Genomic DNA, 113630 nt, shown 5'->3' with positions numbered 1-113630 from the left:
GACGCGGTCGACGCCGTCGGAAGGCTGGGGGAGTTCGAGGCGGACCACACGGAGGATCCGGCGGTCCTGGAGCGGCCCCTCGACCGGTACGCCGCCGTCGTCTTCCTCTCCACCAGCGGCGAGGTGCTCACCCCGGCCGGGCGCGCCCGGCTCGCCGCGTACGTCGAGGCGGGCGGCGGCTTCGTCGGCGTGCACGCGGCGGCCTGCACCGAGGAGGACTGGCCGTACTACGGCGAACTGCTCGGCGCCCGCTTCGACCGCCACCCCGCCTACCAGCCGGGCCGGGTGGTCATCGAGGACCGCGACCACCCCGCGACCCGGAACCTGCCCGCCGCCTGGGAGTTCACGGACGAGTGGTACGACTTCCGCAGCAACCCGCGCGGTGCGGTCCGCGTCCTCGCCCGCGCCGACGAGTCGTCGTACGAGGGCGGCGGCATGGGCGGCGACCATCCACTGGTCTGGTGCCGCGACCAGGGCGAGGGCCGCGTCTTCTACACGGCCCTCGGCCACGCCGCCGACGCCTACACCGACCCGGACTTCCGTGCCCACCTGAGGGGCGGCATCGCCTGGGCGGCACGCACGGACCGGGCCGCCGGCCCCTCTCGCGAGTGACGAGCCCGCCGCGCGGACACCGCGACGCTCTGGGGCGCTCTGCTCTGGGGCGCGGTTCTGGGGCGCTCTGCTCTTGCCGTCAGCCGGTCGCCCGGCCCGTGCGGCAGCGGCCCGTCCGCCGGCAGTGCCGCGGCGGCCGGGAGCAGGGCCGGCGGGCCGACCTGCCCTGCCGACCGCCGTGCCGACCACCAGAACACATGGCGCGGGGGAGGTTGATCAGCCCTCACCGGCGGATCCCCCCGCCGTGCGCGGCGGTGCCGTACTCGCGCGTTCCACCAGGCGGGTCGAGAGTTCCGTACGGGTGCTCTCCGGGTGGTGACCGTCCATCATGCGCAGCAGCAGGCGCAGGGCGGTGGCCGCCATCTCGGAGAGGGGCTGGCGGACCGTGGTCAGGGCCGGCGTGACCCAGCGGGCCTCGGGCAGGTCGTCGAAACCGACCACGCTCATGTCGGCCGGCACCGTCATGTCCCGCTCGGCCAGGGCCTCGTACACGCCGAGGGCCATCGCGTCCGAGCAGGCGAACACGGCGGTCGGCGGGACGGGCAGGTCGAGCAGCTCCCGCATGCGGCGGCGGGCCGCGGCCCGGTCGAACCCGGCGTGGCGGACGTACTCGGGGCGATGGTGCACACCCGCCGCGGCGAGGGCGGAACGGTAGCCCGCGACCCGCGCGCTGCTGCACAGCCTGTGCCGCTCACCGGCGACGACGGCGATCCGTTCGTGACCGAGGCGCAGCAGGTGCTCGGTCGCCGTGACCCCGCCCTGCCAGTTCGCCGCGCCGACGGACACCACGCCCGGCGGCGGCTCCACCGCCGGGTCGATCATCACGAACGGGACGCGGTGGTGCTCCAGCCAGGCGTATTGGGCGGCGGTCAGCTCGGCCAGGCTGAACAGCACTCCGGAGGAACCGCGCACGAGGAGCCTGTCCAGCCGGTCCCGCTCCGGCCGCGGCTTCTCCTGGGGGCCGGTCCTGGAGCGGTCCAGGCCCGCCGACACCACGACCTCCAGCCCCGCGTCGTACGCCGCCTCCTCCGCTCCGTGCAGTACCGCGCCCGACCAGGAGCTCTCCAGGGAGTGCATGACGAGGTCGACCAGCCGGGGCGCGCGCGTGGGATCGTAGCGGGGTCTGCGTACGTAGCCGAGCCGGTCCAGTGCCTCCGCGACGCGCCGGCGGGTCTCGGGTGCCACGTCCTCGCGGCCGTTGACCACCTTTGACGCGGTCGGCACCGAGACCCCCGCCTCCCGGGCCACGACCGCCAGCGTCGGCCCGGCCGACGTGCTCGCACCCGCGGTACGGACCATCGGTCAACCACCTCTCCGGCCCGCCCGGGGCCCGGGTAGAAAGCGCTTCCTATACTAGGTTCGCCGTACCACGGCGGGAAGAGCGAGGGTCGCCTCGGGGAACATCGGCGCGCGGCGGTCGGCCCTCCCGGCCTTCTCGGCCCTCCCGGCTTTCTCGACCTTCTCGGCCTTCTCGCGGTCTCTCCTGGCGCGGGGCGCCCCTGCTCCTCGGCGCGACGGCGAGGGAGAGCGTGCTTCCCGTATCCGATTCGCCGCCCGGCGGAACCGCCGGACCGCCGGCTCGTTGAGCTACCCGGGTGAAGGAATGAGGGGATTCGGTGAGGAGGTCCCGGGTGAGGCGAGTCGGTCCTGCCGGTCGCACACGCCCGGTCGGGCCTCACGCACGCCCATGCGGAACATAACCGGAACACCTGTCAGAAAAGTCAACAACCTTTACCATAAGTAAGTTGACGGTAACGAAGCAGTGTATTAAAGGCCATTGACGGGGGCGTCCATGACCAGTCTTCCTGAAATCTCCGCCGAGCTCGCCACCTACTTCGCGCTGGCGGCCGAAACCCTGGGCGTCGCCATGGTGGCGAGCGCCGCACAGCGCGTCACGGACGGGTCGATCGACGCGGGCCAGGGCTACTTCCGCCGACTCTTCCGCCGCGGCGGCGAGGACACCCCGCTCGCCCTCCCCGAGGGCGGCAGCGAACAGCGCGCCGACCGACTGCTCGGCGAACTCTCCCCCGAGGACAGGCAGCGGCTGGCCGCGGCCCTGACGGCGTGGCTCGGCGAACAGCGGGACCGCCGTCCGGACCAGGCCCGCCTGGCGGACCTCCTGGCAGCCGCACCGGCGCCCACCCGCACCTACCACGTCACGGCCCACGGCCCGAACTCGGCCGCCATCGGCTCGGTGGGGGACGGCGCCACCTTCAACTTCGGCGGCGGCAGCCGTCACGGGGACGGAAGGTGAGCTCCGACGGCCCCGGCGCGGGCGGGACCTGCGAGGTCGGCAACGTCAGCGGCAGCGGCAACGGTCAGATCGTGATCGGCACTGTCGGTCCCTACGCCACGTTCAATCGGTGGTTAAAACACTCCGCGCTCCTCACGTGGCCCTCTCTGTCCGTTTTCCTCGTCATCGCCTGGACCATCGGCTACGTCGTCTACGCCGTAGCCCATTGGCCCGGCGGCCCGCAGACCCAGTACGTGTGGTTCTACGTCCTCGCGCCCCTCGCCCTGCTGATCGCCGGTGCCGCCGCCCTGTACCCGGCCGACCGGACCGGGGAGACCCGCGACGCCGAGCAGCAGGCCGCCGACGAACGGCGGCGCGGTATCGTCCGCGCCGTCCTCGTAGGCACCGCCCTGCTCTGCTCCTTCGGCGGCGCGTTCGCCTGGGCGGTCGTCGACCGCACCGGCGAGGTCGGTGTGGAAATGTCCATCGGCGGCACGCAGCCCGTGGGCGACGCCGGCGGCACACTCACGGTGGAGATGGCGCGGCCGGCCCTCGACGACGTACGGGACAAGCTGCGACTGAAGCTGACCATCGTCGACGACGATCCGAGCACACCCACCTGCGTCGGCAGGACCACGGCGACGATCACCGCCGCCACCCCGGGCGTCACCCCGAACACGCGGGAGGTGCCCGCGCAGTCGACCGTCGACTTCGACCTCGGCGGGCGCCAGGGGGCACTCCGGTTCGAGGTCGCCGTACATCCGGAGACGGGCTGCTCCATGCGCCTCGCGCAGGCCCGCGGAACGCTGCACAACGACTGAAGCACGACTGAACCACGACGACCAGGAGGACCGTTCATGAGTGAAACGGGGCGTCGTTCCCGCACGATCCGCATCGGGATCACCGCGGCGGCCCTCGCGGGAGCCGCCCTCGCCGGCTGCTCCTCGGAGCCCCCTTCGCTGCTCGCCGACGGGAGGATCGAGGTCGGCGCCAAGGGCGACCAGCCGGGCACGAGCTACTCACCCCACGACGGCGAGTTCAACGGGTTCGACATCACGGTCGCCCGGGAAGTGCTCGACCGAGTGGGCGTCGAGTCCGTCGATTTCGAAGGCGTCCTGTCCAAGAACCGCGCCCGCGCCCTGCACGAGGGAGACGTCCAGCTCATCGCGGCCACCTACTCGATCACGAAGGACAGGATGACGCCGAAGTCGGAATCGGGACACGGCGAGGGACTCGACTTCGTGGGCCCCTACGCTTCGACCCAACAGGGCGTCCTCGTACGGACCGAGGACGCCGCACGCTACAAGCACCTCAGCGACCTCAACGGACGGCTCGTCTGCGTCTGGGAAGGCACCACCTCCGCGGCGGAGCTCAAGAGAAAGGCGTACGGCGACATCCGCACCGTCACGGAGACGGACGCCCGGGACTGCGTCAGAAGACTGCGGGAGGAGACGGTCGACGCCGTCTCCACCGACCAGCTGATCCTCTACGGATTCATGGAGGACGACCCCAGTCTCACCGTCCGGAAAGGCCTGTCGTTCGGCCCGTTCAACGACTACGGCATCGCCATGGCCAAGGGCCACCGGGACGACTGCAAGAAGCTCCAGCAGGCCCTCATGGACTACGCGCGCAGCAACGACTGGGACCAGGACTTCCAGAACAACCTGCCCCAGGTCCCCAAGGCCATCCGCGACAAGGCCAGGCCCAACGACGACGACATCGACACCTACTCCTGCCGCGACGAACCGGGCAACGCGCAGTTGGACGGCTGACAGCCACCCCGGCGCCGGACGACAGACCGGACCGGTCGCGGTGACGGGCTACCGGACGGGTCGCCGGCCGGTTACTCCTCGTAGGCGGTGACGGTGTCGAGGCCGGCGTGCCGCAGGGTCCGGTGAACGGCCGGGCGGGCCCCGCGGACGGTGAGGGCGGCCGGTTCGGGGGCCCGGGTGACCACGCGCAGGAGCGCGTAGGCACAGGCCAGGTCGATGTGCTCCAGGTCGCTCATCTCCAGGGTCCATGTGCTGGGCTGTTGCAGACGGTGGTCGAGGAGGAGCTCCTCCAGTACGCGCAGCGCGGGGGCGTCCAGGTCACCGGAGAAGGCCAGGACTGCGCGCTGGCCGTCAGCCTCCACGATCCTCACGGGTGGGGACAGGTCGGGGCGATGAGGGTCGACGCTCACGACGGCCTCCTCGGCAGCACAAGCGGGCGTACGTGCCTTCAGTGTCTCTCAGCCATTGTCCCTCAGCGGCGCCGATCGGGACGTCCGGAATAGATCCGCTCGCCGGGACGCTCTGGCATGAGCAGTCCATCAGCGCGGCGAAGGGCTGGTGAGCGTGTGATGACAGGCCGGACACACCCCGTGGTCAGTACGCCGTACGGGGCCGTACGAGGCAGGTACGAGCACGGCGTCGCCGTGTTCCGTGGCATTCCGTACGCGGCGCCTCCCTTCGGGCCCCGCCGGTTCCGCCCGCCCGTGCCGCCCGAGCCGTGGGACGGAGTACGCGACGCGGGCTCCTTCGGCCCCACGGCGCCGAAACCGCCGTACTCCGAGGCCTTCGCCCAGTACCTCTCCGACCCGGAGATTCCCGGCGACGACTGCCTCAACCTCAACGTCTGGACCCCCGAGCCGGACCCCGGCGCCCGCCTGCCCGTCCTGGTCTGGCTGCACGGCGGCGCCCTGACCAGGGGCTCCTCCGCCGTACCCGTCTACGACGGCCGCACCTTCGCCCGCGACGGACTGGTCTGCGTGTCGATCAACTACCGGCTGGGCATCGAGGGCTACGGACTGTTCCCGGACGCCCCCGCGAACGCCGGACTGCGCGACCAGCTCGCCGCCCTGGAGTGGGTGCGGGAGTCGATCACGGCCTTCGGCGGCGACCCCGACCGGGTGACCGTCGCCGGTCAGTCGGCCGGTGCGATCAGCACCGGCGCGCTGCTCGCCGCTCCGCAGGCCCAGGGGCTGTTCCGGCGGGCCGTGCTGCAGAGCGGGGCACCGGAGGCCTCCGACCGCGACAAGGTACGGCGGATGGTCCGCCGCATGGCCTCCCGCCTGAGGATCCCCGCCACCGCCGAGGCCTTCGCCGCCGCCGACCGGGCCCAGCTGCTGCGCGCCCAGGCCGACGTGGGCAGGTTCAGCAGCCCCGTACTCGGCGGACCCGCCTTCGGGATCGTCGTCGACGGGGACGTCGTTCCCCGCGACCCCCTGGAGGCGCTCGTCGAGGGCCGGGCCGCGCTCGGCACCGACCTGATGATGGGCTGGACCCGCGACGAGTACCGGCTCTGGCTGGTACCCGGCGGCCTCCTCGAACGCGTCGACCGGCTCGGCGCCGTGGCCCTGGCGGGCGCCCGCGCCCGCTGCCACTGCGGCAACGAGGTCGTACGCGGCTACCGGGCGATGCACGCGGGCGCCGCCGAGACCGTCGGGCAGCTGGTCACCGACCACCTGCTCCGCATGCCGATGCACCGCCTGGCCGACGCCCGGCCGGGATCGTCGTACGTCTACGAGTTCGCCTGGCCGTCCAACCTGCCCGGCCTCGGCGCCTGCCACGCACTGGAGCTGGGCTTCGTCTTCGACTCGGGGGACACCCCGGACTCCCGCCGGCTCGCGGGCGAGGGCGCTCCGCAGGAGCTGGCCGACGAGATGCACGGGGCGTGGGTGCGGTTCGCCGAGTCCGGCGACCCGGGCTGGGCGGCGTGGGACGCCACGCACCCCGTGCGGGTCTTCGGCACCGGCGCCGCGCACACGGCGTACGGCCCGCGCGACGCCCAGTTCGACCTGTGGCAGGCCGACGTCACCATGCGAGGAATGCGGTCCAGACGGCCGGCCCGACGGTGATGTGGGGGGGCGGTGGGGTCGTCGGTCTTGGAGTCGCGGATGTGGATGGTGGTGGGTTGGGTGGCGACATCTACGCAGTCGCCGCTCTCGCTGCCGCTGTAGCTGGACTCGCGCCACTCGTGGGCGACTTCGATGCAGTTGCCGCCGTCACTGCCGCCGTAACTCGACTTGAACCGACGCGGTTCGGTGCTGCTCATTGCTCTCCCAGGAGACGGCCCAGGAGGCCCCTCGTGTCCTCGGGCGTGAGGACCTGGGACCGCAGCATCGCACACCTCTGAGTAGGAATGGCCACCTCGTCGGGGGTAGCGACGACCGCGGCGGCAACCGGGATACGGCGGCCTCCCAAGCCTGGGAGCCGGCGCGGCCAGACCTCGCCCCACGGTCGCACCAGGCCCGGCCTGAGGAAGGCAGGTGACTCCTGCGCCACGGACGGATGCCGGCACGCGCACCCGGGCGGCCACATCCGTCTCCGGGGTTCGCCATCTCGGTCGTCGGAGGGAGGCGGTATCGGCCCGAGGTCGCATGCGCACAGGACGCCGGATTCGTACGATGAGCCCATGAAGCGACGTTCAGCCGGGCGCTGGCTCCAGGTTGTCGGCATCGGTCACGGGGTCCTCGGGGCGGTGACCTACCGCGACGTCTTCGTCGACATGGCGCGCGAAGGCCTCATCGACTCCGTGCCTGACCGGGGTGACCGGGCCGCGGCCTTCTGGTTCATGGCCGCCGCGCCCGCCCTGTGGATGGGCGGCCGGCTGCTGCGGGCCGCGGAGGAACACGAGGACGTCCCGGCCCAGCGCGCCGCAGGCGTCGTTCTGACCGTTGTCGGTGCGACGGGCACCGCGATGATGCCGAAGAGCGGCTTCCCCGCCCTGGCGGGTATAGGCGGCCTCCTGCTGCGCAGGTCGCTGCGCGGTTAGAAGCTGTCGTTCGGATCAGGCCGACCCCAGGCAGCGGTGCCTTGCAGTCGACGACAACGCCGCAGATGGGCGTGCCAGACCCGCGACCCCGGCAAGATCCGAACGGAACTCCCTGACCAGGCCCCTTGTCAGCGAGGAGGACCCGAACCCGCCCCGTACGGGCTCGGCCCCCGGCGATTCCGGGATCGGGCTCTGTCTGTGGCCGGTGGCAGGATCCGAGGGTGCCGATCACGCGATACCGCCTCGCGAAGTGACGCCTCGGGACACAGAGGAAGTTGGTGGCGAGCGTCGGTCCTGACGCGTGGCGTGGACCACAGCAGCGGAAGGGATTGTTCCTGTGGCCCGGCGGACAGGGTCCCGTCGTTCGCCGTCCACAGCCGTCAGGTCAGACACAGGAAGACTTCACATGTCACTGCGCAGAAGAGTCACCATAACCGCCTTTTCCGCTCTGCTGGTCGGCACCTCGCTGACCGGAGTGGCCTCGGCGGCGGCGCCTGGTGAGGAGACGCTTTCCGCGCCCGTCACCGCAGCCAGCGGATTCAATTGCGAGTCACCGTACATCCGGGACACCGAGAACTACAACGGCTACACGGCGGGGTACTCGTGGGCCTGGAACGTGGAAGTGGGAATCAACTACAACGGTTCCCAGTACCACGACCGGGTGAAAGAGATCCAGTGCCTGGTGAACAATCTCTGGGGATATGACGCGGGCGCTGAGGACGGCATCTTCGGCCCTGCTACCGAGACGGCGATCAAGGCCTTCCAGAAGGACGTGGGCCTTGCCTCCGATGGCATCGTCGGCCCCAACACCTGGCGTGTCCTGCGCATCGGCTACCAGAAGTAGGAGCGCCGACGCGGGGTGCGGAAGGGCCCGCCACCGTGAGGTGGCGGGCCCTTCCGCACGGGGTGACCCGTCAGCGCAGGGCGTTGTTGTACACGTAGTCGGCCACCTTGTCACCGACCACGGTGCCCTGTTCGGCGTCCGAGCGGAAATGCACACCCAGATAGACGCGGCTGAGCGCGTTCTCCCGTGCGATCTCGCTGAACGAGTTGAACGACCGGACGGCGTCCTTCGCGAACGGATCCACCGTCGTCGCTTCCAGCGTGTAGTCGAAGGTGTCGCTGCCGGTGTACCTCTTCATGATGCCCGCCCAGGCAGCCGCATAGGTGGCGTGTCCGGAGATGTACGCGGGGAACGGTGGCGAGAAGTGATTGCCCTCCAGATCCTGCGAGAGAGGCTGCCACGAAGCGTCCTTCGTGGTGGCCGCGTTCCCGTCGGTGTCCGCAAGGTGAATGGCAGTCTCGGGCCGCCACAGGTCCACCTCGGTGATGTACTTGGCGTCCCAGGCGGCTACGCCGGCGTCTGCCAGCGCGATCGACATCAGTGCGTACAGGCGGGCCGTCTGCGTCGGGCGACTGTCCGGCCACCGCTTCTCGACGACGTCGTTGGTGAGGGCGTAGAGGTGGCCCGGGGCCTTGTAGGTGCCGTCCAGGTCGTTGGCCCAGAAATGCGCGATCTCCGTCTGCTCCGCCGTCCGCTTGGTGGTGGCGGGGTCGGCACCGCCGTACTCCTTGACCTCGTTCATCTCCGCCGCGTACTGGGCGCTGGTGAGGGCTGGGGGCAGGGGCGGTCGGAACTGCGAGCCGTACTCGATCCCGAAGGGCTTCACTCGACCCCAGTTGGGCGTGAGCGGGGGGACACCGGGACTGGTGGGGCGCCAGTCGCCCGGCTGGTCTCCGGGGGTGTACGGCACGTTGATGGAAGAGGCGTCCCGCTCTCGCAGGAACGTGATCGCCCTTGAGGTCTTCTCACCTATGTCCTTGCCAATGGCGAAGGCTTCGGGCGTCGTGCTCGGCGACATCGCCAGGGCCGTTTCGAGCTCGTCGGTGAAGTCCAGTTGGGGCAGCGTTCTGCTCAGCACGCCGTAGGCGGCGTGGTCGATCGCCGCGTCGACGGACCCGCCCCCACCGGACGTGGGTCTGATGAGGTACGGCTTACCGATGGGGTGTATCGCGTTGACAGCGTCGTACACGGCAACGTTCATCATCGCGCCCGCCCGTGCCAGACTCCCCGGAGTGGCGTCAGCCTCCTTCAGGCCCTGGAAGCTCTCCACCAGAACCTTGTTCCAGTACACGACATGGTCGGACTGCCCGGCCTCCGCCGCCAGTTCGGCCTGCTGGGCCGCCATCGCCCGCTCGGGCACGGCGGCGAGGCTGCCGACTGCCATCGCCAGAGCTCCGGCGAGGAGAAGTGGAGTCCTGAACTTGCCGCTGTCGATGGTGCGTTGGAGTGCCACGTGCATCCGCCTTCCGTGGGACCGGTTCCATCCGATAGCGGGCGCGAACACGGTGATTCCCCGCGCCCGATCTCGACGTTCCTGCTCACGGGGGCACGGACGGACACATTCCCCTGTTGTGGCGTGAGTCACGTGGGGCGCGAGGTGAACGGGATGCCGGTCCGAGGCCGCCAAGGTTCCGCCGACCCGCCGACCCGCCGACCCGCCGACCCGCCGACCCGCCGACCCGCCGACCCGCCGACCCGCCGACCCGCCACCTGGTCCGCTGGTCCGCATGGCCAGGATCCGCCGGCGCGTCGAGCGCGGCGCGTGCTTCCGGCCTCCCTCGGCCAGGATGAGGTTGCCGTGCTGGGACGTCCGATGCCCGGATGGCACGGAGGACCGTCGGAGGCGGCAGATCGAGGTCGAGGCCCGCAGGACCTCACGGGCGGCCGTACGCGTGCCGACCGACGGACGCCCTTCTTCGGAAACCCGGTGGCGTCGACGATCGGGACGGCATCCCGGTCACCAAGGTGTTCCACGACGTAGTCGCGTACGTCGTCCAGGGCCTCATCGGCGTCCCGCTCGATCCGGTTCAGCAGCCGGCGGATGCGATCGGGACCCGCGTGCCCGGCCTCCTCCGCCAGCGTCCAGCCGTTTTCCGCTCCAGCGGTGCGACCAGTCCCCGCATGGAAGCCAGCGCCGACTGACGCGGTTCCTCCCGGTTGAATCGGTGCACGAACCGCTCATGCAGCACGTCCAGTTCACCGGTCCACAACCTGACATCAGCAAGGTCCCCAGCCATAACCACACCGACGACCGAGCTGGCCAGCAGTCACAGCAAAGACCGTTGCAGTACTAACACTGGATGTGTCCTTGAGCCACTCGACCCATCGACTTGGCGCGGCTAAGTTGGCAGCGCAGATCCCCGTTGAGCAGCTGGAGCAGTGCGTGTCCTCGTTGGATGAGTTGCAGGCCCTGCTGGGCGAGCCCGTCGGTCGGCGTCCGAGTCCGGGAGGCTGGGCGGAAGTTGAGCAATACGTGGGTTCTGCTCTGCCCAGCGACTTCAAAGCTTTCCTCGATGCCTACGGCAGCGGGACCCTCTCCAGTGAGCTCGTTGTCTTTCACCCGCATGGACCAAGCCCGTTGCTGGAGCGCATGCGCAAGACGCATCAGGCGTTCGCTGAGCGTCGAGACAGGGTCCTGGGTGCCGGGGATCTCGAGCATGTCCCATACCCTTTTCACCCCGAACCCGGTGGGTTGATCTCGTGGGGGTTCGACCACAGTGGTGACGAGCACTTCTTCGTGCCCTGCGGACCAGACCCGGACCGGTGGAAGATCGTCACGATGGCCCACGAAGAGGGCTGTGAGACCTTCGACGGCCCGTTCTCGACCTTCGCCCTCGCGTTCGTGCGGCGACTGCTCGACGTGGACCGGTACCACGGCATCGACCCGGAAGCCCTGCGGTACCTCGAGCCGGAGGATCTTGAGGAGCTGGTCGCCGCCGGAGAGATCGGCCCCGTACAGCCGAGCTTCGAGTCGTTCTGAGCGGAGCGGGCCGGGAGACTTCCGGGTCACTGAGGTTTTCTCAGTGAAGACACAGGCCGTTCCCGTTCCCCCGGATCCCGGCCAGCCGGTCGCACGCGATCAGCGTGCCGTCCAGCACCACGTGCGTCATCCCCTCGGCGTGGCAGAGGTCCAACACTTCGTGCAGATCTGGAGCTTGGGCGGCCAGCACGTCGATGCCTTCATGGAGGTAGCGGTAGCCGGTGGCCTGCGAGATCCCGGCATCCCGGGCCAGGCAGTGCACGCAGTCGTGTTCTCGGAACCACCGCAGCACCAGTACTGCCTGGCGGAACGGGCCCAGGGCACGAGAGCCCTTCGGGGTGCCGATCCCGCGTCGGTGAGCGGCCAGCAGCCGGGCGGGGAACTCCACGACGTGGCGTGGGACATCGAGCGCGGCAACGTAGGTGACCAACGTGAAGCCTCTGGTTCTAGGGGACACGATCTTGGCAGACCAGTCCTACCAGGAGCTTCACGCCTGCCCGGCCTCCTTGCCCACCCGGAGATCATTTCGCCGGAGAAGCCTCAATGGGCGAGAGCCACTCTGGGCTCAGCCCCAGGTCTGGCCGGCCGGTTCCTTGATGGTGCGGTTGATCCGGTTGAAGAAGTTGGTCAACGCGACCTTCCTGGCCGCGGCCCGCGAGGGCCGGTTCGAGCAGCTGCTGCAGGTCCTCCACCCCGAAGTGAAGTTCACCGTCCATACCCCGAACGGCACGTTCGTCACGCTCGGAGCCACCGAAGTCGCCACCCGCGCGCGAGTGGCCGGCAGCGCGGCACGAGGACATGCGGCCACCGTCAACGGCCGCCCCGGCGTCATCTCCTGGAGCAAGGACGGCACCCCGCTTTCCCTCCTGGCGTTCACCGTCGTCGACGGCCACATCACCGAGGTCACCGCCCTGGTCGACCCGGCCAAACTCGCGCTCATGGACCTGCCGGACCCGGTGTGACTGCCTACAGGCGAAGGCCGCACCTACGCGAAGTGGTCCACGCCTGATCCCGCAGAGACGTTGAACTCAGCCTCTGAGAAAACCTCACTGCATGGCATACCAAGCGACGAACCTCGTCAGATGGAGGGCCCAGTCACAGCAGTTGACCTGAAAGGACAGCCCGGTCAGGGGACCGGTGTCGCTGAGGCCGCCCACGGTGACGAGTACCTGGCCGACATGACCAGCCCGGTCGAAAACCCCAGCAAGGTGTTTCCAGGCGGCGAAGAGTGAGTACGGCCCGGACGAGTACCAAGCCCGCAGCTACGGCGTGAACCACGTCCCCGACTACGAGGCAGACGTTGCCTGATGTGGCACTGGAGAGACCCCTCGGTCGCCCACCGGGCGTCGGCGACGCGCATGCAGGATCCCTCTTCGAGTTCACAGCCTGCGCTCGGCCTGAGACGACCGGTGAGGGTCGGTGCGGACGTGCGCACGCACCCCCTGCAGGCCGAACAGGATGAGAAGCTCGACCGCGCCGCCGTCGGCGCTGCCCAACCAGTGGGGCAAGGACGTGTCGAACTCGGCTGCCTCACCGGCCGGCAGCGTCAGGTCGCGCTCGCCGATCACGAGCCGCAGGCGTCCGTTGAGCACGTAGAGCCATTCGAAGCCTTCGTGGGTCTGCGGGGTCGGTTCGAGTGGTTCCGGCTGGGCGGGGATCACCATCTTGAACGCGTGCACCCCGCCCGGTCGCCGGGACAGGGGCACGAAGGTCATCCCGAACCGCCTGATCGGCTTGAGGTGGATCCGGGGGTCGCCGGTGCGCGGGGCGCCGACGAGGTCGTCCAACGGAACGTCATAGGTGCGGGCCAGCGGCAGCAGCAGCTCCAGGCTCGGCCGACGCTGCCCGTTCTCCAGCCGGGACAGCGTGCTCTCCGACACGCCGGTCGTCGCCGCGAGGTCGGCGAGGGTGATGCCGCGGTCCCGGCGCAGCGCACGAAGGCGCGGCCCCACCGAGTCGAGCACTTCGTTGTCCGTCTCGCGATCCATCAGGCCATCTTGCCGTAACCGCAAGATTTCGTGCCACCTCGGAGGTGCCTGGCAAGACTGAACGCACACCGACACAAGGAGCCTTGATGAGCAGCACCGATGCGGTCGCGTTCTGGGACGGCGTCCACGCGGACCGGCCGGCGACCGGCGGCCCACGGCCCAACGCCCGCCTCACCGAGACGGTGACGGGCCTGCCGCCCGGCGATGCGCTGGACCTCGGATGCGGCGACGGCGGCGACGCGCTGTGGCTCGCCGGCCAGGGGTGGCAGGTCACCGCCGTCGACATCTCGGCCGTGGCGGTGGAGCGGCTCACCGCCCTCGCCCGCTCACACGGCCTGGGCGACCGCGTCGCCACCGTGCGGGCCGACTTGCACGGCTCTTTCCCGCCCGGCACGTTCGACCTGGTCTGCGCCCACTACCTGCACACCCCCTTCGACCTGGACCGGGCAACCGTCCTGCGCTCGGCCGCGTACGCACTGCGCCCGGGCGGACGGCTGCTGGTCGTGGACCACGGCTCGACCGCGCCGTGGTCGTGGAACCAGGATCCCGACATCCGCTACCCGGGCCCGCGGGAAGTCGCCGAGGGCATCGACCTGCCCCCGCGGACATGGACGGTCGAGCGGGCCGACGCGCCCCGCCGGATCGCGACCGGACCGGACGGGCGCACCGCGGAGGTCACCGACCACGTCCTCCTCATCCGCCGCACCGCATGACACGGCGGCCGGCGCCCGCACCCGGCGCAGGCAGAAAGACCACGGTGCCCAACACCGCGCCGGGCCGCCCCGCTCCCAGCGTCCGCTGGGCACTCACCCGCATGGTCGGGGAAACCGGCCGTCACGCGGGTCACGCGGACGTCCTCCGCGGACTCATCGACGGCACGACCGGGCGTTGATCCACCTTCTCCAGGACAGGAACCCATGATTACCGCACCACGGGCGCTGCCGCGCCGTTTACTCCGATCCGCGCGCACGGCGGCAACCGTCGTCCTGACCCTTCTGCTCACGATCGGCGCCGCGGCCTGTTCCCCGCCGGCAACCGGCGACGACGTCCCCGCCCACGCCGCCGTCACCCGCGACGATCCCCGGTTCCAGGACACCTTCCGACACGAGTTCGCCGACGTCGACGGCGTCCGTATGCACTACGTGACCGGCGGCAGCGGCACGCCGGTAGTGCTGATACACGGGTGGCCACAGACCTGGTACAGCTGGTGGCCGGTCATGCCGGAACTCGCCGAGCACCACACCGTCTACGCCGTCGACCTTCCCGGACTGGGTGACAGCACCGGTTCACCGACCGGCTACGACAAAGCCACGCTGGCACGGTACGTGCACACGCTGATCGCGGATCGACTCGGGTTGAGTGACGCCCGTGTCATCGGGCACGACCTCGGCGCCGCGGTGGCGTTCCAGTACGCCAGCCAGTTCCCCGACGACACCGCACGCCTCGGCTATCTCGACCTGCCGCTGCCCGGGCCCGCGATCGACGCCCCCACCTACCGCTCACTGAGCTGGCACATCGCCTTCCACTCCCAGCGACGGGTCCCCGAGACGGTCGTGGGCGACGACGTCCGCGAGTACCTGGCACTGTTCTATCCCCAAGTCTCGTTCGGGGGAACGGCGTTCGGTGGCACCTCTGACCGGTCCCCGTTCACCGCCGCCGAGATCGACGAGTACGCACGGACCTACAGGCGGCCCGAGGCCCTGTCGGGCGGCTTCGAGCTCTACCGTGCCCTCGACGAAGACGTCCGCGACACCGTGGCAGCAGCACCGATATCCGACCCGGTCCTGCTCATGACCGCCCAAGGACAGCTGGACGCGATCCGGGGCACCGTGGCCCCGCGCATGACCAACATCGTGCGGGCGGTGGACGTGCCGAACGCCGGGCACTGGCTCGTCGAGGAGAACCCCCGGTTCGTCACCGCGGAGCTCTTGCGTTTCCTCGACGGATGACGGGACTACGAGGCGAACGCTGCCTGATACGGCGCTGGCGGGCGGGCCGCACGACTGCCGCCTCATGCCGCCGCCTCATTCCGGCGCCGGTGCCGACGCGATCGACGTGATGGAGTCCGGGCCCACCCGGCAGCACCCGCCGACCAGTCGTGCCCCCGCCGCCCGCCAGCTCCGCACCAGCTCGGGGGCGAACGAGGAACGCCCCCGCCACGCCCTGGCCCGCGCGTCCCAGGTCTCCCCGCTGTTGGGGTAGGCGACGACCGGCTTGCCGGTGATGCGGGCGGCGGTCTCGGCCGCGGCCGTCACGTCCTCGGGGGCGCAGCAGTTCACGCCCACCGCGATGACCTCCTCCGCGTCCGCCGCCAGGGCGAAGGCGTCCTCCAGCGGCTGACCGGCGCGGGTGCGGCCGCCCACGACCGTGTACGACAGCCAGGCGGGCACGCCGAGTCCGCGCACCGCCCGCAGCAGCGCCGCCGCCTCCTCGGTGTCGGGCACCGTCTCCAGGGCGAGGACGTCCGGCCGGGCGGCGGCCAGGACTTCCAGGCGGGGCCGGTGGAAGCGCTCCAGCTCCCCGGCGCCGAGCCCGTACCGGCCGCGGTACTCGGAGCCGTCCGCGAGCATCGCGCCGTACGGGCCGGCCGACGCCGCCACCCACAGAGGGCGGGCCGTCCGGGCCCGGCGGGCGGCCTCCCGGGCCAGCTCCACGCTCAGGGTGAGCAGTTCGGCCGCGCGCTCCCGGCCGATGCCGTGCCGGGCGAAGCCCTCGAAGGTCGCCTGGTAGCTGGAGGTGATCGCCACGTCCGCGCCCGCCTCGAAGTACGCGAGGTGTGCTTCGGTGATCGCTTCGGGCTCCTCGGCGAGCAGCCGGGCCGACCACAGCTCGTCGCTCAGGTCGTGCCCGGCCGACTCAAGTTGGTTGGACATCCCGCCGTCGAGCACGAGGGGGCGGCCGGAGGCGAGGGCGTCGGCGAAGTCGCTGGTCATGGCTCGACAGTAGTCACTCCACGGGGTGGGACCGGAGGTCTTGTCCCCCGTGAGAGCTACGGCGAGGTGTCCACCGTGAGGTGACGATCTTCGGCTGCCGGATCCGTAGCGTCGGGTGCAGTCCGCGGCACTCCGGCCGCGGGCCGCCCGGTCTTGGAGTCAAGGAGTTCTCCCGTGAGGTTTGTCTGGCAGTTCCTCGCCGTCATGGCGATCTACGCCATCAGCGGAAGTGCCGTCATGGCGGTGAAGGAGAACGACTGGCTCACGCTCGTCGTCGGTCTCACCTCGGCCGCGCTCGCGGTGCTCGTGTACGGGTGGGTGGTGCGGCGCACCGAGCACCGGCCGGCCCTGGACGTGGCCCGGAAGGGTGCCGTGGGCAAGACCGGGTGGGGGATCGTGATCGGTGTCGGGATGTTCTCGGCAGTCATCGCGAACCTCCTCGTCGCCGGGCACTACGAGATCGACGGCCTGGGCTCGGTGACGGGCGCGCTGGGGCTGGTCGGCTTCATGGCCGGCGTGGCCGTGGCCGAGGAAGTGGTGTACCGCGGTGTGCTGTTCAGGATCATCGAGGAGCGCACCGGTACGTACATCGCGTTGGCCCTGACCGGCGTCGTGTTCGGCCTCTCGCACCTGATCAACGAGAACGCGACCCTGTGGGGCGCGATCGCCATCGCCATCGAGGCCGGCTTCATGCTCGCCGCCGCGTACGCCGCCACCCGCAACCTGTGGGTCCCGATCGGCGTCCACTTCGGCTGGAACTTCGCCGCGGCCGGCATCTTCAGCACCGAGGTGTCCGGAAACGGCGCCAGCCATGGCCTGCTGGACACCGCGATGTCGGGTCCGAAGCTGCTCACCGGCGGCGCATTCGGACCGGAGGGCAGCGTCTACGCGGTCGGCTTCGGAGCGCTGCTGACGATCGTGTTCCTGTGGCTGGCCCACCGGCGCGGCAACATCGTGCCCCGCTCCCGGCGCGCGGCGCGTGTCGATTCCACCGCTACACTTTCCCGGTGATCGGTCGTCGGCGGATTCTGGAGCTGTGGCACCGGCTCGACGTCACGGTCCGGGATCTCCCCTTCGGGGTGCTGCTCCTCGTCTCGTCGCTCCTGCCGGGGCTGCGCGGCAACGGGACGGAGGTCGGCGGTCTGCCGACCCAGTCCCTCGACGCGCTGGGCGGCGCGGCGCTCGTCCTCCAGTGTCTTCCGCTCGCCCTTCGCCGGCGGTGGCCGGTGCTCTGCCTCGCCCTGGTCGCGACCGGCTTCGCCGTCGACCAGATCAACGGGTACCACCTGATCGCGGGTACCGCGCTGCCCATCGCGCTGCTGAGCGCGGGGTCCTATCTGGAGCGGTACCGGCGGGTCACCCTGGTCGTCCTGTCCGTGGCGTACGTGCCGCTTGCCGTGGTGCTCCACCGGCGCGGTCCGGGGGAACCGGCGGCCGAGTTCGTGACGTTCTACCTTGCCATGGTCCTCGCGTGGGGTGTCGGCGTGTGGATGCGCTCCGTCCGGGCCGCGGAGGCCGAGCGCCGGGCCCGTGTCGCCGACGACGCCCGCGCCGCCGAACGCACGCGTATCGCACGCGAGTTGCACGACGTCGTGACCCACCACGTGACGGCGATGGTCGTCCAGGCCGAGGCGGCACGGTATCTGACCGCCGCGCCCGAGCGCCTCGACCAGAGCCTGACCGCCGTCAGCGACACCGGCCGGCGGGCCATCACCGACCTGCGGCACCTCCTCGACCTGCTCAACCCCGACCACGGCACCCCGCTCGGCACCGACCACGGCAGCGAGAGCAGGACGCCGCCCGTCGGCAGGCTGCTCACCCTCGTCGAGCAGACCCGACGGGCCGGGCAGCCGGTGGAGTTCACCGAAGAGGGCACGCCGCCCACCTCGACCGGCAGCGCGGACCTCGTGGCCTACCGGGTCGTGCAGGAGGCCCTGACGAACGCCCTCAAGTACGACCACGGCAGCCGCACCTCGGTCCTGGTGCACCACGGCGAAAGGGAGATCACCGTGGAGGTCGGCACGGACGGGTCCGGTTCGCGGGCCGCGTCGCCCGGCGGAAGCGGACGGGGCCTGGCCGGTCTGCGTGAACGGGTCGACGTCCTGGGCGGCGACTTCAGCGCGGACCACAGGGAGGGCGGCGGCTTCGTCGTCCGTGCCCGCATACCCGCGGGGAGCCCGTCATGAGCGCGCCGGTCCGGGTCCTGGTCTGCGACGACCAGGTACTGATCCGCACCGGGCTGGCGACGATCATCGACGCCCAGCCCGACCTGGAGGTGGCGGGCGAGTGCGGGGACGGCCGGGCCGCGGTCGACCTGGCCGGCGAACTGCGCCCGGACGTCGTGGTCATGGACGTCCGCATGCCGGTGCTCGACGGCATCGAGGCGACCCGCCTGCTGGCCGGTGCCGGGGTGGCACATCCCGTCAAGGTGCTCGTGGTGACGACGTTCAACCTGGACGAGTACGTGTACGAGGCGCTGCGCGCCGGAGCGAGCGGGTTCCTGCTCAAGGACGCGCCGCCGGACCGGCTGCTGCACGGCATCCGTACCGTGGCCATGGGCGCGGCACTGCTGGACCCCGACGTGACGCGGCGGCTCGTGGGCCGGTACGCCGCCCGCATCCGGCCCGCCGAGGGCACCCCGCGCGACACCCCGCTGACCCCCCGGGAGACAGAGGTCCTCCGCCTCATCGCGGACGGCCTGTCCAACAGTGAGATCGCCGCGGCCCTCGTGATCAGCCCCGAGACCGTCAAGACCTTCGTGTCCCGCATCCTCGCCAAACTCGGTCTGCGCGACCGGGTCCAGGCAGTCGTCTACGCCTACCGCCACGGCCTGGTGAACTGACGCGCCGCTCGGCTATCGGCGTCCGACCCGTTGACCTCTCCATGCCACACCCTTACCTTTTCGACGTTCGTAATCACAGATGGTGTTCGACATGACGAACCAGTCGTGTCGGGCGCCCTGTCGAGAGGCAGCCCGCATGAGCCGCGCCGACGATCAGCCCGCCCAGCCCAGCCGGCCCAGCCGGTCCGGTCAGCCCGTTTCGCCTGACGGGCCCGCAGCCCCGGGGCGACGCCTGCTGTTGAAGGGCGCCGCGGTCGCGGGGGCCCTGGCCGCCGTCCCCGCCGCCGCGTCCGCCGCCACCGCCGCGTCCGCCTCCGCCACGCCGAGGAAGGCGGCCCCGTACGTGAACCCGCTCGTCCGCAACCGCGCCGACCCGCACATCCGCCGGCACACCGACGGCTTCTACTACTTCACGGCGACCGCCCCCGAGTACGACCGCATCATCCTGCGCCGCTCCCGCACCCTGGACGGTCTCGCGACCGCCCGCGAGTCCGTGATCTGGCGCAAACACGCCACCGGCGACATGGGCGCGCACATCTGGGCGCCGGAGATGCACCGCGTCGGCGGGAAGTGGTACATCTACTTCGCCGCCGCGCCCGCCGAGCGCGTCTGGGACATCCGCATCTGGGTCCTGGAGAACTCCCACCCCAACCCCTTCCGGGGCACATGGGTGGAGCGCGGCCAGGTGAAGACGGCCTGGGAGACCTTCTCCCTGGACGCCACGACCTTCACCCACCGCGGCACCCGCTATCTCGCCTGGGCCCAGTACGAGCCCGGCATGGACAACAACACCGCCCTGTGGCTGTCCGAGATGGAGAACGCCTGGACGCTGAAGGGCCCTCAGATACGGCTTCCACACCCGAGTACGACTGGGAGTGCGTCGGCTTCAAGGTCAACGAGGGCGCGTCGGTCATCGCCCGCAACGGCCGCCTGTTCATGACCTACTCGGCCAGCGCCACCGACGCCAACTACTGCATGGGCCTGCTGACCGTCGACGCGGACGCCGACCTGATGGACCCCGCGAACTGGTCGAAGTCGCCGACGCCCGTCTTCACCAGCAACGACGCCACCGGCCAGTACGGCCCCGGCCACAACTGCTTCACCGTCGACCGGGACGGCCGCACCGATGTCCTCGTCTACCACGCCCGCCAGTACAAGGAGATCGACGGCGACCCGCTCGACGACCCCAACCGGCACACCCGCATCCAGCGGTTCGGCTGGAAGGCGGACGGCACACCGGACTTCGGCGTCCCGGTCGCCGACCACGCGGGGCGGGGGCGGGCGTGAGACGTTCAGCCGCCGTCACCCTGGTCGCCGTCGCGCTGGCCGCCGGAGCCCTGACCGCCGTACCCGCTCAGGCCCGGACCGGGGCACAGGACGGCGCCCACGGGATGGCCGACTGCACCGCCACGGCCTGCCACTTCGACGTCCCGCCGGGCACGTACGACGTGAAGGTGCTGCTCGGGGGCGAGGATGCCGCCCGGACCGCCATCGGCGGTGAGACCGGGCGGTCGCTGCTCGCGGAGACGGCCACCGGGGCCGGTGAGCGGGTCGCCCGGAGCTTCACCGTCGACGTGCGCACGCCCGAGGGTGAGCCCACCGGACCCGACGGCAGCCCGGGCCTGGACCTGGTGATCGGCGGTTCGGCGCCCGCCCTCGCCGGTATCCGGGTGACACCCGCCCGGCACGCGCGGCAGGTCCTGTTCGTCGGGGACTCCACGGTCTGCGACCAGCCGGGGGAGCCCTATTCCGGCTGGGGCCAGCAGCTGCCGCGGTACCTCCGCAAGGGCCTGTCCGTCGCCAACCACGCCGACTCCGGGGAGAGCACGGTCAGTTACCTGGCCGACCAGCGGCTGTGGGGCACCGTGCGGGCACGGATCCGGCCCGGGGACCTCGTGCTCGTCCAGCTCGCGCACAACGACAAGACGACCGACGGGGCGACCTACCGCGCCAACCTCGAGACGCTGGTGGCGGGCGTGCGGGAGCGCGGCGGCCGGCCCGTCCTCGTCACGCCGGTCGTGCGCCGCTGGTTCAACGCCGACGGCACCCTGAACAACGGCACCGCCCTCCTCGTCAACGGACTCGGCGTCGACCACCCGGCCGTCATCCGCTCGGTCGCCGCCGCCGGGGGCGTGCCCCTGATCGACCTGACCGCGAAGACCAAGGCGCTCGTGGAGTCCCTGGGCGTGGAGGGCTCCAAGGCCCTCTACCTCACCGACGAGAAACGGGACAACACCCACACGTCCGCGCACGGCGCCACCGTCTACGCGGGCCTGGTACGGGACGAGCTGGTCGCCCAGCACCTGGTACCGCGCGGCACGGTACGGGCACGGTGAGCGTCCGGCCTCCGGCGGCGAAGGGCAGCCGGAGGCCGGACCACCCGCGCGCGGGGGACGGGGACACTTCGGCGCGCACCGAAACAACCGGCCCCTAGCGTGGGGGACATGAGCGACACGAACACCGCCACCACCGTCCCCCTCACGCCCGCCGCCGCGGTCACCGGCATGGTCGACCACGTCCTCGCCCTGGCCGCCACCTGGACCCGGTGGGACGGGCGGCCCGCGCACGTCGACGGCCGCGTCTACACCCCGCACAAGGCGATCCGCCGGGTCGCCGACCACATGGTCGACCACCTCGCCGAGCTGGAGGCCCGGCTGGCCGGCGAGGAGACCCAGCCCGACCACTGGCACGCCTCCATGATCACCACGGACGCGGACCGGTCCCCCTTCACGGCCGAGGACCTCGACGAGGCCCGCAGCCGCCTCGTCCGGCTCGCCCGGATCTGGGCCAACCGCCTCGACGCGCTCACCGACGAGCAGCTCGACCACTCGCCCGGCGAGGGCTGGAGCTTCCGCGAACTCGCCGTGCACCTCACCGAATCCGTGTACTACGCCGACGCGGTGGGCGATCTGTCGTGACCGCCTTCGCCCGCCTCCATCGCCCCGGCGAACCCCTGCTGCTGCCGTGCGCCTGGGACCACGCCTCCGCGCTCGCCCTCGCAGGGCAGGGCTTCCGGGCCATCGGTACGACCAGCCTGGGCGTCGCGGCGGCGAGCGGGCTGCCGGACGGGGCGTCGGCGACCCGCGAGGAGACGCTGCGGCTGGCCGTCACCCTGGGCTCGGCGCCGTTCCTGCTCTCCGTCGACGTGGAGGACGGCTTCAGCGACGACCCCGACGAGGTGGGGGAGCTGGCGCGGCGGCTGGCGGCGGCCGGAGCGGTCGGAATCAACCTGGAGGACGCTCTGGGCCCCGCCGACCGGCACGCGGCCAAGATCGCCGCGGTCAGAACGGCGGCCCCCGGCCTGTTCGTCAACGCGCGCACGGACACGTACTGGCTCCGCGAAGGCGAAGGCGAAGGCGAGGGCGAGGGCGAGGGCGAAGCCGAGGGCGGAGGCGCGGGCGACGGAGACGCAGGCGGTGAGGGGCGCGCGGCGGAGACGGTGCGGCGCCTGGAGGCCTACCGCGAGGCCGGTGCCCACGGCGTCTTCGTCCCGGGCCTCACCGACCCCGGCGGGATCGCGGCCCTGGCCGCGCACTTCGACGTGCCTCTCAACGTCCTCTACTCGCCCACCGGCCCCTCGCTGCCGCACCTCGCCGACCTCGGCGTGGGCCGCGTCAGCCTCGGCTCGCTGCTGTACCGGCGGGCGCTGGGCGCGGCCCTCCAGGCGGCGGCCGACATCGGTGCGGGCCGGTCCCCGGGCGGCGCGACGCCCGCGTACGACGAGGTGCGGGCCCTGAGCCGACCGGTCCTCCGGCGGGCCGTCCCATGACACCGGTTCGTCGCCGTCAGGCCTGGCGGGCGTAGGACGTGAGGCGATCGGCGAACGCGAGGACGAGGTCGCGCAGTTCATCGGGGCGCTCGACGACGAACGGCCGGTCGAGTGAGGCGAGCACCGGGGGCAGCCAGTCGAGCCGCTCGGCCCGCAGCTCGACGCGCAGCCAGCGCTCGGCCGCCCGGTCCCCGCCCGCCACGGGCTCGTGTTCCTCCAGGCTCGCGACGCCGGCGGGCAGGCGGGCGCGGATCTGCTCGACCGTCCCGTGGATCCGCAGGGTCACCTCGTGCCGGTACTCGGCCGTGGCGAACGCTGACACCACACGCTGTGCCGGAGCGGGGCCCGCGGGCGCTTCGAACGAGCCGGGCAGGGTCCGCGCGTCCGCGATGCGATCGAGCCGGAAGGTCCGGTCCTCGCCGATCCGGGCGTCCGCGCCCGTGACGTACCACCGGCCCGCATGGGCGACGATCCCGTACGCGTGCAGTGTGCGCTCGCTGCGCCGTCCGTCGCGGTCGGTGTAGCGGATCGAGACCGGTCGGCGGTGGCGCACCGCGTCGGCGACGGTGAGCAGAACCCCGGCGTCGGGGGTGGCGGACTCTCCGGGCCGCTCCGTGAAGGCGAGGGACTCCAGGAGGGTGTCGAGCCGACGGGCGATGTGCTTGGGCAGCACCCGCCGGATCTTCGCCGACGCCGTCTCGCTCGCCGTGTGCTGCGCCGTCGTCAGCCCTGCTCGGCGGCCGGCGACCAGGCCGAGCAGCACGGCCAGCGCCTCGTCGTCGCTGAGCATGAGCGGAGGCAGGCGGTAGCCGGGGGCGAGCCGGTACCCGCCGTAGCGGCCGCGCACCGACTCCACGGGCACGTCCAGGTCGATCAGCTGGTCCACATAGCGCCGCACGGTGCGTCCTTCGACACCCAGCCGGTCGGCCAGTTCGGCCACCGTCCGGGTGCCGCCCGACTGCAGCAGCTCCAGGAGCGTCAGCACGCGGCCAGTGGGTCGGGACATGTTCGCAGCCTAACGCGGATACAGGACCGATTCTGTCCACTATCTCTCCTGGCCTGCGCGGTGCACGCCTCCAGTACAGCCAAGGAGATCCCATGGACTTCGTCTCGATCCGCATCATCACCAGGGACGTGGCACGCCTCGTCGAGTTCTACGAGCGAGCCACCGGGGCGCGGGCGACGTGGGCCACCGAGGACTTCGCCGAACTCAGGACCGAGGGGCCACCCTCGCGATCGCCGGCACCCGCACCGTCCCGCTGTTCGCCCCGGGCTCCGCCAGCCCGGCGGACAACCACAGCGTGATCACCGAGTTCCTCGTCGACGACGTGGACCGTGTTCACCGGAACCTGACCGGCTTCGTCACCGACTTCGTCAACGGGCCCACCACGATGCCCTGGGGCAACCGGTCACTGCTGTTCCGTGACCCCGACGGCAACCTCGTCAACTTCTTCACCCCCGTCACCCCGGCGGCCGTCGAGAAGTTCTCACGCTGACGCCACGCAGAGCGTGCACCGGGAGCCCTGGGATCCCAGGACTCCCGGCGCTCCCGGTGCTCCCGGTGAACGCGGTCACCGAGTGCCGGAAGGTCCCGAGGAACCCCTCAGGCCGCGTCCGTCCGCTCGCGCGGCCAGTGCTCCAGCGCCACGTGCAGGGCGTCGACCGCCTTCTCCCAGGAGGCCTGTACGTCGCGCGGGGCACCGAAGGCGCCGGCGGCCTCCAGCGCGCAGTAGCCGTGGAAGGTGCTGCGCAGCAGGCGTACGGCGTCGGTGAGGTCGGGCTCGGTGAGGCCGTAGGCGTGCAGCATGCCGTAGGTGATCTCGGCGGTGCGGCGCAGGGCGGGGGAGCCGGCGGCGACGGACTGGTCGACGCGGATCTGCGTCGCGGCGTAGCGGCCGGGGTGGCGCAGGGCGTACGAGCGGTAGGCGCCCGCGAAGGCGGCCAGCGACTCCTTCCCGGCCCGGCCGGCCACGGCCGCCGCGATCTCCTCGATCAGCTCGCCGCCGGCCAGCAGCGCGACCCGGACGCGCAGGTCCTGGAGGTTTCTGACGTGTGTGTACAGGCTCGCGTCCTTCACCCCGAAGCGTCGGGCGAGCGCGGAGACGGTGACACTCTCGAACCCGGCCTCGTCGGCGAGGTCGGCGGCGGCCGCGACGACGCGTTCGGTCGTAAGGCCCGCTCGGGGCATGGGCCACCTTCCCTCTTCCTAGGGATCCTAGGTTTCATGCTAGAGCAGGCAGGGCGGCAGGCGGGGCTCATCTCCGAGTCGTTAAACGTTCATCTTCTGCCTCGATTCTCCTCGGAGCCGCGCACGGCGGCGGTATCCAGGAGGAACTTCATGGGGCACGGACACGGTCACGGGCACGGCCATCACCACCACGGACACGCACACACGCACGACCACGACCACGAGGCCGCGCAGCCCCTGCCCGCCGCCTTCGACACCAGCGTCCCCGACGAGGCCCTGAGCCCCGAACAGCAGTCGCGCCGCGGTCTGCTGCGCCGTGCGGGTCTGCTCGGCGCCGGACTGGCCGCCGGCACCGTCCTCGCCCAGACCGCGGCCGCCGCCCCCGCGCAGGCCGCGGGCAACGGCCGCCGCAAGAAGGGCTTCCTCTGGCTCGCCGGCGACCACCACATCCACACCCAGTACAGCAGCGACGGCAAGTACCGCGTCGTCGACCAGGTCCGCCAGGGCGCCCGGCACGGCATGGACTGGATGGTCATCACCGACCACGGCAGCGTCACCCACGCCAAGATCGGTGTGGAGAAGGTCAACCCGGACATCCGCGAGGCCCGCGACACCTACGAGGACACCCTCGTCTTCCAGGGCCTGGAGTGGAACATCCCGGCCGCCGAGCACGGCACGGTCTTCGTCCACCCCGGCAAGAACGAGGTCTCCGTCCTCAAGCAGTTCGAGACCGGCTACGACGGCGGAGTCAAGGGCGCCACCGCCTCCACGCCCGCCAACGAGGCCCTCGCCGTCGCCGGACTCTCCTTCCTCGCCGACCAGGTGAAGCGGCGCAAGGTCAAGGACGCCCTGATGCTCGCCAACCACCCGGCGCGCAAGGGCATCGACTCCCCGCACGAGATCCGCGCCTGGCGCGACGCCACCGGCACCGGCGACCGGCAGATCGCGGTCGGCTTCGAGGGCGCCCCCGGCCACCAGGCCGCCGGCCTGCCGAAGCCGCTCGGCATGGGCCGCGCCCGCGGCATCTACGACGGCAGCCCCGGCGCCAACTCCTTCCCCGGCTACCCGCTGGAGAGCTACCGCACCTGGGGCGGCTTCGACTGGATGACCGCCACCGTCGGCGGCCTGTGGGACAGCCTGCTCGCCGAGGGCCGCCCCTGGTGGATCACCGCCAACTCCGACTCCCACCAGGTGTACGGCGACACCGCCGCGCGCGGCGGCGGCGACTTCAACGCCAACGGCCGCTACGACGACCCGGTCTACGCCGGCCGGATCGACGTCACCGAGGGCGACTACTGGCCGGGCCAGTACAGCCGTACGCACGTCGGCTCCGACGGCTTCAACTACGCCGCCGTCATGGACGGCATCCGCGCCGGCCGCATCTGGGTCGACCACGGCCAGCTCATCAGCGGCCTCGACGTGCGCGTGTCCGGCGGCGGCCGCTGGGCCACGCTCGGCGGCGCCCTGCACGTCCGCAAGGGCACCCGGGTCACCCTGTCCATGGACGTGGCCCTGGCCGGCGGCCCCAACTGGGCCGGGTTCACCCCGAAGCTGGCCCGGGTCGACGTCATCCAGGGCGACGTGACCGGCGAGGTCGCCGACAAGGACACCTTCACCGCGCCGACGGCCCGGGTGGTCAAGTCGTACGAGGTGAACAAGGACACCGGCACCGTCCGGCTCACCTACGACCTCGGCCGCGTCGACCGCCCCGTCTACCTCCGTACGCGGGGCACCGACGGCAACCGGTCCGCCGTCGGCGCGCTGGGCGCGAAGGTCGACCCGGCCGGTCCCGCCATCGACGTCGTGGGGGACGCCGACCCGTGGCGCGACCTGTGGTTCTACTCCAACCCGGTGTGGATCCTGCCGTCGTGACGCAGCCCTCCGCGCCGTACGTCATCGGCATCGACACCGACGCGGCGACGTTGCGCGAGGCCGACCACCTGCTCGAGGCGCTCGCGGCCGAACTCGACCTCCCCGAGGGCGTCTTCGGCTGCACGCACCTGGTGCGGGACGGCCGCCCGCGCGTCGCCCTGTCGCTGGCCGCCGAACGGGAGCCGGTCCTGCGCACCGCCCGGGACCGGCTCACCGCCCAGGGGTACGAGGTCCGCGACGGCGCCCCGGACGAGGTCGGCCGCGCCGTCCTCTACCCGGGCGCGGGCGCCCTCACCGGCACACTGACGCTCGCGGAGCTGCTCGCGCGCTCCGCGATCGACCGGGTGACCGTACTGGGCACACCGGGCGAACCGGACCCGGACATGAGGCTGGTGACCCGGGAACACGTCCGACCGCAGTGGCAGAACGGCCGTCTCGTCCTGTCCGCCATGCCCGCGGCGGGCGGCACCCTGGTGCCCTTCGAGGACCCCGACCCGACGCCGTGCTGTGCGGACCACTGACGACGTCCGCACGGGGGAAAACCCCCCGGTGGCACACGGGTTGACCGCATGGCCGTGCACACGGTCCGCTTCGTACGGTCGTCGCATGAACCGGACGAGCAGAGTGATGACGGCCGCGGCGGTGGCCGCGGCCCTGGCAGTGAGCGGAACGGCCGTCTCCGTGGCACAGGAGGCCCCGGGCGGGCCCGCCGGGCCCGTCCGGGTCGCGGCGGACGGCGCGCGGGGAGCGGTCGTCTCCACCGAGCACCTGCGGACGCTGTCCGCCGGCGAAGTGGTGGCCGAACTGGCCGGCGACGAGGAGGGCGCCTGGGACACCGGCACCGTGCGGTACGGGGTGGACACCTACCGGATCGTGTACCGCACGGTGGACCCGCACGGGCGCCCCACCACCGCCAGCGGCCTGCTGGCCCTGCCCCGCAACGGCGAACGACGGCTGAGCACCGTGTCGTTCACCCACGGCACCGAACTGTTCAAGGGGGACGTGGCGTCCGTCTCGACGAGCGTGTGGGACCAGGCCCCCGCCCTCACCCACGCCTCCGCCGGATTCGCCACGGCGCTCCCCGACTACCTGGGACTGGGCCTCGGTCCGGGACCGCACCCGTGGATGGACATCCCCTCCGAGACCACCGCGGCCCTGGACATGCTGCGCGCCTCCCGCGCCGTCGCCGCGGAACAGGGACGCCACCTGCGCCGCGAGGTGTTCGCCACCGGCTTCAGCCAGGGCGCCTCGGCGGCGCTGGGACTCGCCCGGGCGCTTCAGGAACGTGCCGACGACTGGTTCCGGCTCGGCGCGGTGGCACCGGTCAGCGGCGCCTACGCCTTCCGGGACGTGGAACTGCCCGCGCTGTTGGCCGGGGAGACGGAACAGAAGGCCGGTGTGATCTACGCGGCCCTCACCCTGGTCGCCTTCAACCGGCTGCACCACCTCTACGACAGCCCCGCCGAGGTGTTCGAGGAGGACTACCACCGCACGATCGAGGGCCTGCTCGACGGCACGCACCCGGGCCAGGACGTCGTGCTCGGCACCCCGGACACGCTGGAGGACCTGCTCACACCCCACGGCCGGGCCATGCTGGAGCACCCTTCCGGGAGGCTGGCGGAGGCCCTGCGGGTGACCGACGGGGTGTGCGCCGACTGGACACCGCGGGCCCCGCTCCGGCTCTACTACGCCGAAGGCGACGAGCAGGCCGTCACCGCCAACACCGCCCACTGCCGGGCCGCCCTGCGTGCCCGCGGCGTCCACGTCCGGACCGTCGACCTCGGCACCCCGGACTACGAGAACTCCCGGCACCTGGGCTCGCACCAGGCGGGCACCGCGGCCGTGGTGCGCTGGTTCCGCTCCCTGGCCTAGAGGCCGGGGAGGGCGGGGAGGTCGGGTGCCGGTGTGCTCGCGTGCGTGAGTGAGTGCGGGCGGGCGCCCGGCCGGGCACGCCCGCCGAGCGGTGCGGTACCACCGCTCGCGAGACCGGAGACCGGAGACCGGAGACCGGAGACCGGAGACCGGAGACCGGAGACCGAGACCGAGACCGAGGCCGGGGCGCCCGGGCGGCTCAGCCGGCCAGCACCCCCCGTACGAACGCGTTGGTGAACTTCCCCGCCGGGTCCAGCGCCCCGGCCAGCGCCCGGAAGTCGTCCAGCCTCGGGTAGAGCGCGCGCAGCGCCCCCGCAGGTGTCGTGAACACCTTCCCCCAGTGCGGCCGGGCCGCGAAGGGTGCCAGTGCCGCCTCCAGCCGCCGCACCACCGGCAGCACCGCGGCCGTGTCCTCGACCCAGGTGAAGTGCGCGGCCACGGTGTCCCGGCCGTAGGAGGGGCTCAGCCACTGCTCGTCCGCGGCGACCGTGCGGATCTCACAGGTCTGGAGAACGGGCGCGACCACCTCCCGTATCGCGTCCATCGCACGCAGGGCGTCCAGCGCGTGCTCGCGCGGCATCAGGTACTCCGACTGGAGCTCGGCGCCGCTGCTGGGCGTGAACTCGGCGCGGAAGTGCGGCAGCCGCTCGTGCCAGGGGCCCGGCACCCCGAACTGTTCGGTGCAGTTCACGGCGGGCATCCCCGGCACCGGATGCATCTTCTCGGTGGCCGGCGCGGCGTACGGGAAGTCGGGCAGCGGCCGGTCGGTGCGCCGCTTCAGCCACACCTGCCGGAAGCCGGGAGCCCGCCAGTCCGTGAAGAGGCTCACGCTGTACGCCGCCGCCACCACCGCCTCGAACGTCGCCGTGTCCAGGCCGTCCAGCGGCAGCTCGGTGAAGACGTGCTGCTCGACCTCGTAGGCCGGCTCCAGGTCGAGGGTGAGCGAGGTCACGACGCCCAGCGCGCCGAGCGAGGTCACCGCGCCGCCGAACCGCTCGTCGCCGCGCGCGACGGTCACCGTCGAGCCGTCCGCCGTGACCAGCTCCACCTCGCGCACGGACGAGGAGAGCGGCCCGTTGCCCACCCCGGAACCGTGCGTGCCGGTCGCCACCGACCCGGCGACCGAGATGTGCGGCAGCGAGGCCATGTTCGGCAACGCCAGCCCCCGCCCGTGCACCAGCCGGGCCAGCTCCGCGTACCGGACGCCGCCGCCGACCCGTACCGTACGGGCCGCCGTGTCGACGTCCACCTGGGCCGGCAGCGCGGCCAGTGACAGCAGGACGCCCTCGGTCCCCGGCTCGGCGATCTCGTTGAAGGAGTGCCCGCTGCCCAGCACCCGCACCCTCGCGCTGTCCGCCACCAGGGCCCGCAGCGCGTCCAGTGAGTGCGGCCGGAGCAGCTCCTTGGCCGTGTACGTGATGTTGCCGGCCCAATTGGTCACCGTGATGTCGCTCATACCGCGGAAACCTACCCGGCGCGTCTGGAGGGGCCCCGCGCGGGAAGCCGCACGGGCGGGGGCATACCGTGAGAAGTCGAACGCCTGAGCCGGGAGGAGACACGGGATGGGCAGCCGTACCGCGCTGGTCGAGGATCTGATGGAGCGCTTTCCGCACGTACCGCGGGAAGCCGTCTTCAAGGAGGACCTGCTCCGCGGCGGGGTGGCCTTCGACCCCTCCGCGCTGAGCGACAACGAGGACGGCGAGGTCAAGCCGAAGTCGTACTTCATCTTCTCCTTCGACCACGGCACCCTGCCGGAGCTGGGCGAGGCCGCGCTGCGCCGCCCGCCCGAGGAGATCATCCTCACCGGAGGCCCCTACGACCTGCGCCGCACCGTCGTCTCGGTCCGGGTGAACCCGGCGTCCCCCTACCGCGTCGCCGCCGACGAGGAGGGACAGCTCGGTCTCTACCTGGACGGCAGGCGGATCTCGGACGTCGGCGTGCCGCCCATGCCCGAGTACTACCGGCACAAGCTCTCCAACGGGAAGTCGGTCATGGAGGTGGCCCCGACCATCCAGTGGGGCTACCTGATCTACCTGACCGCGTTCCGCGTCTGCCAGTACTTCGGCGCCAAGGAGGAGTGCCAGTACTGCGACATCAACCACAACTGGCGCCAGCACAAGGCGGCCGGGCGGCCGTACACGGGCGTGAAGGACGTCGACGAGGTCCTCGAGGCGCTGGAGATCATCAACAAGTACGACACCGCCAAGATCTCCACCGCGTACACGCTCACCGGCGGCGCGATCACGTCGAAGGTCCAGGGCCTGGACGAGGCCGACTTCTACGGGCGGTACGCCAAGGCCATCGAGGAGCACTTCCCCGGCCGGTGGATCGGCAAGGTCGTCGCCCAGGCCCTGCCGAAGCCGGACGTCCAGCGCTTCAAGGACTACGGCGTGCAGATCTACCACCCCAACTACGAGGTGTGGGACGAGTACCTGTTCAAGATGTACTGCCCCGGCAAGGAGCGCTACGTCGGCCGCGACGAGTGGCACAAGCGCATCCTGGACTCCACCGACGTGTTCGGCGCGCGCAACGTCATCCCGAACTTCGTGGCGGGCGTGGAGATGGCCGAGCCCTTCGGCTTCAAGACGGTCGACGAGGCCATCGCGTCCACCACCGAGGGCCTGCGCTTCTTCATGTCGCACGGCATCACGCCCCGCTTCACCACCTGGTGCCCCGAGCCCACCACCCCGCTCGGCAAGGCCAACCCGCAGGGCGCGCCGCTGGAGTACCACATCCGGCTGCTCGAGGCGTACCGCGCCACGATGGACGAGTTCGGCCTGTCCTCGCCCCCCGGCTACGGCCTGCCCGGCGCCGGCCGCGCGGTCTTCTCGGTCAGCTCCTTCATGGACAGCCTGCCGGAGGACGAGCCCGTCGAGGTGTGAGCCGCCGTACGAGCGGACCCGAAGGAACGAGTCACCGCCACAGGTCTCCACGCCGGACGGCGGTGACCGGGCGAAGGCCCGGACCGGGGCGGGGAGGCCGGCTGCCCGCCCCGGGCCCGCGGGGAGGCGAGTCCGACTCCCCGCCCCAGGCCCGCGGGGAGGGGTCAGCAGGACGGCTGTCCCGGGATCCGCACGGTGAAGCTGACCACCGGTCCGAGCCACACCCGGTCGCCGTCCGCGAGGCGTTCCGTCCGGCCGGGGGCCAGGACCCGGTCGTTGACCCGCACCCCGTTGGTGGCGCCCTGCGGGACCTCCGTCAGCGAGACCGTGCCGTCCTCGCCGTGGGTGATGCCGGCGTGCCGGTCCGAGACCGTCGGTTCCTCCGCGAGGAGGCCGGCCGCCTCCGGGGCCCAGGCGGGGTCCCGTCCGAGGCGCAGTTCCCCGCCGGGCGGTACTTCGAGGTGGCTCCCGGCGCCGCGGAACACCAGCCGCAGCGCCGCGGTCCGGGACGGCCCCCGCGCGGTGCCCGCCGGCGCCGGGCCGCTCCGGAGCGGCGACAGACACGCCGGACAGGAGGCCGTGCCGGCCGGGAGCCGGGCACCGCAGTGCGGACACGTGACGAGGCGTGGTGTGGCGGCGGGCGGCGCCACGGGTGACGTGGCGCCGCGCCCGAGCGGACGCACACCGGACAGCGGGACCAGGTCCAGGCCGTCGTCCTCGGGCCCTCCCGCGTCGTCGTCGCCCCCGTGGCCGGGCACCGTCATCGCGCCCCGCCCTCCACGCCGTTCCCGAAGTCCACCGCGATCTCCACCCGTCCGGCCTCGTCCTGCCTGACGTCCGAGACCAGCGCCACTGCCCCCGGGGCCAGATGGGGCTTGGCGAACAGGGCGCGGGCCAGCGGGTTGATCAGGTGGGTCTCCAGGACCATGCCGATGCCCCGCCCGCCCTTCCACGGGTCCTTGGTGCAGTGGCCGAGCAGCACCTCGCGCGCCTCGTCGGTCAGTTCCAGCACGATGCCGTGCCCGGCGGCCAGCTGCCGCCGGACGTTGCCGACCTGGAGATCGAAGATCTGCTCCGCCACCTGGGGGGAGATGAAGTCGAACACCACGACGTTCCCGCCCAGCCGGTTCATCAGCTCCGGCCGTCCGATGACCCGTTCGAAGTGCTCCTTGATGTTCCTGCGGACCAGGGCCTCCAGCTCCGGGTACGGCGTGCCCGGCTCCACCAGCGGCTGCCACTCCTGGGTCTGCGGATCGGTGCGCTGCACCCCCAGGTTGGAGGTGAAGATCAGCACGCACTCGCTGAAGTACGTGGTGACGCCCTGCCCGTCGGTGAGCCGGCCGTCCTCCAGGACCTGGAGGAACTTGTCAAGGACGCCCTTGTCGGCCTTCTCGATCTCGTCGAAGAGGATCACCCGGAACGGGTTCTCCCGTACCGCGGTGGTGAGTTCACCGCCCGCCTCGAAACCGACGTACCCGGGCGGCGCCCCGACCAGTCGGTCGGCGGAGTGCGCCGCGGAGAACTCGCTCATGTCGAACCGGAGGTACGCCTGGTCACTGTCGAACAGCACCGAGGCGACCGCCTTCGCCAGCTCCGTCTTGCCGGTGCCGGTGGGCCCGGCGAAGAACAGCACGCCGCGCGGCCGGTGCCCGGGGCTGGTGGCCTGCGCACCGGAGAGCCCCAGCGCGGCCCGCTTCAGGATGTCGAGGGTCATCGCCACGGCCGCCTCCTGGCCCAGGACCCGTCGCGGGATGGCCCGTTCGTCCGTGGGGTCCTCGCCCTTGAGGATGCGCCGGCGGATCTCGTCGCGGCTCCACGGGTTGCGCTCCACGCCGAGCCGGTAGATCCGGACCGCGTCCGGCATCCGGTCGAACGGGAGGTGCCGGGCGAGGGCGAGGCGCAGGCTCTCCTGCATGGCGGTGAGGTTCATGCCGGAAGCGGCCCGCGCGAACGCCCCGACGGACTCCTCCGCCTCCTCCTCCGTCGCGCGGCCGGCCGCCCGCGCGGTCGTCGTCCGCTCCCCGTCCGGCTGCCAGGACGGCGCGGCGCGCAGGTACTCCCGCCGCAGCTGCCGCGCCATCCGCCGCCGCTCGTCCGCGTCCGGCTCGGGCACCGCGACGGTGCGGATCCGCTCGCTGCCCGTGAGCAGCCAGTTCGGCAGGTCCCGTTCGCCGTCGGCCAGCCAGATCAGCGGGTTGAACAGCGATCCGGCCGCGTCGTCGGTGGCGCCCGGCGGGCCCGGTACGGGCTTGGCCTCGACCGCGAGCTGGAGGCAGGCGAGGAAGAAGTCGCGCTCCTCGGGGGTCAGCCGGTTCACGTCGCCCACCAGCCGTGAGGCGTGGTCGATCACCAGGGCCACGCGCAGCGGCGGCAGTACGCGGTCGCCGCGCACCTTGGCCCGTTCCGGCCCCCAGCCCTCACCGATCGCCCTCAGCTGCGCCACCGTGCGCTGGGTCTGTGCCGGACCGGCGCCCGGGAAGTCCAGCGGTTCCAGGAGCGTCAGCACCGCCTCCCGGACGTTGTCGTCCGCCTGCATCACCTGGATGCCCGAGACCTGGTCGCACAGCAGCAGCGCCTGGTAGCCCAGCGGGCGCAGCCGGTTCCACAACACCCCCAGCAGGGGCAGCGGATGGTCGCGGTCGCGGATCCGCACCAGGTGCAGGTCGCGGAAGTTGCCGTACAGGACGTACTGCGCGTGCACGCTCAGGGTGCCCGCCAGCTCCTCCGCGAAGAGCGGGAACCGGGCTTCCTTCTGCAGGTTCATGTGTCCTTCCCGATGGGGGTGCCCCCGCCGTGTCAGCGGGTCCGGTCACCGACGGTCCGGTGTTTGCGGGCGGGGGTCCCGTGGTCCGGTGCGCGGTTCCGCGCGCCCGCCGCGAGCACCTCGTCCAGTGCGACGGCGCCGTCCTCGCCGCGCAGGCCCGGCAGCGCGCCCTCGGTCTGTTCGATGCGCATGTCCAGGTCCAGCCCCAGCCCGCGTGCCACGACGGCGAACTCGTCGATCCGGAGGCGGGCCTCCGCGCAGCGTGCGTCGTCCACGGCCAGGTCCTCGGGCCGCCGCTCGCCCGGGCCGCCCCCGCGGTACATCGTGGCGATGCGCAGCGTGCCGTGGACCAGGGTCACCCGGAGCCAGTGGTCGGGCCCCCAGCCGTCCGGGGTCCAGTCCAGTCGCAGTTCCTGCCCCTCGGGACGCGTCGCGTCCGCCGGGCCGCCGTAGCGCTCCGCCAGTTCGGCCATCACCCCGGTCAACTGGGTGCGCACGTACAGCCCTTCCAGATACGTCAGCCGTTCGGTGACCCGGAGTTCCACCAGCCGCCGCTCCTCGGGAGTGAGCGGCACCCCCTCCGCCAGGAGCCGGCGCAGGGGCTGCTCCGCGTCCGGCGCCTCGGGCAGCGGCTCCGTGTCCTCGGGGGCGCGGCGGGTGAGGAAGTCCAGCTGGGCGGCGGCCCACTCCTCCTCGGCCCGGCAAAGGCGTGCCTTTCGGTTGGCGTCCTGCACGAACTTGCGGGCCTCGCCCAGGTGGCGGCGGGCCCGTGTCGGGTTCTCCCCGGCGTGCCGTGCGGCCCGCCCCACCGACGCGACGGCCAGTTCGACGGTGGCCGGTGCCGCCTGCGGATCCAGCGCGGCCAGGATGTCCGCGCCCAGCCGGCGGACGGCCTCGGCGTCCCGTTCCGTGTCCGCCGTCGCCCGGGGCGGTTCCGCGAGGGGCTGACCGGTCCGCTCCGCGGCCGGCTCACGGTGCGACATGTGGCGGGCCAGCATGGCGTCCCGGCGCTCCCGGATCAGGCGCCGCCAGGCGTCGTCGGCCTCGTCCGCGTCGTCCATCACGTCCGCGAGCCGGCCGACCTCCCAGGCCGTCTGCGTCTCCTCGGCCCGGCGTACGGCCTCCTCGAAACGGGCCAGGTCGGCGCGGAGCGCGCCGAGCGGACGGCCCACCGGGTCCAGTGGCGGAGGCAGGTCGGGGCGCGGCGGCCCCTGGTCGCCGCCGGACGGGACGCCGGCGCGCGCGTGCCGGGCCAGCAGCGCGGTCCTGCGGGCGTTCGCCCGTGCCACCGCGTACGCGGCCGCCTCCCACTGTTCGGCGCAGGTGGCCGACAGGGCCTCCTGCCGCTCCAGGCAGCGCTGTTCCTCGGCCGCCCGGACGGCGGCCGAGGCGAGGGCCCGGGTGGTGAGCATCGCGGCGCGGCCCGCGAGCAGGACGCCGCTGAGCGTGCCGAGGACCTCCACGGCCGCCTGGGCCGCCTCCTGCAGCCCGTGGCTCACCGCGTCCGACACCTGCGTGGCGGCGTCGCCCGCGTGGGTGGACGCCCGGGCGGCGGCGTCGCCCAGCTGTGCCGCACCGGCATCGGGCACCGCGTACAGGTCGACCGGTGGTGCCGGGGCCGGGAAGGCCACGGCCGGTGCCACCAGGTCGAGGGTGGGAAACGCGGCTCCTGCGCTCATCCCCTGCCTCCCGTTCTCTGCTCATGTGCATCGGAATGTCGGTGCCGGACGGGCCCGTCAGGCACGGCGCGCGGCGATCCGGCCGCGCCGCACGCCCACCCGGCGGGCCAGCCGGGCGCGCCGTTCCCGGCGCCAGGCGTGGCAGCGGCGCACGCTCCACCCGGTGAGGAGCACGACACTGGCCAGGGGCCACACCCACGGAGCGACGGCGAGCGCGTAGAAGCCGAGCAGCACCGCACCGGCCAGGACGGCCGCGCCGAGCAGCACCGTCACGAACCGGCGCGACCGCACGAACCTCGCGGGCCGGTCGGCGGTGCGGATCAGCAGCCCGGCCAGCGACCGGTGCGGGTGGTAGGCGGGCGGCCCGATGTAGGCGGCGGTCAGCAGCTCCGCCGCGAAGACCGCGGCCGCCGCCGGGACCGTCTGCACCCACGCGGTGACGACCGCCTCCTGGGAGGCGCGGCCGAGCGCGTCGGCCAGCGCGATCACGAAGCACCAGGGCGCCGTCAGCACGGTGGCGCCGAACAGCGCCCAGGCCAGCGTCGGCGGCCGGTCCATGCGCCGCATGACGGCCACCACGCCGTCCGCGTCCTCGTCCATCAGCCGCTGGACCTCCTCGTCGACCTGGCGCGAGTGCCGCTCGGCGGCCTCGCGCACGGCGTGCTCGGCGAGCAGCGCCGCCACCAGCAGCCGCAGCGGCTCGCCGTCCTCGCCGGACTCCACGAGCCGGTCGAACCAGGGCACGGGCGCGGCGAGCCGGCCCCGTACCGTGGCGGCCTCCCGCGCGAGCTGTGCCGCCGCGCGGTCGGGTTCACGGGCCAGTTCGAGGAGCCGGGCGTCCACGGCGGGGGTCCGCCTGAGGGCCCTGCGGACCCGGTCGAGTCCGCCGATGTCCGGGGCGCGGCGCAGCTCCCGCACCAGGTGCGGCCAGCGGTCCCGCAGCGCGCCCCAGCGCTCGCGCACCTCGTCCAGGCCTTCCCCGCGGGGGCGCCGGGACAGGACGGTCAGGATCCCCGGTGCCCCCGTCAGGTGCCGGACCAGGGCGAGCGCCTCGGAGTCGTCCCGGCGGGCCCCCCGGCTCAGCGCGCGGATGCCTTCGGCGGTCAGCGGCACGCCCCACAGGGACACCTCGCGGTACGGGCCGAGCCAGGTGATCAGCCGGGCGCCGGTCTCCGGGCCGGGGGGCTCGCGCAGCTCGCCGCGGAGCGCGGCGAGCCGCCGCAGTTCCTCGGGGCTGCGCCCGCCGGCGGTCTCGAACTGGCCGAGCCACTCCACCAGGGCGGCGCGGTCCTCGGCGTCGGCCAGCATCGCGTCCGTGGCGGACGGATGGCAGTCCAGGGCCCGGGCCAGGTGCTCCGGTTCCGTGTGCCGTTCGCCGAGGAAGTGGAAGGGCCGCAGGCCGGACGGTGGCGGGGTGCCCGGTGCCTGCCCCCGGGTGCGGCCGGGGACCGGCGGGGACTCCCCGGCCAGCCACGCCGCGACCTCGTCCGCGCCCCAGCGGTCCTCCGGGGCGCGCGTCAGCAGCCCCTCGCACAGCCGGCGGGTCCGCCCGTCGCGGACGCCGCTGACGTCGGGATCGTGCGTGGCGATCTCCCTGAGTACCGCTTCGTCGCTGAAGAAGTCCACGGGGTGTGTCCCCAGGGCGAGTTCGGCGAGGATCATGCCGACCGCCCACCAGTCTCCGGCCTCGGAGACGGTCTGGTGGAGGGCGCCGGCCTCGGGCGCGAGGTACTTGGGCTTTCCCCGCCAGGCCCGCCGCGGTCCGGGGTCCTCGGCGGGCCGGTACGCGGCGACCCCGAAGTCGACGAGCACCAGCTCCAGCGCGTTCCCGCGGCGGCTCTCGACCATGATGTTGTCCGGGGTGACGTCGCGGTGGACGATCTCCCGCTCGTGCAGCGCGGACACCGCGGCGTGCAGCTGCCGGGCCACGGCCTCGACCCGTGCGGGCGGCATGGGGCCGGGACTCCCGTCGAGGTAGGCCCGCAGGTCGGTCTCCCCGTGCGACCGGAACAGCTGGTACGGGTGGCCGTCGGCGAGCCCCGCCTCGACCAGCCGTTCCAGGTGGGGGCCGGGCTCCTCGCCGAGCAGCCGTCCCACCGCGGGGTCCGGGGCGTGCATGCGGTGGTACCACTTCAGCACCAGCGGCGCGTCACCTGCCTGAGCGTCGGCCTCCCGGACGCGCAGCACGACGGCCTGGCTGGGGCGTTCGGCGGCCCTCAGCAGTTTCACCAGGGCGAATCTCCGGGCCAGCGCCGGTGGTACGTCGTCGCGTACGGGGCGGGTTTCGGTCCGGCGGGCATCGGTGAATCCGCCGTCCGTGGGAGAAACGAAATCAGTCACCATCCGGCCTTCCGGGAAGTCGACTTCGGGGACGACCGCAATGATGGGTGCGGGGGTGGCACGACAATACCCAAGGGAATTCCGGTACGAACGTGTTCCACGGAATTACCCGGGCGCGTACCGGCGCACAAAGAGAGCGCACTCCGGACCGCTCTCCTCGCGCGCCCCCCGGATTACCATGCACCGCATGCGCACCCTTCCCCCGCACCAGGCCCTCGTCGATGAACTGAGGGCCCTCCGGCGGCCCGGCCTGCCCAGGCTCCGGCACTGCGCCCGGGAAGCGCTGCGGGACACCGCCGTCGCGGCCGGGCTGTGCGGCGGGGAGGACGACGAACTGGAGGGCATCGAACGGCTGCTGGCGGCGGCCGTGCGCCGTCTGACGGGCGGCGGCCCGCTGCACGACGGACCGGGGTGCGATCCGCTGGCCCGGGCCGCCGCGCACACCTTCGGGCTCTTCGCCGACCGGCGCGGTGTGCCCGCGGCCGACCGGAGGAAGGCCGCGGCGGCCGTCTACGGGGTGAGCACCGAGCGGTTCCGGCGCAGCCACGAGCTCGAGGTCTTCGCCGAAGTGGCGACCGGCGCACTGGCGTTGGCCCGGGAGGCCACGGCCCGGCCGGGCCGAAGCGGCCCGGGCGGCCCGGGCAGCCCGAGCGGCACGGGTGACCCGACCGACTCGGGCGGCACGGCGGAGGACACCTCGTCGCGGACCGCGCCGGAACCGGCCGCGTCCCTCCTGTTCGCCGATCCGCCGCCCGCCGCCCCGGTGCCCGCGCACGTGGCGGCCCGGATCGAGATCCGGGTCTGCCCGATGGAACTCGTGCGGGACGCGGACATCCTGGTCTCCTCGGAGAACGTCTACCTCGAGATGTCCAAGATCTTCCGTCCGACCGTCTCCGCGGCGCTGCGCAGGGCCGCCGCCACCCGCAACGCCGCCGGGGAGATCGTCGACGACGTCCTGCCGCGCGAGCTGAGCACCTGGCTCCGCAGCCACGGCCGGGCCGGCCTGCCGGTGCGGCCCGGCACCGTGGTCGCCACCTCTCCCGGCGCGCTCGCCGCGCACGGCGTACGACGCATCCACCACGCCGCCGTCTCCACCCCCGTGGAAGACGGTGACCGCTACCACGTCGCACCCGCCGCACTGGCCGAGGCCGTGCAGGCCTCGTTCGCGCTCGCCCGGGAGGAGCGCGCGACCCTCTCCCTGCCCCTGTCCACCATCTGCTTCCCCCTGATCGGCGCGGGTCGCGGCGGCCTGCCCGCCCCGACCGCCGCCCGCTGGCTGCTGTGGGCCGTCCGGCGCGAACTGCGCGAGGACACCACCTGGTCGGTGCGTCTCGTGACGCGCCGACCGGACCACGCCGACGTGCTCAGGGCCGCCAGCTCGGATCGCTGAGCGACACTCCCGCTCTCTTCGACCGCCGTTCCAGTTCCGCCAGTTCGCCGCGCAACGGCACCCCGTAGAGCCGCAGGCCCATGGCGGTCCCGGTGTCGACCACCGCCTGGAGGCGGGCGCCGGTGCTCTCCCGCTCCTGGTGCGGCGTGTAGCGGACGACGCCCAGGGGCGTGCACGGCCGGATGCGCTGGTTGGCGGAGCCCCGCCACACCAGATTCGTCGGCTCGGCCACCCGGAACCGCCCGGTGACCACGGCGTCGGCGTGCTGGAGCGCCGCGACCTGATGTTCCGTCAACTCGTCGAGTTCGTATCCCGTGTACACCAGCAGATCGGCCGCGGCGATCCCCCCGGCCCCGGCCCCGGCCGCCGAGCCGCCCGCCGCCTCGTCCCGCAGACCGGCCGCGCCGGCCAGCAACCCGGCCAGCGCGTCCGGCTGCTGGAGGGGCTCACCGCCACTGACCGTGAGCCCCTCCGCACCCCTTTCCAACGCCTCCCCCCACAACTCCAGCAGCGCGGAAACGGAGACGTGCGTCCCCCCTCGGGCATCCCATGTGTGCCGGGACATGCAGCCCGCGCACGCCAGGGAGCAGCCCTGGAACCAGACACCGAGACGCCTGCCCGGCCCCAGTGCCTCCAGGGGGAAGTGGGTCCCGCTGATCCGGACGTCCATGACCACTCCTCCTCGGGTGCTGACCGCGAGTATGTCGGGCTCCGGAACCGGCCCGCAATCGTGTTCCCGCCTGTACCCGGCCGGATACCGGACGGAATCCGGTTGTTTTTCGGAGGCCCGCCGGAATGGTCGATTCCCCCTCTGTTTTCGCCTCTCCGGAGGCGATCGTTTCCGCTACTCTCTCCGTCACCGCGCCACGATCTCCACGGAGATCACGCGGGGAATGGGGGTAGCTCCAATGATCAATTCCGGCCGCACGGGCGGAACCGCCCGAAGACTGGGAATCGGAATCGTCTCGACGGCCGTCGCCCGCGGCCACGGCCGACGCGACGCACCGGGACTGCTGGACGTACTGACGGACGTCGGGGAGGGGCGGCACCCCTCCACGGACGGTCTGCCGCCCTATGTGCTGGGCGTCCGGGCGCAGGTCGTCCGCAGCACCACCCGGTTGCGTTCGCGCATGCTGCTCGGCAACCGCGCGCTGAGCGAACGGATCCAGGCGGAGTCCGTACGGGTCGTCACCCAGTACACGGTGCGCGGTGCGCCGGCACCGGCCGCCCTCGCCCGCTACGGCGAGATGGTCGGCGCCTGGCGCAACTCCGCGACCGTCTGCCGGTCCCACGCCCAGGGCCTCGTCGACGAGGCCAACCACCTGCTGGCCTGCTACTGGGACGCCGCCTGGACACGTGCCCGCCGCTCGCGCGAGATCCCGGAGCGACGCCCCACCGGCTGGCTGCCGGGCCGGACCGAACTGGACGCCACCTGGCACCGGGTCGACGACGGCCTGCTGTCCGACCGCTGGTACGGGCCCGGCGCACCCGCGACGGCCGCCGACCCGGCGGCCGTCGCGCAGGCCCTGGCCATCCTCGACAGCCAGACAACCCGGGGCGGCGCGCTGCGCGGAACGGGCAACAGGGGATGAGTTCCCCCTCCACAAGGAAGGTCACCGTGCACTTCTCAGCACACGTGCGGCCCCGGCCGCCCCGCGGCGGCCGGCTGCTCGCCCTCATACCGGCGGCCGCCCTGGTCGCCGCCCTGGCGTCCTGCACCTCCCAGTCCGAGGCGCTCACCACACCCTGCGGAGTGGTCGTCGACGGTTCGGGCTCGGCGGGCGCGACGAAGAACGGGTTCGACGCCGAGGCGAAGCTGAAGGACGAACTGCTGCCGTTCCTCCAGGAACAGAAGTGCGGCACCGTCGACTTCGCCCCCATCACCTACACCTCCCAGATCTCGTCCTGCAAGGTGGACCGGGTCGACCTCGACCCGCCGCACGACGAGACGACGGATCAGGACAGCCAGCGGCGCCAGGCCCGCGCCCGCGCCGCCGGCGAGGCGCTCAAGGAACTGAAGTGCGCCAAGGAGGAGCGTCCCGGCTCCGACGTGTGGGGCGCGCTCGACCGCATCGCCTCGGTGATGCCCTCCGACGGCCCGAAGGCCAAGCTGCTCGTGGTGAGCGACTTCGAGCAGTCCGACCCCGAGTTCTCGATCGGCGAGGCCGACCTCACGACGCAGGCGGGGCGGGACAAGGCCATCGCCTCCCTGGTCAGGGGACGCGGCCTGCCCGCCATCGACGGAATGGGCGTCTACCCCGTCGGCTTCGGCATGAAGTACGGGGACCGGGCCAGCGAGTACGAGGGGTTCGAGAAGTTCTGGATGGAGGTCCTGGAAGAGAGGGCGAAGGCCGATGTCCACAACGAATACCAGTGAGCCGCGCCGCCAGCGGCGCGGTCGGCTGAGCCTGCCGGCACCCCGCAGAGCGGACTGGCCGAGCGGTGTCCGCGGCCGCGGCGGTGTGCCCGTACCGCGGCCCGACGGTTCCGCCGTCCTCGACGACCGGGCCGAGCGGCGGCTGCTGCGGACCGCGAGCGCCATGGGCGGCAAGGCGGCCAAGCGGGGAGTGCTCGACCCCTGGGTGCTGCAGAGCGGGGACCGCGTCCCCTACTTCGCCGAACTCGCCTCCGTGCGGGACCGGGTGATCGGACGGATCGGTGAACAGGCCGGGCTCACCGAGGAACAGGAGAAGCTCCACGACGCCCGCGCGGAGTCCGAGGTCACCAAGTGCACGGCGGACACGACGCTGCTCGACCACCGTCTGCGCGAGGCGGAGGAGCAGATCGCCACCGCCAAGGAACAACTGGACATCCTCGCCCGGCGCACCACCCGCTGGAACCGCTTCCGCGACGCCATCCGCGCCCGGCTGGAGGCCCGGTGGATGGAGCAGACCTTCCCCGCCGTCCCGTCACCCCGCCGCGGCGGCGACGACGCCACCGCCGACGGCGACGACGGTGCCGGCCGGCCGGAGCAGACGCCCGCGGGCGTCCCCGCCCAGGCCCGGCAGACCCGTTCCGAGGAGGAGCCGGACATCCTCCAGCCGGTGCCCCGCACCGGCGAGGCACCCCGTCCCGCCGACGGTGAAGGCGACGACGGCACGGCACCGGCCCGCACGCCGTTCACCGGGGCGCGGGCCGCGGTCGGGGACGTCCCCGCCGACGCCTGGGAGGGACTGGCCAAACGACCCGGGCTGCCCGGCTGGCTGACGTGGGTGACGCTCCTGGCGATCGTGCTGGTGGAGGCGCCCATCTACTGGGCGGCCTTCCAGCCGTTCCACGGGGTGGGCAGCGTCGACGCCGACACCCAGACCATCACGCTGGCGGCGGCCGCCGCGTTCGTCATGGTCCTGCTGCCCCACCTCGCCGGACGCATGCTGCGCTGGCGGGCCACGACCGGCGCCGTCCGCGCCTCGTGGGTGCCGTCCTTCACCCTGCTCGGGGTGTGGGTGGCGCTGACCGTCCTCTTCGGCGTCCTGCGCGCCAAGTTCGTGACGCAGAGCGAGGGCGAGACCGAACTGCCGCCGGAGGCCGAGGGATTCGCCGGCGCGGACACCGGACCGACCGCCACCCTGCTGGACCGTCTCGACCTGGCACCCCAGACGGTCACCGCGATCTTCTGCGCCCTCCTGCTGCTGTCCGGCGGGATCAGTCTCCTGCTGGGACTCTTCCGCGAACACCCCTTCCTCGACGCCTACCGGACGGCGGTGGAACGCCACGACGCACTCCTGCGGCGCCGCGAGGAGAGCGTCGCGGCGACGGAACGGGCACGGGCCACGCGGAACACCGCCGAGGCGCGCCGGGAGGACCGCCGGCAGGCGACGGAGCAGCGGATCCGTGCCGTGCACGCGCTGTACGACGCGGCGGCGGCGGCCTACCTGAACGGCCTGGTCACCGGATCCGGCGACCCGGCGGTGACGGAGGCGGCCATGAAGCTCGCCGACACCTGGCCGCTGCTGCCGGCCGCCGGACGGCGCTGACCGCCGACCGCCTCGGGCGCCGTCGCCCGGACTGCCGCCCGACCGGGTGGCAGTCCGGGCGACGGCCTTGGACCGACTGCCACCGACCGGGCTGCCGGCTGTGCGACCGACCCGCCGGTGCTGTGACCGATCTGCCGGTGCTGTGACCGATCTGCCGGTGCTGTGACCGATCTGCCGGTGCTGCGACCGGGCGATCGGCCGGAGCTCCTCGGCAGGGCCCCGTCGACGGAGCCCGTGGGCCCGGATTCCACCGGTCAGAACTCGGGCTCCGAGATCACCGCCCGCAGCGGGCCCAGCAGCCGGTTGACCTCTGCCAGGCCGGTGGCGGAGTCCAGCCGGTAGCACTCCTCCGGCCGGGACGCGAAGAGCGGTTCGGGGCACCGGTCCCCGAAGAACTGCAGGGCCTTCCGCGGCATGCAGCGCTTGGACGTCCAGCACAAGCCCTGCGTGTCCGGGCTGTTCGCCCGGATCAGCCGGACCCAGTACCGGGTCTGCGCGTACTCCATGCTCGTCACCAGCCAGTCGTCCTGCCACACGGCCGCCAGGCCCTCGGCGCTGGTGAGGTCGACCAGCGTCACGTCCGAGACCGTGCGGACCGCCGAGAGCAGGTACCGGGACGCCTGTGCCCACGGAACCTGCCGGACGGCCGCCCGCTCGTCGAACTCCACCGACCTCAGCAGCACCTCCGCGAGCGCGGTCACCGGATCGAGCGCGGCGTACAGGTACGGGTACGGGTCCTTCTCGGTGGAGTCGAAGCGGCTCCCCTTGAAGTGCTCGTGCGCCGTCCGGGGGTTGTACTGCCCCACGCCGTACCGGGCGTCGTGGCAGCGCCAGAGCAGGGACCCGGCCGGCAGCTCGGTGCACACCGGCTCCATAGGCACGCCCTCGGGCGGAATCTGACCGACCATCAGCCGCCCTCCACCAGTTCGGCGGCGGCCTCGACCAGGTCCTCGTCCGGCAGGGTGCCGAGCAGCTCCGCCGGGACCCCGCGCAGCCACGCGTTGCCGCCCAGCCACCAGTCGGCGGCGCCCCAGGGGTCCCGGTCGGCCCGCAGCAGCTCGTTGATCCGCCGCACGACGGGCAGCGGCTCGGCCGTGCCCGGCCTGAACTGGAACCGCGGGTAACGCGGGCCGTTCCCCGGGTCGTTGAGCCGGATCACGCCGGGCGGCTCCGGCCCGCCGTCGGGCACACGGGCCAGCAGGCCCGCGTGTTCCCGCGGCGACAGGGCCGGGGCGGCGAGCAGGCGAGCGCGGGCGGAGCGTCGCAACTCCTCCGGCCCGGCCGGTGCCTCGTCCAGGATGCCGATCAGATCCGCGACGAGCGCGGCGGACGGAACGCTCGGGGTCCCGGTGGCGTACCGCCTGCCGTCGAGATGTTCCGCGACGGGATGGCCGGGCGGGAGCACCGCCAGCGCACGCACCAGCCGGCGCAGCGCGCGGGCCGTGCCCGGCACCCGGCCGGCGACGGTCTCGTCGTACAGCAGGCGCAGCGCGGCGACGACCTTCCGCCGGGATTCCTCGTCGAGTTCGCCCGGCAGCAGGCGGGCGTTCTCCTTCAGGGACACGAGCAGGTCGGTCGGGTTCACCGGATTCCCCCCTGGGCGGTCTCGGGCGGTGCGGCCGGGGCGGGATTGCCCTGGTGGACGAAGGCGGCCCAGGTCTCGGGCCGTTCGCGGAAGTCCTGGCGGAGCCGGTAGCCGGAGACGTCCGCCAGCCCGGCCACCGCGGGACGCAGGTCCGGCGGGGTGATCATCCAGCGCTGTGCGGCCCGCAGGGCGTCCGGCGGTGCGAGCCCCGCGGCGAGCCGGTCGTGCAGGACCAGCATGAGGATCTCGGAGCTGCCGTCGGGGACCCGCCACCGGGAACCGATGGCGTCGGCCGCGACCCGGTGGACCAGGACCGAGGTCACCGTCAGCGCCTCGTCGTGGTCGCGGGTGGTGAGGTCCGTCTCGCACGCGCTGCACACCACCAGCGGGCCCGGTGTCCGGGGCGGGGCGCCGCCGGACGGGGCGTCCAGCAGGGTGCTGAGGGTGAGGTCGGCGCTGACGGCGCCGTCCGCCGCGGCCGCCGGGGGCGGGGCCAGCCGCAGGGCGGAGGCGGTCGGGTCGGGCCCGGCCAGCCCGTGGCAGGCGAGGTGCACCAGCGAGGCGGGAGCGTCGTCCCGCGCGCCGAGCAGCCCCAGGACCGCCTCCGGGGTGGGGGTGGTGCCGTTCGACTCGGTGAAGTGCTCGGCATCCGGGTAGTACCGCTCCTGGAGCACCTCGACCTCCTCCTCTGCCCACATCAGGTCGTGTCCGTGGAAGACCAGGGCGGGCCGCTCGGCCGGGCGCATGCGCCGCCGTGCCGACGCGCGGAGGAACTCCCGTCCCGAGGCCGCGTGCGAGACGACCGCGACCTCGCACAGCCGCACGGCGTCCGGGCCGCCGGCCCCGGCGGGCGGCCGCAGCACGGCCGCCTGCCACGGCACCACCCCCAGCTCACCGCAGGGCACCAGCACCAGCCGTACGGCGGCCTCGCGCGGCCCCTCGGCGCCGGGGGCGCGTGAGTCCGCCGGTTCGGGGGAGCGCGTGCCCTGCGGGTCGGGGGAGCCTGGGTCCGCCGGTTCGGGGGAGCGCGTGCCCTGCGGGTCGGGGGAGCCTGGGTCCGCCGGGTCGGGGGAGCGTGTGTCTCCCGGGTCGGGGGTGCCTGTGCCGTGCTCGTCGGCGGAGCGCGTGCCGTCCGGGGCGGCCCCGCGCGCACCGTCCGCGTCCGCCGGGTGACGGGTGAGCCCGGATTCGTGCAGGGCCCGTTCCCAGAGGCCGAGGTGGTCCAGAACCGGGCCCACCACGCCACCGGCCCAGTCGCACAGCGCGGTGAGCGCCGCCGACCAGGCCCGGTCCGCCCGGTCGTGTTCCTGGTGCGACACCTCCACGTCGGCCGACTCCAGCCGCTGCCGGGCCGCCCCGGCCGTCAGGAAGTCCCTCACCGGGGCCCGGCCGTCGCCGGACAGCGCCGGAGACCGGACCACGCCGACCGGTCCCTGAGGGGTGACGAGGAGCAGCGCGCCGTCCTCGGTACCGGAGCCCGGCACCAGATGGACCAGGGCGTCGACCCCGGAGCGCGCCAGACCGGCGCGCAGTGCGGTCACCGTCTCTGCCGACGGTTCGTCGGCCGGCCGCTCCCGGCCGCGCAGCAGGGCCAGTGACTCGCGCCGCAGGTCGCCGGGGAGCGAGGGTCCGCCGGGCGATCCGGACAGCAGCTCGTCGAGCGGGGAGCGGGACACCCCGTCGGCGGCCGGGACCTCGGCCGCCGACGCGGTGGTGCGCCAGCGTTCCGCGAGGTCCCGCGCGCCGAGCGCGGCCAGCCGGTCGGCGACGCCGGAGGACACCGCGGCGGCCCGGAGCACCAGCGAGCGGCCGGCCTCCAGACAGCCGACCGCTTCCTCCGGGTCCCCGATCCGCAGGGCCCACAGGGCGGCCGTGCGTCCCCGGTCGGCACCCTGCCGGGCCATCCGCAGTCCGTGGCGCACCCCGGCCTGCAGCAGCACGTCGTCCGCCGTGGCCCGCAGCGCGTCCCGGGCCGCGCCCACGGCGGCGCGCAGGTCCTCGGTGGCCTCGGGAGTGCTGGGCCGCGTGCCCGCCCGGCCGGCCAGGGCCTTCGCCAGCGATCCGTGGACGGAGGCGTTGCCCGGGGCGTCCGGCGGCAGCGCCGCCCGGGCGTGCCGCAGCTCCGTCACGGCCTCGTCCAGGGCGGCCGGGTCGCCCGTGAGCTCGTACAGCGTCTCCAGCGCGATGGCGAGCGCGCTCCGTACCCGGGACTCGAAGTCGAAGGTGACTCCCGGGCCCTCGAGCGTGGACCGGGTGCGCTCGATGCCCGCGGCGAGGCGGCTCGGGTCCTTCTCCACCGTCGCGGTGAGCGCCAGCAGCGGGGCCCAGGAGGCGTCCAGCAGTTTCCGGAGTGCGGGGATGTCCACCGACTGCTCCATGACCTGCTCGAAGTGGTGCACGGCCGTGCGGACGTCCTCCGTCGTCCGGCTGAGCAGCGCCATCGCCAGAGACGCCGAGCCCAGCAGGAACGAGTGCATCACCGTCACCCACTCCTCGGCCCCGGCGAGCGCGTCGTCCAGTTCCTGGAGCTCGAGCAGTACTGACTCGACGGCGTCCAGGTCACCGCTGTCCGACGCGCGGGACAGGGCGATCTGCAGCCGCAGGAAATGGCCGCACGCGCGGAGCGTGATCGCCAGCTGGCCGCCTGGCGGACCGCCGGTCCGGTCGAGATCGCGCAGAATCGCGTCGGCCAGCTCCTCGTCCTGGAGACTGCCCCCGGTCATCGAGGCTCCGGCGAGCATGCCGGCCGTGACGCCCGGCAGCCAGTCGGTGAGCTGGTCCGCGTCGAACTCGCCGGCCGTGAACGCCTCGTGCACGAGTTTCAGCCCGGCGTTCATGCCCGTCATGTCGCCGGTGCGGGTGGCCTGGGCCAGGTGGAGCATGGCCGCGATCATCCGGGCGGACAGCGAGGAGTCGTCCGGCCCGGTGTCCGCGCGGCCCGTCAGGGCGCCGAGGAGCTTGGGCAGTTCGGCGGGGGCCAGTGTTCCGGGGTCCTGCGCCTCGGTCAGGGCCAGGATCTCCCACAGGACGTTCATGCCGCCCGTCGGGTTCGGAGTCTGTTCCTCCGCGTCCGCCGCAGAGTCGTGCGGCAGCAGCGACGCCAGGGTGGGCAGTACGGAGTTCAGCAAACGGGGCAGGAAGGAGCCCTCGTGCCGGCCGGACCGCACCAACCGCTCGGCCGAGGCGAACACGCCGTGCATGTCGTCGCGTCGCATCGCCTCCAGGGCGGCACCGAGCAGGAGGAAGTGTTCCCGCTGCTCAGGGTTCAGGTTCTCCGAGTCGTTCGCCGGCAGCAGTTGGAGCAGCAGCTGGGTGTCCTCCGGAAGGCCGGAGCCGCCGTACCGCTCGGGCCTGCCGGCCTCCATGGCGATGCGTACGTCGTCCAGCCGCAGACCGTCCGTGGCGTCGACCCCCGCCTCCCGCACCTCCGCTTCCAACCGCACCAGCCGCGATGCCAGCAGGGCGACGAGATCGCGGCGCGCGGTGCCGCGGCACTCCGCGTCGAGCAGCGCCGACTCGCGGGCCTCCTGCAGCAGCTCGCGAGCCCGGAGCCGGTCCTGCGGACGCTGGCCGAGGACGTACCGCGTGGCGACCAGCGTCCCGAGGCGTGCTCTGAGCCGGGCCCGGAGGACCTCCTGGCCGGCTGCCCGTTCCGACTCCTCGGCGAGCAGGGCCAGTTCGTCGACCCGGGCGTCCAGCTCCGGGCCGCTGGGGCCGCTGTGCTCCCCGGCACGGAAGGGGACGGCGCAGTCCGCCGTCCCGGCCAGGGCGGCCTCGGCGCGTGCGCGGACCGGTGAGTCGTCCGAGTGGTGCGGGGCGTGTGCGTCGTGCGCGGCGTCGTCCATCCGGTGTTCCCTCCCGTACTCATCATGCCCGTCCGTGCGATCCGGCACGGCCGGTTGGCGAGGGCCGCCGCCGCCCGACCGGAGATCGACCGATTGCCGCCCGGCAGCCGACCACTCTCCGTCCGAACCGGACGTTTCCCGGTCGTGGCCCGTCGACGCGGGGCGTCCCGTGATGTCCTGGCGGGTATCCGGGCCGACGCGTGCCCGGCAGGCACGTGGTGGTGCGAGGAGGCACACATGGCGGACGCGGACGCGGACGCGGACACGGGCACCGACACGGCCGGCCAAACTCCGGCCGGTCCGGATCCGGCCGGTCAGGCTCAGTCCGGTCCGGATCCGGCCGGCTCGACGCCGGGAGCCCGGGAGCCCGTCGCCTACCGGGAGACGACGCGGGCCGACTACGCGTCGACGTACACGGACGCCTTGGACGTCGTGCCCGTCAACCAGGAGACGCTGGTGCTCAGCGGACGGTGCCCGCGGTGCGGATGCGCGTGCACCTACCTCCACGTCCGGCGCGCGTTCCGCGGACCGTCGCGCCGCGCGGACGGCATCCCGGTCATCTGCACGTGCGAGACCGCGCATCCCGGCCGCCCGGAGGGCGAGACCGGCTGCGGCGCCTACTGGAACGTACGGCTGGAGCGCGTGTGACGGCCGGCCGGCGCGTCGTTCCCGGACCCCCGGCGACGCCCTCCGACCGCGACGCGGCCCGCCGGACCGTGGACCTGCTGGCCGCCGAACTGCCCCGCGTCCGGGAGGCCGCGTACGCCTGGCGGCACGGACTGGCCGGCCTCTTCGTCGGGCTGCTCGGCTTCGGCCTGATCAAGGGACGGACCGACGTCAGCAAACTCGCCGCGCCCTACGGTGCGTTGGTCGGCGGTGCGCTCCTGGTCTCCCTGGTGTGCGGCACGGCCGGCGCCCTCCTGCTGCTGCGCGCGGCCCACGGCGCGCCCGGCATGGTCTCCCTCGCGCCGGACACCGCACCGGCCGCCCGGCTCCGGGCGGACGCGCACGTGGAGACACTGCGCGCCGTGCGTGCGCTGCGGCTGGGCGTGCTCCTCACCCTGGTCTGCGGTGCGGCGCTGGTGGGAGCGGTCGCGCTCACCTGGTACGGCCCGGTCCAGGAGGGGCCGCGGCTGCTCGTGCGGACCTCCTCGGCCGCCCATTGCGGGCAGTCCCTGCGGGTCACCGACGGCGGACTGGTACTCAAGACGGAGACGGGCGAGGTGACGGTGCGTCTGGCGGACATCGTCTCCCTGGGCCCCGTCGACGTCTGCCCGGCGGCCGGGGCGAGCCGGTGAGAGGGGCCCTCGGGGCCGCACGGAGCGCACCGCGCGTCGGCCGTCCCGTCCGTGCCCGCCGCACCGCCTGCCCCGCACCGCCTGCCCCGCACCGCCTGCCCCGGCCCGCCGTGGAGCTCGCGGCCGAGCTCGGCCGCGCCCGGATCGAACGCTGTGGCCTGCTCGCCCGAGGACGCCCTGTTCAAGGAGCCTCGGGATCTTCGGGCGCGGCCGTGAGCCCGTCCCCGGCCGGGCCAAGGCGCACGGCCTCGCTCGGAGGGGGAGGGGAGCCGGGTGTCACGTCACCCCGCTGTGCGCGGGGTGGCGGGAAGGCTCGTCGGTACTGGTTGGGAGAGACGCCGACGTGCTTGCGGAAGTGGTGGCGGAAGTTGTTCGCGGTGCCGAGGCCGGTGACGGTGCCGATCTGCTCGATGGGCAGGGTCGTGGATTCGAGGAGGCTGCGGGCGAGGGTGAGCCGTTCGTTGAGGAGCCACTGCAGGGGTGTGGTCCCGCCGGCGGCCTGGAGGCGGCGGTAGAACGTGCGCGGGCTCAGGGCCGCGCGCCGGGCCAGGCCCTCGATGGTCAGTGGTTCGTTCAGGTGGGCACGGGCCCATGCGAGTACCGGGGCGAGGCCGGCGTCGTCGGTCGCGGGCATCGGCATGTCGATGAACTGCGCCTGCCCGCCGGGGCGGTGGGCGGGGACGACCATGCGGCGGGCCAGCTGGTTGGAGACGTGCGCGCCGAGGTCACGGCGTACGAGGTGCAGGCACAGGTCGAGACCCGCGGTGAGCCCGGCGCTCGTCAGGACGTTGCCCTCGTCCACGTACAGGACCGAGTCGTCCACCTCCACCTTCGGGTACCGCTCGGCGAGTTGGGCCGCGTGCATCCAGTGCGCGGTGGCGCGGCGGCCGTCGAGAAGCCCCGCCTCGGCGAGCGCGAAGGCGCCGTTGCACAGGGAGACCACACGGGCCCCCGCGTCGTACGCCCGGCGCAGCGCGGTGACGAGCCCCTGCGGCAGGGGCCGGCCCTCGTCGACGCAGGCGTCGGGCACGGACGGGACGATGACGGTGTCGGCGCCCACGATGTCGTCGATGCCGTACGGGGTGCGGACCGAGAACCCGGACGGGCCCGGCCGCTCGCCCTCCGGCCCGGCGCCCCCGTCGCCGAGGCTGCACAGGCGGAAGTCGTACCAGGGATCCGCCAGGTCGGGCTGCGGCTTGCCGAAGACCGTGCACGGAATGCTCAACTCGTAGAGGTCCCAGGCGGGGACGTCGATCTCCTCGGTCACGACCACGGCGACTGAACCAACGCTCACCCCGCCAGCGTAACGGCACGATTTTGGTGGTCGCTGTCACTGCTGTCACTGTCCCGGACCGGCCCGCCCTGCGAGCGTGGTGGGACCGATGGGCGGCACTCCCAGGTGCACGGCGAACCGGGCCACGCCCACCTCGGACATCACGGAATCAGCAGGAGTTGAAGCATGTCCAGCACCAACGAACAGCAGGCCGTCACCGTCATCGGACTCGGGTCCATGGGCTCCGCACTCGCCACCGCACTGCTCGACCGGGGGCACTCCGTCACCGTGTGGAACCGCACGCCCGACAAGGCCCGCGCCCTGGTCGACCGAGGCGCTCGGCCGGCGGCCACTCCCGAAGAGGCCATTGCCGCGAGCCGGCTGACGATCCCCTGTCTCTTCGACTACGACGTGCTGCGCGGCGTGTTGGACCCCGCTGCCGGTGCCCTCGACGGCCGCGCGGTGGTCAACGTCACCTCCGGGAGCGCCGAGCAGGCCCGCGAGCTGGACGGGTGGCTGCGCTCGCACGGGGCCGACCACCTGGACGGCGGGATCATGACGACCCCGCCGGGCGTCGGCGACCCGAGCATGATGTTCCTCTACAGCGGCTCGCCGACCGTCCTCGACAGGCACCGCGGGGTTCTGGAGGCGCTGGGCGACCCGGTGTACCTCGGCACCGATCCCGGCCTCGCGTCCCTCTACGACGCGGCCCTGCTCGGGCTCATGTGGTCGACGCTGACCGGCTGGCTGCACGGGACGGCCCTGGCCGGAGCCGACGGCGTCGACGCCGCCGCGTTCACCCCCGTCGCCATCCGCTGGCTCACCGCGGTCACCGGTTTCATGACCACGTACGCGCCGCAGGTGGATGCCGGGCGTTACCCGGGCGACGACGCCACCATCGACGTACAGATCGCGACCATCGAGCACCTGGTCCACGCCGCGCAGGCCCGAGGCGTCGACACCTCGCTGCCGGCGCTCCTCAAGTCGATGATGGAACGGGCAAAGGCAGCCGGCCACGGCTCCGACAGCTACGCCGGTGTGATCGAAGTCCTGCGCAAGCCGAGCGAGAGGGGCTGAGCACAGGGCCGGGCGGCCGACGGACGGCCCGCCACACCCGGCGGCTCCCGCCGGGCGTGACGGGCCCCGGGCAGAGAGGTGCGCGTCGAGTCGCTCCTGGCCTGTTCCGGTTCATCGCCCGTCCGGAGCAGCCCGGTCTGTTCCGGTTCGCCGCCCGTCCGGAGCAGCCCGGCCTGTTCCGGTTCGCCGCCCGTCCGGGGCAGCGTCGGCGAGTGCGGTCTCGTGCCCGGCCCCGTGCCGCGCGTCGACCGCGGGCCGTGTGACCCCGCCGCACCGAAGCGCGGCGCCGGTAAATCGCTGGTGCGTCCCCGGGAGGGTGGCTAGGGTTGTGTCCGTTCCCGTGGCCGCTCTGCCGCCACTGTTCGATGTGTGTGACCGATCTGGGAGGTGTCGACCGATGGCTGTCGTTGCGATGGGCGTTGCCCGCATCCGGAAGTTCGTCAAGTCCACCTCCGTGGCCGCCGGCTGACCTCACTCCTTCCCGCGCTCGTGAGCGCGGTGCCGGGGCCACCCCTGTGAAGGGTCACCCCTTGTCTTTCTCCTCTCTCCCGAGCTCGTTCCCGTCCTCCTCGCATCCGCTCGTGCCGTACGGCTGGGACGAGGACTGGGCCGACGCGTTCGCCCCGTACGCCGCCGAAGGGCTGCTGCCCGGCCGGGTCGTCCGGGTCGACCGCGGGCAGTGCGACGTCGTCACCGCCGGCGGAGTCCTGCGGGCCGACACCGCCTTCGTCACTCCGCACGACCCCCTGCGCGTCGTCTGCACCGGCGACTGGGCCGCCGTCGAACCGGACGGCAACCCGCGCTACGTACGGACGTACCTGCCGCGCCGTACGGCCTTCGTGCGCTCCACCTCCTCCAAGCGGTCCGAGGGGCAGATCCTCGCGGCCAACGTCGACCACGCGATCGTCGCCGTGTCGCTCGCCGCCGAACTCGACCTCGCCCGGATCGAACGCTTCCTCGCGCTCGCCTGGGAGTCCGGGGCGCAGCCCCTGGTCGTGCTCACCAAGGCCGACCTCGTCCCCGACCCGGTGACCCTGGCGCACCTCGTCCAGGACGTGGAGACCGCCGCGCCCGGCGTGCCGGTGCTGTCCGTCAGCGCCGCGCACGGGGAAGGGCTCGACGTCCTCGGCGCCGTCGTCTCCGGCGGTACGGCGGTGCTGCTCGGGCAGTCCGGCGCGGGCAAGTCCACCCTCGCCAACGCGCTGCTGGGCGAGGACGCCATGGAGGTACAGGCCATCCGGGACGTCGACGGCAAGGGCCGGCACACCACCACCACCCGCAACCTCCTCGTCATGCCCGGCGGGGGAGTGCTGATCGACACCCCCGGCCTGCGGGGCGTCGGGCTCTGGGACGCGGGGAGCGGGGTCGGGCAGGTCTTCGCCGAGATCGAGGAGCTGGCCGGCGACTGCCGGTTCCACGACTGCGCCCACGAGAGCGAGCCGGGCTGCGCCGTCGCCGCCGCCATCGACACCGGTGAGCTGTCCGTGCGGCGCCTGGAGAGCTACCGCAAGCTCATGCGGGAGAACCAGCGCATCGTCGCCAAGACCGATGCCCGGCTGCGGGCCGAGATCCGCAAGGAGTGGAAGCGCCGGGGCGCCATCGGCAAGGCGGCGATGGAGGCCAAGCGGGGCCGCGTGCGGTAGCCGTCCCGCCGAACGCCATGTCCGATTTCCGCCAGCCCGGGTCTCCGGCCTGGCGGAGACTGGACGGTGTGATGGAGACCGCGGAGCACCGGGCGCCCGAGGACAGGACCGCGCCCGAGGACGGCAGGGCGCACGGGGACGGCAGGGCGCACGGGGACGGCAGGGCGCCCGAGGACAGGACGGCGTCCGAGGGCAGGACGGCGTCCGAGGACAGCAGGTACGAGGCCGTCCGCAGCCGGGACGCCCGGTTCGACGGTGCCTTCTTCTTCGCCGTCGAGACGACCGGCATCTACTGCCGGCCCAGCTGCCCGGCGGTCACGCCGAAGCGGCACAACGTGCGGTTCTACGCGACGGCCGCCGCCGCGCAGAGCTCGGGGTTCCGGGCCTGCCGGCGGTGCCGTCCGGACGCCGTGCCGGGCTCGGCGGACTGGAACGTCCGCGCCGACGTCGTCGGCCGGGCCATGCGGCTGATCGGCGACGGCGTCGTCGACCGCGAGGGCGTCGCCGGACTCGCCGGCCGGCTCGGATACAGCGCCCGCCACGTGCAGCGGCAGCTCACCGCCGAGCTCGGCGCCGGACCCGTGGCCCTGGCCCGCGCCCAGCGGGCGCACACCGCGCGGGTCCTGCTGCAGACCACCGGCCTGCCGGTCACCGAGATCGCGTTCGCGTCGGGGTTCGCCAGCGTGCGGCAGTTCAACGACACGGTCCGGGCCGTCTACGCGGCCACCCCGAGCGCGCTGCGCGCCGCCGCACCGGCACGCGACCGGGCCTCCCGGCGGTCGGCCACGCCCTCCGCGGGCATCCCGCTGCGGCTCGCCCACCGGGGCCCCTACCAGTCCGGGCCCGTCTTCGACCTGCTCCAGCGGGAGGCCGTCGCCGGAGTCGAGGAGATGAGCGGCCCCCCGGGCCACCGCGTCTACCGGCGCACCCTGCGCCTCCCGTACGGCACGGGGATCGTCGCCGTCGACGAACGGCCGGGCGGACCACGCACCGGCAGCGGCGGCTGGCTCGCCGCCCGCCTCCATCTCACCGACCTCCGCGACCTGACCACCGCCGTGCAACGGCTGCGCCGGCTGTTCGACCTCGACGCCGACCCGTACGCCGTCGACGAGCGACTCGGCGCCGACCCCCGGCTGGGCCCGCTGGTCGCCGCCCGCCCCGGGCTGCGCTCACCGGGCACCGCCGACCCCGACGAACTCGCCGTCCGGACCGTGGCCGGGCGGGCGGAGGCCGAGCGGCTGGTGCGGCGGTACGGCAAGACGCTGGACGCGCCGTGCGGCACCCTCACCCACCTCTTCCCCGAACCGGCCGTCCTCGCCGGGGCAGAGCCGCACGGCACCCCGGGCGCGCTCGCCGCGGCCCTCGCCGACGGCACCGTACGCCTGGACCCGGGCGCCGACCGGGACGACGCCGAGCGCGCGCTGCTCACCGTGCCCGGCCTGGACGCCCGCACGGCCGCCGTCGTGCGCACCCGCGCCCTCGGCGACCCGGACGTCGCCCCGCCCGGGCCGGCCGTGCCCGACACCTGGCGCCCCTGGCGCTCGTACGCCCTGAACCACCTGCGCGCAGCAGGAGAGTGGGAGCAGCACCGATGACGACGACCACCACGACCACGACCACCACGACCAGCACGTACTGGACGGAGACCGACAGCCCCGTCGGCCGGCTGCTCCTCACCGCCGGCCCGGACGGGACGCTCACCTCCCTGTCCGTACCCGGGCAGAAGGGCGGCCGGAGCGTCCAGGACGGCTGGCGGCACGACGCGGGGCCCTTCCGGGCGGCCGAGGAGCAGCTCGCCGCCTACTTCGCCGGGGAGCTGACGGAGTTCCGGCTGCCGCTGCGCGCCGAGGGCACCGCCTTCCGGGAGCGCGTGTGGGACGCCCTGGACGCCGTGCCCTACGGGACGACCACCACCTACGGCGAGATCGCCGCGCGCATCGGGGCCTCCCGGCCCGCGGTACGCGCCGTGGGCGGCGCGATCGGCGCCAACCCGCTGCTCATCCTGCGCCCCTGCCACCGGGTGATCGGCGCCGACGGCTCCCTGACGGGGTACGCGGGAGGTCTGGAACGCAAGACGCGGCTGCTCGCCCTGGAGGGCGCCGCGCTAGCCCGCTAGCACCGCGCCCAGCCACGCCCCGGTGATCAGCAGGCAGGCGAACAGTTCCGTCAGCACGCTGGAGCCGCCCGAGCGCATCGCCGTGCGCAGCGCCGCCACCGCCTCGCCGTGCCGGCCGAGCCGCAGCCGTTCGGCGAGGTAGACGCCGCCCACGAAGCCGGGGATCGCGCCGAGCACGGGGACCAGGACGAAGCCGAGGAGGGCGCCCGCACCCGCGTACGCCGTCACCCGGCGGGTGGCGTCGTCCCCGCCCAGCCGCCGGGGCGGCAGCGTCCAGCGCACCGCCCGGGACAGGAGCAGGACGACCGTGGCGCCGACGAGCACGGCCCACGCGACAGGCCGCGGGTCCTTCAACGCCCACCACAGGACCCCGGCCCACACCAGCCACGCCCCGGGCATGCCCGGGAGCAGCACGCCGCACAGCCCGAGCAGAATGACCAGGCCGGACAGCAGGAGGTCCCACGCTCCCATCTGTCCAGGGTGCCGGAGACGGGTGCGCGGCGCAGCCGCCCGGCGGAGCGGACGAGGCGGGCGGTGCGGGCGGGGCGGGTGGGGGCCGGTGGGGCCGGTTCAGCGTTTCCGGGCCACCCAGTCCCGCTCGTACGCGTGCCAGCCCAGCTGGAGCCGGGTCGTCACCCCGGTCAGCTCCATCAGGCGCTTCACCCGCCGCTGTACGGTCCGCAGGCCCAGGTCGAGCTGTTTGGCGACGCTCGCGTCGGTCAGGCCGGCCAGCAGCAGGGAGAGGATCTCCAGGTCGGTCTCGTCGGGCCCGTCCGGTCCGTGCTCGCTGACGCCGGACGCGCCGAGCCGCAGCGGCAGCGCGTCCCGCCACACCGACTCGAACAGGCCCGACAGCAGCTCCAGCAGGCCACTGGCGTGCACGACCAGCGCGGCCGGCTCCGAGGAGCGCGCGGTGAGCGGCACCAGGGCGAGGGACCGGTCGGCGACGACCAGCTTGGTCGGCACCCGGTCCACCACCCGCACCTGCTCGTCGCGGCCCAGCGCGGCGGTCAGCTCCGTGATGCCGGTCGGCTTGTCCAGTACCGACCGCTCGACCACGACCCGGTAGCGCACCCCGCGTCCGGTGGCCTGTTCCTCCGCGTCGTTCTCCATGCCGGTGACGGCGACCGGGGTGCCGGTGACCAGCGCGCACACCTCCTCGCTCGCCGCCAGCTGGAGCTGGAAGAAGCGCTGGGCGACCGCCGCGGCGCCGGTCACCACCTCCACCAGGTCGTGCACGGCGGGTTCGGCCGCCGCCGCCCGGTACTCCTCGGCCAGCAGCGCCGCCGCCAGCTCCGCCTTCTCCAGCTCGTGCCGCTGCTGGGTGAGCAGCGCGCCCAGCGCCACTCCCGGCGGCGCGGCGACCCAGCGGCCGGGCCGGGCCGAGGACTGGGCCGCGAGCCCGTTCTGTTCCAGCCGGCGCAGGGCCCGCTCGGTGTCCTGCTCACCGAGCGCCAGCCGACGGGCGAGATCCGGCACGTCGGCGGCGCCCACGGACACCAGCGCCCGGTACGCCGACTCGTGCGCGTCCTCCAGCCCCAGCACTCCCAGCACCAACGTCGCCCCTCCCCGAGAACAAACCCACCATCACCCGCGCGCAGCCGCCGTGGCGGAAAACGGCCACGGCGGGAACCCGCCCGCGGACATCATCGCCGTACCGTCGGTCACTCTGCCAATGTGGCGTCGCCGGGCGGTTCTCCCGTGGGGGGTGGGACCGCTCGGCCACCCCACCTCGCACCCGCCTCGCACCATCGTTCGAGGTGTCCCCCGACACGCCGTCCGGCGCGCGCCGGTGCGCCCGGATTTTCCGGATGCACCGTTTTCATACGGCTCCGGCGGTGGACAATCAGGGGCATGAGTCAGCAGGGGGGAAGGCCCGCCGGTCATGACGACGACTGGTGGGCGCAGCTGTACGACGACTCCACCGACGACACCGGCCCCACGGCCGCACCCGATTCCCTGGACGACCGCTTCGCCTCGGCGGCGGGGACGGTGTCCGGCCGGCCGGACCAGGACACCCGGGAGGAGCCGCAACCGCCGCAACCGCCTCCGGCCGGGGACCGGCCCCCTTGGCGGGCGGCGCCGCCCGCCGGCATCCCAGGCCCCCGTACCGCGGGTCCGGACGCTCCAGCTCCAGCGGCTTCACCGGACGTCAACGAAGGCCTCCGCGGCGGCGCCGCGCCGGGCTCTCCCGGCCCGCCCCGGCCGCGGGCCCCCTGGGAACCGCCGCCCGCCGCACCCGCCGGCCCGGTGAGCTTCCCGCCGGACGACTTCCCGCCGGAACCCGGACGGCCGTCCGGGGCGAGGCCGTCCGGCAGGGAACGGCCCGGCACTCCACGGCCCGCAGCCGAGCGGCAGCCCGGTCCCGTAGGGCCCGCAGCCGAGCGGCAGCCCGGCACTCCACAGCCGTCAGCCGAGCGGCAGTCCGGCCCTCCACAGCCGCCAGCCGATCGGCAGCCCGGCACCCCACAACCGTCAGCCGAGCGGCAGCCCGACCCCGTGCGGCCCGCCCCGCCGCCTCCGCGACCGGCCGGGCACCGACCGGGACCGCACGGCCGCACCACCCGGGGGACCGGCCCCGCCGATCTCACGGAACCCCCCGCCACCCCCCTCCCCTCCGCCCGGTCGGCCCCCGGCGCACCACCGCCCCCGCCCAGGACCAGCCCCGGTCTGCCCCCGCTCCCGCCGCCCTTCCTCCCGTCCCAGCCTCCGGAGCCGCTGCCCACGCAGGCGGCCCGGTACGGCAACGGCGACGCTTCGCCCTCCACGTGTGACTACGTCGGTTCCGGGCCGCCCACCTACGACGCCGAGCCCACCGCGCTGCCGCCCGCCGACCCGGACGGGCTCGACGGGCTGGTGGCGGACACCGTGCTGGACGGCGCCCGGTACGGGACCTGCACGCTGCGGGCCGTGTCCGTACGGGGGGACTCCGCGCGGTACCGGGGCGACCCGCGGCGCGACGCGCTGCTCGTGGCCCGCTTCGGCGCGGGGGAGCAGGCACTGATCCTGGTGGCGATGGCGACGGGTGCCCGCGCGACCGCCGGGGCGCACCTCGCCGCCGCCGAGGTGTGCCGGTGGATCGGGCGGGCGGTGGGCCGCAGCCGGGACCGGCTCGCCGAGGACCTGCGGGCCGCCCGGCGCGGCGACCTCAAGTCCGGCCTGCACCGCCTCACCGACCGCAGCCTCGGCAGGCTCCGGGCCGGCGCCGCCGAACAGGGCCTGGACCCGGAGGAGTACGCGGCCACCCTGCGCTGTCTGCTGCTGCCCGCCGACCCCGAGTGCCGTACGCGGGTGTTCTTCGGCGTCGGCGCGGGCGGACTGTTCCGGCTGCGGGACGGCGCCTGGCGGGACATGGAGCCGAGCGCCGGCGACGTCACGGGCGAACCCGTCGTCGGGTTCGGCTCGGCACCGGGTGGCAGGCCGGACGGCAAGCGGGGCGAGGCGCCGAACGGGACGCGCGGCGGCGACCGGCTCACCATGGACCTCGGCATCCCCCCACCACCCGGCCCGAACGGCGAACCGCTCGCCGGACCACCACGCGAGCCGTTCCGCTTCCGCGCCTCCGTAGCCCGCCCGGGTGATGTGCTCCTGATGTGCACCGCGGGCCTCGCCGAGCCGTTGCTGAGCGAGCCCGAGCTGGGTGAACTCCTCGCACGGCGATGGGCCGGACGCACCCCGCCCGGCCTCGCGGAGTTCCTCGCCGACAGCGGCGTCCGGGTCAAGGGCTACGCCGACGACCGTACGGCCGCCGCCGTCTGGGAGGCGTGACGCCGCTCGCTGTGCCATAGCTGGAGCCATGGCCAAACAGAACGTCGCGGAACAGTTCGTCGACATCCTCACCCGTGCCGGGGTCGAACGCCTCTACGGAGTCGTCGGCGACAGCCTCAACCCGGTCGTGGACGCGGTGCGCCGCCACTCCGGCATCGAGTGGGTGCACGTGCGGCACGAGGAGACCGCAGCCTTCGCCGCCGGGGCGGAGGCCCAGATCACCGGGAAGCTCACCGCGTGCGCCGGCTCCTGCGGCCCCGGCAACCTCCACCTCATCAACGGCCTCTACGACGCCCACCGCTCCGCGGCCCCCGTCCTCGCCCTCGCCTCGCAGATCCCGTCCAGCGAGATCGGCCTCGGCTTCTTCCAGGAGACCCACCCCGACCAGCTGTTCCGCGAGTGCAGCCACTACAGCGAGCTGATCTCCAGCCCGAAGCAGATGCCGCGGCTGCTCCAGACCGCCATCCAGCACGCCGTCGGCCAGGGCGGCGTCAGCGTCGTCTCCCTGCCCGGCGACATCGCCGACGAGCCCGCGCCGGAGAAGGCCGCCGAGACGGCACTCGTCACCTCCCGGCCGACCGTCCGGCCCGGCGACGAGGAGATCGACCGGCTGGTGCGGCTGATCGACGACGCCGACAAGGTCACCCTGTTCTGCGGCGCCGGCACGGCGGGTGCGCACGCCGAGGTCATGGAGTTCGCCGGGAAGATCAAGTCGCCGGTGGGGCACGCCCTGCGCGGCAAGGAGTGGATCCAGTACGACAATCCGTACGACGTCGGGATGAGCGGGCTGCTCGGGTACGGCGCGGCCTACGAGGCCACCCACGAGTGCGACCTGCTGATCCTGGTCGGCACGGATTTCCCGTACAACGCCTTCCTGCCCGACGACGTGAAGATCGCGCAGATCGACGTCCGGCCCGAGCACCTGGGCCGGCGTTCCAAGCTGGACCTCGCGGTGTGGGGCGACGCGAAGGAGACCCTGCGCTGCCTGATCCCGCGGGTGAAGGAGAAGAAGAGCCGCCGCTTCCTCGACCGGATGCTGAAGAAGCACGCGGACGCCCTGGAGGGCGTGGTCAAGGCGTACACCCGCAAGGTCGACAAGCACGTGCCGATCCATCCCGAGTACGTCGCCGCCGTGCTCGACGAGATGGCCGACGACGACGCCGTGTTCACCGTCGACACCGGCATGTGCAACGTCTGGGCCGCCCGCTACGTCTCGCCCAACGGGCGGCGCCGCATCATCGGGTCGTTCTCGCACGGCTCGATGGCGAACGCGCTGCCGATGGCGATCGGCGCCCAGTTCACCGACCGGCGCCGGCAGGTGGTCTCCATGTCCGGTGACGGCGGGTTCACCATGCTGATGGGCGACTTCCTCACCCTCGTCCAGCACGACCTGCCGGTGAAAGTCGTCCTCTTCGACAACTCCTCGCTCAGCATGGTCGAGCTGGAGATGCTGGTCGCGGGCCTGCCCTCGCACGGCGTGGCCAACGTCAACCCCGACTTCGCCGCCGTCGCCGAGGCCTGCGGCGCCTTCGGGGTGCGGGTGGAGAAGCCCAAGGAGCTGGCCGGGGCGTTGAAGGCCGCGTTCAAGCACAAGGGGCCGGCCCTCGTCGACGTCGTCACCGACCCCAACGCCCTGTCCATCCCGCCCAGGATCAGCGCCGACATGGTCACCGGCTTCGCACTGTCCGCCTCGAAGATCGTCCTGGACGGCGGTGTCGGACGCATGGTCCAGATGGCCCGGTCGAACCTGCGCAACGTGCCGCGACCGTAGGGCCTGACCGGACGTCCCTGCCGCATTTCCGTCGCATTCCCGTCGTCCACCCGGCGGGAACCGGCCAGTTCGGCCGCTCCGTGGCCGAACAACCGGTCGTTGAGCGTGCGACATGACTGCCCGGGACCCAGCCGGGCAAGGATTCCCCCGTGAACGTGTTCGAGGGACGTCGAGCGGAAGGAAACGGACATCGGCACGCGGACGGGGGACAGGAAGAGGCGGGCGGTGCCACAGCTCAGGTGCAGACTCGGGCAGGCGGACCTGAGGGCGGTGCCCGAGGCGCGCCGGGCGCTGCGCGACCTGCTGCGGCACTGGGGCAAGCCCGGACGGTCGGAGATCGCCGAACTGCTCACCAGCGAACTGGTCACCAACGCGCTCGTCCACACGGACGACGACGCGGTCCTGACGGCGACGGTGGAACCGGACGGACTGCGGGTCGAGGTACGGGACTTCGTCGGCGGGCTGCCCCGGCCGCGGTCTGCCGAGCCGGAGGAGAGCACGAACGGCAGGGGACTGGTCCTGGTGCAGTCCCTCGCGGACGCGTGGGGCGTACGGCCGCACGGGGTGGGCAAGTCGGTCTGGTTCCGACTGGACGCCGAGGCCGCGTGAATGACGAAGGGGCGTGACATCTGGTCACGCCCCTTGCCCGGGCGACGGTTCCCGATGGCCGATGGCCGATGGCCGATGACCGATTGGCCGATGACCGCGGTCGCCTCTAGCCGAACTGCTGCTCCAGGTCCTTGAGTTTGCGCTCCAGGGAGTCGAGGCGCGGCAGGGCCTGGGTGTCGTCCTCCGCGGTGAGGTCGACGGTGACCTGGTCAGCTCCGCGACGCACGGGCTGCAGGGAGGGACGCCCGCCCACGGGCAGTGGCTCCGGCGTGGATATGGCAGGCTCCGCGGCGGCGCGTTCGGTGCCCCGTTCCACCTGCTGCACCTCGACCTCGACTCCACGGCCGAGGATGCCCCGGGGACCGTGGCCCCGGCTGATCGCCTTCAGCTGTGCCCGCTCCAGGCGCTCCTGCTCGCGCCGCCGCAGCTTCTTCTCCTCCTTCTGACGCCTGTCGTCGCGCACCTCCTCGACCGCCTCGTCGAGGCTGCGCACGCCCTCCAGGAGCATCAGCGACCAGGCACGGTACGTCTCCCGGGGAGCCCGCAGCCAGCGGACCATGCGGATCTGCGGCAGCGGACGCGGCACCAGACCCTGCTCGCGCAGGGCGGCCCGGCGGGTCTGCTTCAGAGCCCGGTCGAACAGCACCGCCGCCGACAGGGACATGCCGGCGAAGAAGTGGGGGGCACCCGCGTGACCGATGCCGCGGGGCGCGTGCACCCAGTTGAACCAGGCCGCCGCGAACGCGAAGGTCCACACGAGTATGCGGGAGCCGAGCGCCGCGTCACCGTGGCTGGCCTCGCGCACCGCGAGGACGGAGCAGAACATCGCCGCCCCGTCGAGTCCGAACGGGACCAGGTACTGCCAGCCGCCGCTCAGACCGAGGTTCTGCTCGCCGAAGCCGACCAGACCGTGGAAGGAGAGCGCCGCGGCGACCGCGGCGCAGCAGAAGAGCAGGACATAGGAGACGCTGCCGTAGAGGGCTTCCTTGCGCCTGCGGCGCTCCTCCATGCGCTCCCACGAGTCGTCCGCGCCCGCGTCCTTCCCCGAGGAACGCTTGCCACGCGCGAGCACCGCCACCGCCGCCAGCATGCCCAGGAGCAGCACGGCGCCCGGAAGCAGCCAGTTCAGCGATATGTCGGTCAATCTCATCTAGGGGTCCCTTGCATTGGGATAGGGCGTAACGCCCGCCATGGTGGCCCAAACCCAGCGGCCCTCAGGGGGTTTCGGGGCAAGAGGCCGCCAAGAGAGTGCGAGGGGGTGCCCAAGGCGACGTTCTGCTCGAACTGCCGCGTGAGGGGCGGGAGTTGAGTTCGAATAAGACTACCCGTACGTGTGGTTCCGCGGAAAGTTCCCGCCACGCGTGAGGGATGTGTGAACGACGTCGGTGATCTTAGTCGACGATCCCGGGGACGGTCGCGCGAGAGCGTGCCCGGTGAGGATCAACTCGCCGTGGCGAGGAGCTTGTTGACGCGGTCCGCGTCGCAGGTGCGCGGGCAGGTGGCGCAGGTGTCCTCGGGGCGCAGCGTGTAGAACATGCAGCAGCTCGCCCGGTCCCGGGTGTGCAGCGGTTCGCCGTCCGGCCCCTTCAGCTCCCGGAACGCGGCATCGCCGACGTACGGCTTGGTCGCGCCCGGCAGCAGCAGCTCCAGCTCGTGCCGTGCCCGCTCCTGCTCGCCGAGCAGATGGGCGACGTACCACAGGCCCTCGACGACCTCGTCGGTCGCCATGCCCCACAGGGCGCGTCCGCGCCGTCGCATGCGTGGTCCGAACCCGGCCAGCACCGGCTCCAGGTGCTCGGCGACGGCGGCCCGTACCTCGGTCCGCAGCGCCTCCTCGTCGGCGACCACCCGGGCGCCGGGCAGCGTCGCGGCCGGATCCCCCGGCAGACAGGCGAAGCCGGCCGGCCGCACGGCCATGCGGCCGAGGGGGAGGCCGGCGGCGGAGCGGTCGTACGCGACGTCGGTCACGGGACAGCGGGGCACCCGGCGGTGCAGGAACCACGGCACGGTGATGAGCAGGCAGGCCGGCCACGCGTACCGGTGCAGCCCGAAGCTCGCGACCACGTCCGGCCGGGCCCGCTGCCCGTAGTCCCGCAGCACCTGGGCGTCGTCCCAGGCGAGGAAGGCCTCCAGCTCCGCCCCGCCCGCCGCGAGCGAGGCGGCGCCGACCCATCCGCCGCCGCGCGGGACCTCGTGGCCCGCGTCCAGCTCGGTGACGCCCAGCCCCGGGAGGACCTCGGACAGACGCGCGTAGGCGTCCGTGAAGGCCGAGCGGGTGACAGGCATGCGGGACCACCGATCCACGTCGGAGCAACGGGCAGTTTCAGGTAAGCCTTACCTTACCGAAGATCCTCGGGATTTGAACTGACGGCCCGTGCCCTTATGGTGCTTGACGGACAAGCGACAACCCGCCGTAATGACCCCAAGTACCGACACGTCCCTCAGGAGGACCCGTGAGACCGAGCGCGCAGGATGCGGCCGGGACGGGCACCGGGCGGACCGGTACATCCGCCGGCGCCGCCCGGCCGGTGCGGGTCCCGGCGCCGCCCGGCGCCGGGGACACGGACCGGGCACGGGCACGGGGTGCCGGGGAGCCGGTCGGGGCCGCGCGCGGCGAACACACGCACAGCGAACCTCCCCCGCCCCGCCCGCGCGCCCTCGTCCAGCGTTCCTCCGTGCGCGGGCAGGTCCTCGACGCCCTGCGCACGGCGCTGGTCTCCGGTGAGCTGCGCCCCGGCGAGGTCTACTCGGCGCCCGCGCTCGGCGAGCGGTTCGGCGTCTCCGCCACGCCCGTACGGGAGGCCATGCAGCAGCTCGCCCTGGAGGGCGCCGTCGAGGTCGTCCCCAACCGCGGCTTCCGCGTCGTCGAGCGCGGCGACCGGGAACTGGCCGAGCTCGCCGAGGTCCGGGCCCTGATCGAGGTCCCCGTGATGCTCCGCCTGGCCCGTACGGTGCCCGCCGAGCGCTGGGCGGAGCTGCGCCCCTTCGCCGAGGCCACCGTCCGGGCCGCGTCGTCCGGCTGCCCGGCCACGTACGCCGAGGCCGACCGCGCCTTCCATCGCGCGGTGCTGGCGCTGGCCGGCAACGACCAGCTCGTCCGGATCGCCGGTGACCTGCACCGCCGCGCCCAGTGGCCGCCGGCCGGCGCCCCCGCGGTACGGGGGCGGGCCGACCTGATCGCCGACGCCCACGAACACACGGCGCTGCTCGACGCGCTGATCGCCGGCGACCTGGACGTGGTGCGGGCCCTGGTGGGGGAGCACTACACCGGGGCGCCTTGAACGCGGTGCTCTGAACGCGGCGTCCTGAACCTGGTGCTCTGAACGCGGCGTCCTGAGCCCGTGTCCTGAGGCCGGCGTTCTGAACGCGGTGTCCTGAGCCCGGTGCTCTGACCGCGGTGTCCGAACGCGGCGCCGCGGGTGCGGCGCCGCGGGTGTTGCCTCTACCCGACCTCCTCCCGTTCGGTGCGGCTCGCCGGCACCTTCCTCTCCGCGGCCCCGGCCGTGGCCGCGGCCCGGCCCTTGCGGCGTGCGGGGCGCGATCCGCTGCCGCGGTCGTACATCTCGATGGCCAGCGGAGAGGCGGTGAACACCGAGGAATACGTGCCGACCCCCACGCCGATCAGCAGGGCGAGGGCGAAGTCGGTGAGCGAGTCGTCGGCGAGCAGGGCCAGCGAGGCGAGGATGAGCACCGCGCCCATACCCGTGTTGACCGTACGCGGCAGGGTCTGCAGGATCGCCTGGTTCGTGAGCCGGGCGAACGGCGTCTTCCGGTCCCGGCCGGCGAGCAGCTCCCGGATGCGGTCGAAGAGGACGACCGAGTCGTTGACCGAGTAGCCGATCACGGTGAGCAGCGCGGCCAGGAAGACCCCGTCGATCGGTTTGCCCAGCCAGGCGAACACGCCGACCAGGATGACCACGTCGTGGGCGAGCGCGCCGACCGCCGCGGTGCCGAACAGCAACCGGAAACGGACGGCGAGGTACAGCAGCTGGGCGGCCAGGGCCAGGGCCAGGGCGATCAGGGCGTCCTTCCGCAGCTCCTCGCCCAGACTGGGGCCGATCAGCTCGTCGCGGACCTTCTCCGTCTCGCCGCCCAGCTCGCCGATGGTCTTGGCGACGGTCTCCGCCTCGGCGTTGGTCAGCTTCTCGGTGCGCACGGTGAGGTCACTGTCACCGGAGGACTGGACGACCGCACGGGGGAAGCCCGCGTCGGCGAGGGCGTCCCGCGCCCGGTCGGCGTCGACCTGGGTGGCCGTGGAGTACTCGATGAGCCGTCCGCCGGTGAACTCGATGCCGAAGTTCAGGCCGCGGACCAGGATGCCGGAGCCGGCCACCACGAGGACGACGGCGGAGGCGGCCAGCCAGCGGCGCGGCCGGCGCATCAGGAACGGGTCGCGGCGCAGCAGGGCGTCGCGGACCGGGCCGGTGGTCGAGATGCCGGTGATGTGCGGGCGGCGGAAGACCGACGGGCGGCTCGCGGCGAACTCGGCGAGCACCCGGGTGATCACCAGGGCGCTGACCATGGAGGCGAGCACGCCGATGCCCAGGGTGACGCCGAAGCCCTTCACCGGGCCCGAGGCCAGGAAGAACAGCAGGGCGGCGGCGATCAGCGTGGTGGTGTTGGAGTCGGCGATCGCGCTGAAGGCACTGCGGAAACCGGCGGTCAGCGACGAGCGCGTGCTCGGCCGGGTACGGGCGGCCTGTTCCTCGCGGGCCCGTTCGAACACGAGGACGTTGGCGTCCACCGCCATGCCGATGGCCAGGACGAATCCGGCCAGGCCGGGAAGGGTCAGGGTGGCGCCGATCGCGGCCAGGGCGGCGTAGGCGATCAGGCCGTAGCAGAGCAGGGCCACGGTCGCGAGGACGCCCATGAGCCGGTAGACGACGATGATGAACAGCCCGGTCAGCGCGGTGCCGATGACGGCGGCCCAGGCGCCGGCCGAGATGGCCTCGTCGCCCAGGGTCGCGCCGATGGTGCGCTGCTCGATGGTCTCGACCGGTACGGGCAGGGCGCCGCCCTTGACGAGCAGGGCCAGCTCGCGGGCCTCGGCGTCGTCGAAGGAACCGGTGATCTGCGTGGAGCCACCGGCGATGCCGGCCCCGCAGGCCACCGACGGGTCGACCTGCGGCGAGGAGATGATCTTGTTGTCGAGCACGATGGCGACCCGGCGCTGCGGATCGCCGGCCGGGTGACAGGCGGCCTCGCCGGTCACCTTGGCCCAGCGGTCACTGCCCGCGTCCTTGAAGTCGACGGTGACGTGCCATCCCGCGCCGCCCTGCTGGTCGAAGCGGGCGTCGGCGCCCTCGACGTCCTGCCCGGTCAGCGTGGCCTCCTTGAGACGGAGGGACAGGCCGGACTCGTCCGGCAGGACCCGCTCACCGTCCGTGCCGGAGGACGTCTCGGCGTCGTCGGCCTTGGGGGCATCGGCCTTGGCGTCGTCGGCCTTGGCGTCGTCGGCCTTGGCGTCGTCGGCCTTGGCGTCGTTCCCGGTGGCCGCTCCCTCGGGTTCGGCCGGGCCGAGCACCGAGTGGACGGTGAGCTGCGCGGTGCGGCCCAGCACGTCGGCCGCCTTCTTCGGGTCCTGTACGCCGGGCAGTTCGACGACGACGCGGTTGTCACCGGAGCGGACGATGGTCGGCTCCGCGACGCCGAGTGCGTCGATACGGCCGCGCAGCACCTCCACGGTGCGGTCGGTGGCCTCCCGGTCGGCCTTGGTGGTTTCGGTGGACTTGGTCTCCAGCACGATCTGGGTGCCGCCGCGCAGGTCGAGTCCGAGGCGGATCGGCATGGTCAGGGCGATGGCCACGGCTCCGGCCATCACCAGGAGGGCGACGAGCGCACGCCCCCTCAGGGAGTGGGGACGGGAGCGGGGACGGGAACGTTTCAACACGGGCCTCCGGCGGGCACGCCGCGGCAGCGGCCCAGCGCGGCCGCGGCGAAAGAAGGTGGAAGAAGGTGGAAGGGCGGGTGTCTCAGGTGCCGGAGGAGACAGGAGGAGCCCGCACGCGGTCGTGGCTCGTGCGGCCGGGGGAGACGGGCACGGCGCCGGACGGCGCCGTGGTCCGCCCGCGAGCGGCGGGCGCGGCGCCGGTGAAGCGCGTGGTGACGGCGAGACGGTCCGGGGGCGCCGGACGTTCGGCGAGGTGGTCGTGACGGGACCTGGCCTGGGCGGCGCAGGCGGTGGCACAGCCGTCGTCGGCGTGGTAGCCGGTGCCCGGATGCGGGACGGTCGTCGCCGCGGGCACCGGGACCGGCCCGAAGACGGCGCCCCGAGCGCCCGCCGCGGGCCCGGCCGGGACCAGGGCCAGCAGGACGGCCAGCAGCACGGTGAGCGCCGCCGCGAGCCGGTGACCGGTGGCGGGGAGGGGCGCGTGGGCCGTGGCGGGAAGAGTCGCGGGGGCGGTGTGGCGTGCGGGGCGCATGCACCGTCCCCTTTCGCGGTGGGTGAGGCGTGGCGGGTGAGCTGACAGTCTGACGGCCCGGCGGGCGAAGAGGAAGCCCGGGGCACCGGCCGGGGAGTGGGCGGCCGGCGCCTCCGGGGGTTCGGAGGGGCCGTCAGGGCCGGGCGGGGCCGGGCGGATCCGGTGTCGGGGACGGCCCGGCCGCACCGGGGCCCGTCAGGGTTCGATGAGTCCGGCCCGGATGGCGTAGCGGGTCAGTTCCAGGCGGTCGCGCAGGCCGAGTTTCTGCAGGAGGTTCGCCCGGTGCCGCTGAACGGTCTTGATGCTGATGAAGAGGATCTCGGCGATCTCCTTCGAGGAGTGCCCCTCGGCGACGAGTTTGAGGACCTCCTCCTCGCGGGGCGTGAGGATGTGGTCGGCACTCTCCTCGCCGTGCCGGACCCGGTCGAGGTAGTTGCGGATCAGCGCGGTCACCGCGCCGGGGTACAGGAACGGCTCGTCACGCATCGCGGCCCGGCAGGCGGCGACCAGGTCGCGGTCGGCGACGGACTTCAGCACGTATCCGCAGGCCCCCGACTTCAGCGCCTGGAACAGGTACTGCTCGTTGTCGTGCATCGTCAGCATCAGGATGCGCAGCCCCGGTTTCAGCGCCGCCAGCTCGCGGGCGGCCTGGAGGCCGGTCAGCCGGGGCATCGCGATGTCCAGGACCGCCAGGTCGACGGCGTGGGTCCGTGCCATGTCGATGGCCTCCGCGCCGTCACCGGCCTCGGCGACCACCTCGAGATCCGGCTCCCGGTCGAGGATGAGCCGTACGCCGCGACGCACCAGCGCGTGGTCGTCGGCGAGCAGGATGCGGATCCTGGCCGGATCGGGCGCGGGCACCGCGGGCGGGCCGGACACGGACGGGCCGGACACGGTCGGCTCGGGCAGGGACGGGTCGGGCATGGTCAGGGCTGCTTCCTGGATACGGGTGCGGTGAGCCGGATGCGGGTGCCGGCACCGGGTGCCGAGGTGATGTCGAGGGCGGCCCCGATGAGCAGGGCCCGTTCACGCATGCCGCGGATGCCGGCGCCCTCGCACGCCGCCTCGATGCCGCGGCCGTCGTCGGCGATGGCGAGCGTCACCGCGCCGTCGGACCGGCCGAGGCTCACCTCCAGCCGCTCGGCGTCCGCGTGGCGGGCCGCGTTGGTCAGGCTTTCCTGCGCGACACGGTAGAGGACCAGCTCGGTCTCGGGGTCCAGGACGGGCAGATCGGACTCGAACCGGCGCACCACCCGCAGCCCGGTGTGGGTGGCGAAGTCGTGCGTGAGCGAGGACAACGCGCTGATCAGACCGAGATCGTCCAGTACCCCGGGCCGCAGCCGGCGCACCAGGCGGCGGACCTCGTCCAGGCTCTCCCGGGTGATCTCCTGCGCCTGGTGCAGCTCGCCGCGCAGCGGCTCGTCGGCGTCGTCCGCGGCGCGCCCCAGGACCAGCAGGATCGCGGTCATGCTCTGCCCGACCTCGTCGTGCAGCTCCTGCGCGATACGGCGCCGCTCCTCCTCCTGGGCGAGCAGGACGCGGGCAGTGCTCGTGGCCCGCTCGTGCTCCAGCCGGTCGAGCATGGCGTTGAAGGTGCGGATCAGCTCGGGGACCTCACCGCCGCCGGACACCGGCAGCCGCTGGCCGGGGCGCAGCAGGTCGACGGTGGTCATCAGCTTCGTGAGCCGGTCCAGTGGCGCGAGGCCCCAGCGCAGCAGGGCGCCGTTGGCGACCAGCATGACGCCCAGGCCGCCCACCAGGATGACCGCCTCGGTCAGCAGGACCGGCACGGAGACGGTCACCGGAGCCCACAGCAGCAGTGCCGTGGCGAAGCCCAGCACCACCGCGTTGAGCCCGAAGATCCGCCAGAACAGGGACACCGGGGGGTACGCCTCCTTCTGCGACGCGTCGACTGGTACGCCTCTACTGTCGGTCATCTCCACTGTCGGTCATCGCGCACCCTCCTCGGTGGGAGCCGCGGCCTGGATCGCGACAGAGCAAACGACCAGCCTGCCCGCCCGGACCCTGCCGGGTCGATGGGTACCGACCCCCATTTCTGGATCACGGCACACCCATATGGCCGCCCCGGCACGCCGCCGAGTGGATACTCCGTCCCCGGGCAAATGGGGCCCGCGCCCGATGGGTTTCCTCCGGCGGCCCGGCCATGGTTGAGGCTGACCGGGTCCGTTCGGCCCCGGCGCTCGCCGTACCCGCAGGCCCTTCCGAGAAGCAGGCCCTGTCGAGAAGAGGACTCGCCGTGTCGCTCGACACCTCCCGCATCGAACCCCGCCCCGAGCGGCTGACCGCCCACGAGGCACGCCAGCGCCTCGAACACGCCCGCAACACCCGGCTGACCCAGCTGCAGGCCCTCGGGGAGAGCGGCCAGGCGGACGACCAGCTGATGTCCGCGCAGAAGGCCGCCATCGAGCGGGTCCTCAAGGAGATCGAGGAGGCCTTCGCCCGTATCGACGACGGCACCTACGGCACCTGCCTGGGCTGCGGCAAGCCCGTCCCGGGGGAGCGCCTGGAGATCCTCCCGTACACGCGGTACTGCGTCGCCTGCCAGCGCCGCGCCGCCGCCTGACCACCGTCCCCGTCCAGTCTTCGTCTCCCGCCCTGCCCAAGGGGTGAAGTGGGTGAAGTGGTGAACAACCAGATCATCGGCGACCGCGACACGCTCGTGTCGCCGCTGTCGCCCGAGGACCTCGCCGCGCTCCGGGACAGCCTTCACGAGCAGCGGCTGTTCCGCGAGGAGCAGTTGCGGCAGATCGCGACCGTCCCGTCCCGCGCCGACGAGCTGATCCAGCGGCGGTCCGCCGCGCAGACCGAGGTGCGGGTCAAGCTCGCGGCCTCCGCGCGCATGGTCCTCGCCGACGTGGAAGCCGCACTCGAGCGCATGGCCGAGGGCCGTTACGGCATCTGCCATCTGTGCCGGCGCCCCGTCGACCGCGAGCGCCTGCTGATCGTGCCGCAGGCCCGCTACTGCGCTCGCTGCCAGCAGGTGCGGGAGGCCGGACGATGACCGTGGTCCGCCGGCCCGGCGCCGCCCCGGGCCGGCACCGCCCGTGGCCGCTGTGCCGCCAGTGCAGCGGCGTGGCCCTCGACATGGGCAGCGCCCGGACCCGGGCCTGGGTCGCCGGGCGCGGAATGATCCTCGACGTGCCGACGGTGACCTTCCCCGGCACCGGCGCGGTCTACCCCATCCAGCGCGGCTCCATCGTCGACACCCAGGGCACGGCGCGGATGCTCGACCGGCTGCTCGGCCACCGCCTGCCCCGCTTCGCCCGTCCCCTGGTCGTGGTGACCGCGCCGGTGCTGGACGGGTTCGCCTACCGGGCCGAGGCCCGTACGGCCGTGGAGGTGCTGCGCCCGCGCAGCGTGCTGACCGTCCCCAGCGCGCGAGCCGTGGCCCTCGCGGCGGGCGTGGACCTGTCCCGGCCGCTGCTCGTGATCGACATCGGCGCGCATCTGACCGAGGTGGTCCTGCTGGTGGACGGCGCTGTTTTCGACGCGCGCCGCACCGCGCTGGGCACGGGGGACATCGACGACGTCACCCCGGCCGCGCGGATCGGCGAGGCGGTGGCCGACATGACGACCTCGATGCTGCGGCAGGACAGTACGTCCCTCACCGTCGACGCCCTGAGCAGGGGACCGCTGCTCGCGGGCGGGGGCGCCCTGCGTCCCGAGGTCACCTGTCACCTCACCGACAGGCTGCACGTACCCCTGCGTGCCGTGCCCGCGCCGCACACGGCCGCCGTGCGCGGCGCCGCCAAGCTCCTGGAGGCCGCGCACTCCCACCCGTCGACCACGGGCACGGACCCACCGGACGAGCACCCGCACTGACCCGGCCGCCGCGGTCCGCGGCGACTCACCCGGTGTGTGCGGGTCCCGGCCGCTCCGCGGCGGCTCACCGGTTGGGCTGGGGCCCCGGCTCCACGTGGCCTCCCGCCACCGGGGCCGCCGACCGGCCCGCGGCCCCCGCGGCCCCCGCGGGCTCCCCGCGGAGGCGGCGCCACAGCCCTGTCCGCATCCGCCGGCCGCCACTCCACCGTCGTCGCGAGCAGCCTCCGAACGGACGGCGGACCCGCCTCCGAACGGACGGCGGACCCGCCCTGGCCGGAACACCCGAGCCCGTCCGGACCGGCAACGGAAAACTTCGCTGCGCCGGCGCGGTGCCGGCCACCCCGTCGGCCCCGTCCCGCCGTCCCCCTGAACCCCCGTCCCCCTGAACCCCCGAACCCCCGAACCCCCGAGCCCCCTCCCGGATCCCACCCGCCCTCGCCGTCGTCGTCGCACCGGCGGCGGCGCCGCTCCGGCAGCCCGAGCCAGGGACCCGGCCCAGGAACCCGACCCAGGAAGGAGGCGCACCGTGGCTGGTGAGATACCTCCCGCACAGCCACCGCCCGCAGCTCCCGACCCCGGACGACATCCGTACCTCCTGCTGTGGCGGTGGCGGCGCAACCCCCTGCGGCGCCGTACCGACCTGCTGCAGGCCTGGGTCGCCCTCGGGCTCCTGCTCGCCGTGCTGGTGGCGGCCCCGGCGGCGATGTTCGCGGTGGGCGACACCGCCTACCGCCACTACCGGGGGACCGCCGAGCACGAGGCCGTCAGCCGGGACCACCGCCCCGCGGTCCTCGTTCACGACGCCCCGCGCCACCCGGAGCCCGGTTCGGACGAGGCGAGGCAGACCCGGTATCCGGTCAAGGTGCGGTTCACCGGTCCGGGCGGCGAGACGCGGACCGGGAAGACCGACGTCGAGCCGGGGCTGCCCGCCGGCAGCACCGTCCTGGTCTGGGTCGACACGGCGGGGAAGATCACCGAGCCGCCGCTGACCGCGGAGCAGATCCGCAGCCGCACGATGGGCTGGGCGATCGTCGCCTTCCTGGGCGTCGTCCTCACCGGCCTCGCCGCCCACGGGATCACCGGGCTCCTGCTGCGACGGCGCAACCTCGCCGGGTGGGACGCCGCCTGGGCCGTCACGGCCCCGCGCTGGAGCAGGCTCCCGTGACGGCGGCCGGGCTGCGTGTTGTCGCGTCGTCCTTTGTGCGTGTCGCCGGGCCGTGTGTCGTAGCGTCGCGCTCTGCGCGTGCTTCCGGCCGCGCGCCGTCCCGGCGTCCTGCCCGTGTCGCCGGGCTGTGCGCCGTCACGCCGTTGCCGCGCCCGCCGCCGGGCTGCGTGCCGTCACGCCGTTGCCGCGCCCGCCGCCGGCGGTGCCAGCTGCCGGGCCAGCCACGTCGGTACGCCGCCCAGCAGCCGGAACAGCCGCCGCGCCTCCTCCCGCAGCCGCGACGCCTCCGGTTCGGCCTCCGCGTCCGCGAGCGACACCAGCGCCGGCGCCGTACCGACGAGGTACCCCAGCTCCTCGCGGATCCGCAGCGACTCGGCGAAGCCGTGCCGGGCCTCGGCCAACTCCCCTTCCCGCAGGGCGAGTCCGGCCAGATGGCGCCAGGTGAAGGACTGGAGCAGTGGGTCGGCGTGCGCGGTCGCCCCCGCGTGCGCCCGCCGGTACGCCGCGCGGGCGGCCTGCGGCGAGCGGGTCAGGTTCTCCGCCAGCAGCCCGCGCCGGAAGTCCAGCAGCGCCCGCCCCCCGGCCCCCGGCGCGATCAGCGCCGCCGCCCGGCCCAGCGCGGCCCGCGCCTCGTCGGCCCGGTCCCGCACCCCGTGCACCGTGGCGGCGTAGGCGAGCTGCCCGCGTTCGCAAGCGGCGGCTCCGCGCTCGTCGTCGCTGTCGGCCAGCGCCTCGGCGGCGCGCAGCGCGTCCTCGGCCTCCGCCCAGCCCTGCTCGGTGTACAGGCACCGCTCCACCAGCAGCGCGGTCCGCTGCAAGGCGGTGGCCGCGGTGACCGGCTCCAGCAGGGCCGCCGCGTCGGCCCAGCAGGCGCGCGAACGCAACCGCCATACCGCGGTCTGGAGCGGATCGTCACCTTCGGTCGTTCCCCAACCAGAACCAGCCATGGCGGAATGCGCCACGTCGCCCTCCCTTGGCACGCCATCGAGCACTCGAGTGGTGGCCGCATCTCAGCACGGATCCGGCGGCCCGGCCAAGGGGATGGGTGAAACTTTTCACAAAGTCGTGGGACTTCCCGGTCCCGAGGTTTGGGACCGTTCCGGGCCTCCGGGCGCCCCGCGGTCTCAGCTCATCCGCAGTGCCAGGAAGAAATCGAGCTTGTCCTCGAGGCGCGACAGGTCGCGCCCCGTCAACTGCTCGATCCGCCCGACCCGGTAGCGCAGCGTGTTGACGTGCAGGTGGAGCCGGGTCGCGCAGCGCGTCCAGGAGCCGTCGCAGTCGAGGAACGACTCCAGCGTCGGGATCAGCTCGGCGCGGTGGCGGCGGTCGTAGTCCCGCAGCGGGTCCAGCAGCCGGGCGGTGAAGGCCCGGCGGACGTCGTCGGGGACGAAGGGGAGCAGCAGCACGTGCGAGGCCAGTTCCTGGTGGCCGGCCGCGCACACCCGGCCGGGGCGCGCCGCCGCGACCCGCCGTGCGTGCCGAGCCTCCTCCAGCGCGCCGCGCAGCCCCTCCGCCGAGTGCACGGCGGCGCTGACCCCGAGCGTGACCCGCCCGTCGCCGTCCAGTCCGGCCGACAGCGGTTCCTGGACGGACGCCAGCAGCGCGTCCGCGAGTATGCCGGTCTCGGAACCGTCGTGCTCGCTGGAGACGGCCGGCAGCGGTACGAGGGCGACGGCCTCCTCGCCGGTGTGCGCCACCGCGATGCGGTCGGCGTGCTCGGGGCCGGTGGCCAGCGGGTCGACGAGGATTTCCTCCAGCAGGGTCTGGGCGACCGGGCCGGTCTCCGCCGAGCCTTCCGTGCCGTCCTCCCACTCGACGCGGGCCACGACGACCTGCCAGTGCGGGGCCGCGCCGAGGCCCGGCAGCAGCACCGGTGCCGCGACCCGCAGCCGGGCCGCGATCTCGGCGGGCGCGGCGCCCGTCTGCACGAGCTCCAGGACTTCCTGCGCGAGCCGCCGCCGCACCGTGCGCGCCGCGTCCCGGCGGTCCCGTTCGACCGCGATCAGCTGCGTGACGCCGTACAGCAGGTCGAGCCGCTCCTCGGCCCAGTCCCCGGCGTCCGCCTCCACGACCAGCAGCCAGTCGGACAGCACCGTCTCGCGCACGTCCCGGGGGGCCTGCGGCAGGCGCCCCGTGCCGGCCGCGGGCGGGCGGTGCCCCGAGCCGTGCACCGGGAAGAGGCTGTACGTCGTCGCGCCCAGGGCCACCCGGTGCGGCGCGCGCCGGCCCGCGCGGGTGGCCGCGAGATGTTCCGCCGCCAGGTTCGCGCACACCTCCGAGGACAGGGCGGAGCCGGCGTCCTTCGGGCCGGCGACGGGACGCCCGGTCGGGGACAGCACCCACGCCCGCAGGTCGAGGTCGGAGCCGAGCAGGTCCAGGACGACGTCGGGGCCGCCGCCCGCCGGGCCGGAGGTCATCATCCGGCGGTGCCGGTCCACCACGGCCGCGAGGTCGCCGGCCCGCTCGCCGGACACCTGGCGGACGACGTGCTCGGTGATGGTCGCGAAGGCGACCGACTCGTTCACCGCGAACAGCGGCAGCCGGTGCCGCGCGCACGCCAGCACCAGGTCCTCGGGCACGCTTCCCAGCTCCGCCTCACCGGCGGCGAGGGCGGCCACCTGGGCCTGCACCAGGAGGCGGACGAAAGGCTCGGAGTCGTCGGCGTCCCGGCGCCAGGCCAGGCCGGTGAGGACCAGTTCCCCGCCGGAGAGATAGCGGCTGGGGTCCCGCAGGTCGGTGGTCATCACGCCCCGCACGGAGCGGTCCAGCTCGTCCTCGCCGCCGAGCAGCTTGAGGCCCAGCGCGTCGGTGTCCAGCAGTGCGCGCAGCCGCATTCTCGTCGCCGCCGTTCTTTGTCTCGAAGTGTTCCAGGTCACGCGGCTGTGTCGCCCGTTTCCGGAGGAAAACGAGGAGGTGACTGAGCACCTCCTTTCATACGAATCTACAAGATGCCCGCGCTGGCCAGCCAACTCCTTCATGGTTTCTGCGACTGACCCTGGTGGAGCACCGGCCGGTGTACTGAGCGCACTCCACGTGAACACCACTTGAACGAGCCGGGCCCGCCGCACACGGATTGGCTCAATCTGTACGACTCACCAGACGAAGACGAAGAAGAGAGCCGGTCATGGACTTCCTTCGCCCCGCCAGCTGGGAGGAGGCGCTCGCCGCGAAGGCCGAGCACCCCACCGCTGTGCCGATTGCGGGTGGCACCGACGTGATGGTCGAGATCAACTTCGACCATCGCAGGCCCGAGTACCTGATGGACCTGAACCGCATCGGCGACCTCTCCGAGTGGGAGGTCGGCGAGGACACCGTGCGACTGGGCGCCTCCGTCCCGTACACCCGGATCATGGAACACCTCCGCACCGAACTCCCCGGACTCGCCCTCGCCTCGCACACGGTCGCCTCCCCGCAGATCCGTAACCGCGGCGGCGTGGGCGGGAACCTCGGCACCGCCTCCCCGGCCGGCGACGCCCACCCGGCGCTGCTCGCCGCCGGTGCCGAGGTCGAGGCCGAGTCGGTGCGCGGCAGGCGGCTGATCCCGATCGACGACTTCTACAAGGGCGTGAAGCGCAACGCGCTGGAGCCCGACGAGCTGATCCGGGCCGTGCACGTGAGGAAGGCCGACGGGCCGCAGCAGTTCTCCAAGGTCGGCACCCGCAACGCCATGGTCATCGCCGTGTGCGCCTTCGGCCTCGCCCTGCACCCCGAGAGCCGCACCGTCCGCACCGGCATCGGCTCGGCCGCGCCCACGCCGGTCCGGGCCACGGCCGCCGAGGAGTTCCTGAACGCGGCGCTCGACGAGGGCGGCTTCTGGGACAACGGAAAGATCATCACCCCGTCGGTCGCCAAGCAGTTCGCGGACCTGTGCTCCGCCGCCTGCAACCCGATCGACGACGTCCGGGGCACCGCGAGCTACCGCCGCCACGCGGTCGGCGTCATGGCCCGCCGGACGCTCACCTGGACCTGGGAGTCGTACCGCGGCGCCCGCCACACCACGGAGGGAGCCGCGTAATGCGCGTCAACTTCACTGTCAACGGACGTCCGCAGGAAGCCGACGACGTGTGGGAGGGCGAGTCCCTGCTGTACGTGCTGCGCGAGCGGATGGGCCTGCCCGGCTCCAAGAACGCCTGCGAACAGGGCGAGTGCGGCTCCTGCACGGTCCGCCTGGACGGTGTTCCGGTCTGCTCCTGCCTGGTCGCGGCCGGCCAGGCGCAGGGCCGCGAGGTCGTCACCGTCGAGGGCCTGGCCGACTTCGCCAAGGAACGCGCCCGGGGCTGCGCCACCGGCGCCTGCGGCAGCGCGAACGGCGGAAGCGGCGGAAGCAGCGAGAGCAGCGGCGCGGGCAACGGCACCACCCTCGACGAAGCCAAGCGGTGGCGGGCCAAGGGCACCGACTCCCAGACCGGCGAGGGCACCGAACTCGCGCCCGTCCAGCAGGCGTTCATTGACGCCGGCGCCGTCCAGTGCGGCTTCTGCACGCCGGGTCTGCTGGTCGCCGCCGACGAGATGCTGGAGCGCAACCCGAACCCGACCGACGCGGACATCCGCGAGGCGCTGTCGGGCAACCTGTGCCGCTGCACGGGCTACGAGAAGATCATGGACGCGGTCCGCCTGGCCGCGGCCCGTCAGTCCGAGGGGGTCTGAACATGGCTGCCACCGGCGCACCCACGAAAATCACCCAGGGATCCCAGACCAAGGGCGGCATCGGCGAGTCCACGCTCCGCCCGGACGGCACCCTCAAGGTCACCGGCGAGTTCGCGTACTCGTCCGACATGTGGCACGAGGACATGCTCTGGGGCCAGATCCTGCGCTCCACCGTCGCGCACGCCGAGATCGTCTCCATCGACACCGGCGAGGCCCTCGCCATGGCGGGCGTCTACGCGGTCATGACGTACGACGACCTGCCCACCCAAGTGCGCACCTACGGCCTGGAGATCCGGGACACCCCGGTCCTCGCGCACGGCAAGGTACGCCACCACGGCGAACCGGTCGCGATCGTCGCCGCCGACCACCCGGAGACCGCGCGCCGCGCCGCCGCCAAGATCAAGGTGGAGTACCGGGAGCTGCCCGTCATCACCGACGAGGCCTCCGCGACCGCCCCCGACGCGCTCCTCGTCCACGAGAACCGCGACGACCACCACGTCGGCCACGTCCCGCACCCCAACATCGTGCACCGCCAGCCGATCGTCCGAGGCGACGCCGACGCGGCAGCCGCCCGCGCCGACGTGATCGTCGAGGGCGAGTACTACTTCGGCATGCAGGACCAGGCCTTCCTCGGCCCCGAGTCCGGCCTCGCGGTGCCGTCCGAGGACGGTGGCGTCGATCTCTACATCGCCACCCAGTGGCTCCATTCCGACCTGCGTCAGATCGCGCCCGTGCTCGGCCTGCCCGAGGACAAGGTGCGCATGACGCTGTCCGGCGTCGGCGGCGCGTTCGGCGGGCGCGAGGACCTGTCGATGCAGATCCACGCCTGCCTGCTGGCGATGCGCACCGGCAAGCCGGTCAAGATCGTCTACAACCGCTTCGAGTCCTTCTTCGGCCACGTCCACCGCCACCCGGCGAAGCTCCACTACGAGCACGGCGCCACCAAGGACGGCAAACTCACGCACCTGAAGTGCCGCATCGTCCTGGACGGCGGCGCCTACGCCTCCGCCTCCCCGGCGGTCGTCGGCAACGCCGCCTCCCTGGCCGTCGGCCCGTACGTGGTCGACGACGTGGACATCGAGGCCATCGCCCTCTACTCCAACAACCCGCCCTGCGGCGCGATGCGCGGCTTCGGCGCGGTCCAGGCGTGCTTCGCCTACGAGGCGCAGATGGACAAGGTGGCCAAGGAACTCGGCATGGACCCGGTGGAGTTCCGCCGGATCAACGCCATGGAGCAGGGCACCGTCATGCCCACCGGCCAGCCGGTCGACTCCCCGGCGCCGGTCGCCGAACTGCTCCGCCGCGTCAAGGCGATGCCGATGCCTCCGGAGCGCCAGTGGGAGTCCAGCGAGGGCGCCGACGTACGGCAGCTGCCCGGCGGCCTGTCCAACACCACGCACGGCGAGGGCGTCGTCCGCGGCGTCGGCTACGCGGTCGGCATCAAGAACGTCGGCTTCTCCGAGGGCTTCGACGACTACTCCACGGCCAGGGTCCGCGTGGAGGTCGTCGGCGGCGAGCCGGTGGCCACCGTGCACACCGCCATGGCGGAGGTCGGCCAGGGCGGCGTCACCGTCCACGCGCAGATCGCCCGCACCGAACTGGGCGTCACCCAGGTCACCATCCACCCGGCGGACACCCAGGTCGGCTCGGCCGGCTCCACCTCCGCCTCCCGGCAGACGTACGTCACCGGCGGCGCCGTGAAGAACGCCTGCGAGCTGGTCCGCGAGAAGGTCCTGGAGATCGGCCGCCGCAAGTTCGGCTCCTACCACCCGGCCTGGGCCACCGCCGAACTCCTCCTGGAGGGCGGCAAGGTCGTCACCGACGGCGGCGAGGTCCTCTCCGACCTCGTGGACGTCCTGGAGGGCGAGGCCGTCGAGGTCGAGGAGGAGTGGCGGCACCGGCCGACCGAACCCTTCGACCTGCGCACCGGCCAGGGCAACGGCCACGTCCAGTACTCCTTCGCCGCGCACCGCGCCGTCGTCGAGGTCGACACCGAGCTGGGCCTGGTCAAGGTGATCGAGCTGGCCTGCGCCCAGGACGTCGGGAAGGCGCTCAACCCGCTCTCCGTCATCGGGCAGATCCAGGGCGGCACCGTCCAGGGCATGGGCATCGCCGTGATGGAGGAGATCGTCGTCGATCCCAGGACCGCCAAGGTCAGGAACCCGTCCTTCACAGACTACCTGCTCCCCACCATCCTCGACACGCCGACCATCCCGGTCGACGTGCTCGAACTCGCCGACGACCACGCGCCGTACGGGCTGCGCGGCATCGGCGAGGCACCCACCCTGTCGTCGACTCCGGCGGTCCTCGCGGCCATCCGGAACGCGACCGGGCTGGCGCTCGACCGCACGCCGGTACGACCGGAACACCTGACCGGCACGGCGTGAGTGACCCTCCGGGCGGCGCACGGAACGTCACACACTCCGCGCCGCCCGGAGCACACCCCAAGCCTCGCTCCGCTCGCGGTGCTTGACGCCCCACAACAACGCACGCAGCACCACGCAGGTACCACCACGTACACCACGTACGCAGCACCACGCAGGTACCACAACGCACGCACCACCACGCAGTACCACCACGCACGCACCACCACACACGCGTTCGTCTCGGGCCGTCCCCCGGGTCGTACTCATCCCAAATCCCGCGACCGCCCCGGCGGTCGACTCGGGTGCACCTATGAACCTTGGGAGACGGCCCCATGACCCAGCAGTCAGTGGAGCCCAAGACCACCGCCGAGGACGCGGGCGCGGGTTCCCGCGTCCCCGCCGGCCGGTCTTGGCTCGACCGGTACTTTCACATCACCCACCGCGGATCCACCGTCGCACGTGAGGTGCGCGGCGGTACCACCACCTTCATGGCGATGGCGTACATCGTCCTGCTCAACCCCGTCATCCTGTCCGGCAAGGACGCCGCCGGGGACACCCTGGGCCAGAAGGCCCTGATCACCGCGACGGCGCTCGCCGCGGCGGTCACCACGCTCCTCATGGGCTTCGTCGGCAAGGTGCCGCTCGCCCTGGCCGCCGGACTCTCGGTGTCCGGGGTGATCGCCGGGCAGGTCGTTCCCCAGATGACCTGGCCGCAGGCCATGGGCATGTGTGTGATGTACGGCGTGGTGATCATGCTGCTCGTGGTCACCGGGCTCCGCGAGATGATCATGAACGCCATCCCGCTCGCCCTCAAGCACGGCATCACGATGGGCATCGGCCTGTTCATCGCCATCATCGGCCTGGTCAAGGGCGGTTTCGTCCACGCGGGCAAGGCGACCCCGCTCACCCTCGGCCCCGCCGGAGAACTCGCCGGCTGGCCCGTCCTGCTCTTCGCGGGCACCTTGCTCCTGATCTTCATGCTCCAGGCGCGCGACATGCCCGGCGCGATCCTGATCGGCATCGTCACCGGCACGATCGTCGCCTCCGTACTGAACGCCACCGGGGTCATCGACCCGAAGCAGTGGGCCAACGGCGCCCCCGAGCTGCACGGCAGCGCCGTCTCGATGCCGGACTTCTCGCTCTTCGGCGACCTGGAGTTCGGCGGCTGGGGCGAGGTCGGCGCGATGACGGTCGGCATGATCGTCTTCACGCTGGTGCTGGCCGGGTTCTTCGACGCGATGGCCACCATCATCGGCGTCGGCACCGAGGCGAAGCTCGCCGACGACAAGGGCCGGATGCCGGGCCTGTCGAAGGCGCTGTTCGTCGACGGCGCCGGCGGCGCGATCGGCGGGGTCGCGGGCGGCTCCGGCCAGACCGTCTTCGTCGAGTCCGCGACCGGCGTCGGGGAAGGCGCCCGCACCGGACTCGCCTCGGTCGTCACCGGCCTGTTCTTCGCGGCCTGCCTCTTCTTCACGCCGATCACCGCGATCGTGCCGCAGGAGGTCGCCTCCGCCGCGCTGGTCGTCATCGGCGCGATGATGATGATGAACGCCCGGCACGTGGACTGGGCCGACCGGGCCACCGCGATCCCGGTCTTCCTGACCGTCGTCCTCATGCCGTTCACGTACTCCATCACCGCGGGTGTCGCCGCCGGCGTCATCTCCTACGTCGCCATCAAGGCCGCACAGGGCAAGGCCCGGGAGATCGGCGCGTTCATGTGGGCCCTGACGGTGATCTTCATCGTCTACTTCGCCCTCAACCCGATCGAGAGCTGGCTGGGCGTGCACTAGCCGCCGCCCGGGAACCCGTCACCCATCCTTCGTCAAAGGAGACCGACAGATGCTGGACATCGCCGATGAGCTGGACCGGTGGGTCGAGCAGGGACGCGACTTCGCCGTGGCCACCGTGGTGGCCGTCGGCGGCAGCGCCCCGCGCCAGCCCGGCGCCGCCCTCGCGGTGGACGCCGACGGCACGGCGATCGGCTCGGTCTCCGGCGGCTGCGTGGAGGGCGCCGTGTACGAGCTGTGCCGGCAGGCGCTCCAGGACGGCGAAACCGTCCTCGAACGCTTCGGCTACAGCGACGAGGACGCCTTCGCCGTGGGTCTGACCTGCGGCGGGATCATCGACATCCTCGTCACGCCGGTACGGGCGGACGACCCCGCCCGTCCGGCGCTGGCCGCCGCGCTCGCCGCCGCCGCGCGAGGTGAGGCGACGGCGGTGGCGCGGATCGTGAGCGGTCCCGCGGAACTGGCGGGCCGCGCGCTCGTCGTCCACCCGGACGGCACCCGCACGGGCGGTTTCGGCGCCCACCCCGAACTGGACCGCACGGTGGCCGCCGAGACGGGCGCCTTCCTGGACGCCGGCCGGACCGGCACCCTGGAGATAGGAGAGCAGGGCTCGCGTTGCGGAGCGCCGCTCACGCTGCTGATCGAGTCCTCCGTCCCGGCACCCCGCATGATCGTCTTCGGCGCGATCGACTTCGCCTCGGCACTGGTCCGCGCCGGCAAGTTCCTCGGCTACCACGTGACGGTGTGCGACGCGCGCCCCGTCTTCGCGACGCAGGCCCGCTTCCCCGACGCGGACGAGATCGTCGTCGAGTGGCCGCACGAGTACCTGGGCCGCACCGAGGTCGACGCGCGCACCGTGCTGTGCGTCCTGACCCACGACGCCAAGTTCGACGTACCGCTGCTCCAGCTGGCGCTGCGCCTGCCGGTGGCCTACGTCGGCGCGATGGGCTCCCGCCGCACCCACCTCGACCGCAACGCCCGCCTGCGCGAGGTCGGCGTCAGCGACCTGGAGCTGGCCCGCCTCAGGTCCCCCATCGGCCTCGACCTCGGCGCCCGCACCCCCGAGGAGACGGCCCTGTCCATCGCCGCCGAGATCGTCGCGACCCGCCGCGGCGGCACGGGCGCCTCCCTGACCGGCGCCCACACCCCGATCCACCACGACGGCCCGTCGTCGCCGACGGGGCGCATCGGCTCGGTGGCCTGATCGGTGCCGACCCCTGCTTGACCCGCACCTCCCAAGCCGGGAGCGCGAGCGATTCCCGGTACGTCGGCGGCCGCCCGCGGGAACCGGCAGTTGCCCGGTGTAGGTCATGGTCCGGCCCATGTGTCCGTACCCGCCACTAGGTTCCCCGTATGAAACCCGAGATGCTCGACAAGATGAACCGGTTCCGTGAGAAGGCGCTCGCGGGCGGCGTCCCGTCCGCCGAGGTGGAGAGGTGGCTCGAGGCCGCCCGCCCCTGCGCCACCCTGGCGTCCACCGTGGACGGGCCGGTCGTGGGCCACTTCGGCGGGCCCCACCTGCTCCCCGCCGACGCTCCCCACCTCCCGGCAGGGCTGAACCTGATCGCGCTGCTGGACCTCGCCGCGCTGCCCGACGACGCAACGACTCTGGTACTGCCCCCCGACGGCCGGCTCCTCTTCTTCGCCCGACTCCATCCCGACGACCTCGACGCTTCCGGCCGAGTGATGTACGTCCCCGTCGGCACGCCCCTCGAAGAACGCCCTGGGGACGACGGCTATGACCGCGCAGAGCTACGACTGGAGTACGACCTCTCCCTGCCGGACAACGAGGTGCTTATCGACCCCGTCGAGCACCCGCACGCCAAGGAACTGCGCCAGGCCTGGTCAGACGTGCTGTACGAGGACGGGCACCATCGCGACGGGACTCACCTGCAGATCGACGGATACTCCAGGGACTCCTACGGCGAGGACGACCCCATCACCGCGTCCGCCGCCATGGCGGCACAGAAGGCAGGGAAGCCGGAGGGCAGGAGGGCCGGCCCATGGGCACGGCCTCGTCCCGACGACTGGGCGCTTCTCGCTCAATGGCATGGCGGCGTCCTGGAGTTCGGTAACCTCCGCATCGGCGGTGACGTCTTCTGGACGATCGCGAGGAAGGACGTGAAGGCGCGGCGCTTCGACCAGGTGACCGTCCTGGGGTGCTTCGCAGGCCCGTGAGTTGATGCCCGATTCTGGCCGGCCGGCGGACCCAGACGGGTCTGCCCCCCGCGTACACGGTGGCCCGACAAGCGGGATGCGCGCTGACCGGCGAAGGGCCGCACCCCTACCTGGTCAGCGAAACCTCCGCGACCACCGGCCGGTGGTCCGACGCCACGGCCTCCGCCGGGACCGAGGCGCCGCGCACCCGCACGCCCTCGCCCACGGCCACGTAATCGATCCGCTTGACGGGTGCCGCGGCCGGATACGTGCCACCGGTGCCCGTGCCGGCGTCGCGCAGCTCCCGCCAGAGCGGGGCCAGTTCGGGAGCCGTCGGCTCGGCGTTGAAGTCGCCCAGCAGCACCTGCCGTGCCCCCGGCAGCTCCGCCCGCTCCCGCGCCATGATCCGCCGCGTGTCGGCGACCTGCGCCACCCGCACCGCCGGGTCGGACCGGTAGTCAAGGTGGGTCACGAACACCTGTACCGGCACTCCGCGCACCTTGAGCGTCACCTCGCCGAACCCGGGCGCGGGTGCCGGCACCGGGTTCGGGTCCTGCGTGGACAGGCGTGTGATCTCGTGGTTCGTCGCGGAGCGGACAGGGAAGCGGGACAGCACCGTCACGCCGTACTCGCGCCGCGGGTCACCGGCCTCCACGGGGTCGAGGCTGTAGATGGGGGCGAACGACACCCGCATGCCGAGCCGGCGCGCCAGTTCCTCGGCCGTGTCCAGCCCCTGACTGCGTGCACCCCAGTGCACGTCGACCTCCTGGAGGCCGATCACGTCCGCGTCGAGGGCGCGCAGTGCGGCGGCCTGCCGGTCGAGGTCGAAGACGCCGTCCGATCCGGTGCCGGCGTGGATGTTGTAGGTGGCGATGCGCAGCGGGACCGCGGCGCCCTCTCCCTGGTCGGCGGAGGCGGCCGGTGTCGCCACGGTCAGGCTCAACAGGGCAGCGGTCACGGACAGTTGGACGAGGGTGCGTGCTCTGGCAGACATGCCGGCACGGTACGCGGGAAACGCCCGCCGCGAGGCTTGCGGCGCGATCCCGTCCGCGACCCGTACCCCGTACGCCACCGGTGGTTCACGGACGCCGCAGCAGCTGGTTGACCGTGCGGCCGAAGGCGTACCGCCCCGCGCCGCCCAGCGCGCCGTCGAAGGCGGACGGCAGGAGACGGACCCGCAGCTCCTCGCGCCACACGACGCGGGTGCGGCCGCCGGGGCCGGGACGGACCTCGATCTCGGCCCAGCCCCCGACCAGCCGGCCGCGCTTCTCCAGCCGGCACAGACCGGGGGTGTCGTCCTGCGGTGGCTGCCAGACGGTCACTTCCATCCGGTCGTCGAAGGCGAGCGGGCCGGCACCCGTACGGGCCACGATCACCGTGCCCGGGCGGGTGGGCCCGGGGGTGGTGACGGTGACCCGGGTCAGGGGCACGGCGTCCCCGTGCCGTTGCCACGCGGTGAGCCGGCGCCAGGCCTCGTCGAGGGGGAGCGGGGCGGTGCGTTCGAGCGAGAAGATGGCCACGGAGCGATCGTAGGGAACCGGCCGCGTGACCGGGCGTAGGGCCTAGCGGTAGACCTTGCCCGGCTCGGCCTTCCCGGGGGCCAGCAGCTGGGGCACCGTCACGAAGACGTAGCCGCGCTTCTTGAGCGCGTCGATGATCCCGGGCACGGCGGGCACGGTGCCGTCGTAGAGGTCGTGCAGCAGGATGATGCCGTCCCGGGACGACTGCTTCAGGACGCGTTCGGTGATCAGGTCGGAGTCGTTCGTCGTGTAGTCCTTGGCGGTCACGCTCCACAGCACCTCCGCCAGCCCCAGTTCGCGGCAGATCTCGTGCACCGTGTCGTTGGTGCGGCCCTGCGGCGGGCGCATCAGGGTGGGGCGCCGCCCGGTCAGCCGCTCTATCTCCTTGTCGGTGCGCTCCAGTTCCTCGCGTATCTCGTCCGGTTCGGCGTCCGTGAGGATCTGGTGCGTCCAGGTGTGGTTGGCCAGCTCGTGCCCCTCGTCGGCCATGCGTCTGACCAGCTCGGGGTACGTGTCGATGTGCCGTTTGCCGAGCAGGAAGAAGGTCGCCGGGACCTTCTTCTCCTTGAGTATGTCGAGCAGCCGGGCGGAGTGCTCGCTCGGTCCGGCGTCGAAGGTCAGCGCGATGCACTTGACGCGGCCGCAGTCGACGGTGCCGAACCCGGCCTGTGCCCGGGTGCCCGCCGCGCCCCGGACGGAGCTGGGGGAGGCCGTCTCCAGCTTCGTACAGCTGCTCAGTGCGAGTGTCAGTGAGGCGGCGGCCGCGAGTGTCGCGAGTGCGCGCAACCTGGTCCCCGTTTTGGTCATCTTCCCGGTCAGCGAAGGCATGCGAGGACTATACATAGCGAGTATATACGCAGTTTATAGTGGTCTGTCGAATGTACGTTCGGGGTAGTGGGGTCGTTCATCGGGTTACTCAGCCGGCACGCACGTGACGCCGAGAGTGAGGAGGACCCCGTGAGCGAGAGCCCCGTGGGCGACAGCCCCTTGAGCGGACGCGTCTGGCGCCGGGCCCTGGTGACCGGCGGAGCCGGGTTCGTGGGATCCCACCTGTGCGGCCGCCTGCTGGCGGACGGCGCCGACGTCGTGTGCCTGGACAACCTGGCCACCGGCTCCCGCGGCAACGTGGCCGAACTGGAGCGGCACCGCGGCTTCCGGTTCGTCCACGCCGACGCCACCGACCCGGCGGCCCTGCGCGGCCTGCCCGGCCGGTTCGACCTGGTCCTGCACTTCGCGTGCCCCGCCTCGCCCGCCGACTACCTCCGGCTGCCCCTGGAGACCCTCGACGTCGGCAGCACCGGCACCCGCAACGCCCTGGAGCGGGCCCGCGCCGACGGCGCCCGCTTCCTGCTCGCCTCCACCTCCGAGGTCTACGGCGACCCGCTGGAGCACCCGCAGCGCGAGACGTACTGGGGCAACGTCAACCCGATCGGCCCCCGCAGCGTCTACGACGAGTCCAAGCGCTTCGCCGAGGCCCTGGTCACCGCCCACCGCCAGGTGCACGGCACCGACGCCGCCATCGTCCGCATCTTCAACACCTACGGCCCCCGCATGCGCACCGGCGACGGCCGCGCCGTGCCCACCTTCATCGCGCAGGCCCTGGTCGGCATGCCCCTCACCGTCGCCGGCGACGGCGGCCAGACCCGCTCCCTGTGCTACGTCGACGACACCGTCGACGGCGTCCTGGCACTCGCCGCGTCCGGCGAGACCGGGCCGGTGAACATCGGCGGCGCCGACGAGATCACCATGCTGGAACTGGCCCGCCGCGTCGTCGAACTCACCGGCTCCGGGTCCCGGATCCGCTTCGTGGAACGCCCCGTCGACGACCCCGCCCGGCGCAGGCCCGACACCACCCTGGCCCGGGAACGGCTCGGCTGGCAGCCGCGGGTCGGCTGGAGCGAGGGGCTGGAACGGACCATCGGCTGGTTCGCGCACTCCGTCGCGGCCTGACCCCCCACCGCGGACACTCACAGACGGTGACATGTCCGGTCATATCCGGAACCGAGTTGTCTCCAAGTGTTTGAGTCAGCCGCAGTGCGGCACCCGCGAGCCCAGAGAGACGCCAGTAGTCGCCCGGGACGGAGCACCCCCCATGCGCATCCTCGGTATCAACGCCCTGTTCCACGACCCGGCCGCGGCACTCGTCGTCGACGGCCGGACCGTCGCGGCCGCCGAGGAAGAGCGCTTCAGCCGCCGCAAGCACGGCAAGCGGCCGGTGCCCTTCTCCGCGTGGGAGGTACCGGAGCTGTCGGCACGGTGGTGTCTGGAGCACGCCGGGGTGCGGCCGGAGGAACTGGACGCCGTCGCGTACTCCTTCGACCCGGGGCTCGCCCGGCCCGCCCGTGACATGGGCCTGGACGACCCCTGGGACCCGCTGCGGCTGGAGTACGCCCGCCGCGCCCCCGAGTTCCTCGCCGAGGCGCTGCCCGGACTCGACCCCGACCAGGTCGTCTTCGTCCCGCACCACGTGGCGCACGCCGCCTCCGCCGGACCCGCCTCACCACACCCCGACAACGACGTCCTCGTCCTCGACGGGCGCGGCGAGTCCGCCTCCCACCTGGCCGGCCGCTACCGCGACGGCAAGCTCGACACCCTCGCCACGCAGGCCCTCCCGCACTCCCTCGGCCTGGTCTACGAGGAACTCACCGAGCACCTCGGCTTCCTGCGCAGCAGCGACGAGTACAAGGTGATGGCCCTCGCCTCCTACGGCACCCCCCGCCACCTCGACCGCCTGCGCGAGCACGTCCACGCCACCGGCGACGGCGGCTTCCGCGCCCACGGCGTCGACTGGGCGGCCCTCGCCCCGGCCCGCGCCAAGGGCGAGGACTGGACGAAGGACCACGCCGACCTCGCCGCGAGCACCCAGGCCGTACTGGAGGAACTGCTCCTCGAACTCGTCCACTGGCTGCACCGCGAGGCCCAGGGAGAGGCGCTGACCATGGCGGGCGGCGTCGCGCTGAACTGCGTCGCCAACTCGAGGATCGCCGCCCGCGGCCCGTACCGGCACGTGTGGGTGCAGCCCGCCGCCGGCGACGCGGGCACGGCCCTCGGCGGCGCCCTGCACCTGGCCGCGCAGGACGCCGTCCCCGAGCCCATGCCCGGCGCCGACCTCGGCCGGGGCTGGAGCGACGAGGAGATCCGCGCCTGGCTGGAGACGGCCGCGATCCCCTACGAGGAGCCGGACGACATCGCCGAGACCGTCGCCGAGGAACTCGCCCGGGACGGGGTCGTCGCCTGGTTCCAGGGCCGCAGCGAGTTCGGGCCGCGCGCCCTCGGCCACCGCTCCCTGATGGCCCACCCGGGCCGCGCGGAGAACCTGGAGCGGCTCAACCACGTCAAGGGCCGCGAGGAGTTCCGCCCGGTCGCGCCGATGGTGCTGGCCGACCGCGCCGCCGACATTTTCACCGGGCCGGTCCCCAGCCCGTACATGCTCTTCGTGCACGACGTCGCCCCCGCCTGGCGCGACCGCATCCCCGCCGTCGTCCACGTCGACGGCACCGCCCGCATCCAGACCGTCGAGGAACGCCGCGAGCCGCTCGTCGCCCGCATGCTGAACGCCTTCGAACGACGCACCGGGCTGCCCGTCGTGGTCAACACCAGCCTCAACACCGCCGGGCGGCCCATGGTCGACGACCCGCGCGACGCGCTGGAGTGCTTCGGCTCCGCACCCGTGGACCTGCTGGCCATCGGACCGTTCGCGGTGCGCCGGGGGAAGGCGTTCGCATGACCGGCACACCCGCGACCGGCGGCCCCGGGACGGGCTACGCCGTGGTCGTCCCCACCCTCGTGCGCGACACGCTGGCCGACTGCCTGGCCGCGCTGGCCGCCGCGACCGGACCCGGCCCCGACGAGATCATCCTCGTCGACGACCGGCCCGACCCCGAGGCGGACCCCGGCGCGCTGGAACACCCGCTGAGCGTCCTCGGCGACCTGCGCGAGCGCACGGTGGTGCTGCGCAGCGGGGGCCGCGGGCCCGCCGCCGCCCGCAACACCGGCCTCCGCGCGGTCACCTCGCCCTGGACCGCCTTCCTCGACGACGACGTCCAGGTCGGCCCGCACTGGTGCGACCAACTCGTCCAGGACCTCGCCGAGGCGGCCCCCGACACCGGGGCCGTGCAGGGCGTCATCGCCGTCCCGCTGCCCGGCGAGCGCCGCCCCACCGACTGGGAGCGCGGCACCGCCGGACTCGCGCGGGCCCAGTGGATCACCGCCGACATGGCCTACCGCACCGACGTGCTCAAGGAGGTCGACGGCTTCGACGAACGCTTCACCCGCGCCTTCCGCGAGGACGCCGACCTCGCGCTGCGCGTCCTCGACGCGGGCTGGCGCATCCGGCGCGGCCGCCGCACCACCCGCCACCCCGTGCGCGACGCTTCCCGCTGGGCGTCCCTCAAGCAGCAGCGCGGCAACGCCGACGACGCCCTGATGCGGCGGCTGCACGGCCCCGACTGGTGGGCCAAGGCGGTCGCGCCCAAGGGCCGGATCCGGCGCCACGCGGCGATCACCGCCGCCGGCGTGGCCGCCCTCGCGCTCGCCGCCGCCGGCCGCCCCCGCACCGCCGCGCTCGCCGGACTCGGCTGGGCCGCGGGCACCGCCGAGTTCGCCTGGGCCCGCATCGCCCCGGGACCGCGTACCCGCCACGAGGTCACGACCATGCTGGTCACCAGCGTGCTCATCCCGCCCGCCGCGACCTGGCACCGGCTGAGCGGACTGTGGCGCCACCGTGCCGCCCCCGCCTGGCGGGAGGTGGCCGCATGAGCCCCGTCAAGGCCGTGCTCTTCGACCGCGACGGCACCCTCGTCCACGACGTCCCCTACAACGGCGACCCCGAGCGGGTCCGGCCCGTCGAGGGCGCCCGGGAAGCGGTCGCGCTGCTGCGCGCACACGGCATCCGCGTCGGCGTCGTCACCAACCAGTCCGGCGTCGCCCGCGGCCTCGTCAGCGACACCGACGTCCGCCGCGTCAACCGGCGGATCGACGACCTGATCGGCCCGTTCGACGTCTGGGCGGTCTGCCCGCACGGCCCCGACGACGGCTGTCACTGCCGCAAGCCGCGGCCCGGCCTGGTCCTCTGGGCGGCCGGACGCATCTGCACCACCCCCGCCGACTGCGTCGTCATCGGCGACATCGGCGCCGACACGGAGGCCGCCGAACGCGCGGGCGCCCACGGCATCCTCGTCCCCAACGCGCGGACCCGCCCGGAGGAGACGGCCACCGCGGCCCACGTCGCCCCGGACCTCCTGACCGCCGTACGGGCGGTACTCGCCGGCCCGCCCCGGGGCCGGACCCTCGTGGACGAACGCCCCGTCGAGGCGGCGTTCGGGTCGGGCGCCGACGGAACGCGGCAGGAGGGGGCGCCCGCCACGGGCGTGGGGGGCACCGCGACGGCCGCTGCTGCCGAGGGAACCGCTTCCGCGTCCGGTTCCGGGTCTGGGCCTGGGGCGGCCGGGGCTGGTGCCGTGGTGGGGCCCGGTGGGAGGCCGCGCAGGGGCGTGGATGGTGCCGCGTCAGCCGCCGGCGCCGAGGGGACTGCCCCCGACCCCGCCTTGGCGTCGGCCCCCGCCCCCAGCGGCGTGGATGGTGCCGCGTCGACCGCTGGCGCCGACGGGACCGCCCCCGGCGCCGACGGGACCGCCCCCGACCCCGCCTCGGCGCCGGCCCCCACCCCCAGGCCTGGGGCCGCGCGGACCGAGGCCACCGTGGAGACCCGCGGGAGGCCGCGATGAAGGCGCTCGTCACGCGGCTCGACAGCTTCGGCGACGTGCTGCTCGCCGGGCCCGCCGTACGGGCCGTCGCCGCCCGGGCCGACCACGTCACGCTGCTGTGCGGGTCGCGCGGCGCGCCCGCCGCCCGCCTGCTGCCCGGCGTGGACGAGGTGCTGGTGTGGGACGCGCCGTGGGGCGGGTTCCAGCCGCCCGACGTCAGCCGGGCGGACATCGACGCGCTCGTGGACCGGATCGACGCCGACACCGCGCTGATCCTCACCTCCTTCCACCAGTCCCCGCTGCCCACCGCCCTGGTCCTGCGCCTCGCCGGTGTCCGGCACATCGCCGCGGACAGCGTCGACTACCCCGGCTCCCTCCTCGACCTGCGCCACCAGCGCGCCCCGCACGCCCACGAGGCCGAGGCGGCGCTGGACCTCGCCGAGGCGGCGGGCTTCCCGCGGCCCGACGACGGACGCCTGCGGGTGCGCACCCCGCCCCGCACCGACGACCTGACCGGCCCCGGCCCCTACGTCGTCCTCCACCCGGGCGCCAGCGTCCCCGCCCGCGCCTGGAGCCCCGAGCGCGGCGCCGAGGCCGTGCGCGAACTCGCCGCCGCCGGGCACCGCGTGCTGGTCACCGGCGGCCCCGACGAACGCGACCTCACCGCGTACGTCGCGGGCGAGCACGGCACCGACCTCGGCGGCCGCACCGAGGCCCCGGAACTGGCCGGTGTCCTCGCGGGCGCCGTCGTCGTCGTCACCGGCAACACCGCGCCCGCCCACCTCGCCGCCGCCGTCGGCACCCCGGTCGTGTCCCTGTTCGCACCCGTCGTGCCGGCCGAGCGCTGGCGGCCGTACGGCGTCCCGTACGTCCTGCTCGGCGACCAGGACGCGCCCTGCGCCGGCAGCCGGGCCCGGGACTGCCCCGTCCCCGGCCACCCCTGCCTGAACACCGTCACCGCGACCGACGTGGCGGCGGCCGTCGAGAAACTCCTGGGGGAGGCATGAGGATCCTCATCTGGCACGTGCACGGGTCGTGGACCACGGCCTTCGTGCAGGGCCCGCACACCTACCTCGTCCCCGTCACCCCGGACCGCGGACCCGACGGCCTGGGCCGCGCCCGCACCTGGGACTGGCCCGACTCCGTCGTGGAAGTACCCCCGGAGCGGTTGCGGGACGAGCACATCGACCTCGTGATCATCCAGCGCCCCCACGAACTCGCCCTGGTCGACCAGTGGCTCGGGCGCCGCCCCCCGCTGGTCTACCTGGAGCACAACGCCCCCGACGGTGACGTGCCCGACACCCGCCACCCCGCCGCCGACCTCCCCGACGTCACCACCCTCGTCCACGTCACCCACTTCAACCGGCTGATGTGGGACGCGGGTCCCACGCCGACGACCGTCGTCGAACACGGCATCGTCGACCCCGGCCACCGCTGGACCGGCGAGCTGGACCGTGCCGCCGTCGTCGTCAACGAGCCGATCCGGCGCGGCCGTACGACCGGAACCGACCTGCTCCCCGCCTTCTCCCGCGCCGCCCCGCTCGACGTCTTCGGCATGCGCACCGAGGGACTCGCCGAGCACATCGGCGTCGACCCCGACCGCTGCCGCACGCGGGACGTCCCCCAGGGCGACCTGCACACCGAACTGGTCCGCCGCCGCGTCTACGTCCACCCCGTCCGCTGGACCTCCCTCGGACTGTCCCTCCTGGAGGCCATGCACCTGGGCATGCCCGTGGTCGCCCTCGCCACCACCGAGGTCACCGAGGCCGTCCCCCCGGGCGCCGGGGTGGTCTCCAACCGCATCGACGTACTGACCGACGCCGTACGCGACTTCCTCGCCGACCCGCTGCACGCGCGGACCGTCGGCGACGGGGCCCGTGCGGCGGCCCTGTCCCGCTACGGGCTGTCCCGCTTCCTGGACGACTGGGAGCGGCTGCTGAAGGAGGTGACCCGATGAGGATCGCCATGGTGTCCGAGCACGCGAGCCCGCTCGCCGCGCTCGGCGGCGTCGACGCCGGTGGACAGAACGTCTACGTGGCCCGTCTCACCGAGGAGTTGGCCAAGCGCGGCCACGACGTCACGGTCTACACCCGCCGGGACGCCACCGCTCTGCCCGACCGGGTGCCGCTGCCCGGCGGCGCGGTCGTCGAGCACGTGCCGGCCGGACCACCCGCGGCCGTGCCCAAGGACGAACTGTTCCCGCACATGCCCGCCTTCGGCGCCCACCTGGCCCGCGCCTGGGCGCGGGAGACACCGGACGTGGTGCACGCCCACTTCTGGATGTCCGGCATGGCCTCCCGGATCGGCGCCCGGCCCCACGGCATCCCCCTCGTGCAGACCTTCCATGCCCTGGGCACCGTCAAGCGGCGCCACCAGGGCATGCGGGACACCAGCCCGTACGAGCGCATCGGCATCGAACGGCAGCTCGGCCGCGCCTGCGAAAGGGTCCTGGCCACCTGCACGGACGAGGTCGTCGAACTCGGCGACATGGGCGTACCGCCCCGGCAGGTGTCCGTCGTCCCCTGCGGCGTGGACGCCGAGCACTTCCACCCCACCGCCGACACCGGCCGCACCCCCGCCCGCACGGAGCGGCACCGGCTGCTCGCCTGCGGCCGGCTCGTGCCCCGCAAGGGCTACGACCAGGCCATCCGCGCCCTGGCCCGGATCCCCGACGCCGAACTCCTCGTCGCGGGCGGACCGCCGGCCGGCGGACTCGACGCCGACCCGGAGGCACAGCGCCTGACCGCGCTCGCCCGCCGCACCGGCGTCGCCGACCGGGTCCGGCTGCTCGGCGCCATCGACCCCGAGGACATGCCCGCCCTGCTCCGCAGCGCCGACCTGGTGCTGTGCACCCCGGTCTACGAACCCTTCGGCATCGTGCCGCTGGAGGCGATGGCGTGCGGCGTGCCGGTCCTCGCCACCGACGTCGGCGGTCACCGCGACTCCGTGGCCGACGGGACCACCGGCCGGCTGGTCCCCCCGCAGGACCCCGAGGCCATCGCGGACGCCTGCCGTGAACTCCTCGCCGACGAACGGCTGCGCCGCCAGTACGGCAGGAACGGCCGCGACCGCGTCCTGCGGCACTACACCTGGGCGCGGGTCGCCGACGGCGCGGAACAGGTGTACCGCCTGACCCTCGCCGACCACGCACTGTCGAAGGAGGTGGCGTGATGACCGTGACCCCGCCCGTCGTCGGGCACTGCGACGAACTCCAGGAGGCGCTGGGAGTGTTCCGCGCCTCCGCGCACATCACCGAGCGCTGGGGCTCGCGGCTCGCCGCCGTCCTCTCCGGCGGCGGCCGGCTGCTGGCCGCCGGCAACGGCGGCAGCGCCGCCCAGGCGCAGCACCTGACCGCCGAACTCGTCGGCCGCTACCGCGACGACCGCCCGCCGTTCTCCGCCATCGCCCTGCACGCCGACACCTCCTCCACCACCGCCATCGCCAACGACTACGGCGTCGACGAGGTCTTCGCCCGCCAGGTCCGCGCCCACGGCCGCGCGGGCGACGTCCTGATGCTGCTGTCCACCAGCGGCGCCAGCGCCAACCTGCTCTCCGCGGCCGACGCCGCCCGCGCGGCCGGGGTACGCGTGTGGGCGCTCACCGGCTGCGAGCCCAACCCGCTCATGGCGGGCAGCGACGAGTCGCTGTGCGTGGCGGCCCCCTCGGCGGCCACCGTGCAGGAGATCCACCTGGTCGCCGTGCACATGATCTGCGCGGCCTTCGACGCCGCACTGGAACGAGGCGTACGGGGCGCACGAGGCGCACCGGGAGCACGCGGCAAGGGAACGCGGAGGTGACGGGACGCATGGCTATGGCTGACAGGACGCCCCTGGTCGTGGTCGGCGACGCCCTGCTGGACCGCGACCTGACCGGCTCCGCCGACCGGCTGGCGCCCGACGCGCCGGTTCCGGTCGTGTCGGAGTGCGCCGAACGCGTACGTCCGGGCGGCGCCGCGCTCGCAGCGTACCTCGCCGCCCGCGACGGCCGCGAGGTCACCCTGATCACGGGCGCGGGCGACGACCCGGCGAGCACGGCCCTGCGCGAACTCCTCGCCCCCTGGCTGACCCTGATCCCGCTCCCGCTGACCGGCACCTTGCCCGAGAAGACCCGCGTCCTGGCGCAGGACCGCCCCGTCGTCCGCCTCGACCGCGGCGGCGGCCGGGCCCGCGCGGCCACCGACGAGGCCCGTGCCGCGCTGCGCTCCGCCCGCGCCGTCCTGGTCTCCGACTACGGCCGCGGCACCGCGGACACCCTGCGGGACGTACTGGCCGCCCGCCCGCCGCTGGTCTGGGACCCGCACCCGCGCGGAGGCCCGCCGGTTCCCGGCACCCGGCTGGTGACACCGGCCGAGAAGGAGGCGCACGGCTTCGCGCCCCGGAACGGGCACTCCCCGGGCGGCCTGCGCGCCGCCGCGCTCGACGCCGCCGCCCTCGTACGGGACTGGCGGGTCGCCGCGGTGACGGTGACCCTCGGCTCGCGCGGCGCCCTCCTCTCCTACGGCGAACACCCCCTGCTCGTCCCCGCGCCCACCGCCCACCACGGCGACTCCTGTGGCGCGGGCGACCGGTTCGCCGCCACCGCCGCCGGGCTGCTCGCCGACGGGGCGCTGGTGGGGGAGGCCGTCGAGGGCGCCGTGGCCGCCGCGACGGCGTTCGTCGCGGCGGGCGGAGCGGGCGCCCTGCCCCCCGCGGACTCCGGCCCGCCGTCCTCCTCGCCGCCCGACACCGACGATCCGCACTCCCTGGCCGCCCGCGTCCGCGCCCAGCACGGCACGGTGGTCGCCGCGGGCGGCTGTTTCGACCTGCTGCACGCCGGCCACGTCGGCCTCCTCCAGGCCGCCCGGCGGCTCGGCGACTGCCTGGTCGTCTGCGTCAACTCCGACGCCTCCGTCCGGCGACGCAAGGGCGACGGCCGCCCCGTCAACCCCCTCGCCGACCGCGTCCGCGTCCTGCGCGCCCTCGCCTGCGTCGACGCCGTCGCCGTCTTCGACGAGGACACCCCCGAACGCCTCCTCGGCGACCTGCGCCCCGACGTCTGGGTCAAGGGCGGCGACTACGCGGGCGCGGACCTCCCCGAGGCCGGCCTCCTCCAGGAGTGGGGCGGCCAGGCCGTCCTCCTGCCCTACCTGGACGGCCGCTCCTCCACGGCCCTGATGGCCCGCGCCGCCGAGGGGGTGCGATGACGCACGGCACCCCGGCCACGGAGCGCGGCCGAGCCACGGCCCCACTGTCCACCGGTCGCCCACTGTCTGCCGGTCGCCCACTGTCTGCCGGTCGCCCGCCGTCTGCCGGTCGCCCGCCGTCTGCCGGTCGCCCGCCGACGCACGGCACCGCACCCCCGGCCTCGGCCGGCGGCCCGGTGACGGGCGACCCCGTGCATCCGCCGTCCGCCGGGATGGCGCACCCGCCCGACGCGGGTCCGGTGGCCGTCGGCCCGGCGCGCGGTGGGATGGCGCCCGGCGGGCCGTCTGCGGGCCGGGGGACAGGGTCGTCCGCCGGTGGGCCCGTGACGGGCGACCCCGTGCATCCGCCGTCCGCCGGGATGGCGCACCCGCCCGACGTGGGTCCGGTGGCCGTCGGCCCGGCGCGCGGTGGGATGGCGCCCGGCGGGCCGTCTGTGGGCCGGGGGACAGGGCCGTCCACGGGCGGTGCGGTGCCGGGGGAGGGGACGCGGGCGGTGTCCGCCGGACGTGCCGGGGCGGGCGGGTCGGGGCCTCCCGCGTCCGCCGGTGGGCCCGTGACGGGCGACCCCGTGCATCCGCCGTCCGCCGCGATGGCGCACCCGCCCGACGCCGGCGCCGCGTACGCCGCCTCGGACGCGGGGCGGCACGAGGGCGGTGGGCGGGCGCGCCCCCGACTGCTCGTTCTGCGTGCCCTCGGGCTCGGTGACCTGCTGGCCGGGGTGCCCGCGCTGCGCGCGCTGCGCCGCGCGTACCCCGGGCACGAGCTGGTGCTGGCGACCCCCGCCGAGCTGGCGCCCGTCGTCGCGGCCACCGGTGCCGTGGACCGGCTGCTGCCCGCCGCCGAGCCCGGCCGTGAGGTCCCGCGCACCCTCGACTGGACCGGCCCGCCCCCCGACGTCGCCGTCGACCTGCACGGCAACGGGCCGCCCAGCCACCGCCTGCTGACGGGCCTGCGCCCGCTGAGGCTGCTGGCGTTCGCGCACCCCGGGACGCCGGAGGTCGACGGGCCGCCCTGGTACGCCGACGAGCACGAGCGTGACCGGTGGTGCCGGCTGCTGCGGGCGTACGGCATCGACGCCGACCCGGCCGACCTGCGGCTGCCGCGTCCTGACGTACCGTCCCCCGCCCCCGGCGCCGTCGTCCTGCACCCCGGCGCCGGCGCCCCGTCCCGCTGCTGGCCCGTGGAACGGTACGCGGCCGTCGCCGAGGCGCTGCGCGCACGGGGACGCCGGGCCGTCGTCACCGGGGGAGCGGACGAGGCCGACCTGGTGGCCAGGCTGGCCAAGCTCGCCCACCTGCCCGACACGGACGTGTTCGGCGGCGGCCTGCCCCACGACCGGCTCTCCGCCCTGGTGGCCGAAGCACGCGCCGTCGTCAGCGGCGACACCGGCATCGCCCACCTCGCCGTCGCCCACGCCACGCCCTCCGTCACCCTGTTCGGCCCGGTCCCGCCCAGCCGCTGGGGCCCGCCGGACCATCCCCGGCACCGCACCCTGTGGCACCCGGGCCCGGACGGCGACCACGGCGACCACGGCGACCCGCACGGCCACCAGCCCGACCCCGCGCTGCTGCGGATCACCACCGACGACGTCCTGGCAGCCCTCGACGCACTGGACGCCCTGGAAGAGGCACCATGAACCACGCCACGAACCGCGGCCCGTCGACCACCCGCGAACACTCCCACGCCGACCCCACCCGGCCCGCCCCCGTCGGCGTCGTCATCGCCACCCGCAACCGCTCCGCGAGCCTCGCCGTCACCGTGCGCCACCTGCTCGCCCTGCCCGAACGCCCCGAGGTCCTCGTCGTCGACAACGCCTCCACCGACGACACCCGCGCCATGCTGGCCCGCGACTTCCCGAAGGTCCGCCTGCTCGCCCTGCCGTTCAACCGCGGCGCCCTCGCCCGCACCCACGGCGTCCGCGCCCTCGACACCCCGTACGTGGCGTTCAGCGACGACGACTCCTGGTGGGCACCCGGCGCTCTCGCCACCGCCGCCCGGCACTTCGACGAACACCCCCGGCTCGGCCTGCTCGCCGCCCGCACCCTCGTCGGCCCCGACGACGCCGCGGACCCCCTCAACGACCTGCTCGCCGCCTCCCCCCTCGGCCCGGCCACCGACCTGCCCGGCACCCAGGTCCTCGGCTACCTCGGCTGCGCCGCCGTCGCCCGCCGCACGTCCTACCTCGACGCCGGCGGCTACCACCCGCTGCTCTTCTTCGGCGCCGAGGAGACCCTCCTCGCCTACGACCTCGCCGCCCGCGGCTGGGGCGTCACGCACTGCCCCGACGTGGTCGCCCACCACCACCCGCACCCCGGCCCCCGCACCGACCGCCCGGCCGTCGTACGCCGCAACGAACTCCTCACCGCCTGGCTCCGCCGCCCCCTCCCGTACGCCCTCGCCCGCACCCGCGCCCTCGCCGCCGACGCCCGCCACGACCCGCACGCCCGGCGCGCCCTGCGCGAGACGCTCACCCGCCTGCCCGCCGCCCTGCGCGCCCGCAGGCCCCTGCCCCCGCACGTGGAGCGCGCCGCCCGCCTCCTGGACACGGCGAGCGGAGCGACCTCATGACCGACACCCGGACCACCGTCGTCGTCATCACCCACAACCGGTGCCCCGAACTCCTGCGCACCCTGGACCGCCTCGCCGAACTCCCCGAGAAACCCCCGGTGATCGTTACCGACAACGCCTCCACCGACGGCACCGCCTCCGCGGTCGCCCGCCACCACCCGGACGTACGGCTCCTGCGCCCCGGCCGCAACCTCGGTGCCGTCGGCCGCAACCTGGCGGTGCGTCAGGTCACCACGCCCTACGTCGCCTTCTGCGACGACGACTCCTGGTGGGCGCCGGGCTCCCTGTCCGGGGCCGCCGACCTGCTCGACCGGCACCCGGCGGTCGGCTCGGTCACCGCCCGCATCGTCGTCGAACCCGACGGCACCGAGGACCCGATCGTCGAAGAACTGCGCGACTCGCCCGTACCCCGCCCCGACTGGCTCCCCGGACCGGCCCTCGGGTCCTTCCTGGCCGCCGCGACCGTACTGCGCACCGACGCCTTCCGGGCCGCGGGCGGCTTCCACCCCCGGCTGTGGCTGGGCGGCGAGGAGGAGCTGCTCGCCGCCGACCTGGCGGCGAACGGCTGGTGGCTGACGTACGCCGACGACCTGACGATCCACCACCACCCTTCGGTCGTCCGGGACGCGACGCTGCGCCGGGCCCACGGCATCCGCAACACCCTGTGGTTCACCTGGCTGCGCCGCCCGGCCGGCCCGGCCCTGCGCCGCACCCTCCACCTGGCCCGCACCGTCCCGCGCGACACCGCGTCCCTGCGCGCCTTCGCCGAGGCCACGGCCGCCCTGCCGTGGGTACTGCGCGAACGCCGGGTGCTGCCGCCGGAGGTCGAGGCCCGCCTGCGCTCACTGGAACCCGCCCAGCGCGACTCGACCGCCCGCAGCTACACGGGCTGACGCCCCCGCCCACCACCACACCGGCCGACTCCGCGCCGAGGGGACGCGGGGTCGGCCCGCCACTCCAACGTCACCTTGCCGGTCTGCCGGTCTGCCGGTCGGGTGGCCACGGCTGCGTGGTCACGGCTGCGTACCGAAGTACCGATCGGGGCCCGGGCGCAACCGGCCTTGGGTGATGCTCCGGTCGCAAGGAGGGGCCGAGAGGGGACCGAAGGGGGGCCGAGTGGTGGCGACAGGATGGCGTACGGGGCGGTGGCGGTCGGTGCCGGGGCGCCTGATGCTGGCGCTGCTGCCGGCCGGTGTGGTGGGAGTGGTCGTCTGGGCGGCCACCCGCTTCGGGCTGGACAAGGCGGATCAGACCTCCGGCGTCGTCGGAGGCGTGGTCGGCCTGATCAGCCTGCTGGTCTCCCTCTTCCCCCTCCGCACCCCTGCGGACGCGGAGGCGCCGACGGGAGGGGCGGGGACCGGCCGTGCCTGGATCTCCACCGCGGCCCGGCATTCCTCCTACCAGCCGCCTCGGCCGCAGACCCCCGTACGCGGCCGGGACCAGGAGATCGCCACGCTGCGCCGGCTCACCCGGGAGGGCGGGGGCGGGCTGGCAGTGGTGTGCGGGGCGGGCGGCTTGGGCAAGACCACACTCGCCGCCGAAGCCGCCCGCCAAGCCGAGCAGGCGGGGCAGGCGGTGTTCTGGGTGCGCTGGCAGGACGACCGCGCCCGGCTCGCCGACGACCTCACCCGTGTCGCCCAGCTCCTCGGGCTCGGTCGGCAGCCGCAGCGACCTCGCGAACGCCTTGTGCGGCCTCGGTCGTTTCGAGGAAGCGGTGGAGTTGCACCGAGGTGCGCTCGTCGACCGTGAACGGCTCCTCGGACCCGATCACCCCCACACCCTCACCAGCCGCGACAACCTCGCAGCAGCCCAGGCCGCACTCACGACGGGTACGAGACGAAGGAGCTGGTGGCGCACATCCTGATGCCCGCGCCGCCCGGCCCGTTCCCGCCAGGCCTGCTCCCGCCCGGCTGCGGCCGCCCGGGCCGGGCCGGCGCCACGGCGGGGCGGGCCCCTACCGGCGGGCCGCCCCCGCCCCCAGCGCCGCCACCAGCGCGTCCGCGGCGTCCGGGAGCGGCCGGGCCGACCGGAACCCGGCGCCGGTCCGCCCGGCCTCCTCCCGTCCGTCGGTCAGGCACCAGTCCCACCACCGGTCCAGCACGCCCTCCTCCAGCCGTTCGGCGGCCACCAGCGCCGGCCAGCCGCAGGCGCGCGCCTGCGCCGTCACCTTGGCACCGCCCGCGACCGGGTCCACCGCCAGCGCGGGCGTCCCGGCCCGCAGCGCCAGGACCAGTCCGTGCAGCCGGTCGGTGACGACCAGGTCCAGCCGGGCCAGTACGGCCTCCAGCTGGGCCGGCGTGCCGCACAGCCGCCAGTCGTGTGCGTCGAGCCGCGTCTCCAGCTCCAGCCGGGCGCAGTCCTTGCCGGCCAGCCAGCGCGTCAGCCCCGCGGCGACCTCCTCGTGCCGCCGCTGTCCCCCGTACTCGTGCTGCCCGTGGGTGAGGACCACCCCGACGACCGGCCGGGCGGGCAGCGCGGGTGCGCGGGCCGCGAGGTCCGGGGTCGGCGCCGCGCCGGCGGCGTCCCGGGCCAGCACCTGGTGGAAGCCGGTCACGGCCGGGGACTCCGGGTCGACGACGGAGACGCCGACGGCGATCCGCACGCAGTGCGCGAACCGCCGGTGCACCTCCTCGACCTGCGGCCCGTGTGCCGGGCCGCACACGAAGACCAGCCGGGAGTACGCCGCCGGGTCCACGTCCGCGAAGTGCCGCCCGTCCGCCCGGAACCCGGGGCTCCACACGACGTCGTAGGCGAGCCCCGCGCCGCGCAGCACCTCCTCCACCCGCCGCAGCGCCAGCACGTCCCCGGCGGTCGCCTCCCCGTGCAGGAAGCTGAACCAGCCGGTCACCAGGATCCTGTCTCGTCCGTGCACAGTGCGCACGGGTGCCCCGACGCCGCCGCGGCAATCACCGGTGGCCGGTCAGGTCCACCGTCCCGCCCCCCGGCGAGCGGATCGGGCTCCCGGGGCTCCCGCGCGGCGGTGGGGGCGGATCCCCGGGCCGGGAGACTCGAACGCGGCGTGCTCCGGCTCGTACGGCGGGTGGGTCATGGCTCGCGCCTCGCGTCGCCCTGCCGCGAGCGGACGTACGCCTCGGCGGCGGGCGCGTACAGCAGGAACAGCCCCGGGATCGCGAGAACGGCGGCCACCAGGAGGATGAGGCCGCCGTACAGTGGGTCGACGAGCGCGAACGGGGCCGCGAGCAGCAGGGTCAGCACGGTCAGACAGGCGGCCGTGGTACGGGCGATCCGCCGCCCGCGGCCCGCTCGTACCGCGAACCAGACACAGGCGAGCCACAGGGCGGGCATCAGGGTCTGCCCCGCGTGCTGATCGGTTGTTCCCGCGACGGCCGCGGTCAGCGTCCCCAGCACCAGCAGGACCACGGCCAGGGTGACGCTCGTCGGTCGGCGGAGGATGCCGGGAGTCATTGGTTCACTTCCTTCGTGTGCCTTTCCCCGAAGCGGGGCGAAACGGGTGCGGGGCGGCGCGACCGCGACGGACACGGCGGTCGCGCCGTCCCGCACTCCCCCGGCCACCGATTCCACCGCGGCACACCATTGTTCAGCAGCCCGGACGCGGCACTGAACAACGCGGAACGACACGGTGAGGCCCATGGACACGGCACGGCACGGAACGGCACGGCACGGAACGGCGCGGAGCCATGCGGAACCGCGGTGAAGACACCGTGAACTCCCCGTGCGCCACCCCCGTTGAACATCTGTCCGGTTGCCGCCCCGTCCGGCGGCTCCCTACCGTGGGCGCCCGTACGGAAACCGAGAGCGACGAGCGGCGACGGGGCGGGCGGGGACACGTGAGCGGACGCGGAGTGGGACGCCGGGAGCGACGGCTCGACCCGGGGGCCGGACCGGTGCAGCGGTTCGCCGCGGAACTGCGCGCCCTGCGGGAGTCGGTGGGGCGCCCGACGTACCGGACGATGGCGGAGAAGGTCCCGTTCTCGGTGACCGCCCTGTCGCAGGCGGCGGCCGGCCGGCAGCTCCCCACCCTCGCGGTGACCCTCGCCTACGTCGACGTCTGCGGCGGCGACCCGCGGGAGTGGGAGCGGCGCTGGCGCGAGGCGAGCGCGGAGGCCGCCGCCCTCGCCGCAGCGGACGAGGGCGCCCGGCCGCCGTACCGGGGCCTGACACGGTACGAACCGGACGACGCCGCCCTCTTCTTCGGGCGCGACCGGCTCGTGGACCGGCTGGCCGACCTGACCCGCCGGCACCGCTTCACCGCCGTCTTCGGCCCCTCCGGCAGCGGCAAGTCCTCCCTGCTGCGGGCCGGCCTGATCCCCCGCCTGCGCGCGCCGGGGGACGGTCCGGACGCACCCGCGGCCCCAGCGGCCGTACGCATCCTCACTCCCGGCCCCGACCCGTCGCGCACCCACGCCGGCCGGCTGACCCCCGTCCCGGACACGGACGCGGACACCTGGCTGATCGTCGACCAGTTCGAAGAGCTGTACACCCTCTGCGCGGACCCGGACGAGCGGAACGCGTTCGTCGACCGGCTGCTCGCCGCCACCGCACCCGGCAGCTCACTGCGGGTGGTGATCGCCGTACGCGCCGACTTCCTGGGGCGGTGCGCCGAACACCCCGGCCTCACCGCGGCGTCGCAGGACGCCACGCTGCTCGTCGGCCCGATGTGCCGGGAGGAGCTGAGGGAGGCCGTCGTCCGGCCGGCCGCCGCGGCAGGACTGGTCGTCGAACGCGCCCTGACCGCACGGCTGCTCGACGAGGTGGAGAACGCGCCGGGCGGACTGCCGCTGATGTCGCACGCGTTGCTGGAGACCTGGCGGCACCGCACCGGCCGGACCCTGACCGAGTCCGCGTACGAGGCGGCCGGGCAGCTGCGCGGCGCCGTCGTCCGTACCGCCGAGGAGGCGTACGGCGAACTCACCGCCCCCCAGGCCGACCTGGCCCGACGCGTCCTGCTGCGGCTCGTCGCGCCGGGCGACGGCACCCCCGACACTCGGCGGCCCGCCGAGCACGCGGAACTCGACCTCGGCGACCCCGACGGCACCCGTGCCGTGCTGGACCGGCTGGTCCGGGCCCGGCTGCTCACCCTCGACGACGGCACCGTCGAACTGGCCCACGAGGCGCTCATCACGGCCTGGCCGCGGCTGCGCGGCTGGATCGACGCCGAACGCGACCGGCTGCGCGTCCACCGGGCGCTGTCCGAAGCGGCCCGCACCTGGCTGACCCTGGGCAGGGAGAGCGCCGCGCTCTACGCGGGCTCGCGCCTGTCCGCCGCCCACGACGCCTTCCCGCGCGACCATCGCCGTGCGGAACTCACCCCGGTGGAACGCGAGTTCCTGGCCGCCTCGCTCGGACGGCGGCGGCGCGCGGTACGGCTCCGGCGCGGCCTGTCGGCCGCCCTCGCCCTGCTGGTGCTGGTCGCCTCGGGCACCGCCGTCGTCGCCCTCAGGGCGCGGGCCGCGGCCCAGGCCGAGCGGGACGACGCCGTCTTCGGCCGGATCACCGCGGAGGCCGACCGGCTGCGCGGCACCAACACCGCGCTGACCGCCCGGCTCGACGTCGCCGCGCTCGGCATGCGCTCCACCCCCGAGCTGCGGACCCGGCTCACCACGGACGCGGGCCGGGTGCTGTCCACCCGGCTGCCCGGGCACGAGGGCGTCGGCAGCGCGGTGGCGTTCGCCCCCGACGGCGAGACCCTCGCCAGCGGCGGCCACGACGGCACCGTCCGGCTGTGGGACACCGCGGGACCGGGCGCGGCGGGCGCGGGCGAGCCGCTCGGCGAGCCGCTGCGCATCACCGGTGCACCGGTGGGCGCCGTGGCGTACTCACCCGACGGCGCCCTGCTGGTCGCGGCCGGGCACGGCGGCGCCGTCCGGCTCTGGGACGCACGCGAACGCGAGCGGCCACGGCCCGTCGGCCGGCCCCTGGTGAGCCACGACGGGGAGACCGTCGTCGCCGTCGCCTTCGCGCCGGACGGCGGCACTCTGGCCACCGCCGGCGACGACGGCACCGTCCGCCTGTGGGACGTGGGCGACCCGGCCGGGCCCGCACCGCTCGGCGAACCCGCCCGCGCCGACGCCCGCAGCGTCCGCGACGTCGCCTTCGCCCCGGACGGCCGCACCCTCGCCACCGCCGGCTACACCGGGACCGTACGGCTGTGGAGGCTGGCCGGCGACGACGGGATGAGGCCGCTCGGCGAGCCGGGGCGCGCACACGAGGAGGCGGTCTGGTCGGTGGCGTTCTCCCCGGACGGCCGGACCCTGGCCACCGCCGGCTACGACGACACGGTGCGCCTGTGGGAGGTGTCCGCACCGGGCGGCCCGACCCCGCTGGGCGACCCGCTCACCACGCACACCGCCGCCGTGTGGGCCGTGGCGTTCAGCCCCGACGGACACACGCTGGCCACCGCCGGACACGACGACACCGTGGTCCTGTGGAACGTGGCCAACCCCGCGTACCCGCAGCAGATCGGCGAGCCGCTGACCGGGCACACGGAAGGCCTGTGGGACCTGGCGTTCGCCCCCGACGGCCGCACCCTCGCCACCACCGGCGCCGACCGCGGCGTCCGCGTCTGGCATCTGCCGGAGAACGTCCTGACCGACTTCACCAACCCGCTCACCTCCGTGGCGTACGGCCGAAACGGCCGCCTGTTCGCCGCCGCCAGCACCGACGACGCCCTGGTCCGGCTCTGGGACGTCCGCCGCCCGGGCCGCCCCCGCCCGCTGCCGCGCCACCTCACCGGCCACGAGGCCCCCGTACTGACCGTGGCCTTCGCCCCGGACGGCCGCACGGTCGCCGCCGGCGCCGAGGACGGCACCGTACGGCTGTGGGACGTCTCCGCCCCGACGCATCCCACCCCCGTGGGCACCCTCCCGGACGCCCACCCGGGCGGTGTCCTCACCGTCGCCTTCGCCCCGGACGGCCGCACCCTGGCCACCGGCGGCGCGGACGGCAGGGTCCGGCTGTGGGACGTGCGCGACCGGGACGACGTACGCCCCGTCGGCGAGCCCCTGACCGCCCACACGGACTGGATCACCTCCGTGGCCTTCGCGCCGGACGGGCGCACCCTCGCCACCGGCAGCCAGGACAGGACGGCCCGGCTGTGGGACGTGAGCGACCCCGACCGGGCCCGTCCCGCGGGCGAACCCCTCACCGCCCACGGGGACTGGGTGAACTCGGTGGCGTTCTCCCCGGACGGCGACACCCTCGCCACCGGCGGCCGGGACCGCACGGTACGGCTGTGGGACGTCACGGCCCCCGGCCGGGCCCGCCCGCTGGGCGAGGAACTGACCGGGCACCGCGGCGGTGTCACCTCCGTGGCCTTCACCCCGGACGGCCGCACCCTCGCGAGCGGCGGCGAGGACCACGCGGTACGCCTGTGGAACGTCGCGGACCCGGCCCGCGCCGAGCCCTTCGGCCACGAACTCACCGGCCATCTGGAGACCGTCACCTCGGTCGCCTTCAGCCCCGACGGCGACACCCTCGCCTCCGCGAGCCACGACCTCACGGCCCGGCTGTGGACGCTCGACACGGCAAGGACGGTCCGGCACATCTGCGCCCGCACCGGCGGCGACCTCACCCCGGCCACCTGGCACGAACTCCTCCCGCGGCTCGCCTTCCGGCGCACCTGCCGGGACACGTGAGGACAGCCCTCGGCCGGCCCTCCGCGAAGCCGACCGCTCCCGGCCGGCGGAACGGCCGTCCCGCTCACCCGGCGGGCTCGCCGGGCCCACGAGCTCCGCCGCCACGGCGCATCACTTCCACCCGGCCTTCGGGAAGTGGTAGTGAGACCTGTGCCACGGGCTGCAGGATGGCACGGAGCCGCCCGGCAAGGTCCGGCACAGAGGAGGACACATGACGACGGCCACGGAGCTGTTCCGCAGCGCACGGGACTTCCTGCTGGAACACCGCGAGGACTACACCGCCGCCCACGAGGGATTCACGTGGCCCCGGCCCGAGCACTTCAACTGGGCGCTGGACTGGTTCGACGTCGTCGCCGACGGCAACACGCGCACGGCGCTGCACATCGTCGAGGAGGACGGCACCGAGGCCCGGGTCTCCTTCGCCGAGATGTCCGCCCGCTCCAACCGGGTGGCGAACCGGCTGCGCGAGTGGGGCGTCGGCCCGCAGGACCGCGTCCTCGTCATGCTCGGCAACCAGACGGAGCTGTGGGAGACGGCCCTCGCGGCCATGAAGCTGCGCGCCGTCGTCATCCCCGCCACCCCGCTGCTCGGCCCCGCCGACCTGCGCGACCGCGTCGACCGCGGCCGGGTGAGCCACGTCATCGTGCGCGCCGAGGACACCGCCAAGTTCACCGGCGTGCCCGGCGACTACACGCGCATCGCCGTCGGCGGCACGACGGAGCCCGGATGGCGGCCCTACGAGGACGCGTACACGGCCTCCGACGCCTTCACCCCCGACGGGCCCACCGCCGCCGACGACCCGCTGATGCTGTACTTCACCTCGGGCACCACCGCCCGCCCCAAACTGGTCGAGCACACCCACGTGTCGTACCCCGTCGGGCACCTGGCGACCATGTACTGGATCGGCCTGAAGCCCGGCGACGTCCACCTGAACATCTCCTCACCCGGCTGGGCCAAGCACGCCTGGTCGAACCTGTTCGCGCCGTGGAACGCCGAGGCGACCGTCTTCCTGTACAACTACACCCGGTTCGACGCGGCCCGGCTGATGGCCGAGATGGACAGGGCCCGGGTGACCACCTTCTGCGCCCCGCCGACCGTGTGGCGCATGCTCATCCAGGCCGACCTGACGCAGCTCGCCACCCCGCCGCGCGAGGTCGTCGCCGCCGGTGAGCCGCTGAACCCCGAGGTGATCGAACAGGTCCGCCGCGTGTGGGGCAGGACCATCCGGGACGGCTTCGGCCAGACCGAGACCGCCGTCCAGGTCTCCAACAGCCCCGGCCAGGTCCTGAAGACCGGCTCGATGGGCCGCCCCAGCCCCGGCTACCGCGTCGAACTCCTCGACCCGGTCACCGGCGCGCCCGGCGCCACCGAGGGCGAGATCGCCCTGGACCTGTCGGAGCGCCCCGTCGGCCTGATGACCGGCTACCACGGCGACCCCGACCGCACGGCGGAGGCGATGGCCGGCGGCTACTACCGCACCGGCGACATCGGCGCCCGCGACGCCGACGGATACCTCACCTACGTCGGCCGCGCCGACGACGTCTTCAAGGCCAGCGACTACAAGATCAGCCCCTTCGAGCTGGAGAGCGCGCTGCTGGAGCACGAGGCGGTCGCCGAGGCCGCGGTCGTGCCGGCCCCGGACGAGCTGCGCCTGGCCGTGCCGAAGGCGTACATCGTGCTGGCGGCGGGCTGGGAGCCGGGCCCCGACACCGCGAAGGTGCTCTTCGAGCACTCCCGCCAGACCCTCGCCCCCTACAAGCGCGTCCGCCGCCTGGAGTTCGGCGAGCTGCCCAAGACCGTCTCCGGCAAGATCCGCCGCATCGAACTGCGCGAGGCCACGGCGGCCGGTTCCCAGGACGAGTACCGCGAGGAGGACTTCCGGTGACCGCGCTTTCCTACGCCCACGGCACCAGCACCACCCCGCTCCTCGGCGACACCATCGGCGCCGACCTCGACCGCGTGATCGCCGCCCACCCGGACCGCGAGGCCCTGGTCGACGTACCGTCCGGACGGCGCTGGACCTACGCCGAGTTCGGCGCGGACGTCGACGAGGTGGCGCGCGGACTGCTGGCGAAGGGCGTCGCCAAGGGCGACCGGGTCGGCATCTGGGCGGTCAACTGCCCCGAGTGGGTCCTCGTCCAGTACGCCACCGCCCGCGTCGGCGCCATCATGGTGAACGTCAACCCCGCCTACCGCGCGCACGAGTTGGAGTACGTCCTCAAGCAGTCCGGCGTCACCGTGCTCGTCGCGTCCCTCGCCCACAAGGGCAGCGACTACCGGGCGATCGTGGAAGAGGTCCGCGGCCGGTGCCCCGCGCTGCGGGAGACCGTCTACATCGGCGACCCGTCCTGGGACGCGCTGACGGCGGGCGCCGCCTCGGTGCCCGTGGACCGGCTGAGGGCCGCCGCAGCCGAGCTGAGCTGCGACGACCCGGTCAACATCCAGTACACCTCGGGGACGACCGGCTTCCCGAAGGGCGCCACCCTCTCCCACCACAACATCCTCAACAACGGCTACTGGGTGGGCCGTACGGTCGGCTACACGGAGCAGGACCGGGTGTGTCTGCCCGTGCCCTTCTATCACTGTTTTGGCATGGTCATGGGCAATCTGGGGGCCACCTCCCACGCCGCCTGCATCGTCATCCCCGGCCCCTCCTTCGAGCCGGCCGCCACGCTGGAGGCGGTGCAGCGGGAGCGGTGCACGTCCCTCTACGGCGTCCCGACCATGTTCATCGCGGAGCTGAACCACCCCGACTTCGCCTCGTACGACCTCACGTCCCTGCGCACCGGCATCATGGCGGGCTCGCCCTGCCCGGTGGAGGTCATGAAGCGGGTGGTCGCCGAGATGCACATGGAGGAGGTCTCCATCTGCTACGGCATGACCGAGACCTCCCCGGTCTCCCTCCAGACCCGGATGGACGACGACCTCGAACACCGCACCGGCACCGTCGGCCGCGTCCTGCCCCACATCGAGGTCAAGGTCGTCGACCCGGTGACCGGCGTGACCGTGCCGCGCGGCGAAACCGGTGAACTGCGCACCCGCGGTTACAGCGTGATGCTCGGCTACTGGGACGAGCCCCGGAAGACCGCCGAGGCCATCGACGAGGGCCGCTGGATGCACACCGGGGACCTGGCGTTGATGCGCGAGGACGGCTATGTCGAGATCGTCGGCCGCATCAAGGACATGATCATCCGGGGCGGCGAGAACATCTACCCGCGCGAGGTCGAGGAGTTCCTCTACGCCCACCCGAAGATCGCGGACGTCCAGGTGGTCGGCGTACCGCACGAGCGCTACGGCGAGGAGGTCCTCGCCTGCGTCATCCCGCGCGACCCGGCCGACCCGCTCACCCTGGAGGAACTGCGCGCCTACTGCGCGGACCGGCTGGCCCACTACAAGGTGCCCAGCCGCCTCCAGATCCTCGACTCCTTCCCGATGACCGTCTCGGGCAAGGTGCGCAAGGTGGAGCTGCGGCAGCGGTACGGAGTGTGAGGCGCAAGGTCCAGGTTCGCCCGCCGATCTCCGTGATAAGCCAGTTTGATCTGGTGGACAGGTACGTGAACTGTTGTTTGGATAAGGCTAGTTGATAAGCCCAAGGCGCCGTGTGGGGGGTGCGTTCCGGGTTCGCCGTGCCAGCGGATTCAGGCATCCCTCCGGAGGTGTCTGCGTAGTGAGGACGTTCTGTGAGACTTATCGCTCGCACAGGTGTGGCTGTCTGTCTGGCGACGGCGGCCGCCGTCGCCTGGTCCGCCTCCGTCTCCTTCTCGGCCGAGCCGTCGCCGTCCGTGGCCACGCCCGTCGCGGACGAGGCCCCCGGTTACGCCGTCGAAGATTTCAACTATCCCGGAGCCGACAGGATCCAGCAGGAACAGGGCATCGTCCTCAAGCGGGGCGACGGACACATCGTGCTCGCCGAGTGCGGCAGCGAAGAGGGCCTGATGGAGCTGTGGGTGCGCTACCGCGCGGAGCACGTCTGCTTCCGTGTCACCGGGAACAGTGGCTACCTCAGCGTGGAGATCCCCGCCGTCTACGGCATCAAGGGTGCCGCGGACCAGTCCGCCGACGTGAAGATGACCGTCGACGACGAAGAGTCGCACTACGACGTCCCCGCCGGCACGCTCACGAACGTGGGCGAGACCGCAGATCCCGAGGGCCGGGACCACATGCTTCTGGAGATCACCACCAGCAAGTAGGCGGCGCCGCCCCGCAGTCGTCCTGACGGGACGCCGTTGTCGGCCGGTGATCCGGTCACAGCGGGCCGTGCCTGTCCGAACGCCGTCCGGACGAGACCGACCAGGGCCTCTGCGCGCCGTGCGCCGGGCCCGTCCTTTCTGGGCCCGTCGCGCCGTCGCGCCGTCGCGCCGTCGCGTCAGTCCCGCAGCCCGCATTTCCCATTCACCGCCGGCGGCGTCCCTGCCGTGCCCGGATGCTGTCGGCTGCCAAACGATCGGGAGTCGATCCTTGAACACGACGTACTGGAGCAGACGCCGGGTCCTGAGCGTGGCCGCCGCCACGACGGCGGCCGCGGCTCTCCCCTTGGCCGCCACCGCCCGCGCCTTCGCCGCGACGGTCGCCTCGGGTGACGCCCCCAACCTGCCGTCACTTCCGGACACAGCCCGCGCGCGAGCCGTGACCGCGTGGCAGACCGGCGGCAAGGCGACCAAGGCAGCCGCGGCCGTCGCTCTCGTCGGCACCGACGCGGAGGTCGAGGAGTTCGTCGCCACGAAGCTGCCTGCCACGGTCGCCGAGGACAACCGCGTGGCCCTCTTCAGGTCGCTCTCCCTGGCCGGCAAGGGCACCACGGCCGCCGTCTCCGACGCGCTGACCGCCGGAGACGCGGCGATCGAGGCCTTCCTCGCCGGTGGGTACGAGGCGGCGCAGAAGGAGGACATGAGTGCCCTCACCTTCACGCTGAAGGGACTGGGCGGCAGGAGCGTCAAGGCCGCCGCCGACACCGCGCTGAACGACGGCTCCGGTGACGCCCTGCTGAAGTTCATCACCGAGACGCAGTTCACCGCGCGCCTGGAAGACGAAACCGCCGAGGTCTTCAAGCTCCTCGGCGGCGCCGGACCCGAGCTGACCACGTACGCGCAGCGCGCGCTGGAGGACGGCGGCGCCGAAGCCATCCGCTGGTTCCTGGAGATCGGTCAGAACATAGCCCGGGCGCGCGACGAGGAGGCCGCGTCCATCGAGCAGCTTGTCGCCGTGACCGCACGTCAGTCCTCGCGTGCCGAGTTGTCGACGGCGAAGGCCAAGGAAGAGTCGGACAAGGCGAAGAAGGCCGCCGCCGAGGCCAAGAAGGCCGCGCTGGAGGCCGCCGCCGAGGCTCAGGCCGCGAAGGAGGACGTAGCCAGGTCCGCGGCCGCGGCCCGCAAGGCGGCCAGCGCCGCCAAGGGCGCGGCCAACGCGGCGGCGACCGCCATCTCCGCTTCCTACGCCGCACAGACCGCGGCCCGCAAGGCCGCCTGGGCCGCCCATGCGGCGACGTCCGCCGCGGCCACGGCCGCACGCGCCGCCTCCACGGCCTACCAGGCCGCCATGGCCGCCTCCAAGGACGCTGCGAAGACGGCCGCCGCGAAGGACGCGGCCGTCGCTGCCCGCAACGCGGCCGCGAAGGCGCGGTCGGCCGCCGCGGCTGCCGACCAGGCGAGGATCGCCTCCGCCCAGTCCGTCGTGGCCGGCAACTCGGCCGCCGCCGCCGCGCGGGACGCCGCGGTCGCGGCCAACGCCTCGGCCACCGCGGCCGGCG

95 protein-coding genes and 8 pseudogenes (1 of these 103 running past the window's edge) are annotated in these 113630 nt (G+C 73.7%); 67 read left to right on the top strand and 36 right to left on the bottom strand.

Going from position 1 to position 113630, the window contains the following annotated elements; all coding sequences use genetic code 11:
• On the top strand, nucleotides 1–612 hold the 3' portion of the coding sequence (locus tag ACP4J0_RS16335) for a ThuA domain-containing protein (RefSeq protein WP_426599395.1). It extends 60 nt beyond the left edge of the window; 612 of the gene's 672 nt are visible here — the last part of the coding sequence; the start codon falls outside the window, past its left edge; the stop codon is at nucleotides 610–612.
• Between the two features lie 216 nt (nucleotides 613–828).
• Here ACP4J0_RS16335 and ACP4J0_RS16330 read toward each other — a convergent pair whose 3' ends face one another.
• Nucleotides 829–1911 (bottom strand): LacI family DNA-binding transcriptional regulator, encoded by a 1083-nt coding sequence (locus ACP4J0_RS16330; RefSeq protein WP_426599394.1) that lies wholly within the window; start codon nucleotides 1909–1911, stop codon nucleotides 829–831.
• 493 nt (nucleotides 1912–2404) lie between these two features.
• Here ACP4J0_RS16330 and ACP4J0_RS16325 point away from each other — a divergent pair, with 493 nt between their 5' ends.
• The 3 genes from ACP4J0_RS16325 to ACP4J0_RS16315 are packed head-to-tail and all read left to right on the top strand — an operon-like array spanning nucleotide 2405 to nucleotide 4617.
• Complete coding sequence (locus ACP4J0_RS16325; protein ID WP_426599393.1) at nucleotides 2405–2866, top strand: hypothetical protein; 462 nt, start codon at nucleotides 2405–2407, stop codon at nucleotides 2864–2866.
• Complete coding sequence (locus tag ACP4J0_RS16320) at nucleotides 2863–3666, top strand: hypothetical protein (protein ID WP_426599392.1); 804 nt, start codon at nucleotides 2863–2865, stop codon at nucleotides 3664–3666. The genes ACP4J0_RS16325 and ACP4J0_RS16320 overlap by 4 nt, the downstream gene beginning before the upstream one ends.
• A gap of 36 nt (nucleotides 3667–3702) precedes the next feature.
• Nucleotides 3703–4617, top strand: a complete 915-nt coding sequence (locus tag ACP4J0_RS16315; RefSeq protein ID WP_426599391.1) for a glutamate ABC transporter substrate-binding protein — start codon at nucleotides 3703–3705, stop codon at nucleotides 4615–4617.
• A 71-nt stretch (nucleotides 4618–4688) separates the two neighbouring features.
• Here the strand turns inward: ACP4J0_RS16315 and ACP4J0_RS16310 are convergent, their stop codons facing one another.
• On the bottom strand, nucleotides 4689–5027 hold the full coding sequence (locus tag ACP4J0_RS16310) for an STAS domain-containing protein (protein WP_426599390.1): 339 nt from the start codon (nucleotides 5025–5027) through the stop codon (nucleotides 4689–4691).
• Nucleotides 5028–5186: 159 nt separating this feature from the next.
• Between ACP4J0_RS16310 and ACP4J0_RS16305 the strand changes: the two genes are divergently transcribed.
• The gene (locus ACP4J0_RS16305; RefSeq protein WP_426599389.1) at nucleotides 5187–6683 is read left to right on the top strand and encodes a carboxylesterase/lipase family protein; all 1497 of its coding nucleotides are present in this window, start codon (nucleotides 5187–5189) and stop codon (nucleotides 6681–6683) included.
• 65 nt (nucleotides 6684–6748) lie between these two features.
• On the opposite strand, the pseudogene ACP4J0_RS16300 reads toward ACP4J0_RS16305, so the two are convergent.
• A pseudogene (locus ACP4J0_RS16300) lies at nucleotides 6749–6880 on the bottom strand (DUF397 domain-containing protein); the annotation flags it as partial.
• Nucleotides 6877–6996: pseudogene (locus ACP4J0_RS16295) on the bottom strand (transcriptional regulator); the annotation flags it as partial. The pseudogenes ACP4J0_RS16300 and ACP4J0_RS16295, both read right to left, overlap by 4 nt.
• Before the next feature lie 244 nt (nucleotides 6997–7240).
• Between ACP4J0_RS16295 and ACP4J0_RS16290 the strand changes: the two are divergent.
• Both ACP4J0_RS16290 and ACP4J0_RS16285 read left to right on the top strand, forming a co-directional pair.
• On the top strand, nucleotides 7241–7600 hold the full coding sequence (locus tag ACP4J0_RS16290) for a DUF6463 family protein (RefSeq protein WP_426599388.1): 360 nt from the start codon (nucleotides 7241–7243) through the stop codon (nucleotides 7598–7600).
• Between the two features lie 406 nt (nucleotides 7601–8006).
• The gene (locus ACP4J0_RS16285; protein ID WP_426599387.1) at nucleotides 8007–8444 is read left to right on the top strand and encodes a peptidoglycan-binding domain-containing protein; all 438 of its coding nucleotides are present in this window, start codon (nucleotides 8007–8009) and stop codon (nucleotides 8442–8444) included.
• A gap of 70 nt (nucleotides 8445–8514) precedes the next feature.
• Here ACP4J0_RS16285 and ACP4J0_RS16280 read toward each other — a convergent pair whose 3' ends face one another.
• Together ACP4J0_RS16280 and ACP4J0_RS16275 are read right to left on the bottom strand one after the other, a co-directional pair.
• Nucleotides 8515–9903 (bottom strand): vanadium-dependent haloperoxidase, encoded by a 1389-nt coding sequence (locus tag ACP4J0_RS16280; RefSeq protein ID WP_426599386.1) that lies wholly within the window; start codon nucleotides 9901–9903, stop codon nucleotides 8515–8517.
• Between the two features lie 443 nt (nucleotides 9904–10346).
• A pseudogene (locus ACP4J0_RS16275) lies at nucleotides 10347–10681 on the bottom strand (transposase); the annotation flags it as partial.
• Nucleotides 10682–10752: 71 nt separating this feature from the next.
• On the opposite strand from ACP4J0_RS16275, the gene ACP4J0_RS16270 reads away from it, so the two are divergent.
• A complete protein-coding gene (locus ACP4J0_RS16270; RefSeq protein WP_426599385.1) occupies nucleotides 10753–11424 on the top strand; it encodes a hypothetical protein in 672 nt (223 codons plus the stop codon).
• An 85-nt stretch (nucleotides 11425–11509) separates the two neighbouring features.
• On the opposite strand, the pseudogene ACP4J0_RS16265 reads toward ACP4J0_RS16270, so the two are convergent.
• Nucleotides 11510–11854, bottom strand: a pseudogene (locus ACP4J0_RS16265) (IS5/IS1182 family transposase); the annotation flags it as partial.
• 166 nt (nucleotides 11855–12020) lie between these two features.
• On the opposite strand from ACP4J0_RS16265, the gene ACP4J0_RS16260 reads away from it, so the two are divergent.
• Nucleotides 12021–12386: a hypothetical protein gene (locus ACP4J0_RS16260; RefSeq protein WP_426599384.1), complete on the top strand. Its 366-nt coding sequence runs from the start codon at nucleotides 12021–12023 to the stop codon at nucleotides 12384–12386.
• 417 nt (nucleotides 12387–12803) lie between these two features.
• Here the strand turns inward: ACP4J0_RS16260 and ACP4J0_RS16255 are convergent, their stop codons facing one another.
• Nucleotides 12804–13412: a helix-turn-helix domain-containing protein gene (locus tag ACP4J0_RS16255; RefSeq protein ID WP_426599383.1), complete on the bottom strand. Its 609-nt coding sequence runs from the start codon at nucleotides 13410–13412 to the stop codon at nucleotides 12804–12806.
• 86 nt (nucleotides 13413–13498) lie between these two features.
• On the opposite strand from ACP4J0_RS16255, the gene ACP4J0_RS16250 reads away from it, so the two are divergent.
• The 3 genes and pseudogenes from ACP4J0_RS16250 to ACP4J0_RS16240 all read left to right on the top strand — a co-directional run bounded on the left by ACP4J0_RS16250 (nucleotide 13499) and on the right by ACP4J0_RS16240 (nucleotide 15361).
• Nucleotides 13499–14125 (top strand): class I SAM-dependent methyltransferase, encoded by a 627-nt coding sequence (locus ACP4J0_RS16250; protein WP_426599382.1) that lies wholly within the window; start codon nucleotides 13499–13501, stop codon nucleotides 14123–14125.
• 38 nt (nucleotides 14126–14163) lie between these two features.
• A pseudogene (locus ACP4J0_RS16245) lies at nucleotides 14164–14304 on the top strand (DUF664 domain-containing protein); the annotation flags it as partial.
• Between the two features lie 25 nt (nucleotides 14305–14329).
• Nucleotides 14330–15361 carry an alpha/beta fold hydrolase gene (locus tag ACP4J0_RS16240; protein ID WP_426599381.1) on the top strand — a complete coding sequence of 344 codons (1032 nt, stop codon included), beginning with the start codon at nucleotides 14330–14332 and terminating at the stop codon, nucleotides 15359–15361.
• A gap of 75 nt (nucleotides 15362–15436) precedes the next feature.
• Here the strand turns inward: ACP4J0_RS16240 and mmuM are convergent, their stop codons facing one another.
• Nucleotides 15437–16345 (bottom strand): homocysteine S-methyltransferase, encoded by a 909-nt coding sequence (mmuM, locus tag ACP4J0_RS16235; RefSeq protein WP_426599380.1) that lies wholly within the window; start codon nucleotides 16343–16345, stop codon nucleotides 15437–15439.
• 174 nt (nucleotides 16346–16519) lie between these two features.
• Between mmuM and ACP4J0_RS16230 the strand changes: the two genes are divergently transcribed.
• The 7 genes and pseudogenes from ACP4J0_RS16230 to ACP4J0_RS16200 all read left to right on the top strand — a co-directional run bounded on the left by ACP4J0_RS16230 (nucleotide 16520) and on the right by ACP4J0_RS16200 (nucleotide 22956).
• Complete coding sequence (locus ACP4J0_RS16230) at nucleotides 16520–17356, top strand: CPBP family intramembrane glutamic endopeptidase (RefSeq protein ID WP_426599379.1); 837 nt, start codon at nucleotides 16520–16522, stop codon at nucleotides 17354–17356.
• Entirely contained in the window at nucleotides 17353–18531 is a 1179-nt protein-coding gene (locus tag ACP4J0_RS16225; protein WP_426599378.1) for a sensor histidine kinase, read from the top strand. The genes ACP4J0_RS16230 and ACP4J0_RS16225 overlap by 4 nt, the downstream gene beginning before the upstream one ends.
• Nucleotides 18528–19187 carry a response regulator gene (locus ACP4J0_RS16220; RefSeq protein ID WP_426599377.1) on the top strand — a complete coding sequence of 220 codons (660 nt, stop codon included), beginning with the start codon at nucleotides 18528–18530 and terminating at the stop codon, nucleotides 19185–19187. Before ACP4J0_RS16225 ends, ACP4J0_RS16220 begins: the two co-directional genes overlap by 4 nt.
• 136 nt (nucleotides 19188–19323) lie before the next feature.
• A pseudogene (locus ACP4J0_RS16215) lies at nucleotides 19324–20474 on the top strand (glycoside hydrolase family 43 protein).
• A complete protein-coding gene (locus ACP4J0_RS16210) occupies nucleotides 20471–21523 on the top strand; it encodes a rhamnogalacturonan acetylesterase (protein ID WP_426599376.1) in 1053 nt (350 codons plus the stop codon). Before ACP4J0_RS16215 ends, ACP4J0_RS16210 begins: the two are co-directional and overlap by 4 nt.
• A 108-nt stretch (nucleotides 21524–21631) precedes the next feature.
• Complete coding sequence (locus ACP4J0_RS16205) at nucleotides 21632–22105, top strand: hypothetical protein (RefSeq protein ID WP_426599375.1); 474 nt, start codon at nucleotides 21632–21634, stop codon at nucleotides 22103–22105.
• Entirely contained in the window at nucleotides 22102–22956 is an 855-nt protein-coding gene (locus ACP4J0_RS16200) for an isocitrate lyase/PEP mutase family protein (protein ID WP_426599374.1), read from the top strand. The genes ACP4J0_RS16205 and ACP4J0_RS16200 overlap by 4 nt, the downstream gene beginning before the upstream one ends.
• A 16-nt stretch (nucleotides 22957–22972) precedes the next feature.
• Here the strand turns inward: ACP4J0_RS16200 and ACP4J0_RS16195 are convergent, their stop codons facing one another.
• Entirely contained in the window at nucleotides 22973–23962 is a 990-nt protein-coding gene (locus ACP4J0_RS16195; protein WP_426599373.1) for a helix-turn-helix transcriptional regulator, read from the bottom strand.
• A gap of 92 nt (nucleotides 23963–24054) precedes the next feature.
• On the opposite strand from ACP4J0_RS16195, the pseudogene ACP4J0_RS16190 reads away from it, so the two are divergent.
• A pseudogene (locus ACP4J0_RS16190) lies at nucleotides 24055–24452 on the top strand (VOC family protein).
• A 107-nt stretch (nucleotides 24453–24559) separates the two neighbouring features.
• Here the strand turns inward: ACP4J0_RS16190 and ACP4J0_RS16185 are convergent.
• Complete coding sequence (locus ACP4J0_RS16185) at nucleotides 24560–25144, bottom strand: TetR/AcrR family transcriptional regulator (protein WP_426599372.1); 585 nt, start codon at nucleotides 25142–25144, stop codon at nucleotides 24560–24562.
• Between the two features lie 150 nt (nucleotides 25145–25294).
• Between ACP4J0_RS16185 and ACP4J0_RS16180 the strand changes: the two genes are divergently transcribed.
• The 3 genes from ACP4J0_RS16180 to ACP4J0_RS16170 all read left to right on the top strand — a co-directional run bounded on the left by ACP4J0_RS16180 (nucleotide 25295) and on the right by ACP4J0_RS16170 (nucleotide 28888).
• The gene (locus ACP4J0_RS16180) at nucleotides 25295–27016 is read left to right on the top strand and encodes a PHP domain-containing protein (protein ID WP_426599371.1); all 1722 of its coding nucleotides are present in this window, start codon (nucleotides 25295–25297) and stop codon (nucleotides 27014–27016) included.
• A complete protein-coding gene (locus ACP4J0_RS16175; RefSeq protein ID WP_426599370.1) occupies nucleotides 27013–27537 on the top strand; it encodes a hypothetical protein in 525 nt (174 codons plus the stop codon). Before ACP4J0_RS16180 ends, ACP4J0_RS16175 begins: the two co-directional genes overlap by 4 nt.
• Before the next feature lie 85 nt (nucleotides 27538–27622).
• Complete coding sequence (locus tag ACP4J0_RS16170; protein WP_426599369.1) at nucleotides 27623–28888, top strand: alpha/beta hydrolase family protein; 1266 nt, start codon at nucleotides 27623–27625, stop codon at nucleotides 28886–28888.
• A 199-nt stretch (nucleotides 28889–29087) separates the two neighbouring features.
• Here the strand turns inward: ACP4J0_RS16170 and ACP4J0_RS16165 are convergent, their stop codons facing one another.
• On the bottom strand, nucleotides 29088–30344 hold the full coding sequence (locus ACP4J0_RS16165) for an FAD-binding protein (RefSeq protein WP_426599368.1): 1257 nt from the start codon (nucleotides 30342–30344) through the stop codon (nucleotides 29088–29090).
• Nucleotides 30345–30450: 106 nt separating this feature from the next.
• Between ACP4J0_RS16165 and ACP4J0_RS16160 the strand changes: the two genes are divergently transcribed.
• Nucleotides 30451–31770, top strand: a complete 1320-nt coding sequence (locus tag ACP4J0_RS16160; RefSeq protein ID WP_426599367.1) for a radical SAM protein — start codon at nucleotides 30451–30453, stop codon at nucleotides 31768–31770.
• 164 nt (nucleotides 31771–31934) lie between these two features.
• On the opposite strand, the gene ACP4J0_RS16155 is transcribed toward ACP4J0_RS16160, so the two are convergent.
• From ACP4J0_RS16155 to ACP4J0_RS16140, 4 genes are read right to left on the bottom strand one after another with little or no spacing between them, the layout of a single operon-like run.
• Nucleotides 31935–32534 carry an FHA domain-containing protein gene (locus ACP4J0_RS16155; RefSeq protein ID WP_426599366.1) on the bottom strand — a complete coding sequence of 200 codons (600 nt, stop codon included), beginning with the start codon at nucleotides 32532–32534 and terminating at the stop codon, nucleotides 31935–31937.
• Entirely contained in the window at nucleotides 32531–34534 is a 2004-nt protein-coding gene (locus ACP4J0_RS16150) for an AAA family ATPase (RefSeq protein ID WP_426599365.1), read from the bottom strand. Before ACP4J0_RS16150 ends, ACP4J0_RS16155 begins: the two co-directional genes overlap by 4 nt.
• A gap of 32 nt (nucleotides 34535–34566) precedes the next feature.
• Nucleotides 34567–36213: a hypothetical protein gene (locus ACP4J0_RS16145; protein WP_426599364.1), complete on the bottom strand. Its 1647-nt coding sequence runs from the start codon at nucleotides 36211–36213 to the stop codon at nucleotides 34567–34569.
• A gap of 57 nt (nucleotides 36214–36270) precedes the next feature.
• Nucleotides 36271–38556, bottom strand: coding sequence for a serine/threonine protein kinase (locus ACP4J0_RS16140; RefSeq protein WP_426599363.1), 2286 nt, complete (start codon nucleotides 38554–38556; stop codon nucleotides 36271–36273).
• A gap of 184 nt (nucleotides 38557–38740) precedes the next feature.
• Between ACP4J0_RS16140 and ACP4J0_RS16135 the strand changes: the two genes are divergently transcribed.
• Nucleotides 38741–39943: a macro domain-containing protein gene (locus ACP4J0_RS16135; RefSeq protein WP_426599362.1), complete on the top strand. Its 1203-nt coding sequence runs from the start codon at nucleotides 38741–38743 to the stop codon at nucleotides 39941–39943.
• Here ACP4J0_RS16135 and ACP4J0_RS16130 read toward each other — a convergent pair.
• Nucleotides 39918–40613, bottom strand: coding sequence for a 4Fe-4S single cluster domain-containing protein (locus ACP4J0_RS16130; protein ID WP_426599361.1), 696 nt, complete (start codon nucleotides 40611–40613; stop codon nucleotides 39918–39920). The two genes, ACP4J0_RS16135 and ACP4J0_RS16130, sit on opposite strands and share 26 nt — an antisense overlap.
• A gap of 238 nt (nucleotides 40614–40851) precedes the next feature.
• Here ACP4J0_RS16130 and ACP4J0_RS16125 point away from each other — a divergent pair, with 238 nt between their 5' ends.
• Genes ACP4J0_RS16125 through ACP4J0_RS16115 form a run of 3 tightly spaced genes read left to right on the top strand, consistent with a single transcriptional unit; the run spans nucleotide 40852 to nucleotide 43920 of the window.
• Nucleotides 40852–41535 (top strand): hypothetical protein, encoded by a 684-nt coding sequence (locus ACP4J0_RS16125; RefSeq protein ID WP_426599360.1) that lies wholly within the window; start codon nucleotides 40852–40854, stop codon nucleotides 41533–41535.
• 26 nt (nucleotides 41536–41561) lie between these two features.
• Nucleotides 41562–42320, top strand: coding sequence for a hypothetical protein (locus ACP4J0_RS16120; protein WP_426599359.1), 759 nt, complete (start codon nucleotides 41562–41564; stop codon nucleotides 42318–42320).
• Nucleotides 42298–43920 carry a Yip1 family protein gene (locus ACP4J0_RS16115; protein WP_426599358.1) on the top strand — a complete coding sequence of 541 codons (1623 nt, stop codon included), beginning with the start codon at nucleotides 42298–42300 and terminating at the stop codon, nucleotides 43918–43920. Before ACP4J0_RS16120 ends, ACP4J0_RS16115 begins: the two co-directional genes overlap by 23 nt.
• A gap of 254 nt (nucleotides 43921–44174) precedes the next feature.
• On the opposite strand, the gene ACP4J0_RS16110 is transcribed toward ACP4J0_RS16115, so the two are convergent.
• Genes ACP4J0_RS16110 through ACP4J0_RS16100 form a run of 3 tightly spaced genes read right to left on the bottom strand, consistent with a single transcriptional unit; the run spans nucleotide 44175 to nucleotide 49350 of the window.
• A complete protein-coding gene (locus ACP4J0_RS16110) occupies nucleotides 44175–44828 on the bottom strand; it encodes an RES family NAD+ phosphorylase (RefSeq protein WP_426599357.1) in 654 nt (217 codons plus the stop codon).
• The gene (locus ACP4J0_RS16105; protein ID WP_426599356.1) at nucleotides 44828–45505 is read right to left on the bottom strand and encodes a hypothetical protein; all 678 of its coding nucleotides are present in this window, start codon (nucleotides 45503–45505) and stop codon (nucleotides 44828–44830) included. The genes ACP4J0_RS16110 and ACP4J0_RS16105 overlap by 1 nt, the downstream gene beginning before the upstream one ends.
• Nucleotides 45502–49350: a CHAT domain-containing protein gene (locus tag ACP4J0_RS16100; RefSeq protein WP_426599355.1), complete on the bottom strand. Its 3849-nt coding sequence runs from the start codon at nucleotides 49348–49350 to the stop codon at nucleotides 45502–45504. Before ACP4J0_RS16100 ends, ACP4J0_RS16105 begins: the two co-directional genes overlap by 4 nt.
• Nucleotides 49351–49587: 237 nt before the next feature.
• Here ACP4J0_RS16100 and ACP4J0_RS16095 point away from each other — a divergent pair, with 237 nt between their 5' ends.
• The gene (locus ACP4J0_RS16095) at nucleotides 49588–49998 is read left to right on the top strand and encodes a hypothetical protein (RefSeq protein ID WP_426599354.1); all 411 of its coding nucleotides are present in this window, start codon (nucleotides 49588–49590) and stop codon (nucleotides 49996–49998) included.
• Nucleotides 49995–50648, top strand: coding sequence for a hypothetical protein (locus ACP4J0_RS16090; RefSeq protein WP_426599353.1), 654 nt, complete (start codon nucleotides 49995–49997; stop codon nucleotides 50646–50648). The genes ACP4J0_RS16095 and ACP4J0_RS16090 overlap by 4 nt, the downstream gene beginning before the upstream one ends.
• Nucleotides 50649–50829: 181 nt before the next feature.
• On the opposite strand, the gene ACP4J0_RS16085 is transcribed toward ACP4J0_RS16090, so the two are convergent.
• A complete protein-coding gene (locus tag ACP4J0_RS16085; protein ID WP_426599460.1) occupies nucleotides 50830–51921 on the bottom strand; it encodes a GlxA family transcriptional regulator in 1092 nt (363 codons plus the stop codon).
• Nucleotides 51922–52107: 186 nt separating this feature from the next.
• Here ACP4J0_RS16085 and ACP4J0_RS16080 point away from each other — a divergent pair, with 186 nt between their 5' ends.
• From ACP4J0_RS16080 to ACP4J0_RS16065, 4 genes are all read left to right on the top strand, one after another.
• Complete coding sequence (locus tag ACP4J0_RS16080; protein WP_426599352.1) at nucleotides 52108–52998, top strand: NAD(P)-dependent oxidoreductase; 891 nt, start codon at nucleotides 52108–52110, stop codon at nucleotides 52996–52998.
• 530 nt (nucleotides 52999–53528) lie between these two features.
• On the top strand, nucleotides 53529–54641 hold the full coding sequence (gene rsgA / locus ACP4J0_RS16075) for a ribosome small subunit-dependent GTPase A (protein WP_426599351.1): 1113 nt from the start codon (nucleotides 53529–53531) through the stop codon (nucleotides 54639–54641).
• Between the two features lie 71 nt (nucleotides 54642–54712).
• Nucleotides 54713–56236, top strand: a complete 1524-nt coding sequence (locus ACP4J0_RS16070; protein WP_426599459.1) for a DNA-3-methyladenine glycosylase 2 family protein — start codon at nucleotides 54713–54715, stop codon at nucleotides 56234–56236.
• Nucleotides 56233–56757, top strand: a complete 525-nt coding sequence (locus ACP4J0_RS16065) for a methylated-DNA--[protein]-cysteine S-methyltransferase (RefSeq protein WP_426599350.1) — start codon at nucleotides 56233–56235, stop codon at nucleotides 56755–56757. Before ACP4J0_RS16070 ends, ACP4J0_RS16065 begins: the two co-directional genes overlap by 4 nt.
• Here ACP4J0_RS16065 and ACP4J0_RS16060 read toward each other — a convergent pair.
• Together ACP4J0_RS16060 and ACP4J0_RS16055 are read right to left on the bottom strand one after the other, a co-directional pair.
• The gene (locus tag ACP4J0_RS16060; protein ID WP_426599349.1) at nucleotides 56746–57228 is read right to left on the bottom strand and encodes a DUF456 domain-containing protein; all 483 of its coding nucleotides are present in this window, start codon (nucleotides 57226–57228) and stop codon (nucleotides 56746–56748) included. The genes ACP4J0_RS16065 and ACP4J0_RS16060 overlap by 12 nt on opposite strands.
• Nucleotides 57229–57327: 99 nt before the next feature.
• On the bottom strand, nucleotides 57328–58311 hold the full coding sequence (locus ACP4J0_RS16055) for a helix-turn-helix domain-containing protein (RefSeq protein ID WP_426599348.1): 984 nt from the start codon (nucleotides 58309–58311) through the stop codon (nucleotides 57328–57330).
• A gap of 945 nt (nucleotides 58312–59256) precedes the next feature.
• On the opposite strand from ACP4J0_RS16055, the gene ACP4J0_RS16050 reads away from it, so the two are divergent.
• From ACP4J0_RS16050 to ACP4J0_RS16040, 3 genes are all read left to right on the top strand, one after another.
• Nucleotides 59257–60525, top strand: a complete 1269-nt coding sequence (locus tag ACP4J0_RS16050) for a protein phosphatase 2C domain-containing protein (RefSeq protein WP_426599347.1) — start codon at nucleotides 59257–59259, stop codon at nucleotides 60523–60525.
• Nucleotides 60526–60553: 28 nt separating this feature from the next.
• Nucleotides 60554–62296 (top strand): pyruvate dehydrogenase, encoded by a 1743-nt coding sequence (locus ACP4J0_RS16045; protein ID WP_426599346.1) that lies wholly within the window; start codon nucleotides 60554–60556, stop codon nucleotides 62294–62296.
• 225 nt (nucleotides 62297–62521) lie between these two features.
• Nucleotides 62522–62905, top strand: a complete 384-nt coding sequence (locus tag ACP4J0_RS16040; RefSeq protein ID WP_426599345.1) for an ATP-binding protein — start codon at nucleotides 62522–62524, stop codon at nucleotides 62903–62905.
• A 106-nt stretch (nucleotides 62906–63011) separates the two neighbouring features.
• On the opposite strand, the gene ACP4J0_RS16035 is transcribed toward ACP4J0_RS16040, so the two are convergent.
• Together ACP4J0_RS16035 and ACP4J0_RS16030 are read right to left on the bottom strand one after the other, a co-directional pair.
• Nucleotides 63012–64055 carry a DUF2637 domain-containing protein gene (locus tag ACP4J0_RS16035; protein ID WP_426599344.1) on the bottom strand — a complete coding sequence of 348 codons (1044 nt, stop codon included), beginning with the start codon at nucleotides 64053–64055 and terminating at the stop codon, nucleotides 63012–63014.
• 290 nt (nucleotides 64056–64345) lie between these two features.
• Complete coding sequence (locus ACP4J0_RS16030) at nucleotides 64346–65191, bottom strand: (2Fe-2S)-binding protein (protein ID WP_426599343.1); 846 nt, start codon at nucleotides 65189–65191, stop codon at nucleotides 64346–64348.
• 167 nt (nucleotides 65192–65358) lie between these two features.
• On the opposite strand from ACP4J0_RS16030, the gene ACP4J0_RS16025 reads away from it, so the two are divergent.
• Entirely contained in the window at nucleotides 65359–66186 is an 828-nt protein-coding gene (locus ACP4J0_RS16025; protein WP_426599342.1) for a GntR family transcriptional regulator, read from the top strand.
• 161 nt (nucleotides 66187–66347) lie between these two features.
• Here the strand turns inward: ACP4J0_RS16025 and secD are convergent, their stop codons facing one another.
• From secD to ACP4J0_RS16005, 4 genes are all read right to left on the bottom strand, one after another.
• Nucleotides 66348–68792: a protein translocase subunit SecD gene (secD, locus tag ACP4J0_RS16020; protein ID WP_426599341.1), complete on the bottom strand. Its 2445-nt coding sequence runs from the start codon at nucleotides 68790–68792 to the stop codon at nucleotides 66348–66350.
• An 85-nt stretch (nucleotides 68793–68877) separates the two neighbouring features.
• Nucleotides 68878–69327: a hypothetical protein gene (locus ACP4J0_RS16015; RefSeq protein ID WP_426599340.1), complete on the bottom strand. Its 450-nt coding sequence runs from the start codon at nucleotides 69325–69327 to the stop codon at nucleotides 68878–68880.
• Between the two features lie 195 nt (nucleotides 69328–69522).
• Nucleotides 69523–70251, bottom strand: coding sequence for a response regulator (locus tag ACP4J0_RS16010; protein WP_426599339.1), 729 nt, complete (start codon nucleotides 70249–70251; stop codon nucleotides 69523–69525).
• Nucleotides 70252–70253: 2 nt separating this feature from the next.
• On the bottom strand, nucleotides 70254–71207 hold the full coding sequence (locus tag ACP4J0_RS16005) for a HAMP domain-containing sensor histidine kinase (protein WP_426599458.1): 954 nt from the start codon (nucleotides 71205–71207) through the stop codon (nucleotides 70254–70256).
• A 377-nt stretch (nucleotides 71208–71584) separates the two neighbouring features.
• Here ACP4J0_RS16005 and ACP4J0_RS16000 point away from each other — a divergent pair, with 377 nt between their 5' ends.
• The 4 genes from ACP4J0_RS16000 (at nucleotide 71585) to ACP4J0_RS15985 (ending at nucleotide 74335) form a co-directional block, all read left to right on the top strand.
• Entirely contained in the window at nucleotides 71585–71911 is a 327-nt protein-coding gene (locus ACP4J0_RS16000) for a TraR/DksA family transcriptional regulator (RefSeq protein WP_426599457.1), read from the top strand.
• 57 nt (nucleotides 71912–71968) lie between these two features.
• Nucleotides 71969–72349: a TraR/DksA family transcriptional regulator gene (locus tag ACP4J0_RS15995; protein WP_426599456.1), complete on the top strand. Its 381-nt coding sequence runs from the start codon at nucleotides 71969–71971 to the stop codon at nucleotides 72347–72349.
• On the top strand, nucleotides 72346–73170 hold the full coding sequence (locus tag ACP4J0_RS15990) for a rod shape-determining protein (RefSeq protein ID WP_426599338.1): 825 nt from the start codon (nucleotides 72346–72348) through the stop codon (nucleotides 73168–73170). The genes ACP4J0_RS15995 and ACP4J0_RS15990 overlap by 4 nt, the downstream gene beginning before the upstream one ends.
• 526 nt (nucleotides 73171–73696) lie before the next feature.
• A complete protein-coding gene (locus ACP4J0_RS15985; RefSeq protein ID WP_426599337.1) occupies nucleotides 73697–74335 on the top strand; it encodes an Rv1733c family protein in 639 nt (212 codons plus the stop codon).
• A 173-nt stretch (nucleotides 74336–74508) separates the two neighbouring features.
• On the opposite strand, the gene ACP4J0_RS15980 is transcribed toward ACP4J0_RS15985, so the two are convergent.
• Nucleotides 74509–75297, bottom strand: coding sequence for a hypothetical protein (locus tag ACP4J0_RS15980; RefSeq protein WP_426599336.1), 789 nt, complete (start codon nucleotides 75295–75297; stop codon nucleotides 74509–74511).
• A 162-nt stretch (nucleotides 75298–75459) separates the two neighbouring features.
• On the bottom strand, nucleotides 75460–77169 hold the full coding sequence (locus ACP4J0_RS15975; RefSeq protein ID WP_426599335.1) for a PucR family transcriptional regulator: 1710 nt from the start codon (nucleotides 77167–77169) through the stop codon (nucleotides 75460–75462).
• Between the two features lie 290 nt (nucleotides 77170–77459).
• On the opposite strand from ACP4J0_RS15975, the gene ACP4J0_RS15970 reads away from it, so the two are divergent.
• The 6 genes from ACP4J0_RS15970 to ACP4J0_RS15945 all read left to right on the top strand — a co-directional run bounded on the left by ACP4J0_RS15970 (nucleotide 77460) and on the right by ACP4J0_RS15945 (nucleotide 85313).
• Nucleotides 77460–78350 carry an FAD binding domain-containing protein gene (locus tag ACP4J0_RS15970; protein WP_426599334.1) on the top strand — a complete coding sequence of 297 codons (891 nt, stop codon included), beginning with the start codon at nucleotides 77460–77462 and terminating at the stop codon, nucleotides 78348–78350.
• The gene (locus tag ACP4J0_RS15965; RefSeq protein ID WP_426599333.1) at nucleotides 78350–78982 is read left to right on the top strand and encodes a (2Fe-2S)-binding protein; all 633 of its coding nucleotides are present in this window, start codon (nucleotides 78350–78352) and stop codon (nucleotides 78980–78982) included. The genes ACP4J0_RS15970 and ACP4J0_RS15965 overlap by 1 nt, the downstream gene beginning before the upstream one ends.
• 2 nt (nucleotides 78983–78984) lie before the next feature.
• On the top strand, nucleotides 78985–81369 hold the full coding sequence (locus ACP4J0_RS15960) for a xanthine dehydrogenase family protein molybdopterin-binding subunit (RefSeq protein WP_426599332.1): 2385 nt from the start codon (nucleotides 78985–78987) through the stop codon (nucleotides 81367–81369).
• 311 nt (nucleotides 81370–81680) lie between these two features.
• Nucleotides 81681–83138 (top strand): NCS2 family permease, encoded by a 1458-nt coding sequence (locus tag ACP4J0_RS15955; protein WP_426599331.1) that lies wholly within the window; start codon nucleotides 81681–81683, stop codon nucleotides 83136–83138.
• 49 nt (nucleotides 83139–83187) lie between these two features.
• Nucleotides 83188–84339 carry an XdhC family protein gene (locus ACP4J0_RS15950; protein ID WP_426599330.1) on the top strand — a complete coding sequence of 384 codons (1152 nt, stop codon included), beginning with the start codon at nucleotides 83188–83190 and terminating at the stop codon, nucleotides 84337–84339.
• A gap of 149 nt (nucleotides 84340–84488) precedes the next feature.
• Nucleotides 84489–85313 (top strand): DUF1963 domain-containing protein, encoded by an 825-nt coding sequence (locus ACP4J0_RS15945; RefSeq protein ID WP_426599329.1) that lies wholly within the window; start codon nucleotides 84489–84491, stop codon nucleotides 85311–85313.
• 106 nt (nucleotides 85314–85419) lie between these two features.
• Here the strand turns inward: ACP4J0_RS15945 and ACP4J0_RS15940 are convergent, their stop codons facing one another.
• From ACP4J0_RS15940 to ACP4J0_RS15930, 3 genes are all read right to left on the bottom strand, one after another.
• Entirely contained in the window at nucleotides 85420–86286 is an 867-nt protein-coding gene (locus ACP4J0_RS15940; protein WP_426599328.1) for an endonuclease/exonuclease/phosphatase family protein, read from the bottom strand.
• A gap of 85 nt (nucleotides 86287–86371) precedes the next feature.
• A complete protein-coding gene (locus ACP4J0_RS15935) occupies nucleotides 86372–86812 on the bottom strand; it encodes an SRPBCC family protein (RefSeq protein WP_426599327.1) in 441 nt (146 codons plus the stop codon).
• Between the two features lie 42 nt (nucleotides 86813–86854).
• Nucleotides 86855–87640 (bottom strand): polysaccharide deacetylase family protein, encoded by a 786-nt coding sequence (locus tag ACP4J0_RS15930; RefSeq protein ID WP_426599326.1) that lies wholly within the window; start codon nucleotides 87638–87640, stop codon nucleotides 86855–86857.
• A gap of 129 nt (nucleotides 87641–87769) precedes the next feature.
• Here ACP4J0_RS15930 and ACP4J0_RS15925 point away from each other — a divergent pair, with 129 nt between their 5' ends.
• The 14 genes and pseudogenes from ACP4J0_RS15925 to ACP4J0_RS15860 all read left to right on the top strand — a co-directional run bounded on the left by ACP4J0_RS15925 (nucleotide 87770) and on the right by ACP4J0_RS15860 (nucleotide 102132).
• On the top strand, nucleotides 87770–88762 hold the full coding sequence (locus ACP4J0_RS15925; RefSeq protein WP_426599325.1) for a UDP-glucuronic acid decarboxylase family protein: 993 nt from the start codon (nucleotides 87770–87772) through the stop codon (nucleotides 88760–88762).
• Between the two features lie 142 nt (nucleotides 88763–88904).
• A complete protein-coding gene (locus ACP4J0_RS15920; RefSeq protein WP_426599324.1) occupies nucleotides 88905–90539 on the top strand; it encodes a carbamoyltransferase family protein in 1635 nt (544 codons plus the stop codon).
• Nucleotides 90536–91570, top strand: coding sequence for a glycosyltransferase family 2 protein (locus ACP4J0_RS15915; RefSeq protein WP_426599323.1), 1035 nt, complete (start codon nucleotides 90536–90538; stop codon nucleotides 91568–91570). The genes ACP4J0_RS15920 and ACP4J0_RS15915 overlap by 4 nt, the downstream gene beginning before the upstream one ends.
• A pseudogene (locus ACP4J0_RS15910) lies at nucleotides 91567–92142 on the top strand (D-glycero-alpha-D-manno-heptose-1,7-bisphosphate 7-phosphatase); the annotation flags it as partial. The gene ACP4J0_RS15915 and the pseudogene ACP4J0_RS15910, both read left to right, overlap by 4 nt.
• A gap of 392 nt (nucleotides 92143–92534) precedes the next feature.
• Nucleotides 92535–93524 (top strand): glycosyltransferase family 9 protein, encoded by a 990-nt coding sequence (locus ACP4J0_RS15905; protein ID WP_426599322.1) that lies wholly within the window; start codon nucleotides 92535–92537, stop codon nucleotides 93522–93524.
• Nucleotides 93521–94474 carry a glycosyltransferase gene (locus ACP4J0_RS15900; RefSeq protein ID WP_426599321.1) on the top strand — a complete coding sequence of 318 codons (954 nt, stop codon included), beginning with the start codon at nucleotides 93521–93523 and terminating at the stop codon, nucleotides 94472–94474. Before ACP4J0_RS15905 ends, ACP4J0_RS15900 begins: the two co-directional genes overlap by 4 nt.
• A complete protein-coding gene (locus ACP4J0_RS15895) occupies nucleotides 94471–95688 on the top strand; it encodes a glycosyltransferase family 4 protein (RefSeq protein WP_426599320.1) in 1218 nt (405 codons plus the stop codon). Before ACP4J0_RS15900 ends, ACP4J0_RS15895 begins: the two co-directional genes overlap by 4 nt.
• Nucleotides 95688–96314 (top strand): D-sedoheptulose-7-phosphate isomerase, encoded by a 627-nt coding sequence (locus ACP4J0_RS15890; RefSeq protein WP_426599319.1) that lies wholly within the window; start codon nucleotides 95688–95690, stop codon nucleotides 96312–96314. The genes ACP4J0_RS15895 and ACP4J0_RS15890 overlap by 1 nt, the downstream gene beginning before the upstream one ends.
• Before the next feature lie 14 nt (nucleotides 96315–96328).
• A complete protein-coding gene (gene rfaE2, locus ACP4J0_RS15885; RefSeq protein ID WP_426599455.1) occupies nucleotides 96329–97699 on the top strand; it encodes a D-glycero-beta-D-manno-heptose 1-phosphate adenylyltransferase in 1371 nt (456 codons plus the stop codon).
• A 413-nt stretch (nucleotides 97700–98112) separates the two neighbouring features.
• The gene (locus ACP4J0_RS15880; RefSeq protein ID WP_426599454.1) at nucleotides 98113–99336 is read left to right on the top strand and encodes a glycosyltransferase family 9 protein; all 1224 of its coding nucleotides are present in this window, start codon (nucleotides 98113–98115) and stop codon (nucleotides 99334–99336) included.
• The gene (locus tag ACP4J0_RS15875; RefSeq protein WP_426599318.1) at nucleotides 99333–100268 is read left to right on the top strand and encodes a glycosyltransferase family 2 protein; all 936 of its coding nucleotides are present in this window, start codon (nucleotides 99333–99335) and stop codon (nucleotides 100266–100268) included. Before ACP4J0_RS15880 ends, ACP4J0_RS15875 begins: the two co-directional genes overlap by 4 nt.
• Nucleotides 100265–101161 (top strand): glycosyltransferase family 2 protein, encoded by an 897-nt coding sequence (locus ACP4J0_RS15870; protein ID WP_426599317.1) that lies wholly within the window; start codon nucleotides 100265–100267, stop codon nucleotides 101159–101161. Before ACP4J0_RS15875 ends, ACP4J0_RS15870 begins: the two co-directional genes overlap by 4 nt.
• 223 nt (nucleotides 101162–101384) lie before the next feature.
• Nucleotides 101385–102017, top strand: coding sequence for an AAA family ATPase (locus ACP4J0_RS15865; RefSeq protein ID WP_426599316.1), 633 nt, complete (start codon nucleotides 101385–101387; stop codon nucleotides 102015–102017).
• Nucleotides 101983–102132 carry a hypothetical protein gene (locus ACP4J0_RS15860; RefSeq protein WP_426599315.1) on the top strand — a complete coding sequence of 50 codons (150 nt, stop codon included), beginning with the start codon at nucleotides 101983–101985 and terminating at the stop codon, nucleotides 102130–102132. Before ACP4J0_RS15865 ends, ACP4J0_RS15860 begins: the two co-directional genes overlap by 35 nt.
• Before the next feature lie 90 nt (nucleotides 102133–102222).
• Here ACP4J0_RS15860 and ACP4J0_RS15855 read toward each other — a convergent pair whose 3' ends face one another.
• Nucleotides 102223–103140, bottom strand: a complete 918-nt coding sequence (locus tag ACP4J0_RS15855; RefSeq protein ID WP_426599453.1) for a polysaccharide pyruvyl transferase family protein — start codon at nucleotides 103138–103140, stop codon at nucleotides 102223–102225.
• A gap of 173 nt (nucleotides 103141–103313) precedes the next feature.
• On the bottom strand, nucleotides 103314–103694 hold the full coding sequence (locus tag ACP4J0_RS15850) for a hypothetical protein (protein ID WP_426599314.1): 381 nt from the start codon (nucleotides 103692–103694) through the stop codon (nucleotides 103314–103316).
• A gap of 383 nt (nucleotides 103695–104077) precedes the next feature.
• Here ACP4J0_RS15850 and ACP4J0_RS15845 point away from each other — a divergent pair, with 383 nt between their 5' ends.
• From ACP4J0_RS15845 to ACP4J0_RS15825, 5 genes are all read left to right on the top strand, one after another.
• Complete coding sequence (locus tag ACP4J0_RS15845) at nucleotides 104078–107884, top strand: WD40 repeat domain-containing protein (protein ID WP_426599313.1); 3807 nt, start codon at nucleotides 104078–104080, stop codon at nucleotides 107882–107884.
• A 211-nt stretch (nucleotides 107885–108095) separates the two neighbouring features.
• On the top strand, nucleotides 108096–109769 hold the full coding sequence (locus tag ACP4J0_RS15840) for an AMP-binding protein (protein WP_426599312.1): 1674 nt from the start codon (nucleotides 108096–108098) through the stop codon (nucleotides 109767–109769).
• Nucleotides 109766–111373, top strand: a complete 1608-nt coding sequence (locus ACP4J0_RS15835; RefSeq protein WP_426599311.1) for an AMP-binding protein — start codon at nucleotides 109766–109768, stop codon at nucleotides 111371–111373. The genes ACP4J0_RS15840 and ACP4J0_RS15835 overlap by 4 nt, the downstream gene beginning before the upstream one ends.
• A gap of 215 nt (nucleotides 111374–111588) precedes the next feature.
• Nucleotides 111589–112074, top strand: a complete 486-nt coding sequence (locus ACP4J0_RS15830; RefSeq protein WP_426599310.1) for a hypothetical protein — start codon at nucleotides 111589–111591, stop codon at nucleotides 112072–112074.
• Nucleotides 112075–112342: 268 nt separating this feature from the next.
• The coding region (locus ACP4J0_RS15825; RefSeq protein ID WP_426599309.1) for an ALF repeat-containing protein at nucleotides 112343–113630 on the top strand (1288 nt) is incomplete at its 3' end.

Origin of the sequence: Streptomyces sp. WG7, from assembly GCF_049975785.1 — a bacterium.
Taxonomy (GTDB): domain Bacteria; phylum Actinomycetota; class Actinomycetes; order Streptomycetales; family Streptomycetaceae; genus Streptomyces.
The sequence above is the reverse complement of the archived record's forward strand: the minus strand, read 5'-3'. Positions and strand labels throughout refer to the sequence as shown.

Excerpts from the sequence above, each read along its gene's own strand:
- ACP4J0_RS16330 (WP_426599394.1), bottom strand. The coding sequence starts at position 1,911 with ATGGTCCGTACCGCGGGTGCGAGCACGTCGGCCGGGCCGACGCTGGCG.
- ACP4J0_RS16325 (WP_426599393.1), top strand. The coding sequence starts at position 2,405 with ATGACCAGTCTTCCTGAAATCTCCGCCGAGCTCGCCACCTACTTCGCG.
- ACP4J0_RS16315 (WP_426599391.1), top strand. The coding sequence starts at position 3,703 with ATGAGTGAAACGGGGCGTCGTTCCCGCACGATCCGCATCGGGATCACC.
- ACP4J0_RS16305 (WP_426599389.1), top strand. The coding sequence starts at position 5,187 with ATGACAGGCCGGACACACCCCGTGGTCAGTACGCCGTACGGGGCCGTA.
- ACP4J0_RS16290 (WP_426599388.1), top strand. The coding sequence starts at position 7,241 with ATGAAGCGACGTTCAGCCGGGCGCTGGCTCCAGGTTGTCGGCATCGGT.
- ACP4J0_RS16285 (WP_426599387.1), top strand. The coding sequence starts at position 8,007 with ATGTCACTGCGCAGAAGAGTCACCATAACCGCCTTTTCCGCTCTGCTG.
- ACP4J0_RS16280 (WP_426599386.1), bottom strand. The coding sequence starts at position 9,903 with ATGCACGTGGCACTCCAACGCACCATCGACAGCGGCAAGTTCAGGACT.
- ACP4J0_RS16260 (WP_426599384.1), top strand. The coding sequence starts at position 12,021 with ATGGTGCGGTTGATCCGGTTGAAGAAGTTGGTCAACGCGACCTTCCTG.
- ACP4J0_RS16255 (WP_426599383.1), bottom strand. The coding sequence starts at position 13,412 with ATGGATCGCGAGACGGACAACGAAGTGCTCGACTCGGTGGGGCCGCGC.
- ACP4J0_RS16250 (WP_426599382.1), top strand. The coding sequence starts at position 13,499 with ATGAGCAGCACCGATGCGGTCGCGTTCTGGGACGGCGTCCACGCGGAC.
- ACP4J0_RS16240 (WP_426599381.1), top strand. The coding sequence starts at position 14,330 with ATGATTACCGCACCACGGGCGCTGCCGCGCCGTTTACTCCGATCCGCG.
- mmuM (WP_426599380.1), bottom strand. The coding sequence starts at position 16,345 with ATGACCAGCGACTTCGCCGACGCCCTCGCCTCCGGCCGCCCCCTCGTG.
- ACP4J0_RS16220 (WP_426599377.1), top strand. The coding sequence starts at position 18,528 with ATGAGCGCGCCGGTCCGGGTCCTGGTCTGCGACGACCAGGTACTGATC.
- ACP4J0_RS16205 (WP_426599375.1), top strand. The coding sequence starts at position 21,632 with ATGAGCGACACGAACACCGCCACCACCGTCCCCCTCACGCCCGCCGCC.
- ACP4J0_RS16195 (WP_426599373.1), bottom strand. The coding sequence starts at position 23,962 with ATGTCCCGACCCACTGGCCGCGTGCTGACGCTCCTGGAGCTGCTGCAG.
- ACP4J0_RS16185 (WP_426599372.1), bottom strand. The coding sequence starts at position 25,144 with ATGCCCCGAGCGGGCCTTACGACCGAACGCGTCGTCGCGGCCGCCGCC.
- ACP4J0_RS16180 (WP_426599371.1), top strand. The coding sequence starts at position 25,295 with ATGGGGCACGGACACGGTCACGGGCACGGCCATCACCACCACGGACAC.
- ACP4J0_RS16170 (WP_426599369.1), top strand. The coding sequence starts at position 27,623 with ATGAACCGGACGAGCAGAGTGATGACGGCCGCGGCGGTGGCCGCGGCC.
- ACP4J0_RS16165 (WP_426599368.1), bottom strand. The coding sequence starts at position 30,344 with ATGAGCGACATCACGGTGACCAATTGGGCCGGCAACATCACGTACACG.
- ACP4J0_RS16160 (WP_426599367.1), top strand. The coding sequence starts at position 30,451 with ATGGGCAGCCGTACCGCGCTGGTCGAGGATCTGATGGAGCGCTTTCCG.
- ACP4J0_RS16155 (WP_426599366.1), bottom strand. The coding sequence starts at position 32,534 with ATGACGGTGCCCGGCCACGGGGGCGACGACGACGCGGGAGGGCCCGAG.
- ACP4J0_RS16150 (WP_426599365.1), bottom strand. The coding sequence starts at position 34,534 with ATGAACCTGCAGAAGGAAGCCCGGTTCCCGCTCTTCGCGGAGGAGCTG.
- ACP4J0_RS16145 (WP_426599364.1), bottom strand. The coding sequence starts at position 36,213 with ATGAGCGCAGGAGCCGCGTTTCCCACCCTCGACCTGGTGGCACCGGCC.
- ACP4J0_RS16140 (WP_426599363.1), bottom strand. The coding sequence starts at position 38,556 with ATGGTGACTGATTTCGTTTCTCCCACGGACGGCGGATTCACCGATGCC.
- ACP4J0_RS16135 (WP_426599362.1), top strand. The coding sequence starts at position 38,741 with ATGCGCACCCTTCCCCCGCACCAGGCCCTCGTCGATGAACTGAGGGCC.
- ACP4J0_RS16130 (WP_426599361.1), bottom strand. The coding sequence starts at position 40,613 with ATGGACGTCCGGATCAGCGGGACCCACTTCCCCCTGGAGGCACTGGGG.
- ACP4J0_RS16125 (WP_426599360.1), top strand. The coding sequence starts at position 40,852 with ATGATCAATTCCGGCCGCACGGGCGGAACCGCCCGAAGACTGGGAATC.
- ACP4J0_RS16115 (WP_426599358.1), top strand. The coding sequence starts at position 42,298 with ATGTCCACAACGAATACCAGTGAGCCGCGCCGCCAGCGGCGCGGTCGG.
- ACP4J0_RS16110 (WP_426599357.1), bottom strand. The coding sequence starts at position 44,828 with ATGGTCGGTCAGATTCCGCCCGAGGGCGTGCCTATGGAGCCGGTGTGC.
- ACP4J0_RS16100 (WP_426599355.1), bottom strand. The coding sequence starts at position 49,350 with ATGGACGACGCCGCGCACGACGCACACGCCCCGCACCACTCGGACGAC.
- ACP4J0_RS16095 (WP_426599354.1), top strand. The coding sequence starts at position 49,588 with ATGGCGGACGCGGACGCGGACGCGGACACGGGCACCGACACGGCCGGC.
- ACP4J0_RS16080 (WP_426599352.1), top strand. The coding sequence starts at position 52,108 with ATGTCCAGCACCAACGAACAGCAGGCCGTCACCGTCATCGGACTCGGG.
- ACP4J0_RS16070 (WP_426599459.1), top strand. The coding sequence starts at position 54,713 with ATGGAGACCGCGGAGCACCGGGCGCCCGAGGACAGGACCGCGCCCGAG.
- ACP4J0_RS16065 (WP_426599350.1), top strand. The coding sequence starts at position 56,233 with ATGACGACGACCACCACGACCACGACCACCACGACCAGCACGTACTGG.
- ACP4J0_RS16060 (WP_426599349.1), bottom strand. The coding sequence starts at position 57,228 with ATGGGAGCGTGGGACCTCCTGCTGTCCGGCCTGGTCATTCTGCTCGGG.
- ACP4J0_RS16045 (WP_426599346.1), top strand. The coding sequence starts at position 60,554 with ATGGCCAAACAGAACGTCGCGGAACAGTTCGTCGACATCCTCACCCGT.
- ACP4J0_RS16035 (WP_426599344.1), bottom strand. The coding sequence starts at position 64,055 with ATGAGATTGACCGACATATCGCTGAACTGGCTGCTTCCGGGCGCCGTG.
- ACP4J0_RS16030 (WP_426599343.1), bottom strand. The coding sequence starts at position 65,191 with ATGCCTGTCACCCGCTCGGCCTTCACGGACGCCTACGCGCGTCTGTCC.
- ACP4J0_RS16015 (WP_426599340.1), bottom strand. The coding sequence starts at position 69,327 with ATGCGCCCCGCACGCCACACCGCCCCCGCGACTCTTCCCGCCACGGCC.
- ACP4J0_RS16010 (WP_426599339.1), bottom strand. The coding sequence starts at position 70,251 with ATGCCCGACCCGTCCCTGCCCGAGCCGACCGTGTCCGGCCCGTCCGTG.
- ACP4J0_RS15990 (WP_426599338.1), top strand. The coding sequence starts at position 72,346 with ATGACCGTGGTCCGCCGGCCCGGCGCCGCCCCGGGCCGGCACCGCCCG.
- ACP4J0_RS15975 (WP_426599335.1), bottom strand. The coding sequence starts at position 77,169 with ATGCGGCTGCGCGCACTGCTGGACACCGACGCGCTGGGCCTCAAGCTG.
- ACP4J0_RS15970 (WP_426599334.1), top strand. The coding sequence starts at position 77,460 with ATGGACTTCCTTCGCCCCGCCAGCTGGGAGGAGGCGCTCGCCGCGAAG.
- ACP4J0_RS15965 (WP_426599333.1), top strand. The coding sequence starts at position 78,350 with ATGCGCGTCAACTTCACTGTCAACGGACGTCCGCAGGAAGCCGACGAC.
- ACP4J0_RS15960 (WP_426599332.1), top strand. The coding sequence starts at position 78,985 with ATGGCTGCCACCGGCGCACCCACGAAAATCACCCAGGGATCCCAGACC.
- ACP4J0_RS15955 (WP_426599331.1), top strand. The coding sequence starts at position 81,681 with ATGACCCAGCAGTCAGTGGAGCCCAAGACCACCGCCGAGGACGCGGGC.
- ACP4J0_RS15950 (WP_426599330.1), top strand. The coding sequence starts at position 83,188 with ATGCTGGACATCGCCGATGAGCTGGACCGGTGGGTCGAGCAGGGACGC.
- ACP4J0_RS15945 (WP_426599329.1), top strand. The coding sequence starts at position 84,489 with ATGAAACCCGAGATGCTCGACAAGATGAACCGGTTCCGTGAGAAGGCG.
- ACP4J0_RS15940 (WP_426599328.1), bottom strand. The coding sequence starts at position 86,286 with ATGTCTGCCAGAGCACGCACCCTCGTCCAACTGTCCGTGACCGCTGCC.
- ACP4J0_RS15930 (WP_426599326.1), bottom strand. The coding sequence starts at position 87,640 with ATGCCTTCGCTGACCGGGAAGATGACCAAAACGGGGACCAGGTTGCGC.
- ACP4J0_RS15920 (WP_426599324.1), top strand. The coding sequence starts at position 88,905 with ATGCGCATCCTCGGTATCAACGCCCTGTTCCACGACCCGGCCGCGGCA.
- ACP4J0_RS15915 (WP_426599323.1), top strand. The coding sequence starts at position 90,536 with ATGACCGGCACACCCGCGACCGGCGGCCCCGGGACGGGCTACGCCGTG.
- ACP4J0_RS15905 (WP_426599322.1), top strand. The coding sequence starts at position 92,535 with ATGAAGGCGCTCGTCACGCGGCTCGACAGCTTCGGCGACGTGCTGCTC.
- ACP4J0_RS15900 (WP_426599321.1), top strand. The coding sequence starts at position 93,521 with ATGAGGATCCTCATCTGGCACGTGCACGGGTCGTGGACCACGGCCTTC.
- ACP4J0_RS15895 (WP_426599320.1), top strand. The coding sequence starts at position 94,471 with ATGAGGATCGCCATGGTGTCCGAGCACGCGAGCCCGCTCGCCGCGCTC.
- ACP4J0_RS15890 (WP_426599319.1), top strand. The coding sequence starts at position 95,688 with ATGACCGTGACCCCGCCCGTCGTCGGGCACTGCGACGAACTCCAGGAG.
- rfaE2 (WP_426599455.1), top strand. The coding sequence starts at position 96,329 with ATGGCTGACAGGACGCCCCTGGTCGTGGTCGGCGACGCCCTGCTGGAC.
- ACP4J0_RS15880 (WP_426599454.1), top strand. The coding sequence starts at position 98,113 with ATGGCGCCCGGCGGGCCGTCTGTGGGCCGGGGGACAGGGCCGTCCACG.
- ACP4J0_RS15875 (WP_426599318.1), top strand. The coding sequence starts at position 99,333 with ATGAACCACGCCACGAACCGCGGCCCGTCGACCACCCGCGAACACTCC.
- ACP4J0_RS15870 (WP_426599317.1), top strand. The coding sequence starts at position 100,265 with ATGACCGACACCCGGACCACCGTCGTCGTCATCACCCACAACCGGTGC.
- ACP4J0_RS15850 (WP_426599314.1), bottom strand. The coding sequence starts at position 103,694 with ATGACTCCCGGCATCCTCCGCCGACCGACGAGCGTCACCCTGGCCGTG.
- ACP4J0_RS15840 (WP_426599312.1), top strand. The coding sequence starts at position 108,096 with ATGACGACGGCCACGGAGCTGTTCCGCAGCGCACGGGACTTCCTGCTG.